Below are 82,866 nucleotides of genomic sequence, written 5' to 3'. Positions count from 1 at the left end.
GGGTTGCGGGAGGTCTCGACAACCCCAGCTTCCCAAATCAGGGACGGATGAACAACCTATCGGAACGTCACAGCTAGTCGCAGCGTCAGCCCGCCTTCGGGGCGCAGCGTGACGCCCATGCGCGGCTTCGGGGGCTCGGTGCCCAGCGGTGTCAGCGTGAAGCGCTGCAGCACCAGCGCCGCGATCAGCGTCATTTCCAGCACGGCGAAGTGCTGGCCCAGGCACACGCGCGGCCCCAGGCCGAAGGGGATGTAGGCGCCGCGCGGGATCTCGTGCGGGGCTCCGGCGAGGAATCGCTCCGGCTTGAACGCCAGCGGCGCGTCGGGCCACCAGCGCGGGTCGCGGTGCAGCAGCCACGGCGTCACGCGCACCAGCGTGCGGGCCGGCAGCGTCACGCCGCCCACGGTGATGGCGCGCGTCAGCCGCCGCGTCATCATCGCGGCCACCGGCGGGTACAGCCGCATCGCCTCCTTCAGCGTGGCCGACAGGAAGGGCAGCGCGCCGGCGTCGTCCGCCGTGGGCGCGCGGCCGGCCAGCAGCGCGTCCACCTCGTCGCGGGCGCGGGCCTGCGCGTCGGGGTGGGCGGCCATCAGCCAGCTCCACCACACCAGCGCCGTCGCGCTGGTCTCGTGGCCGGCCTGGAAGCTCACCATGCACTGGTCGTACACCTCGCGGGGCGACAGCGCCTGGCCGGTCTCGTCGTCCCGCAGCGCCATCAGCCGGCCCAGCAGGTCGGTCTGGCCGCTGTCGCCGGCCTCGCCGCTGGCGCGGCGCGCGGCGATGTGGCCGCCCAGCAGCCCGTGCAGCAGTCGGCTGGCGCGGCGCTTGGCGGCCTTGCCGGGCAGCGGCAGCCAGTCGGGCAGCGTGACGGGCCAGAACATCTCCTGCAGCGCCGTCTCGCTGAGCACCTGCACCGCGTGGGCCGCGGCGGCCGTGTCGCTGCCGATGGGCGTGCTGAACAGCGTGCGCGAGATGACGTCCATCGTCAGGTGGCTGAACAGCGCGTCCATGCCCACGTCGCCCGGGTGCACCGCGTCCAGCCCCGCGGTGGCGGCCTCGGTCATCAGCGCCGCGTAGCCGGCCACGCGCTTCGGGGTGAAGGCCGGCATCAGCATGCGGCGCTGGCGCTGCCAGGTGGCGCCCTCGGTGACGAGCACGGACTGCCCCATCAGGTCGGAGAACACTTCGGGGCCGCGCTCCCAGCGCACCAGCGCGTCGGCGTGGTCGACCATGATGGCGCGCAGCAGCTCGGGGTCGAACACGTCCACGCCGCGCTCGCCGAGGATGTCCTGCGCGGCCAGGTCGCCCAGCGCCTGCTGCCGCGCGATGACGGCCAGGTAGTCGCGCCGCATGGCCATCAGCACGGGAAAGCCCCACCAGCGGCTGGGGTGGCGGGGCAGGTCGTTCCAGGTCAGTGAAGTCATGGTCGCATCGTGCGCCGGCCGCCCCGGCGGGGTCTTGAACGAATGCGACACTGGCCGCATGGACGACGTCGGCACCCGGCTCTGGCTCCCCCCGCTGTCGCTCGCGGGCTGCGTGCGGGCCGTCATGCTGCGCGACACGCGTGGCCGCGCACTGGACGGTGCGCAGCGCGAGAACTACTTCCCCGCGACGCCGCTGGTCAGCCTGTTCTGGTGGGCCCAAGGCCGCAGCGACTGGCTGCCCACGCCGGGCTTCTCGGCGCCGACGCCGGACTACGCGGACGCGCCGGTACTGTTCGGCGGCCCGTTCACGCTGCCCTCGCACACGCGCAACCCCGGCGAGATGTGGGCCTTCAAGCTGCTGATGCTGCCCGACGCGTTCATGGCGCTGACGGGCATCGCGCTGGACCGCCACGTGAACCGCATCGTCGACCCGCGCGGGCTGCTGCCGGCCGACTGGCGCGAGTGGCTGGACGCCATGTCCGCCGCGCCGGACGATGCCGCGCGGCTGCAGCTGCTGGAAGCCTTCCTCGTGCCGCGCTGGCAGGCGCTGGGCGCGCAGCAGCCGGGCCACCGCTACGCCGCCTGGAGCGAGGCGCTGGCCGTGCGCGCGGCCACCAGCGCCGCCGGCCGCAGCCTGCGCCAGCTGGAGCGGCGCATCAAGGCCTGGGCCGGCCTGCCGCTGCGCGAGCTGCGCGCCGTGTCGCGCGCCGAGCGGGCCTTCTATGCGGTGGCCGCGGCCGACGGCCAGCCCGGCTTCAACTGGGCCGACATCGCCGCCGAGACCGACTACGCCGACCAGTCCCACCTGTGCCGCGAGACGCGCCGCCTCACCGGCTTCAGCCCCGAGGACCTGCGCCGCCGCATGCAGACGGAGGAGGCCTTCTGGGCCTACCGGCTGTGGGTGGCGTGAGGACGCCCCTCGCCCAGACCCGCCCCGCTGAACGCGGACGTGTCCGGTCGGTCCCCCGAGGGGACGGCGATGCTCGCGGGGCGTGCCCCGCTCGCACATCGCCCGACGGGCCAGCTTGGGAGCGGCCCGGCGCTCGGCCCGCAAAGTTGTCGCGCCATCTCATGGCGGGTCTGCTGTGCGGCTGGGTCGGCGCGATGGCCGCGCCCGACTGCCCGCAGCCGCTGCGCATCGGCTTCAACGACACCGCGGCGCCGCCCGGCCTGCTGGGCCAGGGCGCGCGCTTCGCCGACCCGCCGGGCTGGGAAGTCACGACCGTGCGCGAGGCGCTCGCGCGGCTGGGCTGCGAGGCGGCGCTGGTGCGGCTGCCCAGCCGCCGGCTCAGCGCGTCGCTGGCCCGCGGCGACGTCGACTTCGCGCTGCTGTACGGCGTGACGCCCGAGCGGCAGCAGGCCCTGCGCTTTCCGCTGGACGCCGGCGGCCGGCCCGACGTGGCCTGGGCGCCGGTGTTCGGCCACCTGGCGCTGTTCGGCCCGGCCGGCACGCGGCCCGAGCCGGGCTGGGACGGCCAGCGCCTGGCGCCGCGTTGGCGCGTGGGCGTCATCGCCGGTTCGGTGCAGGAGATGGTCGCCCGTGAGCGCGGCTGGGCGCTGGAGCCTGTGGCCGGCGCGGACGGTGAGCTGGGCATGCTGCAGGCGCAGCGCTTCGACCTGCTGCTGACGACGCGCGAGTCGCTGACGCCCGGGCAGCGCGCGGGCCTCGTCGAGTGGACGCCGCCGGTGGCGCGGCTGGCCTACTTCATGCCCGCCTCGCCGGACTTCGTGCGGCGCCACCCGGGCTGGGCGCGCAGCTTCTGGAACGAGTTCTGCCGCGCCGTGCGCCGGCAGCAGCCGGATGTCCGCCCGGCGGAGTGCGGCATCGCGCCCGGCGCCGTAATCCGCTGAAGCCGCGCGCCACAATGGCGGTTTCGTTCATCAACGGAGACTAGAAATGTCCGATGCCATCGTCATCGTGTCCGCCGCCCGCACCCCCATCGGCGGCCTGCTGGGTGATTTCGCCGGCCTCGCCGGCTGGGAACTGGGTGCCGTGGCCATCAAGGCCGCGGTGGAGCGCGCCGGCGTGCCGGGCGACGCCGTCGACGAGGTGCTGATGGGCTGCTGCCTGATGGCTGGCCAGGGCCAGGCGCCCGCCCGCCAGGCCGTGCGCAAGGCGGGCCTGCCCGACTCCGCCGGCGCCGTCACGCTGAGCAAGATGTGCGGCTCCGGCATGCGCACGATGATGCTGGCCCACGACATGCTCAAGGCCGGCTCCGCCGAGGTCATGGTGGCCGGCGGCATGGAGAGCATGACCAACGCGCCGCACCTGATGTTCGCGCGCAAGGGCATCAAGTACGGCGCGTCCGCTGTCTACGACCACATGGCGCTGGACGGCCTGGAGGACGCCTACGAGCGCGGCAAGGCCATGGGCGTGTTCGCCGAACAGTGCGTCAGCAAGTACAGCTTCAGCCGCGAGGCGATGGACCAGTACGCGATCGCGTCCACGCAGCGCGCAAAGGCTGCCAACGAGAGCGGCGCGTTCGACTGGGAGATGGCGCCCGTCACGCTCAGCTCGCCCAAGGGCGACACCGTCGTCAAGTTCGACGAGCAGCCCTTCAAGGCCAAGCTCGACAAGATCCCCACGCTGAAGCCCGCGTTCAAGAAGGACGGCGCAATCACGGCCGCCACGTCGTCCAGCATCTCCGACGGCGCCGCCGCGCTGGTGCTGATGCGCGAGAGCACCGCGCAGGCACGCGGCCTCAAGCCCATCGCCCGCATCGTCAGCCACGCGGTGCACGCGCAGGCACCGGACTGGTTCACGACCGCCCCGGTCGGCGCCATCCAGAAGGCGCTGGCCAAGGCCGGCTGGCAGGCCGGCGACGTGGACCTGTGGGAAGTCAACGAAGCCTTCGCCGCCGTCACGATGGCCGCGATGGCCGAGTTCAAGCTGCCGCACGACATCGTCAACGTGAACGGCGGCGCGGTGGCGCTGGGCCACCCCATCGGCGCCAGCGGCGCGCGCATCGTCGTCACGCTGCTGGGCGCGCTGAAGGCCCGCGGCCTCAAGAAGGGCCTGGCGGCGCTGTGCATCGGCGGCGGCGAAGCGACGGCGCTGGCCGTCGAGATGCTCTGACCCGATGACGCGCGGCCGGCGCCGATTCCTCGCGGGACTGGCGCTGGCCGGCGTTGCCGTCGAGGCCCGGTCGCTGGTCTGCTTTGCACGGCCGCCCTGGCCGCAGGAGTTGCTGGCGGACGCCTCGGCCATCTTGCTCGGCTGGGTGGTGGACGTCGAAGACGCGCCGCCGGACCGGCTGGCGTTCACCATCGGCCGCGTGATGGTCGAGCGGTGCTTCCGCGGTGAGCTGGCCGGGCAGGTGCGGCTGGTGCTGCCCACCAGCGCCGAGCCCGGCCAGCGCCTGCTGGTGTTCGCGCATCCGTTGTCGGACGGCGAGCGCATCCGGCTGGTGACGAGGCGGCTGGATCAGCAGCACTACCAACACGTTGCGTGCCACGTGCAGCGCGAAGGCAGCTGCTCCGAGGGGCTGCCGCGGCCGGACTTCGACTTTCCCGCGCTCGGCGCGATCGAATTGCGGAACTGCTACGAATGGCCGGTGTCGAGGCTGGTGCCCGGGTCGCGAGACCCGCGCGAGCAGGAGGAACTGCTGATCCCGCAACTCGAGGCCGCGCTCGGACGTGCGCCCGCACCTCGCTAGATACTCCGCCCCGTGCGACACCTGATCCTCCTCTTCGTCGCCGCGCTGGCGGCCTACGGCCTGTGGCAGCTGGGCGGCCGCCGCAGCCTGCACCGCTGGGCGCGCCACGGCGTGCGCCTGGCGGCCATCCTTGCGGTGCTGCTGGCCGCGCTGGTGGTCGCCTATCACTCCACCGCCCTGAAGCTGCTATGACCCTCAAACCCCTGCTGCTGACCCTCGCCGCACTGCTTGCCGGCTGCACCCAGATCGACACCGGCAACGTCGGCGTGGAGCGCACGCTGGGCAAGGTCAGCACCGAGGCGCTGCCGCCCGGCATCTACCTGACGCTGTTCAAGTCGGTGGACGAGTTCACGGCCAAGGAGATCAGCTTCCAGCTGGCCGACATGACGCCCAAGAGCCGCGACAACCTGACGATGAAGGACGTCGACATCGACGTCTACTTCAAGGTCATGCCGGCGGCCATCCCGACGCTGTTCACCAAGTACCAGGGCGACGTCGTGCGCCATGCCGACGTCGTGCGTGACGGCAGCAAGGACCTCGTCATCGCCTACAGCCGCGTGTCGCGCGAGGCCCGCGAGGCGGTCTACAAGGCCATCGCCGAGATGGACGCGACGACCATGCACACCAAGCGCGCCGAGCTGTCCGAGCGCGTGCGCGCCGGGCTGCAGGCCGAGCTGGACGCGACCGACAAGGGCGCGTTCGTCGTGACGGCCGTCAACGTGCGCAACCTGCTGACCGACCCGGCCATCGAGGCCGCCATCCGCCAGCGCGCCGAGACCGACCAGGCCATCGAGCGCAAGCGCAAGGAGGTCGAGCTGGCCAAGGCGGAGGCGGAGCGCCTCGTCGTCGAGGCCGAGGGCCAGGCGCGTGCCAACCAGATCCTCAGCGCGTCGCTGACGCCGGCGCTCAAGGAGATCAAGCTCGCCGAGCTGCAGCGCGACGCGGCGCTGGCTATCGCCAACAAGGCCGGCAACACCGTGCTGCTGGGCGGTGGCGCGCAGCCGCTCATCAACGTCGGAAAGTAGAGATCGCCATGCTGGGTACCCACGACCTTGCCCTGTTCTCCGCCACCGTGCTCGTGCTGAACGCGACGCCCGGTGTCGACATGGCGCTGGCCATCGCCAGCACGCTGCGCGGCGGCTGGCGCCAGGGCGTCGCCGCGGCGGTGGGCATCATGGCCGGCTGCGTGGTGCACACGCTGGCCGCGGCCTTCGGCCTCGCCGCGCTGCTGGCCACGTCGGCCGAGGCGTTCGCCGTCGTCAAGTACGTCGGCGCGGCCTACCTGCTCTACGTCGCCTGGGGCATGGCGAAGGCCGGGCTGCGGCCCGCGGCCGCGGCGCAAGTGGCCGCGCCGCAGTCGCTGTGGCGCACGGTGCGGCAGGGCTTCTTCACGAACGCGCTGAACCCCAAGGTGGCGCTGTTCTTCCTCGCGCTGCTGCCGCAGTTCATCGACGCCGATGCGCCGGACAAGACGCTGGCCTTCCTGTTCCTCGGCGGCTGGTTCATCGTGCAGGGGCTGCTGTTCATGCTGGTGCTGGTGGCGGCCGTCGCGCCGCTGCGCCGCACTGCGCCGCGGCCCTGGCTGGGGCGCACGCTGAACCTGGGCGGCGCCGGCCTCTTCACGTTGCTGGCCGCCAAGCTGGCGGTGACCAAGCCATGAACGTCCTCATCATCGGCGCCTCCCGCGGCCTGGGCCTGGAGTTCGTGCGCCAGTACCGCGCCGACGGCGCCCGCGTGACGGCCACCGCACGCGACGACGCGGGCCTGGCCCGGCTGCAGCAGCTGGGCGCCCGCGCGCTGAAGCTGGACGTGGCGCAGGCCGCCAGCGTGTCGGGCCTGGCCTGGCTGGTCGACGGCGAGCGCTTCGACCAGGTGGTCATCAACGCCGGCGTGTTCGGCCCGCGCACCGAAGGGCTGCAAGCGCCCACCGAGGCGGACTTCGACCTCGTCATGCGCACCAACGTGCTGGGCCCCATGCGGCTGCTGCCGCAGGTGGCCGAGGCGCTGGCGCCGGGCGCCCGCGTGGCGGTGCTGTCGTCGCTGATGGGCTCCATCGCGCAGCGCAGCAGCAACGTGGCCTGGCTGTACCGGGCGTCCAAGGCGGCGGTCAACTCGGTCATGAAGGACGCTGCCCACGCGCTGGCCGGCCGGGCCACCGTCGTCAGCCTGCACCCGGGCTGGGTGCGCACCGACATGGGCGGTGACGGCGCCGACCTGGAGGCTGCTACCAGCGTGGCCGGCATGCGCGCGCTGCTGGCCGGCCTGACGCCGGCGGACTCCGGCGGCTTCTTCAATCACGACGGCCAACGCCTGCCCTGGTGAAGGGCGGCGGCGCGGCCGTCATGCGGCATGCGCTAACGTCACGGTCTTGGCACTGCGATTGCTTGGCCCCGGTGCGGGCCGGCCGGTCGCGCCGCTGCCCCCGCCCCACTGCAGGGCGCCCCCTTGGAGATTTCAATGGACACCCTTGCCGCCGACGTCGAATCCACCCCGCTGGTCAGCGTGGGTGAAACCTGCGAGCGCATCGTGCGCTTCTCGCGGGAAGACATCGCCACCTTCGCCCGCCTCACCGGCGACACCAACCCGCTGCACCACGACGTGCAGGCCGCGCAGCGCGCCCGCCACGGCGAGATCATCGCCAGCGGCCAGCAGACGACGGCGCAGCTGATCGGCCTCGTCGCCAGCCATTTCTCGCGCAGCGACGACGGCCGGGCTCGCGAGCTGCTGTGCCTGAACTTCAACTTCGCGTTCAAGGCGCCGGTGTTCGCCGAGCAGGAGCTGGTGCTGCACTGGCGCGTGTCCAGCGTGGAATGGAACACCTCGCTGGGCGGCTGGCTGTTCCATGCCGACGGCCGCGCGACGGTGCGCCACGCCCACCCCTGCGTCATCGGGCGCGGCACGCTGCTGGTCAAGACCGGGCAGGCCTGAGCCGCGCCGTCACAGCGGTTCCAGCTCGACGACGAAGCGCGAGCCGCCGTCCTCGGGCGCCTCGTGGTGCACGCTGCCGTTCATCAGGCCCAGCAGCTGGGCGCTGAGGTACAGGCCCAGGCCCGTGCCTTCCTGCGCGCGGGCGATGCCGCCTTCCAGCTGCCGGAACGGCTGGAACAGCAGCGCCCGGTGCGCCTCGGGCACGCCGGGGCCGTGGTCGCGCACGGCCAGCACGAGGCTGGTGCCGTCCAGCCGGCCGCTGATCTCGACCTCGCCGTCCGCGGAGAACTTGATGGCGTTGCCGATCAGGTTCATCAACACCTGCACCAGCTTGCGGCGGTCGCCCAGCCAGGGCAGCGGCGCCGGCATGGACAGCTTCAGCACCAGCCCGCGTGCGTCGGCCAGCGGGCGCAACTGCCCCGCCACCTCGGCGGCAAGTGCCGCCAGGTCCAGCGGCTGCACGCTCAGGTCCATGCGGCCGGACTCGATCTTGGACAGGTCCAGCAGGTCGTTGATGAGCGCCAGCAGGTGGCGGCCCGCGCTGGACACGAAGCCCAGCTGGCGCACCTGCTCGGGGCTGACCGCGCCGCTGTGGCCGCTGCGCAGCAGGTCGGTGAAGCCCAGGATGGCGTTCAGCGGCGTGCGCAGCTCGTGGCTCATGCGCGCCAGGAACTCGGACCGGGCGCGGTCCACCTCCTGCAGCCGGCGGTGCTCGGCGGCCACGCGCTCGGCGGCGCGGCGCTCGGTGAGGTCGTGCACGAAGCCGACGAACAGCGTCTCGCCATCGAGCTCGAAGCGCGAGAAGCGGATCTCCACCGACAGCTCGCGGCCATCGGCATGGCGGGCCAGCGTCTGCACGCCGCGCCAGTCCTGCCGCTTCTTGCCCGTGGCCACGTGGCGGGCCAGGCCGGTCGCGTGCGGGTTCTGCAGCGCCTCGGGCTGCATGACGGCCAGCGGCTGCCCGGTGAGGCTGCCCGGCGCATGCCCCAGCAGCGCGTGCAGCGCCGGGTTCGCGAAGCGGATGGTGCTGCCGGCGTCGATGATGACGGCGCCGTCGATGCTGGTTTCCCAGACGGATCGGAACAGCGCCTCGCTGCGCCGCACCGCCTGGTGGGTGGCCAGGTCCTCGCGGGCGCGGCGCATCACCAGCCGCGCGGCGGCCAGGCCGAACAGCAGCGCGCTGACGACCAGCGCCGCCACCAGCGCGACCGCCGTGATGCGTGACGCCACGCCCAGGCTGTCCGAGAAGCGCTGCTCCAGCGGCGTGAGGCGCGCGTCCAGCGCGAGCACGGGGGCCTGCAGCGCCGCGCGTTCTGCGGCGGGCAGTGCGCGGGCCTGCCGCGCCAGCGCGGCCAGCTCGGCGATGAGCGCATCCGCCTCGCGCCAGATGGCGACCGAATCGGCCATGTGGGGCAGCGCGCGGCAGCAGCGGTACAGCCACACCATGCCGGTCACGTCGTCGGCATGGTTGCGGCCGTCGATGAAGCCTTGCAGCGCCTCGGCGTCGTGCGCGCTGCCACGGTCCATCGCCTCGCGGGCGCGCCGGTCGGCCAGCGGCACGGCGAGCTCGCGCTCGAAGCGCTGGTACTGCGCCTCGTCGCCCGTCTGCAGGTACTGCACCAGCGCCAGCGTGGCGCTCTTCTGCGCGCGCGACCACTGGCTCTCGCCCGCCACATAGGCCCGCGCGGCCGACAGCGCCGCCACCGCCAGCAGCGCCAGGGCCCCCAGCAGCACGGCCATGCCCATCAGCAGCCACGCCACGCGCCGCGCGCCGTGCGGCAGCACGGGGGGCGGGGCGGAGGCGGAGGGGGGGCTCACCACGGCCGAGTATGCCCAGCGGCGGCTCCCCGGGGAACCCGGCGATGTGGCGGCGCTACTTCGCCGTGCCGTCCGCCGGCGGCGCCACGTCGAACGTGCCCACCAGCACCTGCTCGCCGCGGCCCGACAGGCGCAGCACGACGCGCTGGTCCTTCTGCGCGTCGGTGCCGAAGCCGGTGGCCAGCCACAGCATCAGCGTGGTGTAGGGCGACACCAGCTGCTGGCGGTGGCCGAAGAACTGCGCGCGCACCTCGTAGCGGCCCGGCTTGGCCTGGCGCAGCGAGAACTCCTCGGGGCCGTAGCCGCCGGTGAAGTCGCGCGTCATGGCACCGCCCTGGCGCGTCAGCCGGTGGCCGTAGAAGGCCTTCTCGCCGTCGGGGTCGGTCACCCACAGGTCGATGTCGGTGTTGTCGGCGTCCCAGCTCAGCACGGCGCGCAGGTCCAGCGGCAGGTTGTGGCGCAGCCGCGGGTCCACGCGCGACAGGTCCAGCCCCGGCGTGCGGGCCGCCAGCGCGTTCAGCTCGGCCAGCGCGATCAGGTCGATGTCGGCGAAGCGGCCGTCCCAGCGGCCGCTGGCCACGTCCCACAGCAGATCCACGGCACGCTGCGGCTGCGTGGGCGCGAGCGCCAGCGCGAGGTCGCGGTGCGACTGCGGCTCGTCGGGCGCCAGCTCGCGCACCCGCTCCAGCAGCGGCACGGCCAGCGCCGGCAGCTCGGCCTGCAGCAGCCGGTAGGCCAGGATGCGCAGGATGTGGCGGTTCTCCAGCTCCATCTCGGCCAGGTTGGACAGCACGCGCACGGCCAGCTCGCGCTGGCCCTTGGCGAAGAAGATCTCGGCCGCGTCGATGAAGAAGGCGGTGCTGGCGACATAGCCGGGGCGCTCGTCCAGGTAGACGGCGTAGCGGTCGGCGTCACCGGCCTCGCGCAGGCGGCGCACGTAGGGCGCGTCGGGCTCCCAGGCGCGCAGCGCGATGCTGGCGGTGCCCGCACCGGGGGCGGTGTCGTTGCGGCTGGCGCGCGAGCTGGTCACGGCCACCGACTCCAGCATCGGCGGCGGGGCGAACGCGGCGGCGATGGCCGGCGCCGGGGGCGGCGGGGCCGGCCTGGCGTCAACCGCCGGGGGCGCTGCCACGGCTGCCGGGGGCACGATGCTGACCGGCCGCGTGGGTGGCGGTGCGGCGACGCGGGCCTCGGCCACGGCGGCCACCGCAGGCGTGGGCGGCTTGGGTGCAGGAGCTGTCTTGGGGAAGTCGCGCGCCCACCAGGCCTCGCGGTCGGCGAAGCGGCGCACCAGCGACTCCAGCTGCTGGTCGCGGCCGGCCTGGCGGCGCGTGCCGAGCTGGGCCAGCTGCTGCTGGTAGGCCGCGCGCATCGCGGCGGTGGGCGGCACGATCTCGTAGCGCACGTAGTCGGCCAGTTCGTCCAGCACGATCAGCGAGGTCTCGGCGCTGAGCAGCCGGAACTGCTCGCCCAACCGGCGGATCTGTGCGCGGTGGCGCTGGCGGTCGGCCTCCAGCTCGGCCACGCGCAGCTCGGCCCAGCGGCGGGCGGCCAGCGGCAGCGTGGCGTCGTCGGCCGCGGCTGTGGCCGGTGAGGGGGCTTTCAGCAGCAGCTGGCGCTGGCTGCGCCGGCCCTGGGCGTCCACAAGCGTCAGCGTGACGCGGGCCTCGGGTGCCGTCAGCCGCGCGGCGATGACGAGGCGGCCGTTCTCGGGGTGGATGGACTGGGCCACCAGCTCGTCGGCACCCACGGCGCTGAGGTCCGCGAGGCGCAGCCCGGGCCGCGTCAGCGCGGCCAGCGCCGCGGTGGTGTCCAGCGCGTTCAGGTCGACGAGCCGGCCGCCGCCGGCCTCGGCCAGCCGGCGCAGCCGCGCCAGGTCGGCGCGCTGCGCGGCGTTGATGGCGAACACCGGCCCTGCCGGAGGCGTGGCGCCGTCGCCCGGCCAGTTGGCCAGGCCGTCGCTGAACAGCAGGCTCAAGCTCTGGCCGCCGCTGCGCGCGTCCGCCAGGCCGGCGGCCCAGGCGGCCGGGCTGCTGGCGCCGTCGTAGGCCAGCTTTTCCAGCGTGCGGCGCAGCGCGGCCCAGTCGCCACCGCGCACGTCGAAGGCCTGCGCGGGCTCGGCCACGTCGCGGGCGACGACCAGCCGCACGCGCACGTCGCGCGCCGCGGCGAAGAGGGCGTCCAGTAGCGCGAACTCGCGGGCGTGGTCGCGGCTGGCGCCGGAGCCGGAGGCGTCCCACGCGATCTGCAGCTCGCGCGGCAGCCGCGGCGTGGCCCGCGTGTCGGCCGCGGCGATCTCGGCGTAGGCATAGGCACGGTCGTCGTGCGTCTGCACGACGACCGGCTCGCCGTCCGTCGCTGCCCAGCTCAGCGCCAGCGGCTCGCGGGGCCGCCAGTCGCGGCGCTGCACGCGCAGCGAGGCCTCGTCGCCGCGCGTGAAGGTCTCGGCACCGGCCAGCGCGCCGGCGGGCTGCGGGCGGGTGGCGCCGCGCAGGTCCAGCCGGGCGTCGAACTGCGCCACCGGCTGGCCGAAGTCCAGCGGCAGCCGGTACTGCACGCGGCCCTGCGCGCCGGGCTGCAGCGTCTCGGCAATCTGCAGCTGCACGCGGCGCTCGCCGCCGGCCGGCACGGGGTAGATGCGCAGCTTGAAGTTGTTGCCGGCGGTGCGCTCCAGCAGCGCCGGGTCGACGCGGCGGCGCGAGATGTCGTCGAACACCTGGCGGCCCTTGTCCTTGGGCACCGGCACGGCGCCCACCATTTCGCCGCGCACGTCCAATGCGAAGCCGGTGACGCTCTGGCCGTCGGCCAGCGGGAACTCCAGCGTGGCCTCCAGCTGCCGCGGGTTGGGGTTGCGCACGACCAGCTCGATGCGCGTCTGCGCCTGCGAGCCGGCCAGCAGCGCCTGCACGTCCACGCGCTGCAGCGTCAGCGGCTGGCCGGCGTCGGGCACGAGGAGGCGTGGCTGTGGCGGCAGCGCCGGGCTCAGGGCATGCGCCGCCGGGCCGGCGAGCGCGAGCAGCAGTGTCAGCGAGCGAAGCGTCAGGGATTGCGTCATGGACCTTCCGTTCAGACCAGCCAGGGCGGCGCCGGACAATACCGCACCCCCGCAACACGGAAAGCAACACCCATGCTTCTCTCCGAAGACCACCTCGCCGTGCAGGACGCCATCCGCGCCTACGTGCTGGCCGAGATCGCCCCCCATGCCGCGGCCTGGGACAAGCAACACCATTTCCCCGTCGAGCAGCTGAAGGGCCTCGCCGCGCTGGGCTGCTACGGCGTGGCCGTGCCCACCGAGTGGGACGGCGCCGGGCTGGACTACCTGGCGCTGGCCGTCATCCTGGAAGAAATCGCCGCCGGCGACGGTGGCACCAGCACGGTCGTCAGCGTCAACAACTGCCCGGTCTGCTCCATCCTGATGAGCTTCGGCAATGCCGACCAGAAAGAGCGCTTCCTCAAGCCGCTGGCGCGCGGCGACATGCTGGGCGCGTTCTGCCTGACCGAGCCGCACGTCGGCTCCGAGGCCGGCGGCCTGAAGACCACCGCCACGCGAGTCACTGACGAACAGGGCGACGCCTACGTGCTCAACGGCGTCAAGCAGTTCATCACCAGCGGCAAGCACGGCGACGTGGCCATCGTCATGGCCGTCACCGACAAGGCCGCCGGCAAGAAGGGCATCAGCGCCTTCCTCGTGCCCACCGCCACACCCGGCTACACGGTGGCGCGCATCGAGGAGAAGATGGGCCAGCACAGCAGCGACACGGCGCAGATCCTGTTCGAGAACTGCCGCGTGCCCGCCGCCAACCGGCTGGGCGACGAGGGCCAGGGCCTGAAGATCGCGCTGTCGGGCCTGGAGGGCGGGCGCATCGGCATCGCGTCGCAAGCGGTGGGCATGGCCCGCGCGGCCTTCGAGGCGGCGCTGCGCTACAGCCAGGACCGCGTCACCTTCGGCCAGCCCATCTTTCAGCACCAGGCGGTGCAGTTCAAGCTGGCCGACATGGCGACGCAGATCGAGGCCGCGCGCCAGCTGATCTGGCATGCCGCCAGCCTGAAGGACGCCGGCCGGCCCTGCCTGAAGGAAGCGGCCATGGCCAAGCTGTTCGCCAGCGAGATGGCCGAGCGCGTCTGCTCCGACGCCATCCAGATCCACGGCGGCTACGGCTACCTCAGCGACTTCCCCGTCGAGCGCATCTACCGCGACGTGCGCGTGTGCCAGATCTACGAGGGCACGAGCGAGGTGCAGAAGATCCTGATCGGGCGGGCGCTGGCCTGAGCTGGATCAAGGGCGGTTCCGATGTCGTGAAACTTCCACGCGGCGGCCGCCCACGCCGCGCTAAATTGGGTCTTCCCCTCAGCCGAAGGAGACCGTCTCGATGTTCGCCAACCTCTCGATCGCCCAGCGCCTGGCTCTCTACCTGGGGCTGTCCGTCGCGCTGCAGGTCTACGTCATCGCCGGCGTGCTGTATGGCATGCCGGCCGGCTGGCTCATCGGCGGCTGCCTGGTGCTGGGCGGGCTGATCGCCTTCGTCTATCTGGACGGCGCCAAGAGCGTCGGCACCTTCCTGACCGACCTGCTCAGTGGCGCCCACCGCATGAGCGACGGCGACCTGCGCGAGGACATCCCGCTGCGCGGCAACTCCAGCGCGCGGGCCGGCATGTCGGCGCTCGTGAAGCTGCAGGACACGCTGCGCAACATGATGAGCACGCTGCGCGACGGCGCCGAGCAGGTCAACACGGCGGCCACCGAGATCGCGGCCGGCAACCTCGACCTGTCGCAGCGCACCGAGCAGGGCAGCGCCGACCTGCAGCAGGCCGCCAGCTCCATGCGGCAGATGACCGAGGCCGCGCGCCACAGCAGCGAGGCGATGGACGAGGCCAGCGCGCTGGCGCAGAGCACGTCGCTCCAGGCGCGCGAGAGCGGTGGCGTGGTGCTGAATGCGGTGGACGCGATGAATGGCGTCAGCCAGAGCAGCCGCAAGATCGCCGACATCATCGGTGTCATCGACGGCATCGCGTTCCAGACCAACATCCTGGCGCTGAACGCGGCCGTCGAGGCGGCGCGTGCCGGCGAGCAGGGCCGTGGCTTCGCCGTCGTCGCGAGCGAGGTGCGGCACCTGGCGCAGCGCAGCGCCGAGGCGGCCAAGGAGATCAAGACGCTGATCGGCGCCAGCGTGGAGCAGGTGGATGCCGGCTCGCGCCTCGTCAACGACGCCGGCACGCAGATGCAGGACGTCGTCGCCAACGTGGAGCGGGTGGCCCACCTCATCAAGGACGCCACCGAGCTGGCCCGCACGCAGAGCGCCGGGCTGCGCGAGATCGCCGACTCGGTGGACCGGCTGGACCAGTCCATGCAGCAGAACGCCGCGCTGGTGGAGGAGGGCGCCGCCGCGGCCGAGAGCCTGAAGTCCCAGGCCGGCCGGCTCAACGAGCTGGTGGGCCGCTTCAGGACCCGCTGAGCGAGCCGAACGCGCGGTCCAGCACCTCGCTGGACGCCACCAGCGCCTCGCGCTCGGCGCGGTCCATCGCCGGCGCCGTGACGGGCCGGGCGCCGCCCGCGCCCACCAGCGCCGGCAGCGACAGCGCGATGCCGTCGTCCTGCACGCGGCTGACCGGCAGCAGCCGCTGCTCGTCGTTGACGATGCAGCCGATCAGCTCCGCCGTCACGAGACCGATGGCGTGGTTGGTGGCGCCCTTGCGGCGGATGACCTCGTAGGCCGCGCGGCGCACCGCCTGGGCCAGCGCCGGCTCCTCGTCCACGCGCCAGCCGGGCCAGTCGCGCAGCGCCACGCCGCCCACCCGCGCGGCCGACCACAGCGGCACCGACGAGTCGCCATGCTCGCCCACCACCAGCGCATGCACGGACTGCGGCGACACGCCCAGCTTCACCGCCAGCCGCTCGCGCAGCCGCGCCGTGTCCAGCAGCGTGCCGGTGCCGATGACGCGCTCCGGCGGCAGCCCGCTGGCCGCCTGCACGACGCGGGTCAGCACATCCACCGGGTTGGTGACGACGAGCACGATGCCGGGGAAGCCCGCCAGCGCGCGGCCGACGCCGGCGGCGATGCGTGCGTTGTCGCGCAGCAGGTCCAACCGGCTTTCGTCCGGCCGGCCGTTGCGGCCCGCGGCCAGCACGACGATGTCGGCCTCGCGCATCTGCGCCAGCGGCACGGCGCGCACGTCGCAGGCCGGGTAGAAGGCGGCGCCGTCGGCCAGGTCCATGGCCTCACCCTCGGCGACGTCGCCGCGCTGGTCGTTCAGCCAGAGTTCGCCGGCGTGGCCGGCCAGCAGCGTGGAGAAGGCGACGCTGGTGCCGACCCAGCCCGTGCCGATGATGCCGATGCGTGCTTTCATGCGCCCAGTATGGATGCTCGCGGCCCTGGTTATCCTGCCGCCCCATGTACGCGACCTTCTTCGGCCTGCGGCAAGCGCCGTTCTCGATCGCGCCGGACCCGCATTACCTGTTCATGAGCGAGCGCCACCGCGAGGCGCTGGCCCACCTGCTGTACGGCCTGGACGGCGGCGGCGGCTTCGTGCTGCTGACCGGCGAGATCGGCGCCGGCAAGACCACCGTGTGCCGCTGCTTCCTGGAGCAGATCCCGGCGAACTGCAACGTCGCCTACATCTTCAACCCCAAGCTCACCGTCCACGAGCTGCTGCAGGCGATCTGCGACGAATTCCACGTGGCCGTGCCGGCCGGCGCGCTGACGGTGAAGGACTACGTCGACCCGCTGAACGCCTTCCTGCTGGCCCAGCACGCGGCCGGGCGCAACAACGTGCTCATCATCGACGAGGCGCAGAACCTGTCGGCCGACGTGCTGGAGCAGTTGCGCCTGCTGACCAACCTGGAGACGGCCGAACGCAAGCTGCTGCAGGTGGTGCTGATCGGCCAGCCGGAGCTGCGCGACATGCTGGCGCGGCCCGAGCTGGAGCAACTGGCGCAGCGCGTCATCGCGCGCTTCCACCTCGGCGCGCTGTCCGAGGCCGAGACGGCGCAGTACATCCGCCACCGCCTCACCGTGGCCGGCCTCACCGGCGCGCTGCCGTTCGACGGCCGGGCGCTGCGCCTCATCCACCAGCTCACGCGCGGCGTGCCGCGCCGCATCAACCTGCTGTGCGACCGTGCGCTGCTGGGCGGCTACGCGGGCGGGCAGGCACAGGTGGGCGCTGCCATCGTGCGCCAGGCCGCGGCCGAGGTGTTCGACACCCGGCCCGTGCGGCGTCGCCGGCGCGGGTGGCGGCCGGCGGCCATCGGCGTGGCCGTGGCGTCCGCGGCCATTGCCGGCGCGGGGCTGACCTGGGCGCTGCAGAAGCATTGGCAGGCCGGTCGGGCGCAGAAGGCGGCCGCCGTCGCGGCAGCGGCCTCCGCCGCTTCAGCGCCGGCCAGCGCGGCCTCGGCCGCCGCGCCTGCCGCCAGTGCGGCTTCCCAGCCTGCGCCCGCCGCGAGCGCGCCCGAGCCGCTGCAGCTGGCCGACTGGGCGCCGCGCGACGGCGACGCCTGGGCCGCGCTGGCGCAGCGCTGGGGCCTGCCGCTGCCGCCCCAGGCCGACCCCTGTGCCACCGCCGCGCAGCGCGGCCTGCAGTGCTACCGCAGCGGCAACGGCAGCCTGTCGCTGATCCGCCTGATGGACCGCCCCGTGCTGCTGACGCTGCAGCGCCCGGGCCAGCCCGCCGCGCTGGCCGCGCTGGTGGGGCTGGACGGCCCGCACGCCACGCTGCTGGTGGAAGGCCGGCCGCGCCGCGTCGCGCTGGCCGAGCTGGCACCGGCCTGGCGCGGCGAGTTCACGACCTTCTGGCGCGTGCCGCCGGGCTATGCCAGCCGGGGCGAGAGCATGGGCCCGCTGCGCGACTGGATGGCGGCGCAGCTGGCCGGCGTCGCGGGCGCGTCCGCGCCGGCGCAGCGGCCCGGCCTGGCCGAGCTGACCCGCCAGGTGCAGGCCTTCCAGGCCAGCCAGGGCCTGCAGCCGGACGGCCGCGTGGGCCCCGTCACGCTGATGCAGATCAACCGCGCCGCCGGCGTGCCCGAGCCGCATCTCGACGCGGCGCGCTGAACGCGAGAGACCACCATGTCCTACATCCTCGACGCCCTGCGCCGTGCCGAAGCCGACCGCGAACGCGAGCGCGGCCAGGTGCCGGGCCTGCACACCGCGCCGCCCGGCACCGCGGCCGCGCGCGGCACCAGCCCGCGCCGCTGGGGGCCCTGGGCGGGCGCCGGCCTGCTGCTGCTGGCCGGCATCGGCGCCGGCAGCTGGTGGGCCGGCGCTGCGCGCGATGCCGCCGTGCCGCCACCGGCCCCCGCGGCGCCGTTGCCCGCGGCACCGGCGCCCGCGCCGGTCACTCAGCCCGCACCCGCGCCCGCCCCGGTGCCGTCGGCCCCGCCGGCGTCCGCTTCGCCCTATCTGCCGCCCGCACCGCCGCCAGTGCCGGTGCCCGTGGCTACCGCGCCGGCACCCGCGCCGCAGGCCCCGCCGCCGGTGCCGGCCGCCGAGGCGCCCATTCCGCGGGTGGCCGAGCTGCCCGAGAACCTGCGCCGCGAGCTGCCCAGGCTGGTCATCAGCGGCGCGGTCTATTCGGACGACCCGGCCAGCCGCTTCGTCATCATCAACGGCGAGGTCATGCGCGAGGGCGGCAAGCCCGGCGCCGACCTGGTGCTGGAGAAGATCGGCCCGCGCGAGCTGGTGCTGCGCTTCAGGGGGCAGCGCTACCGGCAGCCGGTCTGAGGGGCTGCGCCGGCGGGCGTTCGCGCAGCGTCTGCGTGGCGGCCGGTGCCGGCTGCGGGCAGCGCACCGTCAGCTCGGCCACCGGCCGGCGGTCGATGACCGGGCGGGGATGGTGGAAGCACAGCATGGCCGCCCCGCCTCACTGGATGGCCGACGCCCAGCGGCCGAAGCGCGGCGCCAGGCGCCAGCCGTCCTCGCCCAGCCAGTCGGCCGCCACCAGCACATGGTGGGCTCGGCCGATGAGGCGCTCGCGCGGCACGGTGCCGATGAAGCGCGAGTCCTCGCTGTTGTCGCGGTTGTCGCCCAGCATGAAGTAGCGGCCCGGCGGCACGGTGAACTCGGCCATGTCGCGCCGCGCGGCCAGCGCCGGCAGCCACTGCACGGCGTGTGGGTGGCCGGCGAGGTCTTCGGTCTGGCGCACGGCGTCCACCACCCAGCCGGGGGCCACCGTCTCGCCGTGCGTGCGCGCGCCGGCGTAGCCCAGCGGCTGGCCGTTCAGCACGACGACGTCACCCTGCATCGCGACACGGTCACCCGGCAGGCCCACGATGCGCTTGATGAGCCGCGTGCCGTCCTTGGGCGAGCTGAACGTGACGACGTCGCCGCGGCGCGGCTCAGCCAGCGGCAGTAGCACCACGTCGGTCAGCGGCAGCTTGAGGTCGTAGGCCAGCCGGTTGACGAGCACCACGTCGCCCTCCAGCAGCGTGGGCCGCATGGACGCCGACGGGATGGGGTTCCAGTCCGCCACGGCGGTGCGGAACACCGCCAGGCCCAGCATGAAGAGGAGAAAGCCGCGGTGGGCCTTGAGGGTGTGCAGCAGAGGTTTCATGTCGCCATGGTCCATGCCGGCGCGTGGCTGCGGCCCTGCCGGCGGGCGAATGGCAGCCCGGGCCGTGCGAATGGCGGATGGGGCGTGCGGCCGCGGGCTTATCGTGGCGACCCCATCAGGAGAAATGCCGACGTGAACCCCGCCGCCTCATCCCGCCATTCCCGGCTGTCCCAGGGCCTCGGGCTGGCCGGGTGGCTCGCGGTCACGTTCGTGGCCGCCGCTGCCGGGGCGGTGGCGTCCCTGGACGCGCCGGTCTTCTACGGCCAGTTGGACAAGCCCGGCTGGGCGCCGCCGGCCTGGGTGTTCGGGCCGGTCTGGTCGGTCCTGTACACGCTGATCGGCATGGCGGCCTGGCTGGTGTGGCGGGAGCGGCCGTCGCGGCGTGTGGGTGGCGCGTTGGCGCTGTACGTCGCGCAACTGGTGGCCAACGCGCTGTGGTCGTGGCTGTTCTTCGGCTGGCACCAGGGGGCGCTGGCGTTTGCCGAGGTGCTGCTGCTGTGGCTGATGATCGCCGCCACCGGCGCCGCGTTCTGGCGCCTACACCGCGGCGCGGCGCTGCTGTTGCTGCCTTACCTGGCGTGGGTCAGTTTCGCCTCGGCGTTGACCTGGGCCGTCTGGCAGCGCAACCCCGGCCTGCTGTAGGCGCCGGATGGGGCGCCGCCGGGGACCCCGACGGTAAACTCCCTCGATGCCCTTTTTGCTCGCCCTCGACAGCTCCACCGACACGATGGCCCTGGCCCTCGTGACGCCGGAGCAGACGAAGGTGTTCGAGGCGGCCGGCGGCGCCCAGGCCTCGGCGCGCCTGCTGCCCGAGATCCGGGCCTTGCTGGCCGGTGCCGGCGTGGCCATGGATGACCTGGACGCCATCGCCTTCGGCCAGGGGCCCGGCGCGTTCACCGGCCTGCGCACCGCCTGTGCCGTCGCCCAGGGCCTGGCCTTCGGGCTGGGCAAGCCCGTGCTGGCCGTCGACAGCCTGATGCTGGTGGCCGAGGACGCCCGCGCGCAGGGCGCCGGCGACGACGTCTGGGTGGCGATGGACGCCCGCATCGGCGAGATCTACGCGGCCCGCTACCGTTGGGCCGGCGGCGCCTGGCAGGTGATCGAAGCACCGGCGCTCTATGCGCCCGACGCGCTGGCCGCCCACTGGGGCCAGCCGGCCGCCGTGGCCGGCACCGCGCTGACCGAGTACGCCGCGGTGCTGGGCACGCTGGCCAACGCGTGGCCGCAGGCCCGCTCCCGCGCTGCCGCGCTGGCCGCGCTGGCGCAGGCGGCCTGGCAACGCGGCGAGACGCTGGACGCCGCCGACGCGCTGCCCGTCTACGTGCGCGACAAGGTGGCGCTGACGACGGCCGAGCGCGAGCAGAAGGCCCTGGCGTCATGAGTGCCCAACTGGACTGCGCCCAGCCGCCCTGGGAAGCCGACGGCATGCGCGTGCCCGACCTGACCGAGGTCCTGGCCGTCGAGCGCCAGGCCTATCCGGTGCCGTGGACGCACGGCAACTTCGTCGACTCGCTGGCCGCCGGCTATCCGGCCGAGGTGCTGCGCGGCCCGCGGGCCCGAGCCCACGCCGGGCCGCCCCAAGTGGGCTTGACCCCCTCGGGGGGCGGGCCGGGTGTAGCCCGGCCCTGGGGGCATTCGGAACTGCTGGGCTACTGGGTGGCGATGCCGGGCGTGGACGAGTTGCACCTGCTCAACATCACCGTGGCGCCGGCCTGGCAGGGGCGCGGCCTGGCCGTGGCCATGCTGGACCGCCTCGTCGCCGCCTGCCGCCAGCGTGGCCTCATGCAGCTGTGGCTGGAGGTGCGCGTCGGCAACGAGCGGGCGCGCGAGGTCTACCGCCGCTACGGCTTCGCCGAGGTCGGCAAGCGCCGCGCGTACTACCCGGTGACCGAGGGGCCGCGCGAGGATGCGGTGCTGATGAGCCTGATGGTGGCGGCATGACGGGCGAGGGGCTGGCATGACCTGGGACGAGCGCCAACGGGCCATGCTGGCCGAGATGGGCTTCCGGCTGCCGCCGCGCGCGGTCGAGGCCGCCGCGGCCGATGAGCCCGAGGGCAGCGACGTCGCCGTCGCCGAACGCGCCCCGTCGCCCGCGCCGGTGGTGGCGCGCGCACCGGTGGCCGCGCCGGCGGCCGCACCGATCGCTGCACCTGTTGCGGCGCCAGTTGCCGCACCGGTCGCGTCGCCGCGCGTGGCCGCGCCCGTGCCTGCCAGCTTCGCAGACCTGGACGGTGCCGCGCTGCGCGAGGCCGTCGCCACCTGCCGTGCCTGCGGCCTGTGCGAGCAGCGCCGCCACGCCGTCTACGGCAACGGTGCCGTGCAGCAGGCGCAGTGGCTGGTCGTCATGGATCCGCCCGACGAGGCCGACGACGCCTCCGGCGAGGCGCTGGGCGGTGACGCCGGCCGGCTGCTGGACCGCATGCTGCTGGCCGCCGGTCACACCCGCCAGGGCGAGGCCGCCACCGCGTTCGTGACGCCCATCGTCAAGTGCCGCCCGCCCCGCGGCCGCGCGCCGCAGCCGGCCGAGCTGGACGCCTGCGAGGCCGTGCTGGCCCGTCAGGTGGCGCTGCTGCAGCCCCGGCTCGTGCTGGCCATGGGCCTGCAGGCCGCGCGCCGGCTCACGGGCCTGGCTGAGCCGCTGGGCAGGCTGCGCGGCCGCGTGCACCAGTGGCAGGGGCTGCCGGTGGTGGTGACCTACCCGCCGGCCTACCTGCTGCGCTCGCCCGCCGACAAGGCCGGTGCCTGGGACGACCTGCGCCTGGCGATGCGGACGACGTCGTGAGCGTGCTCGACAACGCCGACCTCGAACGCCAGGCGCTGGACGCCGCGCGTTTCCGCATGCTGGCCGACCACGTGCCGGCCTGGATCGCGCTGTACGGCGCGGCGGACCACCACTGCCTGTTCGCCAACCGCGGCTATGCCGAGGCGTTCGGGCTGACGCAGGACTCCATCATCGGCCTGCACTTCAGCGACATCGTCGGTGCGGCCGCCTACGAGCAGGTGCGGCACTGGGTGGACCAGCTGGTGCGCGAGCTGCGGCCCGTCGTTTACGAGCGCGAGCTGGTGCAGCCGGGCGGCGAATGGGCCTGCCTGGAGATCCACCTGATCCCGCAGTTCGACGAGGCCGGCGTGCTGATGGGCAGCTGGGTGCTGGTCTACGACATCACCCGCCACCGCCTGGCCGAGCGGCGCCTGCGCGAGTCCGAGGCGCGGCTGCACAAGTTCATGCAGGCCACCGTGGAGGGCATCCTGTTCCACCGCGACGGCTACATGACCGACGTGAACCAGCGGCTGTGCGCGATGACGGGCTGGCCGGCCGAGGCGCTGATCGGCCAGCATGTGCTGTCCTACGTCGTCGACGACGAGCTGGCCAAGGTGCGCGAGGTGATGATGCAGGCGCAGGAGCTGCGCTACGAGACGGCCATCAAGCACCGCGACGGCTCGCGCGTCCCGGTGGAGCTCATCATGCGCACCATCGAGCATGACGGCGAGAAGCTGCGCATGGCCGTCGTCCGCGACATCAGCGACCGGCTGGACAGCGAGGCCCGCATCCAGCACCTCGCCCACCACGATTCGCTGACCGGCCTGCTCAACCGCGCCGCCTTCATGGAGCGCATGGGCGGCTTCCTGAAGCGCGCGCAGCGCCACGGCGAGATGCTGGCGCTGCTGTTCATCGACCTGGACAACTTCAAGCGCGTCAACGACTCGCTGGGTCACCTCGAAGGCGACCAGGTGCTGACGACCGTGTCCGAACGCATCATCGGCGCGCTGCGCGGCAGCGACCTGGTGGGGCGCTTCGGCGGCGACGAGTTCGTCGTGCTGCTGACCGACCTGACGACGCGCGCCGACATCATCGTCGTGCTGGAGGCGCTGCTGTCCGTCGTCGAGGTGCCGGTGAAGGCCGACGGCCGCGCGCTGTCCGTCACGCCGTCCATCGGCGTGGCCGTGTTCCCGGACGACGGCCGCCAGGCCGACGAGCTCATCCAGCATGCCGACACGGCCATGTACCGTGCCAAGGCCCGGGGCCGTGCGACCTACCAGTTCTTCGAACCGGCGCTGGCCGAGACGGCCTATGCCGACCTCGTGCTGGAGGCCGAGCTGGCGCAGGGGCTGACGCGCAACGAGTTCGAGCTGTTCTTCCAGCCGCAGGTGGAGGCGACGACGGGCCAGCTCTCCGGCGCCGAGGCGCTGCTGCGCTGGCGCCACCCGCAGCGCGGGCTGCTCAGCCCCGACGCGTTCATCTTCGTCGCTGAGCGACACCGGCTGATGCTGGCGCTGGGCGAGTGGGTCATGCGCGAGGCCGCGGCCACCGCGCGGCGCTGGCGCGAGCAGGGCATCACGCAGGGCCACGGGCCGATGCGCATCGCCGTCAACCTGTCGCGCATGCAGTTCAACCTGGACGGCTTTGCCGACACGGTGAAGCACGTGCTGGAGGAGTCCGGTGCGCAGGGCCAGTGGCTGGAGCTGGAGCTGACGGAGCGCATGCTGATCGAGGACATCGAGCACGCGCCCGCCACGCTGGCGCAGCTGCGCGCGATGGGCCTGACCGTGTCGGTGGACGACTTCGGCACCGGCTACACCTCGCTGGCCCACCTGACCGAGCTGCCGCTGGACAAGCTCAAGATCGACCAGAGCTTCACCGCCCGCCTGCCCGACGACGTCGGCGCGCAGGCCATCACGCGCGCCATCGTGCAGATGGCCGTGGGCCTGGGCCTGACCGTCACCGCCGAGGGCGTGCGCAGCGCCGCGCAGTGGCAGCTGCTGGCTGCCTGGGGCTGCCAGCAGTTCCAGGGCGAGCTGGTGGGTTCCCCCATGTCGGCCGGTGACTTCGAGGCCTGGGTCAAGGCCCGTTGAGGTGGCCGGCGAGAATGGCCCATGTCCGCGCCTGATCCGTCCTCGTCGCTGCCGGCCCTGATCCGGCAGGCCATCGCCAACGCCGACGGCTGGCTGCCCTTCGACTGCTTCATGGCCATGGCTTTGTACGAGCCCGGCCTGGGCTACTACACCGGCGGCCGGCGCAAGTTCGGCCTGTTGCCGTCGCAGGGCTCCGACTTCGTCACCGCGCCCGAGATGTCGCCGCTGTTCGGCCGCGCGCTGGCCCGCCAGGTGGCGCAGGCGCTGCGCGCCAGCGGCTGCACCGACGTGATGGAGTTCGGCGCCGGCTCCGGCGCGCTGGCCGCGCACCTGATTGCCGAGCTGGATGCGCTGGGCGCCGGCCTGGCGCGCTACCGCATCGTCGAGCTGTCGGCCGAGCTGCGCGAGCGCCAGCGCGAGCGGCTGGCCGCGTGGGCCGACCGCGTCGAGTGGCTGGACGCGCTGCCCGAGCACATCGACGCCGTCCTCGTCGGCAACGAGGTGCTGGACGCGATGCCCGTGCAGCTGATCGCGTTCGACGGCCAGACCTGGCGCGAGCGCGGTGTCGTCGCGGCCGGCGAGGGTTTCGCGTTCGCGGACCGCGACAGCATGCTGCGCCCGCCGCTGGAGACGGGCTTCGTACCCGACACCGTCACCGAGATCCATCCGCAGGCCGAGGCCTTCACGCGCACGCTGGCGCGCAAGCTGCGGCGCGGCGCGGCCTTCTTCATCGACTACGGCTTCCCCGAGGCCGAGTACTACCACCCGCAGCGCCGCGGCGGCACGCTGATGTGCCACCAGGGCCACCTGGCCGACGCCGACCCGCTGGTGGCCGTGGGCGACAAGGACATCACGGCGCACGTCAACTTCACCGGCATCGCGCTGGCCGGGCAGGACGCCGGCCTCGTCGTGCTGGGCTACACCAGCCAGGCCAATTTCCTGCTCAACTGTGGCATCGCCGAGCTGCTGCAGGGCGCCAGCCTCGGCGAGCGCGCGATGGCGCACCGCCTGCTGGCCGAGCACGAGATGGGCGAGCTGTTCAAGGTGGTGGGCTTCGCGCCGCTGAATGCGCCGTTCGACGCCATCGGTTTTGAACGCGGAGACCGGTCCCACAAACTCTGAAGGAGTGCGGGCATGAAGGCCTGGTGGTTGCTGCTGCTGTGTGCGCCGGCGCTGGCGCAAGACCTGAACGCCGGCCGGCAACTGGCCGCCACCTGCGCCAACTGCCACGGCACCCACGGCCGCCCGCGCGGCACCGCGCTGCCGCCGCTGGCCGGCATGAAGGCCGACGTGATGCTGGAACTGCTGGACGACTACCGCAGCGGCCGCCAGCCGGGCACCGTGATGCCGCAGATCACCAAGGGCTACACGGAAGCGCAGCTGCGCCTCGTGGCGGCCTATTTCTCGTCACTCCCTGCCGCGCAGGCCAAGCCATGATCGGGCGCCGTCACCTCGTGGCGGCAGGCGGCCTTGCGCTGGCGGGCTGCGCGACGACCCGCAGCACGGCGCGGCTGGGCCGCGTCGTCGTCGTGGGCGGCGGCTTCGGCGGCGCGACGGCGGCGCGCTACCTGAAGCTGTGGGGCGGTGCCGACGTCGACGTGACGCTGGTGGAGCGCCACGAGGGCTTCATCTCCTGCCCGATGTCCAACCTCGTCGTCGCCGGCGTGCGCGAGCCGCTCAGCATCGCGCACGGCTACGCGGGCCTGGAGGCGCAGGGCGTGCAGCGCGTGCGCGGCGACGTCGTCGCCATCGACCCCGCGGGCAGGACCGTGCGCCTGGCCAGCGGCGACACACTGCACTGGGACCGCCTCGTGCTGGCGCCGGGCATCGCCTTCACGCTGGACGGCATCCCCGGCCTCGCCGCGGCCTACGACAGCGGCCGCGCCGTGCACGCGTGGCAGGCCGGCGCGCAGACGCTGGCGCTGCGCCGCCAGCTGGCCGACCTGCCGGACGGCGGCGTCGTGCTGATGAGCATCCCCAAGGCGCCGTACCGCTGCCCGCCCGGGCCGTACGAGCGCGCCTGCCTGATCGCGTCCTTCCTGCGCCGTGCCAAGCCGCGGGCCAAGCTGCTGCTGCTGGACGCCAACCCCGAGGTGCAGAGCAAGAAGGCGCTGTTCGAGCGCGCGTTCGCTCAAGCGCACGCCGGCGTGCTGGAGTACCGGCCCAATGCCGAGCTGAAGGAGGTCGCCGGCAGCGTCGCGCGCTTCGAGTTCGAGGATGTGAAGGCCGACGTGCTGAACCTGATCCCGCCGCAGCGCGCGGGTGATCTGGCGAAAGACTTCGCCAACGTGAACCGCCGCTGGGTGGGCGTGGACTGGCTGACGATGCAGGCGCAGGTGGCGCCGGGCGTGCACGTGGTGGGTGACGCGCTGATGTCCGCGCCCGGCATGCCCAAGTCGGGCCACCTCGCCAACCAGCAGGCCAAGGTGGCCGCGGCGGCCGTGCTGGCGCTGCTGAAGGGCGAGGCGGTGAACCCGGCGCCCGTGGTGATGAACACCTGCTACAGCTTCACGACGCCGACCGAGGCCATGCACGTGGCGTCGGTGCACCAGTACGACGCCGCCGAGAAGACGATGAAGCCGGTGCCCGGCGCGGGCGGCGTGTCGGCCGCGGCCAGCGCTCAGGAGGCCGCGTTCGCGCTGGGCTGGGCCGAGAACATCTGGGCCGACACCCTCGCGTTGTGACTTACCAGGCGCCGGTGTTGGGCATCGACGCCCACGGCTCGGCCGGTGCCAGCGCGGGGCCGCGCTGCAGCAGCTCGATGGAGATGCCGTCGGGCGAGCGCACGAAGGCCATGCGGCCGTCGCGCGGCGGGCGGTTGATGAGCACGCCGTGGTCGACGAACTTCTGGCAGGCGGCGTAGATGTCGTCCACCGCGTAGGCCAGGTGGCCGAAGTTGCGACCACCGGTGTAGACCTCGGCCTTGCCGTCGGCGTCGGGCCAGTTGTAGGTCAGCTCGACCTGGGCGTCCTCGTCGCCCGGGGCTGCCAGGTAGACCAGCGTGAAGCGGCCGGCCTCGTGCTCGGAGCGCTTGACCTCGACGAGGCCGAGCGCGTCGCGGTAGAACTTCATCGAGGCGTCCAGGTCATGGACGCGGACCATGGTGTGCAGGTATTTCATGCGCCGGATTGTCCCGCTACAGCGTGTCCTGCACACGCCAGGGGTTGCTGGCGGCCGTGTCCGGCGGGCGCGGCCTGAGCCGGTGCACCCACGCCGGGCAGCGGCCGTCGCCCTGGCCCGTGAAACCGCCGGACGGCGCGCACAGGTAGCGGCCGTCGGCGTCGTAGGCCTTGTTGAACTGGTCGCAGCACAGGGCCATGTGCAGGTAGACGATCTGGCCGTCCGGCCCCACGTGCGCCGTCATGCGGGCCAGCGCCTGCGCGTCGACCCGGCCGGCCGCGAGCAGGTTCTCGTGCACGACGAACTCGGGCTCGGGCGCGGCGGGCTTGTCGACGCTGCTGCAGCCGCTGACGAGCAGTGCGGCCGCGAGGGCGGCCATCCGCAGCAGGTTGGCGTTAGGCGGGGGGGGGAGGCATGGCCGCGCAGTATGCCGATACCTTCAATAGTCCAGCCACTCCATCGGCGCCACCAGCGCGGCGCCGCGGATGCGCTCCAGCGTGCCGGTCAGCACGTCGATGTTGTTGTCGAAGCTGCCGTGGCTGGCGGCGATCTGGTCGCCGGTCTTGGTCGTGCGCACCTTGGGCGTCGTCACGCGGTTCAGCAGCGCGCCGGCCGGCCACAGCTTGAGCCAGGCCTGCACGTCCTGCTGCGCTTGCGTGGCCCACTGGTCGCCGGACCAGGCCGGGTCGGCCGGCACCAGCGCCCGCTCCATGCCCAGCAGCGGCTGCTTGCGGATGTCGTCCAGCGCGCGCGACACGAGGTACAGCAGCGACTTGCCGTAGATGTCGCGCTCGGCGTCGGGCAGGCCGTCGGCGCGTTCGTTGGCGTCCGTCAGCACATGCAGGCGCAGGGCCTGCAGCGACAGCACGCCGGCCTGGTGCGCGGCGCCGTAGTGCTGCACGGCAAAGCCGCTGGAGCAGGCCGCGGCGTACAGCTCGCAGCTGGCTGCCTGCACCGGCGTCGGGCCGGCCATGCGGCCCAGCAGGTGGCCCAGCAGGATGGAGCCGGCCGAGTGGCCGATGAGGTGCACCTCCAGCGTCTTGCCGCTCTTGGCCAGCGTGTCGCGCAGTTCGCGCAGCATGTCGGCGGCGAGGTCCAGCACGTGGTCGTCGGCGGCGCCGCCGGCCGCGTTCTCGCGCATCTCGCTCCAGATGCCACGCGCGAACTGGCGGCCCACGGCCTCGATGGCGCGGTCCTTGGCCTCGGCGGCGGCCTCGCGCAGGCGGTCCAGCCAGCCCTCGCTGCGGTCGCCGGCGATGACGCGGTGCTTCAGGTCTTCCAGCATGTCCTTCAGCGTCTCCACCGGGCCGGTCTTCCACGTGAAGAACAGCGGGTAGATGCCGTTGGCCAGGAAGTAGGGCGCCATCACGCGGATGCGCTGGATGGAGGCCGGCTCGGAGTTCAGCCCGCCGTGGGCGTAGATCGCGAGCTTGACGGTCTTGTCCTTGCCGGCCTTGAACCAGGCCGCCGGGCGCTCGACGACGATCTCGCGCGCCAGCCCCGTGCGGTCGTTGCGGGCCCGCGTGAAGTCGGTGGACATCAGCTGGCCGTCATTGCCCGACACCAGCGTGTGTGTGTAGGCCTCGTCGGTGCGCAGTGGCTGGTAGGGCTTGTGCGTGAACGTGTGGTTGACGGGCCAGGGGTCGTCGCGCGGGTTGTCGCCCTGGCGCAGCGTGCCGGCCACGTCAGCCAGGCCGCGGCCGGCCATCACGCGGAAGCCGCTGGCCGCGGCACGGGCGGCGGCCTTGGCGCCCTTCGCCCCCTTCGCGGGCGGGGCCGGGCGCGAGGTCAGGTCCGACAGGTCCTGCGGCACGCCCAGGGCCACGGCCCAGGCATCGGTGCCGTTGGTGACCCAGTCTTCATACGGCAGCACGGCGAAGCCGCTGGCACCCCAGTCGGTGCCCCAGCTGTTCTGCACGACGAAGCCGCGTTCGTTGAAGCCCACCAGCGCGAACGCGTGGCCGCCGGTCTTCTGCGTCATGCGTGCGATGCGGGGCAGCTTGTCGTGGCTGCCCGGCAGCGGCGTGGCGTCCAGCGCCCAGCCGTCGTGCACGTCGGCCGACACGTAGACGGCGCCGATCTCGTAGATGGCCGACTGCATGTCGACGACGCTCTTCTTCTCGACGCGGTAGTACACGCCCAGCGGGCGGCGCGTGGCGTCCTCGTCCCAGCCGGCCAGCGGCCGCTGGAAGACCCCGGCGCCGTTGTCGTCCAGCGGGTAGGGCCACAGCGTGGACGAGCACACGCCGTGCTTGTGCCAGCCCTTCAGCGCGCCGCGGCAGGAGGAGCCTTCGTAGTCCTGGCCGGGCCACTCGTCGTACAGCTTGGCCAGCTCGTAGAACATGCGCGGGCTCACCGGGGCGGGCATCTGGCTGCGCGGCGCGCCGAGGTGGCGCAGCCAGTACAGGTAGTTGGTCACGCAGGCCAGGCCGAAGCCGGTGCAGGCGCCTTCGTTGCCCTGGTTGAGGATGCGGCCCGACTTGACGTAGGCCGGCAGCAGCTTCTTCAGGTCGGCGTCCAGCGGCCAGCGCGCCGGCAGCGAGCGCAGCGGCGCGCGGTACATGAGGTCGCGCAGGTCCAGCCGGTCGGGGCGGGCGTCGAGCTTGGGGGTGGGGGCAGCGTTGGCGGCGGCCTTGCGGGCGGTGGTCTTGGCAGCGGGCTTGCGGGTCGCGGTGGCCATGAGAATCTCCTGGTGAGCGGCGGATGATGGACCGCCGACCGGAGCCGGGACAAGGTGTTTGGCCAGAGTGATCCCCATGTTGAAGGACGCGGGCCGGGTGGTACAAGCCGGCCTGATGAATCTCCGCCTGCTGACATCGCTTCTGCCCGTCCTGGCCGCCGTGCAGGCAGCTGCCGATGGCGATCCACCTGGGCTGGCCGAGTACTGTGAAAGGGTCTTGTGCCGCGTGCCCGATGTGCAGCTACGTGTCGACGCACAGCACGGCTTCGAGCAGCGCGGAGGGGCGCCCATGCCGGTGCTGCTGCCCAATGGCTGGTTGACTGTCTACGGCGGCGAGACGATCTACGTCGAGGCCAGAGTCGACGGCGCCAAGCTCACGCTGCGCCCGGTGGCCAGACCCGAGAAGCCCGAGGCCACGCTGGAACTGAAGTTCGAGCAACTGCCGGGCAAGCCCGACATGATGCTGACGGTCAGCAATCCGCTGCCGGTGGCGGTGCGGTTCCGCATGGGCTTCATGCGCCCGGATTCAGACCGGCTGCTGCGCACGTCAAGCTGTCCGGTGCTGGCCGGCAAAAAGCTGTTCGAGCACTGGCCGCACGCCATTTACCAGCTCGTGCTGGCCGACGCGCAGGTGCTGGCGGGCGGCGAAGACGTCAGCTGCAAATAGCCGCGCTCAGCGCCCCAGCGGCGCGATGCCCAGCCAGGCCGCGTGCGCCCAGAACGCGATGACGGCCCACAGCGCGGCACCGACGACGACCGTGGCTGCGGTGCCCGCGGCCGTCGGCGCCGCGACGGCCGGCGCCGGCCGGCGCCGCGCGGCGCGGAACACGAGGATGGACCAGACCAGGAAGCTGCCGAACAGCATCACGTCGGCCAGCGTGTTGTTGGCGATCAGGTGGGCGAACGCCCAGACCTTCACCGACAGCGTCATCGGGTGCTGCAGCTTGGCCTTGAAGTGGTTGCGCGGCACGTAGGCCGCGGCCATCAGCACCATGGCCACCAGCATCAGCGCGGCAGCGCCGTGGTTCATGCCGCGGATGGCCGGCCACAGCACGACGGGCTGCTGGCGCGCCAGCGAGTAGCCCCACAGGATCAGCACGAAGCCGGTCAGCGAGACCACCGTGTAGAAGCCCTTCCAGCCCATTGCGCCCAGCCGGGCGATGCGGGCTTCGCGCCAGCGCGGCGCGACGGCGCGGGTCAGGTGGATGCCGAGGAAGAGGGCGAGGCCGAGGGCCAACCAGGTCATGTTGGGAATCTCCGTGAGGCTAGGTTTGTCGGTCCACGCGCAGCGCCAGCACCACCGAACTGTTGGTGCGCAGCACGCCGTCGATGTCGCCGATCTCGTCGAGCAGCGCGTCGAGCCGGGCCGTAGTGTCGGCGCGCAGCAGCGCCATGTAGTCGAATTCACCGCTGACGGACGCGAGCTGGCGCAGCTCCGGCAGTTCCGACAGGCGCTTGACGACTTCGCGCCCGGCCTTGGGGCTGACGGTGATGCCGACGAAGGCCTGCACGCTGCGCCCCGCCTCGTCGCCGCCCAGCCGCGCCGTGTAGCCGACGATGCGGCCGCTGGCCTCCAGCCGCGCCAGCCGCGCGACGACGGTGGTGCGCGCCACGCCCAGCCGGCGCGCCAGCGTGGCCGTGCTGTCGCGCGCATTGGCCTGCAGCAGCAGGATCAGCCGGCGGTCCAGGTCGTCGGTCGAGGAGGGCGGATTTACCCGTAATTCATCCATAACGGCGAATCATCGCGACGATCCGACGAATCCGCAATTGCTTTCGTCGGAACATCGCTTTCTTTCGTCATCGCCTCTGCCTAGAGTGCGGCCCAACGCAAACACAGCCTGGAGCCCCTCATGAAGATCGCCCTGCTCGGCGCCGGCCACATCGGCCAGACCATCGCCCGCCTGCTGCACGCCACCGGCGACTACCAGGTCACCGTGCTCGACAAGAACGCCGGCTACCTGAAGGTGCTGGCCGCCGAGGGCATCGCCACGGCCGAGGTGGACAGCGACAACCGCGGCGCGCTGGCCGCCCAGCTGCGCGGCAAGGACGCCGTCGTCAACGCGCTGCCCTATCACCTGGCCATCACCGCCGCCGAGCTGGCGCTGGAGTGCGGCTGCCACTATTTCGACCTGACCGAAGACGTGGCCGCCACCCAGGCCATCAAGAAGATGGCCGTGGGTGCCAAGACCGCCTTCATGCCGCAGTGCGGCCTGGCACCGGGCTTCATCGGCATCGTGGCCCACCACCTGGCCAGCGGCTTCGACTCGGTGCGCGACGTGCAGATGCGCGTCGGCGCACTGCCGGCCTTCCCGACCAATGCGCTGAAGTACAACCTGACGTGGTCGGTCGACGGCCTCATCAACGAGTACTGCCACCCCTGCGAGGCCATCCACGAGGGCGAGACCATCGCCGCGCTGCCGCTGGAGGGCCTGGAGCACTTCAGCCTGGACGGCACCGAGTACGAGGCCTTCAACACCTCAGGCGGCCTGGGCACGCTGTGCGAGACCTGGGCGGGCAAGGTGCGCAACCTCGACTACAAGACCGTGCGCTACCCCGGCCACCGCGACCTGATGCAGTTCCTGCTCGGGGACCTGGGCCTGAAGAGCGACCAGGGCAACCTGAAGGACATCATGCGCAAGAGCATGCCGGCGACGATGCAGGACGTGGTGCTCGTCTTCGTCACCGTGTCGGGCATGAAGAACGGCGTGCTGCTGCAGGAGGTGTTCGCGCGAAAGATCTTCGCCACGCGCGACGGTGCGCAACCGCTGTCCGCCATCCAGATCACGACGGCCGCCGGCATCTGCGCCGCGGTGGACCTGTTCCGCTCCGGAGCGCTGCCGCAGAGCGGCTTCGTGCGCCAGGAGCAGGTGGCGCTGCCCGACTTCCTGGCCAACCGCTTTGGCTCGGCGTATCAGCAGTCGCGTCAGGTCGAGTCCATCTCCTGAGCAGAATGCCGACCATGAAGCAACAAACCCTTTCCGTTCTCGACGCCCTCGGCGTCCACCTGCCGGCGTCCGGCGACCTGACCGTGCGCTCGCCCATCGATGGCAGCGTGCTCGCTCAGCTGCCCACCGCCAGCGCCGCCGACATGCAGGCGGCCGTGGGCCGTGCTCATGAAGCGTTCAAGGCCTGGCGCGTCGTGCCCGCCCCGAAGCGCGGCGAGCTCGTGCGCCTGTTCGGCGAGGAGCTGCGCGCGCACAAGGCGCAGCTGGCGCAGCTGGTGTCCATCGAAGCCGGCAAGGTGACGAGCGAAGGCCTGGGCGAAGTCCAGGAAATGATCGACATCTGCGAGTTCGCCGTCGGCCTGAGCCGCCAGCTGCATGGCCTGACCATCGCCAGCGAGCGCCCGGGCCACCGCATGATGGAGCAGTGGCTGCCGCTGGGTGTCGTCGGCATCATCTCGGCGTTCAACTTCCCCGTGGCCGTGTGGGCCTGGAACTCGGCCCTGGCGCTGGTCGCCGGTGATGCCTGCGTGTGGAAGCCCAGCGAGAAGACGCCGCTGACCGCGCTGGCCACGCAAGCCTTGTTCGAGCGCGCCGTGAAGGCCTACCGCGCCGCGGGCCACGCCGCGCCGGACGGCCTGTCCGAGCTGGTCATCGGCCGCGCCGATGCCGGTGAGGCGATGGTGGACGACGCTCGCGTCGCGCTCGTCAGTGCCACCGGCTCCACCCGCATGGGCCGCGCCGTCGGCCCGCGCGTGGCGGCGCGCTTCGGCCGCTGCCTGCTGGAACTGGGTGGCAACAACGCCATCATCGTGACGCCCAGCGCCGACCTCGAGCTGGCCGTGCGCGGCATCCTGTTCGGTGCCTACGGCACGGCCGGCCAGCGCTGCACGACGACGCGCCGCGTCATCGCGCACGAGAGCATCCACGACGCCCTCGTCGAGCGCCTGGACCGCGCCCGTGCGCAGCTGCCCATCGGCTCGCCGGTGGAGCAGGGCACGCTGATCGGCCCGCTGATCGACGCGCAGGCGTTCGACGCGATGCAGGCCGCGCTGAAGGCGGCCCGCGAGCAGGGCGGCCAGGTGTCCGGCGGCGAGCGTGCGCTGGCCGACCGTTTCCCCGACGCGTACTACGCCCAGCCGGCGCTGGTGCGCATGCCGTCGCAGACCGAGGTCGTCTGCCACGAGACCTTCGCGCCCATCCTCTATACGCTGAAGTACTCGACGCTGGATGAAGCCATCGCGCTGCAGAACGGCGTGCCGCAAGGCCTGTCGTCGGCCATCTTCACGACGGACCTCCGCGAGGCCGAGGCCTTCATGAGTGCCGCGGGCAGCGACTGCGGCATCGCCAACGTCAACATCGGCACGTCCGGTGCGGAGATCGGCGGCGCGTTCGGTGGCGAGAAGGAAACCGGCGGCGGCCGCGAGAGCGGTTCGGACGCGTGGAAGGCCTACATGCGCCGCACCACCAACACGGTGAACTACTCCAGCGAGTTGCCGCTGGCCCAGGGCGTCAAGTTCGATATTTGAAGAAATTCCTTGTGAGCCCGAAAAACCGGGCTATACTGCGAGGCTCCTGAAAGCCCAGGTGGCGGAATTGGTAGACGCACTAGTTTCAGGTACTAGCGGGTAACTCCGTGGAGGTTCGAGTCCTCTCCTGGGCACCAAACAAGAAAGGCCAGCACGCAAGTGCTGGCCTTTTGCGTTTTGGGGCCCAGGAGAGGACTCGAAGGGCACGTCACCGGGGACCGAGGACAAGCCCTGCGGCTTGTCCGCCGCCTCGGTGAAGGTTCGCGCCTCCTGGCGCGAACCGTCTGCCGGGGTCGCCGGAGGTGACCGAGTCCCCGCTGAATGGCCCTCGATGGGCCGTTCAGCGTGTGGTGGCGGCAACCGAATCTGCAGGGTTGGCAGAAAACCACCTCTCCTCAAACTCCCCCGCCGGCACGCCCTTCCCAAACCACCACCCCTGCCCCCAGTCGCACCCCATTGCCCGCAGGGCCAGCATCTGCGCCTCCGTCTCCACCCCTTCGGCAACGACCTCCATGCCGAGCTCATGCGCCATCGTCACGATGGCCCGGCACAGCGCCAGCGCCTTGCCGCCATCTGCCAGCCCGGCGACGAAGCTGCGGTCGATCTTCACCGTGTCGATCTCGTGGTGCTGCAGATAGCTCAGCGATGAGTAGCCTGTGCCGAAGTCGTCCAGCGAGATCGACAGCCCGGCCGCTCGCAGCGCGCGCAGCCGGTCGGCGACGGCCTCGTCGCGTTCCAGCAGCAGCCCCTCGGTGATCTCCACGGCCAGCGCATCGCCGGTCAGGCCCATGTCGCGCAGATGGCGGGCCCAGTCCGGCTGCACGCGGTGGCTGCGCTCGCCAAGGAACTGCACCGGCGACTTGTTGATGCTGATCTGGAAGCCCGCCTGCCCGGCCGCCCGCCAGGCCAGCGCCTGTGCCGCGGCCTCGCGGAACACCCAGTCGCCGATGTCGACGATGAGGCCGGTGGCCTCGGCGATGGGGATGAACTGCGCCGGGCTCACGTCGCCCAGCTGCGGGTGCCGCCAGCGCAGCAGCGCCTCGGCCTTGCGCGGCGGCGCGGCCGGGTCGCGCAGCGACAGCATGGGCTGGTAGACCAGGCTGAGCTGGCCCAGCCGCAGCGCCTCGCGCAACTCGGCCGCCAGCCGTGTGCGCCGCTGCGCCGCCTCGTGCAGCGCCGGCGTGAACAGGCTCATGCGGTTGCGGCCCGCGCCCTTGGCCTCGTACAGCGCCAGGTCGGCATGCTTGAACAGCGCCTCGATCTCCAGCCCGTCGCGCGGCGCCAGGCTCACGCCGACGCTGGCCGACACGTACACGCGCTCGCCCGCCACCTCGAAGGCCTCCGACAGCGTGTGCAGCAGCTCGTGGCCCACGCGCTGCGCCTCGGTGCCGGCATCGGCCGCGGCCAGCAGCACGGTGAATTCGTCGCCGCCCATGCGCGCCACGACGCTGCCCGCCGGCATGCAGGCCTGCAACCGCTGCGCCACCTGCACCAGCAGCGCATCCCCCACGTCATGGCCCAGCGAGTCGTTGACCTCCTTGAAGTGGTCCAGGTCCACGAACATGACGGCCAGTTCCTCGCCGCGCATCGCGCGCTGCGCCAGCGCCCGCTCGATGCGCTCTCGCAGCGAGCGGCGGTTGGGCAGGCCGGTCAGCGTGTCGAGGCGGGCCTGCTGCCACACCAGCGCCTCCTGGCGCTTGCGGTCGGTGATGTCCGTGTGCGTGCCCACCATGCGCAGCGGCTGCCCGTCCGCGTCGCGGGTGATGACCATGCCGCGGCTCAGCACCCATTTCCACGTGCCGTCCTTGGCCTGCACGCGGTGCTCGTTGCGGTAGACGGGCGTGCGGCCGGCGAAATGGTCCTCGCGGTCGCGCGCCATCTGCGCCAGGTCGTCGGGATGGGTGCGCGCATCGAAGGCCTCGGGCGTGGCCTCCACGTCGCTGGGCTCGAAACCGTACAGCCGCAGGTAACGATCTGAAAAATACTCGACGCCGGCCTGCACATGCCAGTCCCACACGCCGTCGCCGCTGCTCTCCAGCGCCAGCTTCCAGACGGCGTCGGCCTCGTTCAGCCGCAGCTCGGCCGCGCGCCGCGCCGCGACGTCGGTGTGCGTGCCCAGCCACAGCGGCGAGTCCGGCAGGCGCTGCGCCTGGGCGCGCACCCAGGTGTGGCCCAGCCGGTACTCCATCTCGAAGCGGCCTGTCTGCTGTGCCGTGGCCCAGGCGGCGGTGAAGGCGGCGCGGTCGTCCTCGTGCAGGCAGCCCGTGAGCGGCAGCGGCAGCGCGGGGCGGTTCAGCGCTTCAGCCAGGCGCGCGTTCATCCACAGCAGGCGACCTTGCGCGTCGGCCTTCCAGACCTGTTGCGGCAGGGCGTCCAGCAGCGAGGCAAAGTGCACGGGCGGGGGCATTGGCGATGAACACTGGGCTCTGCCCCGACTGTATGCGCCACAATCCCGCCCGCCCGAGTCGTTCGGGCGCGTTTTTGAACGAGACCCCCCGCATGAACAAGACCGATCTGATCGAACACCTGGCCGCCAAGCACGAGCTGAGCAAGGCTGAAGCCGGCCGCATCCTCGAGACGCTGCTGGACGCCGTCGTCACCACCGTCAAGAAGGGTGGCGCCGTGTCGATCCCCGGCTTCGGCTCCTTCAAGCAGCATGCCCGCGCTGCCCGCAACGGCGTGAACCCCAGCACCGGCGCCAAGATCAAGATCGCCGCCGCCAAGCTGCCCAAGTTCACCCCGGGCGCCGGCTTCAAGGCCGCCGTGGACCCCAAGGCCGCTGCCAAGAAGGCTGCTGCCAAGCCGGCCGCCAAGCCCGCAGCCAAGCCGGCCGCCAAGGCCAAGAAGAAGTAAGGTGACGCGCATGTGGAGCGACCGTTGGGCCGAGCGCCGGGCCGCTCCCAAGCCGGCCCGTCTGGCGATGTGCGAGCGGCTCGATGCCGCGAGCATCGCCGTCCCCTCGGGGGACCGGCTGGACTCGCCGGCGTTCAGCCGGGGCGAGACCGGACGAGGGGCCCCATGACCACGCGCGGCGGCAGCCCCACCATCGTCGACGTCGCCCGCGAGGCGGGCGTGTCGATCAAGACCGTTTCGCGCGTGCTCAACCATGAGCCCGGTGTGCATGAAAGCACCCGGGATCAGGTGCTCAAGGTGGTGGAGGCACTGCGCTACCGGCCCAAGCAGTCGGCGCGCAGCCTCGCGGGAGGGCGGTCGTTCTTGATCGGCCTGCTCTATTACGACCCCAGCGCGCTGTTCGTCGGCAGCGTGCAGCAAGGCGCCACGCTGCGCTGCCGCGAGCTGGGGTATCACCTCGTCGTCGAGTCGCTGCACAACGATGCGCCCGACCTGCGCCAGCAGATCGACCGCATGGTGATGGCGCTGCGGCCCGACGGCATGATCCTGACGCCGCCGCTGTGCGACAACCCCGAGGTGCTCGCCGCGCTGCGCGAGAGCGGCACGCCCTGCGTGCTGATGTCCCCGGAGCGCGACATCCGCGGCGTGCCCTCCGTGCGCATGGACGACGTCCACGCGGCCGAGGAGATCACCAACCTGCTGCTCAGCCTGGGGCACCGGCGCATCGCCTTCATCAAGGGGCCGCCGGACCAGTCCGCCAGCGCCGCGCGCTTCGAGGGCTTCACGCACGCGCTGCGCACGCATGACGTGGCGCTGGACCCGGAGCTGGTGCAGCCCGGCGCGTTCACGTTCGCGAGCGGCCGCGACGCCGCCCACCAGCTGCTGAGCCGCCGCCAGCGGCCCACGGCCGTGTTCGCGTCCAACGACGACATGGCGCTGGGCGTGCTGGCCGCAGCGCAGCGGCTGGGCCTGTCGGTGCCGGGCGAGCTGTCGGTCGTCGGCTTCGACGATTCGCCCACCGCCGCGCTGGTGTGGCCGCCGCTGACCACCGTGCGCCAGCCCGTCGCCGAGATGGCGCGCACGGCCGTCGAGATGCTGGTGTTCGGCCACAAGGCCGACCCGAGCGCACCGGTCGACGAGACCGAGCTGCACAAGGTGCTGCCGCACGAGCTGGTCGTGCGGGACTCGTCGACGCGCGCCCGTTAGAAGCTCAGCCGGGCGCGGGCGTAGTAGTACGCACCGTTGAAGCCCACCGGCGACAGCACGTCGTACGGGAAGTTGCCGAAGTAGCTGATGTCGGCGATGGAGCGCGTCGGGTATTTGTCCGTCGCGTTGACGGCGCCCAGGCTCAGCGCCAGCGTCCTCGTGACCTGCACCTGGCCCTCCAGGTCCAGCTGCCAGACGGCCGCGTAGGTCTGCGTGGGCACGAAGCCATCGCCGAAATCGAACACCCGCGTGGTGCTGCCGTGGCGCGTGGCGCGGGCCTGCACGGCCCAGATGCCGCCCTGCCAGTTGGCGCTGAGGATGTGGCGCTGGCGCGGTGACGCGTCGGTCAGCGTGTTGATCTCCTCCAGCCCGACGCTGCCGCCGCCGCGCACGGTGGTGCGGTTGACGGAGGCCGTCCAGCCCAGGCTCAGCTCGCCGCCCAGCGCGGCGCCGCGCCACTGCGTGACGAGGTCGGCGCCGCGGGTGCGGGTGTCCAGCGCGTTGGTGAAGAAGTTGACGCCGTCGATGCCGCTCGCGCCGAACTTGGCGGCCAGCTCGTCGGCCAGGCCGTCGCGGCTGATGCGCTGCGACAGCGTGATGCGGTTCTTCACGCGGATGGCGTAGGCGTCCAGCGTGGTGGACCAGGCCTTGCCCGGCTGCCAGCTCAGGCCCAGGCTCGCGTTGCGCGAGGTCTCGGCCTTCAGGTCCTGCGCGCCGAGGTAGCGGGCGATCGGATGGTCCACCGGCAGCGTGCGCACCTGGCTCAGCGTGCCGCCGTCGCCGCGGTCGGTCACCGTGAACGCGAAGCCCTGCTGTGCCAGCGACGGCGCGCGGAAGTTGCTCGATACCGCGCCGCGCAGCGCCAGCGTGCGGTCCAGGGCCAGGCGCGTGGACAGCTTGGCGGTCGTCGCACCGCCGAAGTCGCTGTAGTGGTCGTGCCGCAGCGCGAGGTTGGCCTGCCAGTCGCGCGTCAGGTCGGCGCTGAGGTCCAGGTACGCGCCGGCCACGTTGCGGTGGCGCGTCGTCGCGTCGCCGGCCTGCAGGCCCGGGCCGGCCTGCGCGCCGGCCGGCGCGTCGAAGGTGCCGACCGCATACGACGCCGCGTCGCCCGCGCCGGTCACGAAGCCGTCGCGGCGCAGGTCCAGCCCCGCGGCCAGCGTCAGCGGCCGGGCGAGGCCGGCCACGGCCAGTTCGCGGCTCAGGTCCAGCGTGACGCCGGTGAGCCGGCTGCCGAAGTCGGCCAGGTGGAACTCGCGCGGGCTGGCGGCGCCCAGCGACGCGTTGATCGTGCGGCGCACGCCGTAGTCGAAATCGTTGCGACCGTGGTTCAGCGCCACGTCCACGTCCCAGTCGGCCCAGCTCGTCTTCAGGCCGGCCACCAGCTGCAGGTCGCGGTTGTCGCCGGTGGTCTGCGGGCGGTAGCCGTCGGGGTAGACGGCACCCACGTTGGCGCTGCTGTCCGGGTAGCGGAAGTAGGCCGCGCCCAGCGAGCGGCGCTGCTGCCAGGTGCCGAAGGCATAGGCGCGCGTGCCCGGGGCCACGTCCGCTGCGCCGTTGAACCAGGCCTGCCACTGGTGGGTTTGCGGCTCGCCGGGCGCGTAGTTGCGCTGGCCGACGGTGGCGAGGTTGGCGGCGCTCTGGTCTTCCCACGGCGGCAGCTCGTCCAGGCCGGCGCGGTTGGTGGCGTTGCGGTGCAGGCCTTCCAGGCCGGCGCGCAGGAAGCCGTTGCCGCCCAGCGCCCAACCCTGCGCGACGCGGGCGGACTGCGTCTGCCCGTCGGTCAGCGTGCGGCCGATGGGCTCGAACTTGGTGTGGAAGGCGCCCAGCTCGGTGGTCAGCTCGCCGCCCGCCTTGCGCTCGTCCAGGATGATGTTGACGACGCCCGCAATCGCGTCCGAGCCGTACTGCGCGCCCGCGCCGTCGCGCAGCACCTCGATGCGCGCCACGGCCGACAGCGGGATGGTGTTGAAGTCCACCGGGTTGGTGCCCTTGCCGGTCTTGGACTCCAGGTTGACGACGGCCGACGTGTGGCGGCGCTTGCCGTTGACGAGCACCAGCACCTGGTCGGGCGACAGCCCGCGCAGCTGCGCGGCGCGCACATGGTCGCCGCCGCCGGAGTTGGACTGGCGCGGGAAGTTGAACGACGGCAGCAGCGCCTGCAGCGCGGCGGCGAGGTTGCCGTCGGCACCGGCGGCGCGCAGCACGTCGTCGCGGCTCAGCACGTCCACCGGCACGGCGGTGTCGGCCAGCGTGCGGTCCTTGGCGCGGGTGCCGGTCACGACGACGGCGTCCAGCGCGGTGGGCGAGGCCTGGGCGAAGGCGGCGCTGGCAAGCAGGGCCTGCGAGGCGGCGAGGGCGATGTGGCGGAGGGTGGGCATGCGGGCAGCGGTACAGCGGAACGGGGCCGAGAGCCTAGGGCCAGTTAGCCCCGTCGCTTCAGACAAGTTGCGCATATGCACATGCCGGGCGGCGCGCCGCTAGCATCGCCGGCTTTGCCACGCGCCGCCGCCCATGACCGCCACCCCCCACGCCCCGCCCGAACGCCGCCTCGATGTGCGGCATGCCGGCGCGCTGTGCGTGGGCATGGTCATCGGCGCCGGCATCTTCAAGACCTCGCCCATGGCCGCGCAGGCGCTGGGCGACCCGACGCAGCTGCTGCTGGCCTGGGCGCTGGGCGGCGTGCTGTCGCTCATCGGCGGCCTGTGCTTCGCCGAGCTGGCCGCGGCCTTCCCCGACACCGGCGGCGACTACCACTTCCTGCGCCGCGCCTACGGCCACCGGCTGGGCTTCCTGTTCGCGTGGTCGCGCTTCGCCGTCATCCACACGGGGTCGATGGCGCTGCTGGGTTTCGTCTTCGGCGACTACCTCGCGCAGGTGGTGGACCTGACACCGTGGCTGGGCCCGCATGCCAGCGCGCTGATGGCCGGGGGGCTGATCGTGGGCCTCACGGCACTGAACCTGCTGGGCGTGCGGGTGGGCCTGGGCACGCAGCTGGGCCTGAGCGCCGCCGTGCTGCTGGGCCTGGTGTTGCTGGGCCTGGGCGCCGGCGCGCAGGTGCTGGCCGGCCACGCGCCCGCCACGCCGCCGCCGGCCGCACCGGGCACGGACTGGGGGCTGGCGCTGGTGTTCGTGTTCCTGGCCTACGGCGGCTGGAGCGACGCGGCCACGCTGTCCGCCGAGATGCGCGACCCGCAGCGTGGCATCCAGCGTGCGCTGCTGCTGGGCCTGGCGCTGGTGATGGGCCTGTACCTGCTGGCCAACTGGGCCTATCTGCGCGTGCTGGGCGTGGCCGGCCTGGCCGCCAGCGACGCGCCCGCGGCCGACCTGATGCGCATCGCCTTCGGCCGCGGCGCGGAGCTGCTGATGGTGGGCGTCGTCACGCTGACCGCGCTGTCGGTGATGAACGCGCTGCTGATCGCCGGCCCGCGCACCACCTACGCCGCCGCGCGCGACCTGGCCACCGAATGGCACCTCGCCCGCTGGAACCATGCCCGCGGCACGCCCACCGGCGCCGTGCTGGCCACGGCCGGCGTGGCGCTGGCGCTGGTGGCCTTCGGCGCGTTCACGCGCGGCGGTTTCTCGACGATGGTGGACTACCTGTCGCCGGTGTACTGGTTCTTCATGACGCTGAGCGCGCTGGCCGTCATCGTGCTGCGCCGGCGCGAGCCCGACCGGCCGCGCCCCGTGCGCGTGCCGCTGTACCCGTGGCTGCCGCTGCTGTTCGCCGGCACCAGCGCCTACGTGCTGTGGTCCAGCGTCGTCTACGTGAAGGCCGGCGCGGTCGTCGGCGTGGTGGTGCTGGCCGTCGGTGCGCTGCTGCTGTGGGGGCACGGCCGGCGCTCGCGCTGACCCCGCCGCTATGCTGGGCCGCATGCGCCCGCTGCTGAAAGACTTCTCCCCCTCCACCGTCGTCGCCGGCTTCGTTGCCGTGCTGGTGGGCTACACCAGTTCCGTCGCCATCATCTTCCAGGCCACCGTCGCCTTGGGCGCCACGCCGGCGCAGACGGCCTCGTGGCTGTGGGCGCTGGGCCTGGGCATGGGGCTGACCAGCCTGGCCCTGAGCCTGTGGACGCGCCAGCCGGTGCTGACGGCCTGGTCCACCCCCGGTGCGGCGCTGCTGGCGTCCACGTCCGGCGTGGAGATGCCCGAGGCCATCGGCGCCTTCATCGTCTGCGGGCTGCTGATGGTCTGGGCCGGCGCCAGCGGCTGGTTCGAGAAGCTGATGGACCGCATCCCCGTATCAATAGCCTCCGCGCTGCTGGCCGGCGTGCTGGCGCGCTTCGGGCTGGATGCCGTCGGCAGCGTGAAGACCGACCCCGGACTCGTGCTGGCGATGGCCTCCGCCTATCTGCTGGGCCGGCGCTGGTGGCCGCGCTACGCGGTGCCCGGCGTGCTGCTGGTGGGCGTGGCCTATGCGCTGGGCGAGGGGCGGCTCAGCTTTGCGGGGCTGGACACGTCGCAGCTGTGGGCGCTGCCGGTGTGGACCTCGCCGACGTTCACGTGGCATGCCGCCATCGGCGTCGCGCTGCCGCTGTTCATCGTCACCATGGCCTCGCAGAACCTGCCCGGCGTGGCAGCCCAGCGCGCCAGCGGCTACCAGACGCCGGTGTCCGCATCCATCGCCGTCACCGGCGCGGCCACCACGCTGCTGGCGCCGTTCGGCGGCTATGCGCTCAACCTCGCCGCCATCACGGCGGCCATCTGCATGGGTCGCGAAGCGCATGAGGACCCGGCGCGGCGCTACACGGCGGCCATCGCGGCCGGCCTGTTCTACGTGCTGCTGGGCCTGGCCGGCGGCGCCGTGGCGCTGCTGCTGGCGGCCTTCCCGCCCGAACTCGTGAAGGCCATCGCCGGCCTGGCGCTGCTGGGCACCATCGCCGGTGCGCTGGCCGCGGCGCTGAAGGACGAGGCGCACCGCGATGCGGCGCTGCTGACCTTCCTCGTCTGCCTGTCGGGCCTGAGTCTGCTGGGCATCGGCGCCGCGTTCTGGGGCGTCGTGGCCGGCGGCGTGGCGACGGTGGTGGCGAACTGGCGGCGCGCGCCCCGCGGCTAGCTCTTTTTCTGGACGGCATGCCCCTCGGATCGAGGGGCGGCCACGCGTGCGACTGGCTCGTGGATTGCTTGGTTATGCCGAGCTGCCGCAATGACGCGGCCAGCGCAGCCGCACGGGATGGCCTTGAACCACGCCGCCGCCTCCGACGCCGACGACGACCTGCCGCCACCCCGCGGCCTGCAGTGGCTGCAGCGCATGGCGGGCCATGCCTGGCAGCAGGCCCGCGCCGAGGGCCTGGCCGACGGGCTGCGCGTGCTGCTGGGCGCCGGCCGCCTGCTCGGCGAGCGCGACAGGCTGGGCGAGCTGTTCGCCATCCCCGCCTACGCGCAGCTGATGGCCGCCCAGCCCCGGGCGGACGCGCTGTTTTTCATCAGCCACCGGCACTTCCTGTCGCGCGGCTTCGGCACTGCCCAGCGGCTGGGCTGCGCGCTGGACCACTTCCGCTTCGAGCAGGCGCGCTTCATGCCGGCGCTGCTGCCCCTGCTGCATGCCGAGGGCCTGCGGCTGTGGCGCGGCGCCGAAGGCTGGGAGATACGCCTGCGCTCCAACGCCGCCACCCGCCACGAAGGCCCGCTCAGCCTGGTGCTGTGCGAGGGCGGCCAGATGGTGCATGAGCTGTCGTTTGGCTGCGTCGATGCACAGCGGCTGTGCGGCGGGGCCGGGCGCGCGCCGGTGCTGTTCGCGACACGCAGCCAGTCGAGCCGCTCCGATGCGCCCGCGCTGGCGCGCTTTCGCGCCGCGTTCCCGCAGAACTCGCCGGCCTATTTCGCGCTGGCCGCGCTGAACGGCGTGGCGCAGGCGCTGGGGCTGGCGCGCATCGTCGGCGTGCGCGGCGCCTGCCAGATCGCCTTCGAACCCGGGTACCGGGCCGGCTTCCAGCGCTCCTACGACGACTTCTGGGCAGGCTTCGGCGGCCGGACCTTCGGCGCCCACGGCCTGCAGATGCCGGTGCCGGTGGCCCTGACGCCGCTGCACGAGCTGCCCGCCAGGCACCGCGCGCGGGCGCGTCAGCGGCGCGAGCACTGGTGCGGCATCGCCGCGGCCGCGGAGGCCGGGATGAAGCCCTACCTGCGCGGCTGACGGCGCCCCTGTGCAACACTGGCCGGCGCTGAAACCCCCGAGCGCCCGACCATGAAGCTGCTGTTCGTTGCCGACCCGCTGGCCACCTTCAAGACCTACAAGGATTCCACCTTCGCGATGATGCGCGAGGCCGCCAGGCGCGGCCACACGCTGCTGGCCTGCGAGCCGCAGCAACTCGTGTGGCTGCGCGGCGGCCGCGTGACGGCGCGCGGCGCCGTGCAGATCGCGCTGACCGGTGATGCTGACGACTGGTACACGGTCGCGGCCACCGCCGACGTGGCGCTCGCCGACGTCGACGCCGTGCTGATGCGCAAGGACCCGCCGTTCGACAGCGAGTTCTTCTACACGACCCACCTGCTCAGCCAGGCCGAGCGCGAAGGCGCCCGCGTGTTCAACCGTGCCAGCGCACTGCGCGAGCACCCCGAGAAGCTGGCCATCCTCGAGTTCCCCGAGTTCATCTCGCCGACGCTCGTCACGCGCTCCGCGGCCGAGATCCGCGCCTTCCACGCCGAGCACCGCGACATCATCCTGAAGCCGCTGGACGGCATGGGCGGCATGGGCATCTTCCGCGTGAAGGACGACGGCCTGAACCTGGGCGGCATCATCGAGACGCTGAACAAGGACGGCGCGCAGACCGTGATGGTGCAGCGCTTCATCCCCGCCATCGCCGAGGGCGACAAGCGCATCCTCATCATCGGCGGCAAGCCGGTGCCGCACTGCCTGGCGCGCATCCCGCAGGGCGGCGAGGTGCGTGGCAACCTGGCGGCCGGCGGCAAGGGCGTGGCCCGGCCGCTGACGGCGCGGGACCGCGAGATCGCCGAGTACCTGGGCCCCATCCTCGCCGCGCGCGGCCTGCTGCTGGTGGGCCTGGACGTCATCGGCGAGAACGTCACCGAGATCAACGTGACCAGCCCGACCTGCTTCCAGGAGATCACCGACCAGAGCGGCTTCGACGTCGCGAAGATGTTCATCGACGCGCTGGAAGAGGCCCTGGCATGAAGCGCCGCGACTTCGTGGCCCTGGGCCTGGCCGTGCCCGCCCTGCCCGCGTTGGCCGAAGACCGCGCGTTCGACACGCTGGCCGAGTCCTTCCTCGAAGCGCTGTGGCAGCAGGACCCCGATGCCGCCGTGGCCGCGGGCCGCTTCGAGTTCGCCGGCCGCCTGCGCCTGCCCGGCGCCGCGCAGCGGGCCGCAATGCGTGGCTTCCTGGCGGGCTGGCTGAAGCGCTTCCAGGCCGTGCCCGAGGCCAGCCTCGGCACCGCCCAGCGCATGGACCGCGCGATGCTGCTCGCCAAGATCGAGAGCGACCTGTGGCGGCTGGACACGCTGCGCGAATGGGCCTGGAACCCGTCGGAGCACAACCCCGCCTCGCCCATCGACCTGGTGCTGAACACCGACTGGGCGCCGGTGCAGGAGCGCGTCAAGGCGCTGCAGCCGCGCCTGCGGCAGCTGCCGGCCTTCTACGCCGAGGCGCGCAAGAGCCTGTCGGGCGTCACGCGCGAGCACACCGAGCTGGCGCTGCAGCAGGCGCCGGGCGTGCTGTCGGTGCTGGAAGACCTGGAGTCCCACGCGCAGCAGCAGGGCCTGGGTGCGCTGATGCAGCCCGACCTGGACAAGGCCCGCCGCGCCGTGGCCGGCTACCAGGCGCACCTGAAGACGCTGCTGCCGGGTGCCAAGCGCAGCTTCCGCCTCGGCGCGGCGCTGTACGAGCCCAAGTTCCGGCACGACGTGCAGTCCGCCCGCAGCGCCCGCGAGACCTACGAGCTGGCGCTGGCGCGCCGCGAGGCGGTGCTGGACGGCATGCTGACGCAGGCCCGCGCGCTGTGGCCCGCCGTCATCGGCACCGAGGCACCGCCGGCCGACCGCTTCGCGCTGATCGGCCGCGTCATCGCCAAGCTCAGCGAGAAGCATGTGGCGCGCGAGCGCTTCGTCGACGAGATCCGTGCGCAGATCCCGCAGCTGGAAGCCTGGATACGCCAGCACGACCTGCTGACGCTGGACCCGGCCAAGCCGCTGAAGGTGCGCGAGACGCCGGTCTACCAGCGCGGCATCGCCGGCGCCAGCATCGAGGCGCCCGGCCCCTACCGGCCGCAGGACAGCACCTACTACAACGTCACGCCGCTGGACGAGCTGACGCCCGAGCAGGCCGAGAGCACGCTGCGCGAGTACAACCACTGGATCCTGCAGATCCTCAACATCCACGAGGCCGTTCCGGGGCACTACACGCAGCTGGTCTACGCCAACCAGGTGCCCAGCAAGGTCAAGGCGCTGTTCGGCAATGGCGCCATGGTGGAGGGCTGGGCCGTCTACGGCGAGCTGATGATGCTGGAGAGCGGCTACGGCGCATCACCCGAGATGACGCTGATGTGGGGCAAGTGGCACCTGCGCTCGGTCACCAACACCATCCTCGACTACAGCGTGCACGTGCTGGGCATGGAACGCCAGGCCGCGCTGGACCTGCTGACCCGCCAGGCCTTCCAGACCGAGCGCGAGGCCGCCGAGAAGTGGCGCCGCGTGCAGCTGACGTCGGTGCAGCTGACGAGCTACTTCAGCGGCTTCAGCGAGATCCACGCGCTGCGCGAGCAGCTGAAGGCCCGGCCGGGCTTCCAGCTCAAGGCCTTCCATGAGAAGTTCCTGAGCTATGGCAGCGCGCCGGTGCGGTTGATTGCGGCCGAAATGTGAGCCCCTCGCTCAGTCTTGCCTGCTGAACGCGGCAAGCCTGATCGGTCCCCCGAGGGGACGGCGATGCTTGCGGCATTGAGCCGCAAGCACATCGCCCGCAGGCCGGCTTGGGGCCGCCCGGCGCTCGGCCTGCGTGCCGGGCACGGTGACGCTTTAGATGCGGAGCTGAGGTGCCTGGAATCGCATGCTCGTCGTTTTATGCCGCGCTGCTATTCATCCGTGTTGTGAGGCCTTGTCGCTTCTAGCTCCTCATCATTCTTTTCAATCCAATGTTCTAGCGCGGTCCATGCATCTGCCCACTCGTGGTTGTACTCAACCTCGAACACAACCAAGCAAGCACGGAGCGCTTCTTCATGACTTCCCCCATGAACATCAGCCCAACGACTGGCAAAGGTGGTGATGTGGTTCCGCTCGTCTGAGCTTGAATAGCCGCCAAGCACGCCTTCGCAATTGGGATGTGCGCTCTCGCAGAGCCCGTCGTACCAAGAGCGCAGCCCGGGGTAGCGCTTATTTGCGGAGTCCAGAACGACGAGGACTCCAATTGCCTCATGAGAGGTCGAATTGTCCCGAGACCCGATAAGCAAGCGAGAGGTCTTCTGGGAAAAGTCATGGAAGCTCAGGTTGCCTGCAACCACCGAGCGCATAGCTTTGTTGAGGTAGACAAGGACCGCCAATGTCTCGAAAGCGGATCGAAGGAGAATCCGCGCGCCAAGCAGGCCTTGGTTCTTTGAAAGCAGCAAAGACTGCTCAAGAAGCTCTTGGATTCGCCATGCGACAGCTTCACGCAGCAGCAAGGAGCGCCACGGCGCCTTCCACTTGTGCGCAAGCTTGCTGCGCGCGAAAAGGCCGCCAACATCTACTTGTTGGCAAAGTGAGTTCTTCAGGCTGCTGATGGCGGACTCAATGTTCATGATCAAAGGCCAAACCTGTCATGCACCCTCGGTGGCGACGCCTCCTCATCATCCGCCACCCACACCGGCCCCGCCTGGTCATTGCGCCGCCACTGCCGTGGCACCCGGTCCAGCGCGATGAACCACGCCGTCAGCTCGCCCTTCGCATCGATGCGAAAGCGCAGGAAGCCCTTGTGGTCCTGCCCGTCCAGCGCCGAGTAGCCGTTGTTGGTCAGGTAGCCCAGCCACGACATGCCGGCCAGGTAGGCGCCGAAGATGAACGCGCCCGCCAGCCCGCCCAGGCTGAACACCCACAGCCCCACGAGGCAGGAGTGCACGATGAGGCCGGCGGGCGTCGTGCGGTCGGCGATCCAGCCCAGCTCGCCGACGAGCTGGTGGCCCCAGAACTCCAGGCTGTAGACGGCCAGCACGTGCACCGCGGCGTGCAGCGCGCCCACGCCCCACATGATGATCCAGCGGCACACCGCGTTCACCGTGGGCGGCAGCTCGTGCACCGTCTCGCGGCCCATGACCATGCAGCCGAAGGCCATCAGCAGGTTGATCAGGAAGCCCAGCGGGCTGAACACCATCGCCTTGAGCCACAGCAGGAAGACGTGGCCGTACTCGCCCATGCCGAAGCGCCACATCGCGCGGAAGCCGTCAGGCTCGAACGAGTCGACGAAGGGCGTGGAGTTCAGGTAGGCGTTGAACCAGTACAGCGCGCCCAGCAGCACGGCGAACCACGCGTTGCCGCCACCGCCGCTGGCGTCGCGGCGGAACAGCGCCAGCAGGTTGCCCTTGCAGCCGTCGCGCGAGGCGTCGGCGCTCGGGAAGGCCGTGGCCTCCTGGCGCTCGAACTCGCAGCCGGGGTGGTCCTGCTCGGTCAGGCCGATGGCCAGCGCCGGGCGTGACGTGAACGGCTCCGGCGGGATGCAGTCCTGCGTGTCGAATTCCTGCAGCCGCACCGGCCGCGTCGTCGGTTTGGTGTGCGTGGGGTGCGTGAACGCGCCGCCGGTGCCGCAGATCACGAGGCGCCCCCACGACACCGAGTCCCAGCGCAGGTAGTGGTGCAGGTCGCCGGCCAGCCGCAGCTTGATGCGCCCGCGCAGCAGGCCCTCCAGCCGCTGGTAGCGCTTGGGGTGGCTGTCGTCGGCGCCGTCGCCGATGGGGCGGGTCCAGTAGGGCTCGGGGTAGATCAGCAGCACGCGGTCGTCGTCGGCGATGCGGTACTCGTGGCCGTCGTCGGTGACGAGGCCGCGCTCGCTGAGCAGCGCCTCGAACTGCTCGTACTGGTCGCGGTCGATGTCGTGGTCCAGCGCGAAATCCAGCCCCAGCGCCCACCAGCCGCCGGGCAGCTTCACGCAGAAGTAGGTCTGCCGCTGCGGGATCTTGGCGCCCAGCAGCGGCGCCGAGTCGTTGCGGCGCGTGAAGTAGCGGCTGAAGGTGGACACCGAGTCCATCCAGTCGTGGTTCTGCGGAATGGCGGCCAGCGTCAGCCGCCGGCCGCGCACGAGCGTGGGTTCGTGGCTGTTGCGCACCGCCTCGAACATCTCGACGAAGCGGTAGCGGTAGTCCTGCGTGCTGGCGGCCGGGTAGGCCAGGTCGCCGCCGAACAGCAGCAGCGAGGCGCGCGGCAGCCGCTCGCCGCCCAGCGTCAGCTCATCGGCCAGCGCGGCGCTGGCGACGGCGTAGCAGGCGTTGCCGCCGTCGCCCGTGTCGGCGATGAAGTCGAACCAGCACTCACCCGTGAAGTCGCCCGCCGCCTCGGGCTGGCTGCGGTCGATGACCTTCATCGGCGTCGGCTGGCTCTCGCGGCCGTCGCGGTTGCGCAGCTGGTCCAGCGACGACAGCACCTGCTGCGCCGCGGTCCACAGCACGTCGGGCTGGTACCAGGCGACCGGGTGGCGTTCGTGGGGCGGCTGGGTGCGGCCGAGCTTTTGGCGGGACATGGAGCGCGATGATCGTCGCCCGCGCGGCGGCGTCAACTCCCACCGGCGCCAGGCGCGCTACCCTTGCGGTGCCTTGCACCACCCGGAGCCCCCGCATGACCCACCCCGACACGCCGAAAGACGGCGACTTCGCCGCGTTCCTTGAGCGCAAGGTTGCCGACGCGCTGGTGGCCGGCGCAGCCGCCGTGGCGCCCGCGCCGCCGGAGCCGCACGCCGCGGAGCAGACCCTCGACGACGTGCTCATCAACGGTGAGGAGCCGAGACCGGCGTTGCTGGAGGAGATCAATGCGCTCGAATCCGCCGCGCCGCTGTCGGACGAGGAACTGGCCCGGCAGGCGCTGGAGCACCCGGGGGCCGATGGCGACCCCAGCACGCCGGAGTAGCTCCGCCGTGCAGACGCCTAGTGCCGCACCTGGTGCCCGGCGGCCGCCTTGTAGGCGTTGATCTCGGCGGCCACCTCGGCGGGCGCGATGACGTCTTCCAGCCGCGCGAAGCCGTCAGGTGCCAGCGCCTCGACGCGGTCCAGGATGGCGTCCAGGCCTTCCCGGCGGTTCATCTCGACGATGCGGGCGCAGAACGGCCGGCGCTCGTCCTCATAGGCGGCCAGCGCCGTGTCCAGGTCGGCGTGGCGGGTCAGCGCGTCGGCCAGCGCCTGTGCGTCCATGATGGCCTGCGTCGCGCCGTTGGAGCCGATGGGGTACATCGGGTGCGCCGCGTCGCCCAGCAGCGTCGTCGGCCCCAGCCGCCAGCGCGGCAGCGGGTCGCGGTCCACCATGGGCCACTCCAGCATCTGCTCGGCGCGCGTGATGAGGCCCGGCACGTCCAGCCAGTCGAAGTGCCAGCGGCCGAAGGTGGGCAGCAGGTCGTCCAGCCGGCCCGCGCGGCTCCAGTCGGCGCGGTCGGGCGCCGTGAGGCCCGGCGTGGGGGGCTGCACGCGGCGGTCGGCAATCCAGTTGATGAGCTGCAGGCCGTCGGCCTCGCGCGGCACGCCGATGGGGTAGACGACGAACTTGGCCTGGCTGTGGCCGGCCTGCACCATCGTGCGGCCGTCCAGGAAGGGCGGCGCCCACGTCGTGCCGCGCCACATCATGACGCCGCGCCAGCACGGCGCGCCCTCGTCGGGCGCGAGGCGCTTGCGCAGCGCGGAATGGATGCCGTCGGCGCCGACGATGAGGTCGGCCGCCTGCTCGCGCGGGCCGTCAGGCGTGTCGATGAGCGCCACGTTGCCGTCGCGCACGCCGGTGACGCGCTGGCCGCTGAGCACCGTCAGCCTGGCCGACGCCTCGCGCCACAGCGTCATCTGCAGCTCGCCGCGGTGGATGCTGAACTGCGGGTGGCTGTAGCCGCCGGCCAGGCCGCGCGGGTCGCGGTAGATGGCCTGGCCATGCTTGTTGGCGAAGACGAGCGCCGCCGTCTCGACGGCCATGCCGCGCAGCGCTGGCAGCAGCCCCAGGTCGGCCAGCACGGCCACCGCGTGCGGCAGCAGGTTGATGCCCACGCCCAGCGGCCGGGGCTCGCGCACGGCCTCCAGCACGGTGACGTCATGCCCCCGCGCCTGCAGCGCCAGCGCCGCCGTCAAACCGCCAATGCCGCCGCCTGCAATGATGATCTTCATCAAGTCAGGGTAAGCGAGATTGTTGCAGTAAGCAACTAAAACTAGCCTGACTCCGTGAGCAAAGCCGACGCCCCTGCCGACATCACGCCCGAGGGGCTGATGCTGCCCGTGCCCGGCGTGGACTACGGGCTGCTGGACGGCCTGCTGGGCTACGCGCTGCGCCGCGCGCAGAACGCGCTGTACCTGGACTTCGACCGCGCCGCGGCCGAGTGGGACGTCAGCCCGCAGCGCTTCGCGGCGCTGGTGCTCATCGCCCGCAACCCCGGCATGCGCCAAGGCCTGCTGGGCCAGGCCATGGGCCTGCACCGTAGCGGCGCGCTGCGCCTGACCGACTGGCTCACCGCGCAGGGCTGGGCCGAGCGCCGCGACGCACCCGACGACGCGCGCGCCTGGGGCCTGCACCTCACGGCGGCCGGCAAGCGCCGCGTGGCGAAGCTGGAGGCCGCCGTGGCCGCGCATGACCGCGCGCTGCTGGCCGGGCTCGGCGAGCAGGGCCCTGCATTGAAGGCGGCACTCGACCGCCTCGCCTGGGTGGCCACCGCGCAAAGCACCACCCCCGAGAAACCAACGACAAGGAGACAGAAATCATGATCGACCGCCGCCACCTGCTGGCCTCTCTCGCGGCGCTGCCGCTGGCCGCCCGCGCGCAGGGCCAGCCGCCGCGCATCCTCGTGGGCTTCCCGGCCGGCGGCTCGGTGGACGCCACCGCGCGCCGCTTCGCCGACTTCGCACGCGGCAAGATCGCCGACACCGTGCTCGTCGAGCAGAAGGTGGGCGCCGGCGGCCGCATCGCCATCGCCGGGCTGAAGGACGCCGCGCCCGACGGGCAGACGCTGCTGATCAGCCCGTCGTCGATGTTCACGATCTACCCGCACGCCTACCGCAAGCTGGCCTACAACCCGGCGGTGGACGTCGTCGCCGTCGCGCCGCTGGCGCTGTCGACCTGCGGCTTCGGCGTCGGCCCCATGGTGCCGGCCGGCGTGAAGACGCTGGCGCAGTTCGCCGACTGGGCCAAGACCAATGCCGACAAGGCCGCCTACGCGTCGCCGGCCGCCGGCGCCATGCCGCACTTCCTGGGCAACCAGTTCGAGCGCGCGGCCGGCCTCAAGCTCACGCACGTGCCCTACCGCGGCGCTGCACCGGGCATGCAGGACCTGATGGGCGGCCAGATCCCGTCAGGCTGCTTCTCCATCGGCGACTTCCTGCCCCACCTGGCCAGCGGCCGCGTGCGGCTGCTGGGCGTGACGGACAAGGCCCGTTCGCGCTTCGCGCCCGACGTGGCGACATTCGAGGAGCAGGGCTTCAAGGGCATCGTCGGCGTGGAGAGCTACGGCCTGTTCGTGCCGGCGAAGACGCCACAGGCTGTCATCGACAAGCTGGCCGACGCGGCCCGCGCCGCGGTGCGCGAGCCCGTCGTCATCGAGGCACTGGCCAAGCTGGGCTTCGAGCCGCTGAGCCTGCCGCCGGCCGACTACGCGAAGCGCCTGGCCGCCGAGCGCGAGTACTGGGGGCCGGTGGTCAAGGCGTCGGGCTTCTCGTCGGACGACTGAGCGCCGTCACGGCGACGCCGACGCGCTGCTGAGCCCGTTCTGCCAGGCTGGCTCCGCCAGCACGGCGTTGGCGCGCCGCACGATCGCCGCGCCCAGCTCGCCGCGCGCACACGCCACGTGGCCCTGGCGCGCGGTGGCCTGCTCCACCAGCGGCAGCAGCCGCAGCTCGTCCAGCTTCAGCCCGTGCGCGGCGGCCAGCGCGGCGGGCTCGAACGGCAGCATCAGCACACCGTCCACGCGGCCCAGCTCCAGCATGCGCAGCAGGTTGAGGGCCGGGTTCTGGCTGCTGACGCGCTCTACGCGGCGGGCCGGCAGCGCGGCGACGACGTCGTCCACCGCCGCCCCGTAGGCGCGGCCCTCGGCCAGGCCCAGCTTGAGCTCGGGGTTGTTCAGCCAGCCCTGCAGCGACAGCCGGCCCTTGGCGTCGCGCAGCGGGGCCAGCGGCGCCAGGTCGGCCCGGCGCACCAGCAGCCCCGGCGCCACCTGGATGGGGAAGGGCGCCGAGAAGGTCAGGAAGGACTCGCGCTCCGCGTTCTTCAGCATGCCGAAGGCGCAGGCATTGGGCAGGCTGCGCAGGCTGGCCTCCATCCGCTTGGGCGGCACGGTGACGATGCGGTGCTGGTAGCCCGCCAGCCGCGGCAGCAGCCGGGCCAGCGCCTGGTCCAGCACGCCGCGGTCCTGCAGGGGGCCCTGGGTGATGTAGAGCGGTGGCAGCTCGTAGCGCAGCCACTGCACCTCCGGCTCGGCCGCGGCCGCCACCTGCGCCAGCAGCGCGAGGGCAGCGGCGACGCAGGCGCGGGGGCGGAGCAGGGTGGGCAAGGCCATGCGTGATCGTCGCATGCGGGCAGGGGGAGAGTGGCACGTTTAGCATGCCGACTCCGCACTTCATGGAGCCGCCATGCCCTGGCGCCGATGGGCCGTTGGCCTCGCTGTCTGTCTCACCCTGACCACCGCGCATGCGGCCGACATCGCGCGGCTGCAGACGCTGCTGACCGAGCAGCAGTACGCCGCCGCGCGTGCCGACCTCGACGCGCTGCTGCACCTGCCCCGGCCCGGTGCGGCCGAGCGCGCCGTCATCTACCCATGGCTGTTCGCCCGCGACGACGGCGCGGCCATCGCCCGCCGCACGCGCCACGTGCTGACCGATGCCAAGGCCGAGGCCGTGGACCTGCTGGCCGCCGGCCGGCTGGCGCTGGACCTGCGCGACTTCGAGCGCGCCCGGCAATGCTTCGAGCGCGCGCTGCGCCAGGCCACGCGCCCGCGCGAGCAGGCCGACGCGCTGCGCGGCCTGGGCCAGCGGCACTACCAGCTGCGCGAGTTCGACGCGTCGCTGGCGCAGCTGGAGCGCAGCCTGGCCGCCGAGCGCACCGCCGACGGCCTGAGCGCGCTGGCCGACACGCTGATCCGCCTGTCCCGCACCGAGGACGCCATCGCCGCGGCCGAGGCCGCCGTCGCGCTGAACCCGCACCACGAGGCCGCGCATTACCTGCTGGGCAATGGCTACTCGCGCGAGAACTACACGCAGCTGGCCGCGCGGCTGGGCGATGCCTTCGCGCCGCTGCTGGCCGACGTGCGGCGCGTGTCCGACGCGTTCGAGCAGGGCCGCTTCGACGAGGCGCTGGCCATCAGCCTGGCCGTGCTGCAGCGCTGCCCGCAGCTGGGCCGCGCGCATGCCATTGCGGCCAAGGCGCTGGAGTCGCAGCGGCTGGCCATCGACGTGCACCGCGCCGACTACGAGCGCCGCTTTGCCGCCACGCCCATGCCGGTCGTGCCGGGCATCGAGCGGTATGTGCTGAACTGGAAAGACCTGTCGCCGCGCCACCAGAAGCGCGTCGCGTTGTCCGTCGCGCCGTGGAAGGCCTTCATCCCGGTGCTGGTGGAGGGCGGCGCCACGCACTTCATCAAGCCGATGTGGATGCGGCTGTCCGAGACGCCCGAGGCGCACGCGCTGAAGGACGCGCGCATCGACTACGACTCGCGGCTGTGGGACGACGTGCGCGGCATGGGCGGGCACTTCACCGTGACCGGCATCGAGGACGTGGAGCGCAGCATCTTCGACAAGTACAACACCGTGCTGCACGAGCTGACGCACCAGGTGCACGGCGTGCTGACGGCCGACCAGTCGCGCCAGATCCAGGCGCTGTATCAGCAGGCCAAGGCACGCGATGCCAAGACGAAGAACGGCTTCCTGTCGCGCTATGCGGGCGGCTCGGTGTGGGAGTACTTCGCCGAGGGTGCCAACGCCGAGGCGTCGCCGCGGCGCGACGCGTTCGACGGCCGCGAGATCGTCCGCGAGCGCCTGATCGCAACCGACCCGGCGCTGCGCGCGCTGGTGCGGCGCTTCTTCGCGCAGCGCGACACGCGCGCCAGCCTGCCGGTGGCCCTCGTCAAGGCCGGCCAGCAGAAGCTGGAGGACGGCAAGCTGGCCGACGCGGCGCCGCTGTTCGAGCGCGCGCTGGCGCTGGCCCCCGCGGACGAGGACGCGCTGGCGGCGCGGCTCTACGTGCTGGCGCTGCAAGGGCAGGGCGACGCGGCCCGCGAGCTGGCCGGCCGCGCGCTGGCCCGCCACCCGATGAGCGGTGCGCTGCACGTGGCCGCGGCCGATGCGCTGTGGCATGGCGGCGCACCGCTGGCCACCGACGTGGTGCCCGCGCTGGCGAAGGCCGCGGGCGGGTTGACGGGGGAGGACGCCTTCCGCGTGAACCTCGCGCTGGCCGACCACCACCGCCGCCTGGGCGATGTGCCGCAGGCGCTGGCCGCCTACGGCGCCGTGCTGGCCTACCAGGGCGACCAGCCCGAAGCGCTGTGGGGCCGCGCCGCTACGCTGGCGCTGGGCGGCCGCTGGGACGAGGCCTTTGCGCAGTTCGACGCGGTGCTGCGCCTGCGCACCGGCCTGCTGCCGCTGCGCCGCGACTACGCGCTGGACCTGCTGCGCGCCGGCCGCCTGGACGCCGCACGCGCCCAGCTCAAGGAGGCGCTGCTGCTGGACCCGCGCGACCCCGACACGCTGGCGCTGCAGGCCTGGAGCCGTCTGCTGGACGGCGACGCCGCCGCCGCGCAGCGCGGGGCCGAGCAGGCGCTGGCACTGGGCGGCTGGAGCGACCTGGCCGTCATCGTGCAGGCCGGTGCGCTGCAGGCGCAGGGCCAGGGCGACGCCGCCCGCACGGCCCTCGCGCCGCTGCGCGAGCGCATCGCCACGAACGCGCCGCCGAGCTACATCTACCGCGCCGACAAGTCCGCCTGGGTCTCGGTGCATGAGCTGCCGGCCAGCGAGCGCCGCGTGATGGAGCTGCTGGTCAAGTGAGAGCGTTCTTCCAGCGGCTCGAAGCCGCGCATCTGAACGGCCTGGGCGTCGCGCTGGGCGTGGCGGCGGTGCACCTCGGTGTCGACGGCCTGTTCGGCGACACGGCGGGCCTGGCGGCCGTGGGTGGTGCCGTCTGCGCCAGCCTGACCGACGTGCCCAACCCGCCGCAGCGCGTGCTGCCGCGCGTGCTGCCGGCCGCGTTCGCCGCGGGCCTCGTCACGCTGCTGGTGGGGCTGGCGCATGGCTCGCTGCCGCTGACGCTGGCCGTCGTCGCGGCGGTCAGCTTCCTGTCGCTGATGACGCTGGCCTGGGGGCTGCGCGCCGGGCCGCTGTCGTTCTCGCCGGTGCTGGCGCTGGTGTTCGCGATGGCCTGGGACCGCACGGCCGGCGCCACGTCGCCGTGGGAGCACGCGCTGTGGGTGGCCGTGGGCGGCTTCCTGTACGCCGGCTGGGCGCGCGCGGCCGCCGTGGTGCTGCGCCACCGGCTGCGCGAGCTGGCGCTGGTGCAGGCGCTGCGCGCCACCGAGCGGCGCATGCGCTCGCGCGCGCAGCGCATCGTGCTGGCCGTGGGCGGCGAGGAGGCGCGCATCCGCGCGTCCATCGCCGACGACGTCGCGCTGGCCGACGCGCTGCAGGCCGCGCGCGACCAGGTGTTCGCCGCGCGCCGATCCAAGCGCAGCCGCCAGCAGACCGACCTGCTGCTGGGCCTCATCGAGGTGCGCGACCTGCTGCTGGCCAGCCGGCTGGACACCGAGCTGCTGGGCCAGGACTTCCCGGGCCGCCAGTGGCGCGCCGCGCTGGCCGACACGCTGCGCCAGCTGGCCGACGCGCTCGCGGCGCTGGCCGACACGCTGGCGGTCGGCGCGCCGCTGCCGGAGGTGTCTGCCGAGGCCTGGCGGGCGCGGCTGGCGGCGCAACTGGCCGACGTGCACGCGCCGACCGGTGACTCGCGCGGCCACCTGGTGTCGGCGCTGCAGTCGCGGCTGGGGCACATGATCGACGACGTCTGCGCGATGGTCGCGCGGCAGCGCCGCACCGATGACGTCGACAGCCCCTGGACGCCGGAGCGGCTGGCGCCGTTCGTGTCGCCCGAGGGCTGGCCGCTGGCGGCGTTGCGGCCGCACCTGACGCTGCAGTCCAGCGTCATGCGGCATGCGCTGCGCTCGGCGCTGGCGCTGACGCTGGCCTACGCGCTGGGCGCCGCGCTGCCGTGGGCGGCACACCCGTTCTGGCTGGTCATCAGCGTGGCCGTGGTGCTGCGCGGCAACCTGGAGCAGACGCTGTCGCGCCGCAACGACCGCATCGCCGGCACGGTGCTGGGCTGCCTGCTGGTGATGGGCCTGGCGCATGTGCATTCGGTGGCGGCGCTGAGCCTGTGCTTCATCGCCGCCGTGGGCACGGCGCATGCGTACGTGAACCGGCGCTACCGCACGGCGGCCACGGCTGCCACGCTGATGGCGCTGCTGCAGCCGCTGATGCTGGACCCGACCAGCAATCCCGCCGTCGTCGAGCGCATTGCCGACACCTTCATCGGCGCCGGCCTGGCGTGGCTGTTCAGCTTCGTGCTGCCCAGCTGGGAGCGCGCCGCCGTGCCGCGGCTGGGCCAGCAGCTGCGCGGCGCGCTGGCACGGCATGCCGGCAACATGCTGCAGTGGCGGCCCAGCGCGGAGGCGCAGCTGGCGCAGCGCGTGTCGCGCCAGCAGGCCTACACCGCGCTGGCCGCACTGGCCGCCGCGGCGCAGCGCACCCGCGTGGAGCCCGAGAGCGTGCGCCTGCCCGACGCCGAGATCGAGGCCGCGCTGAGCCACGGCTACCGGCTGATGGCGCTGCTGGGCGCCGTGCAGCAGCTGACGCAGCGCCGCACCGACCGGCTCGACGACGCCCGCGCGCAGACCGCGTTGCCGCTGGCCCGCACCGCCTGTGTGGACGTGCTGAACGGCGCCCCCATGAGCGGCACCGACCCCGCCGAGATCCCCGACGCCGATGCCGGCGCATGGCCCGAACATCTGGGCCAGCAGGACCTGACACCGTGGCTGCTGCGACGATTGCGGCTGTGCCGCCACGAGTCGCGCGAGTTCGTCGACGCGCTGAACCAACTTCAACCGACAGGAGTACCCAAGACATGAGCATCCAAACCCGAGCCGCCGTGGCCTGGAAGGCCGGCGCCCCGCTGACCATCGAAACGCTGGACCTGGAAGGCCCGACGGACGGCGAGGTGCTGGTGGAAGTGAAAGCCTCCGGCATCTGCCACACCGACGACTTCACGCTGTCCGGCGCCGATCCCGAGGGCCTGTTCCCGGCCGTGCTGGGCCACGAGGGCGCGGGCGTCGTGCTGGAAAGCAAGGTGCCGTGGCTCAAGCCCGGCGACCACGTGATCCCGCTCTACACGCCCGAGTGCCGCGAGTGCAAGTTCTGCCTGAGCCGCAAGACCAACCTGTGCCAGTCCATCCGCGCCACGCAGGGCAAGGGCCTGATGCCCAACGGCACGTCGCGCTTCAGCCTGAATGGCGAGCCCATCTTTCACTACATGGGCACCAGCACGTTCTCCAACCACATCGTCGTGCCCGGCATCGCGCTGGCCAAGATCCGTCCGGACGCGCCGTTCGACAAGGTCTGCTACATCGGCTGCGGCGTGACGACCGGCGTGGGCGCCGTGCTGTTCACGGCCAAGGTGGAGGCGGGCGCCAACGTCGTCGTCTTCGGTCTCGGCGGCATCGGCCTGAACGTCATCCAGGGCGCCAAGATGGTGGGCGCCAACAAGATCATCGGCGTGGACATCAACCCGGGCCGCGAGGCGATGGCGCGCCGCTTCGGCATGACGGACTTCGTGAACCCGAAGGATGTGCCCAACCTCGTGGACCACATCGTGCAGCTGACCGATGGCGGCGCGGACTACTCGTTCGAGTGCGTGGGCAACGTGCAGCTGATGCGCCAGGCGCTGGAGTGCACGCACAAGGGCTGGGGCCGCAGCATCATCATCGGCGTGGCGCCGGCCGGGGCCGAGATCTCGACGCGGCCGTTCCAGCTCGTCACCGGCCGTCACTGGGAAGGCTCGGCCTTCGGCGGCGCCCGCGGCCGCACCGACGTGCCCAAGATCGTCGACTGGTACATGGACGGCAAGCTCAACATCGACGAGCTGATCACGCACAAGCTGAAGCTGGAGCAGATCAACGAGGGCTTCGAGCTGATGCGACGCGGCGAGAGCATCCGCTCGGTCGTGGAGTTCTGATCGAGCAACACCGAGAACACCGAGAACACCGAACAGCCGCGCCGCCCGAGCGGCGCTGCATTCGGCTGTTCTGGTGAGCACGGCGTGCAGCCGCGCGTCGGACGGCCCGCTGGGGCGGTGGATGGCGCACGTGACAAGGCAGCCGCGAGAGCGCAGCGGTTCGCATCTGGGAGATTGCGGTTGGCTGTTTTCGCGCGCCGCTCCAGGCGGCGTCGCGTTCGAGTGCGGTTCAGGGCCTCTTCTTTGGTGACTTTCTTCTGGCCCCGCAGAAGAAAGTTACCCCGCCGCCGGGCGGGACTCCCGGCAATGCAACGGTGTCGCGCCCGCTCCGAAGCGCATCCATCGCCAGCGGCACCGCGAGCGCCAGCCCCCACCCCGCAGCTTTGCAATTCATGTGGGAACCCACAGCGCACGCCGAGGTCGCAAGTCCTAAGCTGACGCCGAAGCCAGTTCCATCCGCAGAACTGTTCGGAGACGCGCATGCAGACCATCCCCACCGCCGCCCGGCAGCCCCTCTACAAGTCGCTGTACGCCCAGGTTCTCACCGCCATCGTCATCGGCGTGCTGGTGGGCCACTTCTTCCCGCAGACGGGCGAAGCGCTCAAGCCGCTGGGTGACGGCTTCATCAAGCTGATCAAGATGATCATCGCGCCCATCATCTTCTGCACGGTGGTGGTGGGCATCGCGGGCATGGAGGACATGAAGCGCGTCGGCAAGACCGGCGGCTACGCGCTGCTGTACTTCGAGATCGTCTCCACCATCGCCCTCATCGTCGGCCTCGTCGTCGTCAACGTGCTGGAGCCCGGCGTCGGCATGCACGTGGACCCCAAGACGCTGGACACCAAGAGCATTGCCGCCTACACGGCGCCCGGCAAGATGCAGGGCACGGTGGACTTCCTGCTGGCCATCATTCCGACCACCGTCGTGGACGCCTTCGCCAAGGGCGAGATGCTGCAGGTGCTGCTGTTCTCGCTGCTGTTCGGCTTTGCGCTGCACCGCTTCGGCGGCCGCGGCACGCTGGTGTTCGACGGCATCGAGAAGACCTCGCACGTGCTGTTCGCCATCGTCGGCATGATCATGAAGGTGGCCCCCATCGGCGCGTTCGGCGCCATGGCCTTCACCATCGGCAAGTACGGCGTCGGCTCGCTGCTGCAGCTCGCCAAGCTGATGGGCTCGTTCTACGCGACCTGCCTGATCTTCATCTTCGTCGTGCTGGGCACCATTGCGCGGCTGCACGGCTTCTCGGTCTGGAAGTTCATCAAGTACATCAAGGAAGAGCTGTTCATCGTGCTGGGCACGTCGTCCAGCGAGTCGGTGCTGCCGCGCATGATGGCCAAGCTGGAGAACCTGGGCGTGCGCAAGTCCACCGTGGGCCTGGTCATCCCCACCGGCTACTCGTTCAACCTCGACGGCACGTCCATCTACCTGACGATGGCCGCCGTGTTCATCGCGCAGGCCACCGACACGCCGATGACGCTGATGCAGCAGCTCACACTGCTGGCCGTGCTGCTGCTGACGAGCAAGGGTGCCGCCGGCGTGACGGGCAGCGGCTTCATCGTGCTGGCGGCCACGCTGTCGGCCGTGGGCGGCGTGCCGGTGGCGGGCCTCGCGCTGATCCTGGGCATCGACCGCTTCATGTCCGAGGCGCGCGCGCTGACCAACCTCGTCGGCAACGGCGTGGCCACGGTCGTCGTCGGCAAGTGGACGGGCGACCTGGACGTGGACCGCATGCAGGCCGTGCTGAACAACGAGACCGAGGCGCAGGCCGAGGAGCCCGAGGCCGTGCTCGACACGGTGGATCAGCGCATGGCCCCCAGCCCGCGCTGAGGCGCTCGCCGCCCGAGGGCCGCGGTTAAATTCCGTCGGCCGGACGCGACCCAGGGTTCGGCTTCCGACCCCACCGTCCGATGCGCCGACTCGCCCTTGCCTTGACCGCCACGCTGCTTCCCTTTGCCCTTGCCGCCGAGACGCTGGTCTACGTCGGCACCGACACCGGCGGTGACAGCCACGGCATCTACGTCGCCTCGCTTGACGAGACGACCGGCGCGCTGTCCGTGCTACGGCTGGCCGCGGCCATCGGCAACCCGGGCTTTCTCGCCATCCATGCATCCAGGCCGTTGATCTACTCGGTCGCCGGCAGCCGCGCGGCAGACGGATCGTGGCGGGAGGAGGTGGCCGCTTTCTCGGTGCAGCCGGATGGCCGCCTGGCGCTGCTCAACACCCGGCCGTCCGAGGGCAGCGGCCCCTGCCATATCGCCATCGATGCCAGCGGGCGCGTGCTGCTGCTGGCCAACTACAGCGGCGGCAACGTCGTGTCCTACCCCATCCGCGACGACGGCAGCCTGGGGCCGGCGGCCTCCACCGTCCGGCACCAGGGCGCCAGCGTGCACCCGCAGCGCCAGCAGCAGCCGCATCCGCACGCGATCTACCCCGACCCGACGCGCACCCGCGCCTATGTGCCCGACCTGGGCATCGACAAGGTGATGATCTACCGGCTCGACGCGGCCAGCGGCCGGCTCTCGCCGAACGAACCCGCCTACACCGCCACCGAGCCTGGCGGCGGCCCGCGCCACCTGGCCTTCCATCCCGACGGGCGCCATGCCTATGTCGCGCTGGAGCTCACGTCCCGCGTGGCGTCCTACCGCGTTGACGCCGCGACCGGCGCGCTGCAGCACGTCGACACCCGGTCCAGCCTGCCGGCCGGGGCCAGCGCCGACGGCAACACGGCCGCCGAGATCCTCGTCCATCCCGACGGCCGCTTCCTCTACGTCTCCAACCGCGGGCACGACAGCATTGCCGTGTTCGCCATCGACCCGCAGACCGGCGCGCTGCGCTTTGTCGACGCGACGCCCAGCGGCGGCCGCACGCCGCGCAGCTTCGGCCTCGTGCCCGGCGGGCGTTTCCTGGTGGCGGCCAATCAGAATGGTGGCAACCTCACTGTCTTCCGCATCGACGCCGAGCGCGGCACGCTGTCGTCCACCGGCCAGGAATTGCGCATCGACCGCCCCAAACACGTCCGCTTCCTGCGGCGTTGAACCAGACCTCACCATGAACCTTCTCAGCGAACACCGCGCCTTCGGCGGCACGCAGCGCTTTCTGCAGCACGACTCCGCCGAGATCGGCCTGCCCATGCGCTTTGCGCTCTACGTGCCGCCGGCACCGAAGGCGCTGCTGGTCTTTCTCGCCGGCCTGACCTGCACCGAGGAGACCTTCACGATCAAGGCCGGTGCCCAGCGCCTGGCCGCCGAGCTGGGCCTGGCGCTGCTGATGCCCGACACCAGCCCGCGTGGCGCCAACGTGCCCGGGGAGGCCGACAGCTGGGACTTCGGCGTCGGCGCCGGTTTCTACCTCGACGCGACGCAGCCGCCCTGGGCGACGCACTGGCGCATGGAGAGCTACCTGCTCGACGAGCTGCTGCCGCTGGTGCAGCGCGAGACCGGCCTCACCCGGACCGGCCTGTTCGGCCACTCCATGGGCGGCCACGGCGCGCTGACGCTGGCGCTGCGGCACCCGGGGCGGTTCCAGTCGCTGTCGGCCTTCGCGCCCATCGCGGCGCCCATGCAGTGCCCCTGGGGCCGCAAGGCCTTCACCGGCTACCTGGGCGAGGACCGCGCCGCCTGGGTCGCGCACGACGCCAGCGAGCTGATGCGGCTGCAGCGCAGCGCGCCGTATCCAGGCGGCATCCTCATCGACCAGGGGCTGGCCGACAAATTCCTCGCCGAACAGCTGCACCCCGAGGCCTTCGAGGCCGCCTGCGCCGCCGCGGGCCAGCCGCTGACCGTCCGCCGCCACGCCGGCTACGACCACGGCTACTACTTCATCGCCAGCTTCATCGACGACCACCTGCGCCACCACGCGGAACGGCTGATCTGACTTGCCGGGGGACAATCGCCGGATGGCTGTTCTCTCCCTCACCAATGCTCATCTCGCCTTCGGGCACGTCGCGCTCCTCGACGGCGCCGGCTTTTCCCTCGAAGTCGGCGAGCGCGTTGGCCTCATCGGCCGCAACGGCACCGGCAAGTCGTCGCTGCTGAAGATCCTCGCCGGCATCGAGAAGCTCGACGACGGCCTGCTGCAGCAACAGCAGGGCCTGACCAACGTCTACGTGCCGCAGGAGCCCGAGCTGCGCGGCGACGCGACCATCTTCGACGTCGTCAGCGAGGGCGTGGCCGAGGCCAAGGCGCTGCGCGAGCGCTACGAGCGCCATGACGAGAACGACGACCTGGCCTGGGTGCAGGAGCGCATCGAGCACATCGGCGCGTGGAACTGGGAGCAGCGCGTCGACGAGACGCTGCACCGCCTGGGCCTGGACGGCTCGCGGCTGGTGGGCAGCCTGTCCGGCGGCCTGAAGAAGCGCGTGGCGCTGGGCCGCGCGCTGGTGGCCCAGCCCGACGTGCTGCTGCTGGACGAGCCCACCAACCACCTGGACCTGGACGCCATCGCCTGGCTGGAAGGCCTGCTGAACGATTTCAAGGGCTCGTTGCTGCTGATCACCCACGATCGCGCGTTCCTGGACAACGTGGCCAACCGGATCGTCGAGCTGGACCGCGGCCAGCTGCGCGGCTACCCCGGCAACTACGCCGCCTTCCAGGCCGCCAAGGCCTACGAGCTGGAGAACGAGGCGCTGTTCAACGCGCGCTTCGACAAGCTGCTGGCGCAGGAGGAGGTGTGGATTCGCAAGGGCGTGGAGGCACGCCGCACGCGCTCGGTCGCGCGCATCCAGCGCCTGGAGGCCATGCGCCTGGAGCACGCCGCGCGGCGTGACGTGCAGGGCAAGGTCAAGCTGGACATCGACACCGGCGGTGCCAGCGGCAAGATCGTCGCGGAGCTGGAGGACGTGTCCAAGAGCTACGGTGACCGCCCCATCGTGCGCGGCTTCACGTCGACCATCCTGCGCGGCGACAAGGTGGGACTCATCGGCCCCAACGGCGCCGGCAAGACGACGCTGCTGAAGATGATCCTCGGCGAACTGCCGCCCGACAGCGGCACGGTGCGTCTGGGCTCGCGGCTGACGGTCGCCTACTTCGACCAGATGCGCGACACGCTGAACCTCGACGCGACGCTGGCCGACACCATCAGCCCGGGCTCGGAGTGGATCGAGATCGGCACGCAGAAGAAGCACGTCAAGAGCTACCTCGGCGACTTCCTGTTCTCGCCGGCGCGCGCCAACTCGCCGGTGCGCACGCTGTCGGGCGGCGAGCGCAACCGCCTGCTGCTGGCGCGCCTGTTCGCGCGGCCGGCCAATGTGCTGGTGCTGGACGAGCCGACCAACGACCTCGACATCGAGACGCTGGAGCTGCTGGAGGAGCTGCTGGCCGAGTACGACGGCACGGTCTTCCTCGTCAGCCACGATAGGCGCTTCCTGGACAACGTCGTCACGTCGACGCTGGTCTACGAGGGCGATGCGCGCTGGCGCGAGTACGAGGGCAGCGTGCAGGACTGGCTGACCCAGTCCAAGCGTGCGGCGGCGCTGCAGGCCAAGGCCGCGCCCGCCGCGGCCGTCGCATCGCCGCCGTCTGCGCCTGTGCCCGATTCGGCGGCCCCGGTCGTCGCGACGAAGCGCAAGCTCAGCTACAAGGAGCAGCGCGAGCTGGACGAGATCCCCAAGCAGATCGCCGCGCTGGAGGCCGAGCAGACGCAGCTGAACGCGCTGCTCAACGGCACCGAGCTGTACACGCAGGGTGCCAAGCGCATTGCCGAAGTGACCGAGCGTGCTGCTGACATCGACGGTGAGCTGCTGACGTTGATGGAGCGCTGGGAAGTGCTGGAAGCCAAGTGAACGCGCTGCACCACGAATGGCTGGCGCTGCAAGGCCAGCATGAACGCTACGAGGCGCTGGCGCTGGGCGTGAAGCTGGTGGCCTTCGTCGCCACCGTCGTGGTCTCCGACAACACGCTGGCCCTCGCGTTGCTGGCACTGCTGTGGCTGCAGGAGGCGGTGCTCAAGACCTTCCAGGCCCGGCTGGGCGAGCGCCTGCTGGCGGTGGAGCAGGGGCTGAAGTCAGGTGCCGAGCTTGCCCCCATGCAGTTGCACAGCGCCTGGCTGGCCACGCGCCCGCGCGGCGCCGGCCTGGCCGTCGAGTACCTGAAGAGCGCGCTGCGCCCCACCGTGGCGCTGCCCTATCCGCTGCTGATGGCGCTGGTCATCGGGCTCTGACCGCAGAACCCGCGGTGGTCGTCGTGCCTTCTCGGGCCGAGCGCCGGGCCGTTCCCAAGCCGGCCCGTCAGGCGATGTTGACCGGGCTCGATGCCCGGTCAATCGCTGTCCCCTCGGGGGCTGAGGCCGGACACAGGGCGTCCAGCGGACGGCCTTTGCCTGCCGAAGCTCTGCGGCCCATGGCCGCAGAGCGGTCCCGTCCGGGGCGCCCGCGTCCAGCGTGGCGCACCGGACGAGGGGCCTCAAGCCGCTACACCGGCTGCAGCTTGTCCACCGACACGAACCCCGGCTGCCCCTTGAGCTGCACCACCGTCTCGCTGTGGCGATGCACGATGTGCTGGGCCACATGCACGGCCCCTTGGTAGCGCACCTTGTCGCCCGGCTTGATGACGGGCTGCGGCGGCATGGGTGGCAGCGGCGGGCGTGCCGCCGGGCGAGCGGTGCGCATCGTGTCGCGCAGCTGGCCGTGCAGGCTCGGTGACGTCTTGGCCAGCGCCTCCAGCGAGCGCGTCACCTCGGCCTTGAGCTGCTCGGCCGTGAACGGCTTCTTCAGCAGGAAATAGGCGCCATGCGCCTCGGCCTCGAACTGGTGCTCGGGCGTCACGTCGAAGCTCATCAGCGACAGGTGCAGCGCCGGCTGCGCGTCGCGCAGGCGCTGGAACAGCTGGATGCCGGTCAGCGGCGACTTGGCGAACCAGTCGGTGATGAGGAAGTGGGGCTTGAAGACCAGCCCCTGCGCCAGCGCCGTGTCGGTGTCGGCGCAGCAGAGGATCTGGTCGGCCGTGAAGCCGCGGCTCTGCAGCAGCTGGCGTGCAAAGGTCTGGACGCCGGCCAACGGATCTACAACGAGGAATTTCAAGGGGCTGCTCATGTCACTTCGGGCGCCGCGGCCGACGGCGGCGCCAGATGTGACCAATTGTGCCGGCCGGCGTGAACCGGTCCAGCGACAAACCCCTTGCCGGGCGAGAACTTTTTGTCAGCCTTGCAGTCGACAGAAATCGGCGCGCAGGCCGCCCGGCGTGCGGGCGAGGTAGAGCACTACGGGTTCACCCGAGGGGCCGCTCAGCAGACACAAGCCGTCGCCGAGGCTGTCGGGCAGCCGGCCCTGGAAGCCCACGCTGAACTGCTCGCCCGGCCGGCTGCCGGGCCGCGTGTCGACCGAGGCCAGCGTGACCGCGTGGCCGTCCACGTGGAAGATCTCGCCCAGGCGCGCCTGCCAGCTGGCCTGGCCCGCCACGGCACCGAGGCCAGAGCGCGTGGCGGCCAGCGCCGCGGGGGCTGCGGCGGCAGCGGCCAGTGCGCTCGCGCCGCCCTTCAGGAATTGGCGTTTGTTCATCATGGCAGGCACTCCTCGGGCTGCTGGGTCGGGGGCGGTCTGAGCATGGGCTGGTACAGCCCCTGCGGCTCGCTTTCGGGGAGGAAGCCGAGCCGCTCGTACAGCCGCCGGGCGGGGTTGTGGATCTCGACCTGGATGCCCAGGTGCCGGCCCGCAGCCGCCGCGTCATCCATCAACGTGCGCAGGCAGCGGGTTCCCAGCCCCTGGCTGCGCCAGGCGGGCAGCAATGTGATGTCCAGTACGTGCAGCCGGTCGGGGCGGGCGTCGACCCAGAGCCGGCCGGCCACCGCATCGTCCACCAGGATGAGCTGGCAGAGCGACTGAGGGAAATGCTGCAGGTAATGCCGTTGCTGCGCCTGGTGCTGCTGGGCGATGAAGGCCTCGCACTGCGCGCGGGGCCAGCCGGTCAGCGCCAGCTCGTCGGTGCGTGTGCTCGCATAGATGGCGAGTTGCCAGGCGTCATCGGCAGGCGTGGTGGGGCGCAGTCGGTAGTCCATGGCGGGCGCCCCTCATTGGGTCAGCTACGCGGCGGGAAGATGCCCTGCAGCGCGATGCAGAAGCTCAGCGCCTGGTAGGGCTGCCGGTTCTCGTGTGCCTGGCCGCCGCCGGACGCGCTGATGGCCGACGCAGCCATCGGCGCAGCGGCGCCGGGGGCGTGGTAGGCATTGCCGCCGGCGGTCGGAGTCATCAGCGCCCCGGCGGGGCTGGTGGCCGACGGCGTGAGGCCGGCCATCAGCGCGTGGTCGTGGCTCGGCATGTTCTGGGGCAGCAAGGTCACCGAGGGCGCGCCGGCCGTCTCGCCGAGCACGCGGTCGGAAAGGCCCGGGCCCTGGCCCTGGCCCATCGCGAAGCTGCCGCCCAGGTTGGGCAGCGCGAAGTTGGACTGGCCGTTGCCCCCGTAGTAGGTGCCGATCAGCGAGAAGAGAGCCGTGTTCTGGCTGATGGGCAGCAACTGGCCATCGCAACGCGCCCAGCCCCTGGGTGCGAAGTTGTAGGGCATGACGCGGATTTCGGCGACGAAGGGGTTGGACATGTCACGCTCCTCAGGTGGGCGACGGGTAGATGCCGTACAGCGAGATGATGTAGCTGACGGTCAGCGTCGGCGCCATGTTTTCGTGGGGCTGCGGGTTGCCCCAGACGCTGGTGATGGCGCCGCTGGCCATCGCCGTCGTGACCGGGGCGCTGCCGTAGGTGGCGACTGCCGTGGTCGCGAGCAGGTTGCCGGCGGGCGTCGCGAGGCTGGCCGCCGCGGTGCTGGCAAGCGCCGGATGGCTGTGCAAGGCGGTCTGGCCGGATTGCAGCGTCACGGTCTCGGTGCCGCCGGTCTGGCCCATCGTGCGGGGTGACAGGCCGGGGCCCTGGCCCTGGTGCACGGGGACGCGGCCGCGCAGGTCCGGCAACGCGAACGTGCTCTGGCCATCGCCGCCGTAGGTGGTGCCGATCAGGTTGTACAGCGTGTCGTTCTCGGCAATCGCGACCAGCTGCCCCTGGCACAGGGCCCAGCCGACGGGCGCGAAGTTGCCGGCAAAGAGGCGGATCTCGCCGACGTATGGGTCCGACATGTCAGTCTCCTGGAGTTAGTCGCGGCTGGGGAAGATGCCGACCAGCGCGATCGCCCAGCTGAGCACCTGAAAGGGCTGCATGTTGGGGTGAGGCTGGCCGCCCGCGTTGTTGGCGATGGTGCCGGGGTCCATCGCAGCGGCGTTGCCGTCCGGCGCATAGAGGCTGATGCCGCCGCGCCCTTTGGCTGCCGGCACGGCATTGCCCGGGACGCTGGCGTTGGCCAGGTCGCCGCTGGCGACCAGCGTGTGGGTGTGGGGCGGGATCTGGCTGGTGCTCAGCGTGACGGCCTCCTGTCCGCCCGAGGCGCCGAGCGGCAGCTGTGCGCTGCTGTGGAGCGGCGAACGGCTGCGCAGGTCGGGTAACTGGAACGTGGTCACGCCGTTGCCGCCGTAGGTGGTGCCTAGCAGCGAGAAGAGGGCCTGGTTCTGCTGGATGGCCAGAACTTGCCCATTGCACAGCGCCCACCCCTTGGGTGCGTAGTTGAAGCTCATCAGACGGAGCTCGCCGAGGAACTGGTCGGACATGAGGGTCTCCTAGCCGAACACGGCTTCGTAATTCAGGCCCGCCGCGGTGCGGGCGACGGGCACCAGGAAGATGTCCATGCCGCCCATCTGCGCGTGCTCAAGCCGGTAGATGCGCTGCGGCAGTGCCGGCTCGGGGGCTTCGAACGTGAGGCAGAAAGGTGCGCGCCCTTCTGGCGGCGCCCATGGCCCCGGGCAGGCTTCGATGAGCCGCGCGGTCAGGCAGCCCGCCTCGCCGAGTTGCAGCGTGAAGTCGCTGCCAACGAGGGGTTCGAACTGCGCCAGCGTGACCACGCCGTCAGGCACGGCGGCGCACCGCAGCAGCTCCCAGGGCCGCCACCATGAACAGCGCGAGCGAGGCGGGTTCGGGCAACTGGTTGCCGGGGTCGGTGGGACCGGGGCCGGGGCCAGTGCCGTTGTCCTGCGTGAGGAGCTGGATGCGGAAGTCGGCGTAGTTGTTGCTGCTGCCGGCGATCCGCTTGGCGATCGCCAGCGTGTCGAGGTCAAAGGTGACCGTGTCGGAGTCGATGAAATGGGCCAGGCTGCTCAGCACCGCCGGGTTGGCCAGGCCGCTGCCCGTGCCGCCGTCTGTGGTGCCGAAGCCGTCCCAGGCGTACAGGGCCACGCCGATGATGGTCTTGCCGGTGATGCCCAGGCCATCGAACTGGTAGCGGGCGCGGTTGCCGCCGGAGCCGAGGTAGCCGGTGGTGTAGAGGCCGCCCGTGGTGTCGTCGCCGACGCCGATGCGCAGCTTGATGCTGTCGTCTTCGAAGAAGATCTTTTCGTGGGCCACCATCCAGACCCCGCTGATGACGCCGGGGTCACCGACCTGGATGCCGTTGACGAGACCGGCCAGCGGGACGGTCTGCTGCGCGGTGATCGGTGTCGTGTCGAGGATGGTGCCGTCTGTGAAGCCGCCAGGGGCGATCAGCGTGATGCTGACGTCGCTGACGAAACCGGCCTGGGCCGACAGCGAACACAGCGTCAGCGCGGCGGCGCCGAGCAGGCTGCGGATGGGGGACGAAACGAGTCGCATGGAGCCTCCCTGTGAATGGGCCGTCAGGAAGTTGACTCGCCTTACAGGGCCTTCGCCAGTGGCTTTCCCCTCGACTGAGGGGGGCGGCGATGGGCAGAACTTAGGGAGTCGCTGAGCGCCCCCGGATGTCGTCCACACAGGCGCGCAGCTGACGCCAGAACGCCGGGTCTTGCGACGTGGCCATGTTGACGCGCATCAGCGGGCCGGGGCAGCGCGTGGCGCTGAACAGGGCGCCCGGCGCGGTGAGCCAGCCGGCGTCCAGCAGTGGCTGCGCCAGGCGCTCCGTGTCCACGCCGACGTCCAGCCAGCCGAACAGGCCGTCGGGCGGGGCCGCCCACTGGAAGCCCTGCCGGGCTGCCAGCGCCGCTACGCGCTGGCGGGCGTCGGTCAGCCGTTCGCGCAGCCGCTGTGCGTGGCGGCGCAGCCGGCCCTGCTCCAGGCACAGCGCGACGGCACGCTCCAGTACCGGCGAGCTGGTCAGGCCGTCCAGCAGCTTGGTGTCGGTCAGCGCGGCCAGCTTCTCCGGGGCGGCGGCGAGGTAGCCCACGCGCCAGGCCGGCGTCAGCACCTTGGAGAAGCCGCCGACGTAGACGACGCAGCGCAGTCCGTCCAGCGCGGCCAGCCGCGGCAGGTGCTCGGGGGCGAGGAAGCCGTAGCTGTCGTCTTCGACGATGAGCAGGTCGTGCTCGTCCGCCAGCCGCAGCAGCCGGTGCGCGGTGGCCAGGTCCAGGCTGTGGCCGGTGGGGTTGTGAAGCACCGAGACGGTCAGGTAGGCGCGCGGCGCGTGCTGCGCGGCCAGCGCGGCCAGCACGCCGAGGTCCGGCCCCTGCGCGCCGCGCGGCACGGGCAGCAGCCGGATGCCCGCCTGCGTCAGCCGCGCGAACAGCACGGACCAGCCCGGGTCGTCCACCAGCACGGCGTCGCCGGGCTGCAAGTGGGTGCGGATCAGCAGGTCCAGCGCATGCGTGGCGCCGTTGGTCGCCAGGATCTGCGCGGGGCCGGCGTGGATGCCCAGGTCGGCCAGCCGCTGCGCCAGCGCGACGCGCAGCCGCTCGTCGCCGCTGGGGTCGCCGTAGCTGACCTGCACCGTCTCGTCGCTGCCGAGCCGGCGCAGCGCCGACTGCAGCAGCGCCGCGTCCAGCCAGTCCGCCGGCAGCGTGCCCAGCCCCGGCGCGCGTGCGGCATCGGCCTCGAACATGCCGCGGATCAGCGCCGTCGCGTCCACCGGCGCCTGGCGAGGGGCGGCAGCCGCCTTGGCGTGGCGGGCGGTGGCGGGCGCGGGGCGGGTCTCGCGCACAAAGAAGCCGCGCTGGCGGCGCGCCTCCAGCAGGCCGGCCGCCTGCAGCTGGTCGTAGGCGGCCACGACGGTGTGCGGGCTCACGCCGTGCTGGCGCGCACAGTCGCGCACCGAAGGCAGGCGCGCGCCCGGCAGCAGCAGCCGCTCGCGGATGCGCTGGGCGTAGCGCTCGGCCAGTTGGCCGGCCAGCGGCTGGCTGGCATCGCGCTGCAGCGGCGGGTGTGTACCGGTGGGCATGGCAGTACAGATTCAATGATTGATTGAATGACTGTACTGGCTCTGTACCGGTTGCTGTGCCTAGACTGAGCCCATGCCAGGGTTTTCCACGTCCACCACCACATCGTCCGACGCGACGCGCGGCCTGCTGCTGGGGTTGGCGGGTGTCGTCATGTTCGCGCTGAGCCTGCCGATGACGCGGCTGGCCGGCGGCAGCGTTGCCGCGCCGCAGCTGGACCCAGCCTTCGTCGCCTTCGGCCGCGCCGCGGTGGCGGGCGTGTTGTCGCTGGCCTACCTCGCGCTCACCGGCGCGCGCCGGCCGCGCGGCGGCGAGTGGCGGCTGCTGGCGTTCACGGCGGGCGGCGTGGTGTTCGGCTGGCCGCTGCTGTCCGGCCTGGCCGTGCGATACGTGGACGCCGTGCATGCGGCGGTCATCTCCGGCGTGCTGCCGCTGGCCACGGCAGTCATCGCGGCGCTGGTGCTGCGCCAGCGGCCCAGCCCGGCGTTCTGGGGCTGCGCGCTGGCGGGCCTGGCGCTGGTCGTCGGCTTCGCGGCCTGGCGCGGCGCGGGCGGGCTGGAGATGGCCGACGGGCTGTTGCTCGGGGCGGTGGTCTGCGCGTCGGCGGGTTATGTCAGCGGCGCCCGGCTGTCCTCGGTCATGACGGCCGAACAGGTGATCTGCTGGGTGCTGGTGCTCAGCCTGCCCGTCACGGTGCCGCTGGCGGTCATGACACGGCCCGCCGCGCCGGTGGCGCCGTCGGCCTGGGTGGGCTTTGCCTATGTGTCGCTGTTCTCGATGTGGATCGGCTTCTTTGCCTGGTACCGCGGCCTGGCGCTGGGCGGCACGCTGCGCGTGAGCCAGGTGCAGGTGCTGCAACCTTTTCTGTCCATGCTGCTCGCGGTGCCCTTGCTGGGCGAGCGGCTGGACGCGATGACGCTGGTCTTCGCCGTGGCCGTGCTGGCCGTGGTGTGGGTGGGCAAGCGCCAGCGGGTTCACTGAAGGAGATGCCGATGAACGACCGATTCACGACCCGACTCGCCCCCGGCCAGGCGCTGACGCTGGCCGCCGCGCGCGCGCCGCGCTGCCTCGTCGTCACGGCCGGCCGGCTGTGGCTGACGGTGTCCGGCGGCAGCGACGACCACTGGCTGCGCACCGGCGACGGCATCACGCTGGCGGCCGGGCAGGAGGTCGTCGTCGAGGCCTGGCCTGAGGCGAGCTTCCAGCTGCTGCAGCCCGCTGCGCAGCAGCAGGCCGTGGCGAAGCCGGCGCGGGGCCGGCGCATGAACCTGCTGGCCCCGGCATGAAGACGCTGGGCATCCTCGGCGGCATGAGCTGGGAGTCCACCCAGCATCTGTACGCCCTCATCAACCGCGGCGTGGCCGCGCGGCTGGGCGGGCTGCACAGCGCCGACCTGCTGCTGCGCAGCGTCGACTTCGCGCCCATCGCCGCGCTGCAGACGGCCGGCGACTGGGCCGGGGCGGCGGCCGTGCTGGGCGCCGCCGGCACCGGCCTGCGCCGTGCGGGCGCCGAGGCCCTGCTGATTGCCAGCAACACGATGCACCTCGTCGCCAACGACGTCGAGCGCGCCGCCGGCCTGCCGGTGCTGCACATCGTCGATGCGACGGCGGAGGCGCTGCGCGCCGCCGGCGTGCGCCGCGCCGGCCTGCTGGCCACGCGCTTCACGATGGAGCAGGGCTTCTACCGCGAGCGCATGTGGCAGCGCTTCGGCATCGAGGTCGTCACGCCCGACGAGCCCGGCCGGGCCGAGGTGCACCGCATCATCTACGAGGAGCTGTGCCGCGGCCGCTTCGAGCCCGACTCGCGCGAGGCCTTGCGCGGCCAGGTCGCGGCGCTGGCCGACCGCGGCGCGCAGGCCGCCATCCTGGGCTGCACGGAGCTGGGCCTGCTGTTGCCGGCCGGTGCGCCCGCCGCGTTGCCGCTGTTCGACTCCACCGACCTGCAGGCCCGCGCCGCGGTCGGCTGGATGCTAGGCTGATCGTCTTGAAATTCAACGTAACTCCATCATGAGCCACGTCTGGACCCAGGCGCGCCGCGCTGCGCGCATGAACCCGTCCATCATTCGCGAGATCCTCAAGGTCACCGAGAAGCCGGGCATCCTGTCCATGGCCGGCGGCCTGCCGAGCGCGGACACCTTCCCCGTCGACGCGCTGAAGGCCGCCTGCGACCGCGTGCTGACGCAGGCGCCGCGCGAGGCGCTGCAGTACGCGGCCAGCGAGGGCTTCGCGCCGCTGCGCGAGTGGGTGGCGGCGCGGGTCGCCGCGCTCGGCATGCAGGTGAAGCCCGATCAGGTGCTGATCACCAGCGGCTCCCAGCAGGGGCTGGACCTGGTCGGCAAGATCCTCTGCGACGCCGGCGCGCCGGTGGCGGTCGAGACGCCCACCTACCTTGGCGCGCTGCAGGCCTTCACGCCGTTCGAGCCGCTGTTCGCCAGCCTCGCCAGCGACGAGGAAGGCCCGCGCCCGGAGGCCATTGGCGCTTTGCCGCATGACGCCCCCGGCACGCGCTTCAGCTACCTGCTGCCCAACTACCAGAACCCGACCGGCCGCGTCATGGGTGCTCAGCGCCGGCAGGACGTCGTCGAGGCCTCGCGGCGCGCCGGCGTGCCCATCGTCGAGGACAACCCCTACGGCGACCTGTGGTTCGACGCGCCGCCGCCGGCCGCGCTGTCCAGCCTGTGGCCCGAGGGCTCGCTGTACATGGGCTCGTTCTCCAAGGTGCTGACGCCGGGCTTCCGCCTCGGCTACGTGATCGCGCCGACCGAGCTCTACCCCAAGCTGCTGCAGGCCAAGCAGGCGGCCGACCTGCACACGCCGGGCTTCAACCAGCGCGTCGTCTACGAGGTCGTCAAGGACGGTTTCCTGGACCAGCACATCCCGGTGATCCGCGCCCGCTACAAGGCCAACCGCGACGCGATGGCCGCCGCGCTGCGCGCGCACCTGCCGGCCGGCTGCGAGTGGCAGAGCCCGCAGGGCGGCATGTTCTTCTGGATCCGCCTGCCCGCGGGCCTGGACGCGATGGCGCTGCTGCCGCAGGCGGTGGACGCCGGCGTCGCCTTCGTGCCCGGCGCGGCGTTCTACGCCCACCAGCCCGACCCGCGCACGCTGCGGCTGTCCTTCGTCACGCTGACGCCCGAGCTCATCCACGAGGGCGTGGAAAAGCTGGGCCGCGTGCTGCACGAGGCGCTGGAGCCCGTGGCGGAGCACGCGCCCTGATGACCGCCCGCGACGGCTACCGGCTCAGCTTCGCGCCGCAGGACATCGACGCGCGGGCGGCCCATGCCTTCCTGCGCGGTGCCTACTGGTGCGAGGGCATCCCGCTGGCCGTCGTCGAGCGTGCCATCGCGAACTCGCTGTGCATCGCGCTGCACGCTGACGGCGAGGGCCAGGTCGGCTTCGCCCGCGTCGTGACCGACCGCGCCACCTTCGCCTACCTGTGCGACGTCTACGTGCTGGACGCCCACCGCGGCCGCGGCCTCGCCACGTGGATGCTGGAGGCGCTGTTCGCCCACGCCGACCTGCAGGGCCTGCGCCGCTTCATGCTGTTCACCCGCGATGCCCACGCGGTCTACACCGGCCACGGCTTCGTGCCGCTGGCCACGCCGCAGCGCGGCATGGAGATCGTGCGGCCCGGCCTCTACCTTCAACCCACGCCCTCGCCATGACTGAATTGCGCCGCTTTGCCCAGGTCGACGTCTTCACCGCCACGCCGCTGAAGGGCAATGCGCTGGCCGTCGTCATCGACGGCGCCGGCCTGTCCGACGACGAGATGGCCGCGTTCGCGCGCTGGACCAACCTGTCCGAGACCACCTTCCTGCTGCCGCCGACCGACCCGGCCGCCGACTACCGCGTGCGCATCTTCACGCCCGGCGGCGAACTGCCGTTCGCGGGCCACCCGACGCTGGGCAGCGCGCACGCGTTCCTCGCCAGCGGTGGCGATGCGAAGAAGCCCGGCGAGGTGGTGCAGCAATGCGCCATCGGCCTGGTGCGCGTGAAGCGCGACGGCGCGCGGCTGGCGTTTGCGGCGCCGCCACTGAAGCGCAGCGGCCCGGTGGACGACGCGACGCGCGCCCAGGTGCTGGCATCGCTGCGCATCGCGCCCGAGGCGCTGCTGGATCTCGTCTGGTGCGACAACGGCCCCGGCTGGCTGGCCGCCCGCCTGCCCGATGCCGCCAGCGTGCTCGCGCTGCAGCCCGACTTCACGGCGATGCTGCCGCTGAAGGTCGGCGTCGTCGGTGCCTATCCCGAAGGCAGCGAGTGCCAGTTCGAGGTGCGCGCCTTCGTGCCCGACCTGGGCATACCGGAAGACCCCGTCACCGGCAGCCTCAACGCCGGCCTGGCCCTGTGGCTGCAGCAGGCCGGCCTGGCTGGCGACCGCTACGTCGCCGCGCAAGGCGCCGCGCTGGGCCGTGCTGGCCGCGTGCATGTGACGCGCGATGCCGAAGCGACCTGGATCGGTGGCGACGTGACTCCGCTGATCCACGGGCAGGTGCGGCTGTGAGAACCGACGACCTGTTCCGCGAGGACGCCACGTTGCTGGCCTGCGACGCCGAGGTCATCGCCCAGGTCGATGGCGGCGTGCTGCTGGACCGCACCGTCTGCTACCCGCTGGGCGGCGGCCAGGCGGGCGACACCGGCTGGCTGGTCGCCGGCGAGCAGCGCTGGCGCATCACCGACACGCGCAAGAGCAAGGACCACCCCGAGGCCATCGTGCACCTGATCGACGGCGACGCGCCGCCGCCCGTCGGTGCCGCCGTGCGCGTGGAGGTGGACGCCGCACGCCGCCAGGCGCACCGGCGCTTCCACACGGCCACGCACCTGCTGTGCGCGCTGCTGCCGTACCCGGTCGACGGCTGCTCCATCACCGAGACCTACGCGCGGCTTGACTTCCACACCGACGAGCCCTTCGACAAGGACGCCATCCAGGCCGGCCTGACCCGGCTGGTTGCCGAGGCGCACCCTGTGGGCCACCGCTGGATCAGCGAGGCGGAGCTGGATGCCAACCCGGGCCTGGTCCGCTCCATGAGCGTGCAGCCGCCGCGCGGGCTGGGGCGGGTGCGGGTGCTGGAGATCGAGGGGGTGGATCTGCAGCCCTGTGGTGGCACGCACGTCAGCAACACCGCAGAGATCGGCGCAGTGGTCGTCACGAAGATCGAGAAGAAATCAGCCAAGACCCGCAGGGTCGTGCTCGGCTTTGCCGAGCCGGCCGCAGGCCGTGGCTGATTTCTGGGGAGCACTCATGTTCGCTTGCGAACGTGAGTGATCACCAAGAAGTCCGCCAAGACCCGGCGCGTGGTCTTGGGATTTGCAGGCTGACTTCGCTGGCTAAACTGCGGCGCCTATGTCCGGCCCCGACATCCAGCTCATCACCCCCGAGTCCGCTGAGGACTGGCACGAGACCCGCCTCATCCTGCGCGATTACGCCGCCAGCCTTCAGGTCGATCTCTGCTTCCAGGGTTTCGACGAGGAACTGGCCGGCCTGCCCGGCGCCTACGCGCCGCCCGGCGGGTTGATGCTGCTGGCGCTGGTGGACGGCGCCGTCGCCGGCAGCGGCGCCTTCCGCCCGCTGCCCGATGCCGACTACCCCAACGCCTGCGAGATGAAGCGGCTGTTCGTGCGCCCGGCCTTCCGCCGCTTCGGCCTGGGCCGCATCCTGGCGCAGGCGCTGATGGACCGTGCCACCGAGGCCGGCTACTCGTCGATGCTGCTGGACACGCTGGACGACATGGAAGCCGCACGCGGCCTCTACGAGAGCCTGGGCTTCGCCGAGGTGCCGCCGTTCTACTTCAACCCCATCCCCGGCGCGCACTACCTGAAGGCCGAGCTGGGCGCCTTCCGGCCGAGTTACTTCGGATAACCGCCTAGAGTGGCGGGATGGCCTCACAAGACATCCAAGCCCTCGGCGCCCACCGCTGCCTGCTCGGCGAATCGCCGCTGTGGCACCCCACCGAACAAGCCCTCTACGCCGTCGACATCCCCGGCCGCCAGGTGCTGCGCTGGCGCGCCGGCGCTGACGCGCCGGACGTGTGGCCGCAGGACGCCGAGCCCGGCTGCATCGCCGCCCGCGCGAGCGGCGGCCTGCTGGTGGCGCGGCGCGACGGCCTGTGGACGCTGGACACGACGACCGGCGCGCAGACGCTGCTGGCCGGCCCGCCCTACGACGCCGCGCGGCTGCGCTTCAACGATGGCAAGGTCGACCCGGCCGGCCGGCTGTGGGTGGGCAGCATCTCCGATGCGCGCGAGCCCGAGGCGGCGCTGTACCGCTTCGACGGCGGCGCATTCGCCGCGCAGGTGCCCGGTCTGACGACGTCCAACGGCCTGGCCTGGAGCCCTGACGGCCGGCGGGTGCATTGGTCGGATACCAAGGCGCACCGCCTCTACGTGGCCGACTTCGACGTGGCGGCCGGCACGCTCGCCAACCCGCGCGTGTTCGCCGAGTTCCCGCCGCGCACGGCGGGCGAGGCCTACGGTGGCCGCCCCGACGGCGCCGCGATGGACGCCGAGGGCTGCTACTGGGCCGCGATGTTCGAGGGCGGTGCCCTCGTGCGCATCGCGCCGACCGGCGAGATCCTGCAGCGGCTGGCACTGCCGGCCACCTGCCCGACCATGCCCACCTTCGGCGGCGCCGACCTGCGCACGCTCTTCATCACGACGGCCCGCGAGAAGCGCCCCGCCGACGAGCTGGCGCGCGAGCCGCTGGCCGGTGCCGTGCTGCAGTTGCGCGTGGACGTGCCGGGCCTGCCTGCAACGCTGACGCAGGCCTGAATCCCGCGCGAACCCGGGGGCACGTTTACCCCGGTGTAACTCGTCACATATAATGAGGAGCTTTGTTGGTGACGCCCCGTGCGTCATCCCGGTGCAATCGGCCTCTGGCAGTCTTCATTTGAAGCAGAGGTCGAGCCGCCCACCCCAGGATCTGGCGTCATGACCGAGAACGGCCCCCGAAAGACCTGGCCCCCCGTCGCATCTGCGGCCGGTGGCTGGGACGACGACAACGAGGAGCCGCCCGTCAAGGCGTTGAACCCGGAGCAGGCGGCCGCGCTGAAGTCCGCGTTGCCGATGTTGTCGCCCTGGCGTGTGCTGGGGATGCAGCTGGTGGCAGGCTTGCTGTGCGTGGCCGTGATCCGGCTGTGGACGGCATCCGGCGTGGCCATGGCCTCGGCGCTCTACGGCGTTGCGGCGGTGGTGCTGCCGAACATGCTGCTGGCGCGGGGCATGACGAAGCGATTGGATTCGGCAGTCGGTGCGGCTGCTGTTTTCATGGGTTGGGAATTTTTGAAAATCGGTGCATCGATCGCGATGCTGGTGCTGGCGCCAAAGGTGGTGCCGGGCCTGAGTTGGCCAGCCCTGCTGGTCACCCTCGCGGTGTGCATCAAGGTGAACTGGCTGGCGCTCGCGTGGCGTGGCCGCAAACTGAACTGACGAGGCAGAACGAAACATGGCAGCAGAAGGCCACGCTGAATCGGCAAACGGAGCCGCCCCGAGCGCCGGTGAATACATCATTCACCACTTGCAGCACGCGCAGAACGGTGTCCAGAAGGGCATCGTCGATTTCTCCGTCGTCAACATGGACTCCATCTTCTTCAGCGTGCTGCTGGGGGTGCTGGGCAGCTTCTTCCTGTGGCGCGCCGCGAAGTCCGCTACGTCGGGTGTCCCGGGCCGTTTTCAAGCCGCCGTCGAGATCCTCGTCGAGATCGTTGCCGATCAGGCCAAGGGCATCGTCCACAACGCCAACAGCCGCAAGCTGGTCGCGCCGCTGGCGCTGACCGTGTTCGTCTGGATCTTCCTGATGAACGCGATGGACTTGCTGCCCGTCGACCTGCTGCCGGTGATCTGGCAGACCATCACCGGTGACCACCACGCCAAGCTGCGCAGCGTGCCCACCGCCGACCTGTCCATGACCATGGGCCTGTCCGTCGGCGTGCTGATCACCTGCCTGATCTACAACGTCAAGATGAAGGGTGCCGGCGGCTGGGCTCATGAGCTCGTCGCGGCCCCGTTCGGCGACAAGGTCTATCTGTACCCGGTCAATCTCGCGATGCAGCTCATCGAGTTCGTCGCCAAGACCGTCTCCCACGGCATGCGGCTGTTCGGCAACATGTACGCGGGCGAACTGATCTTCATGCTGATTGCCCTGATGGGCGGTGCCTGGAGCCTCTCGGCGACCGGCATCGGCCTGGCAATCGGCCACATCATCGCGGGTTCGGTGTGGGCCATCTTCCACATCCTGATCATCACGTTGCAGGCCTTCGTCTTCATGATGCTGACGCTGGTCTACATCGGTCAGGCCCACGACGCGCACTGAGCGGCGCAAACAACCCAAGCAGTTCCTTTTCTCAACCGTTTCTCTCTCTATCCCTCTAAGGAGTCATCGTGGAAGTCATTAGCTTTGTTGCTCTCGCCGCTGGTCTGATCATTGGTCTGGGCGCCTTCGGTGCTTGTATCGGTATCGGCATCATGGGCAGCAAGTACCTCGAGTCCGCCGCTCGTCAGCCCGAGCTGATGAACGAACTGCAAACCAAGATGTTCCTGCTGGCCGGCCTGATCGACGCCGCGTTCATCATCGGCACCGGTATCGCCCTGTGGTTCGCCACCGCCAACCCGTTCCTGGGCCAGATCGCCCAAGCCGTCGCGGCCACCGCCAAGTAATTCGACGTTGCCGCCCCGCCCTCGGACTCCTGGGGGCGGCTTCAAGCACTCGAAACTTTGTGAGGCACCCCCGTGTTTATTAACGCGTCGCTCATCGTTCAGATGATCGTGTTCCTGATCCTGGTCGGGTTCACGATGAAGTATGTGTGGCCGCCGATCATCAAGGCGCTCGACGAGCGTGCCGCGAAGATCGCTGCTGGCCTGTCCGCTGCCGACAAGGCCAAGGCCGAGCTGGCCGGCGCCGAAGCGCAGATCGCCAAGGAACTGGCCGCCACCAAGGCTGAGTCCGGCAAGCTGATCTCGGATGCCGAGAAGCGCGCCGCCGCCATCGTCGACGCCGCCAAGGGCCGCGCCGAAGAAGAAGGCGCCAAGATCCTGGCCGCCGCCAAGGCCGATGCCGAGCAGCAGGTGTCCCGCGCTCGCGAAGCCCTGCGTGAGCAGGTCGCTGCGCTGGCCGTCAAGGGCGCCGAGCAGATCCTGCAGAAGGAAGTCAACGCCGGCGTTCACGCCGAGTTGCTGGCTCGCCTGAAGACGGAGCTGTAAATGGCTGAACTCGCCACCATCGCCCGGCCTTACGCCGAAGCCCTGTTCCAGGTCGCCAAGTCGCACGACCTCGCGGCCTGGGGCCAGCAGCTCGACGCGCTGGCCCAGGTGGCGCAGGACGCCGATCTGCGCCAGTTCGCCGATCACCCCAAGGCCCAGTCCGAGCAGGTCGTCGCGGTCATCACCGCGGCTGCCAAGCTGACGCTGGCCGCGGGTGTGCAGAACTTCCTGCAGACCGTCGTCGAGAACGGCCGCCTGGCCGCGCTGCCCGAGATCGTCGCCCAGTACCACGTGCTGGCCAACGCCGCTTCGGGCGTGTCCGACGCGCAGATCTTCAGCGCCTACGAGATCAGCGACGCTCAGCTCGCAGACCTCAAGGCCGCGCTGGAAAAGCGCTTCGGTCGCCAGCTCGCTGCCCATGTGCAGCTGGAGCCCAGCCTGATTGGCGGCGTTCGCGTCGTCGTCGGCGACGAGGTGCTGGACACCTCCGTCAAGGCCCGCCTCGAGCGCATGAAGGTCGCGCTGACTGCCTGATCCGCAGCCAAGCCACGCAAGACATTCCGATTTACCCCGCGTCTGAACCCCGCCCCTGATCCGGCGACGGAACGGCCAACTGGGAGACCAAGCATGCAACTGAATCCCGCTGAAATTTCCGAACTGATCAAGAGCCGCATCGAGGGTCTTGGTGGCAGCACGGACATCCGCAACCAGGGCACCGTCGTGTCCGTTTCCGACGGCATCGTCCGCGTCCACGGCCTGTCCGACGTGATGCAGGGCGAAATGCTCGAGTTCCCGCCGGCCGCCGACGGCTCGCAGACCTTCGGTCTGGCCCTGAACCTCGAGCGCGACTCTGTCGGCGCCGTGATTCTGGGTGCCTACGAGCACGTCTCGGAAGGCGACACCGTCAAGTGCACGGGCCGCATCCTGGAAGTGCCGGTCGGCCCCGAGCTGATCGGCCGCGTCGTGAACGCGCTGGGCCAGCCCATCGACGGCAAGGGCCCGATCAACGCCAAGATGACGGACGTCATCGAGAAGGTCGCCCCGGGCGTGATCGCGCGTAAGAGCGTTGACCAGCCCGTGCAGACCGGCCTGAAGTCCATCGACTCCATGGTGCCCGTCGGCCGTGGCCAGCGCGAGCTGATCATTGGCGACCGCCAGACTGGTAAGACCGCCGTCGCCATCGACGCGATCATCAACCAGAAGGGTCAGAACATGACCTGCGTCTACGTCGCCATCGGCCAGAAGGCGTCGTCGATCAAGAACGTCGTGCGCTCGCTGGAGCAGGCCGGCGCGATGGAATACACCATCGTCGTCGCCGCCTCGGCCTCCGAGTCCGCCGCCATGCAGTACGTGTCGGCCTACTCCGGCTGCACGATGGGCGAGTACTTCCGCGACCGCGGTCAAGACGCGCTGATCGTCTACGACGACCTGTCCAAGCAAGCCGTGGCCTACCGTCAGGTCTCGCTGCTGCTGCGCCGCCCGCCGGGCCGCGAAGCCTTCCCCGGCGACGTGTTCTATCTCCACAGCCGCCTGCTGGAGCGTGCCGCCCGCGTGAACGCCGACTACGTCGAAGCGTTCACCAAGGGTGAAGTCAAGGGCAAGACCGGTTCGCTGACGGCCCTGCCGATCA

Annotated in this window: 82 protein-coding genes and 1 tRNA gene (1 of these 83 only partly in view); 58 read left to right on the top strand and 25 right to left on the bottom strand. The window is 71.8% G+C overall.

Annotated features, from left to right (window positions below; all coding sequences use genetic code 11):
• Positions 1–56: 56 nt before the first annotated feature.
• A complete protein-coding gene (locus AC1Q7O_RS16125) occupies positions 57–1,424 on the bottom strand; it encodes a cytochrome P450 (protein WP_492662548.1) in 1,368 nt (455 codons plus the stop codon).
• Positions 1,425–1,482: 58 nt separating this feature from the next.
• On the opposite strand from AC1Q7O_RS16125, the gene AC1Q7O_RS16120 reads away from it, so the two are divergent.
• The 9 genes from AC1Q7O_RS16120 (at position 1,483) to AC1Q7O_RS16080 (ending at position 8,008) form a co-directional block, all read left to right on the top strand.
• A complete protein-coding gene (locus AC1Q7O_RS16120) occupies positions 1,483–2,334 on the top strand; it encodes an AraC family transcriptional regulator (protein WP_492662549.1) in 852 nt (283 codons plus the stop codon).
• 161 nt (positions 2,335–2,495) lie between these two features.
• Entirely contained in the window at positions 2,496–3,275 is a 780-nt protein-coding gene (locus AC1Q7O_RS16115) for a substrate-binding periplasmic protein (protein ID WP_492662550.1), read from the top strand.
• A gap of 46 nt (positions 3,276–3,321) precedes the next feature.
• Positions 3,322–4,500 carry an acetyl-CoA C-acyltransferase gene (locus AC1Q7O_RS16110; RefSeq protein ID WP_492662551.1) on the top strand — a complete coding sequence of 393 codons (1,179 nt, stop codon included), beginning with the start codon at positions 3,322–3,324 and terminating at the stop codon, positions 4,498–4,500.
• A gap of 4 nt (positions 4,501–4,504) precedes the next feature.
• Positions 4,505–5,080: a hypothetical protein gene (locus tag AC1Q7O_RS16105; protein WP_492662552.1), complete on the top strand. Its 576-nt coding sequence runs from the start codon at positions 4,505–4,507 to the stop codon at positions 5,078–5,080.
• Between the two features lie 12 nt (positions 5,081–5,092).
• Positions 5,093–5,272 carry a hypothetical protein gene (locus AC1Q7O_RS16100; protein WP_492662553.1) on the top strand — a complete coding sequence of 60 codons (180 nt, stop codon included), beginning with the start codon at positions 5,093–5,095 and terminating at the stop codon, positions 5,270–5,272.
• Positions 5,269–6,105, top strand: a complete 837-nt coding sequence (locus tag AC1Q7O_RS16095; protein ID WP_492662554.1) for an SPFH domain-containing protein — start codon at positions 5,269–5,271, stop codon at positions 6,103–6,105. Before AC1Q7O_RS16100 ends, AC1Q7O_RS16095 begins: the two co-directional genes overlap by 4 nt.
• A gap of 8 nt (positions 6,106–6,113) precedes the next feature.
• Complete coding sequence (locus AC1Q7O_RS16090) at positions 6,114–6,740, top strand: LysE family translocator (RefSeq protein ID WP_492662555.1); 627 nt, start codon at positions 6,114–6,116, stop codon at positions 6,738–6,740.
• Entirely contained in the window at positions 6,737–7,402 is a 666-nt protein-coding gene (locus tag AC1Q7O_RS16085) for an SDR family oxidoreductase (protein WP_492662556.1), read from the top strand. The genes AC1Q7O_RS16090 and AC1Q7O_RS16085 overlap by 4 nt, the downstream gene beginning before the upstream one ends.
• Before the next feature lie 135 nt (positions 7,403–7,537).
• Positions 7,538–8,008: a MaoC family dehydratase gene (locus tag AC1Q7O_RS16080; RefSeq protein ID WP_492662557.1), complete on the top strand. Its 471-nt coding sequence runs from the start codon at positions 7,538–7,540 to the stop codon at positions 8,006–8,008.
• Between the two features lie 9 nt (positions 8,009–8,017).
• On the opposite strand, the gene AC1Q7O_RS16075 is transcribed toward AC1Q7O_RS16080, so the two are convergent.
• Complete coding sequence (locus AC1Q7O_RS16075) at positions 8,018–9,826, bottom strand: PAS domain-containing sensor histidine kinase (RefSeq protein WP_492662558.1); 1,809 nt, start codon at positions 9,824–9,826, stop codon at positions 8,018–8,020.
• Positions 9,827–9,881: 55 nt separating this feature from the next.
• On the bottom strand, positions 9,882–12,881 hold the full coding sequence (locus AC1Q7O_RS16070; protein ID WP_492662559.1) for a DUF2135 domain-containing protein: 3,000 nt from the start codon (positions 12,879–12,881) through the stop codon (positions 9,882–9,884).
• Positions 12,882–12,953: 72 nt separating this feature from the next.
• Here AC1Q7O_RS16070 and AC1Q7O_RS16065 point away from each other — a divergent pair, with 72 nt between their 5' ends.
• Entirely contained in the window at positions 12,954–14,096 is a 1,143-nt protein-coding gene (locus tag AC1Q7O_RS16065) for an acyl-CoA dehydrogenase family protein (RefSeq protein ID WP_492662560.1), read from the top strand.
• Between the two features lie 100 nt (positions 14,097–14,196).
• Entirely contained in the window at positions 14,197–15,279 is a 1,083-nt protein-coding gene (locus AC1Q7O_RS16060) for a methyl-accepting chemotaxis protein (protein ID WP_492662561.1), read from the top strand.
• Here AC1Q7O_RS16060 and AC1Q7O_RS16055 read toward each other — a convergent pair.
• Complete coding sequence (locus AC1Q7O_RS16055) at positions 15,266–16,171, bottom strand: lactate/malate family dehydrogenase (protein ID WP_492662562.1); 906 nt, start codon at positions 16,169–16,171, stop codon at positions 15,266–15,268. The genes AC1Q7O_RS16060 and AC1Q7O_RS16055 overlap by 14 nt on opposite strands.
• Positions 16,172–16,215: 44 nt before the next feature.
• Between AC1Q7O_RS16055 and AC1Q7O_RS16050 the strand changes: the two genes are divergently transcribed.
• A complete protein-coding gene (locus AC1Q7O_RS16050) occupies positions 16,216–17,868 on the top strand; it encodes an ExeA family protein (protein ID WP_492662563.1) in 1,653 nt (550 codons plus the stop codon).
• Positions 17,869–17,883: 15 nt separating this feature from the next.
• Positions 17,884–18,537 (top strand): general secretion pathway protein GspB, encoded by a 654-nt coding sequence (locus tag AC1Q7O_RS16045; RefSeq protein WP_492662725.1) that lies wholly within the window; start codon positions 17,884–17,886, stop codon positions 18,535–18,537.
• A 139-nt stretch (positions 18,538–18,676) separates the two neighbouring features.
• On the opposite strand, the gene lepB is transcribed toward AC1Q7O_RS16045, so the two are convergent.
• Positions 18,677–19,366 carry a signal peptidase I gene (lepB, locus tag AC1Q7O_RS16040; RefSeq protein WP_492658099.1) on the bottom strand — a complete coding sequence of 230 codons (690 nt, stop codon included), beginning with the start codon at positions 19,364–19,366 and terminating at the stop codon, positions 18,677–18,679.
• Positions 19,367–19,498: 132 nt separating this feature from the next.
• On the opposite strand from lepB, the gene AC1Q7O_RS16035 reads away from it, so the two are divergent.
• From AC1Q7O_RS16035 to AC1Q7O_RS16000, 8 genes are read left to right on the top strand one after another with little or no spacing between them, the layout of a single operon-like run.
• A complete protein-coding gene (locus AC1Q7O_RS16035; RefSeq protein ID WP_492658098.1) occupies positions 19,499–20,008 on the top strand; it encodes a TspO/MBR family protein in 510 nt (169 codons plus the stop codon).
• A gap of 46 nt (positions 20,009–20,054) precedes the next feature.
• A complete protein-coding gene (gene tsaB, locus AC1Q7O_RS16030; RefSeq protein ID WP_492658097.1) occupies positions 20,055–20,747 on the top strand; it encodes a tRNA (adenosine(37)-N6)-threonylcarbamoyltransferase complex dimerization subunit type 1 TsaB in 693 nt (230 codons plus the stop codon).
• Positions 20,744–21,307: a GNAT family N-acetyltransferase gene (locus AC1Q7O_RS16025; protein ID WP_492658096.1), complete on the top strand. Its 564-nt coding sequence runs from the start codon at positions 20,744–20,746 to the stop codon at positions 21,305–21,307. Before tsaB ends, AC1Q7O_RS16025 begins: the two co-directional genes overlap by 4 nt.
• 16 nt (positions 21,308–21,323) lie before the next feature.
• Entirely contained in the window at positions 21,324–22,148 is an 825-nt protein-coding gene (locus tag AC1Q7O_RS16020; protein ID WP_492658095.1) for a uracil-DNA glycosylase, read from the top strand.
• The gene (locus AC1Q7O_RS16015; RefSeq protein ID WP_492658094.1) at positions 22,145–24,220 is read left to right on the top strand and encodes a putative bifunctional diguanylate cyclase/phosphodiesterase; all 2,076 of its coding nucleotides are present in this window, start codon (positions 22,145–22,147) and stop codon (positions 24,218–24,220) included. Before AC1Q7O_RS16020 ends, AC1Q7O_RS16015 begins: the two co-directional genes overlap by 4 nt.
• A 21-nt stretch (positions 24,221–24,241) precedes the next feature.
• Complete coding sequence (locus tag AC1Q7O_RS16010) at positions 24,242–25,342, top strand: class I SAM-dependent methyltransferase (protein WP_492658093.1); 1,101 nt, start codon at positions 24,242–24,244, stop codon at positions 25,340–25,342.
• A gap of 12 nt (positions 25,343–25,354) precedes the next feature.
• Complete coding sequence (locus tag AC1Q7O_RS16005) at positions 25,355–25,657, top strand: c-type cytochrome (RefSeq protein WP_492658092.1); 303 nt, start codon at positions 25,355–25,357, stop codon at positions 25,655–25,657.
• Positions 25,654–26,904: an FCSD flavin-binding domain-containing protein gene (locus AC1Q7O_RS16000; protein WP_492658091.1), complete on the top strand. Its 1,251-nt coding sequence runs from the start codon at positions 25,654–25,656 to the stop codon at positions 26,902–26,904. Before AC1Q7O_RS16005 ends, AC1Q7O_RS16000 begins: the two co-directional genes overlap by 4 nt.
• A 1-nt stretch (position 26,905) precedes the next feature.
• Here AC1Q7O_RS16000 and AC1Q7O_RS15995 read toward each other — a convergent pair whose 3' ends face one another.
• From AC1Q7O_RS15995 to AC1Q7O_RS15985, 3 genes are read right to left on the bottom strand one after another with little or no spacing between them, the layout of a single operon-like run.
• Positions 26,906–27,340: a VOC family protein gene (locus AC1Q7O_RS15995; protein ID WP_492658090.1), complete on the bottom strand. Its 435-nt coding sequence runs from the start codon at positions 27,338–27,340 to the stop codon at positions 26,906–26,908.
• Between the two features lie 16 nt (positions 27,341–27,356).
• On the bottom strand, positions 27,357–27,719 hold the full coding sequence (locus tag AC1Q7O_RS15990) for a DUF6970 domain-containing protein (protein ID WP_492658089.1): 363 nt from the start codon (positions 27,717–27,719) through the stop codon (positions 27,357–27,359).
• Between the two features lie 60 nt (positions 27,720–27,779).
• On the bottom strand, positions 27,780–30,020 hold the full coding sequence (locus AC1Q7O_RS15985; protein ID WP_492658088.1) for a C1 family peptidase: 2,241 nt from the start codon (positions 30,018–30,020) through the stop codon (positions 27,780–27,782).
• A 76-nt stretch (positions 30,021–30,096) separates the two neighbouring features.
• Here AC1Q7O_RS15985 and AC1Q7O_RS15980 point away from each other — a divergent pair, with 76 nt between their 5' ends.
• Positions 30,097–30,687, top strand: a complete 591-nt coding sequence (locus AC1Q7O_RS15980; RefSeq protein WP_492658087.1) for a hypothetical protein — start codon at positions 30,097–30,099, stop codon at positions 30,685–30,687.
• A gap of 6 nt (positions 30,688–30,693) precedes the next feature.
• Here the strand turns inward: AC1Q7O_RS15980 and AC1Q7O_RS15975 are convergent, their stop codons facing one another.
• Both AC1Q7O_RS15975 and AC1Q7O_RS15970 read right to left on the bottom strand, forming a co-directional pair.
• Positions 30,694–31,266, bottom strand: coding sequence for an NnrU family protein (locus AC1Q7O_RS15975; RefSeq protein WP_492658086.1), 573 nt, complete (start codon positions 31,264–31,266; stop codon positions 30,694–30,696).
• A gap of 19 nt (positions 31,267–31,285) precedes the next feature.
• Positions 31,286–31,750 (bottom strand): Lrp/AsnC family transcriptional regulator, encoded by a 465-nt coding sequence (locus AC1Q7O_RS15970; RefSeq protein ID WP_492658085.1) that lies wholly within the window; start codon positions 31,748–31,750, stop codon positions 31,286–31,288.
• 120 nt (positions 31,751–31,870) lie between these two features.
• Between AC1Q7O_RS15970 and AC1Q7O_RS15965 the strand changes: the two genes are divergently transcribed.
• The 3 genes from AC1Q7O_RS15965 to AC1Q7O_RS15955 all read left to right on the top strand — a co-directional run bounded on the left by AC1Q7O_RS15965 (position 31,871) and on the right by AC1Q7O_RS15955 (position 34,628).
• Positions 31,871–32,965, top strand: coding sequence for a saccharopine dehydrogenase family protein (locus tag AC1Q7O_RS15965; protein WP_492658084.1), 1,095 nt, complete (start codon positions 31,871–31,873; stop codon positions 32,963–32,965).
• A gap of 5 nt (positions 32,966–32,970) precedes the next feature.
• A complete protein-coding gene (amaB, locus tag AC1Q7O_RS15960; RefSeq protein WP_492658083.1) occupies positions 32,971–34,491 on the top strand; it encodes an L-piperidine-6-carboxylate dehydrogenase in 1,521 nt (506 codons plus the stop codon).
• A gap of 52 nt (positions 34,492–34,543) precedes the next feature.
• A tRNA-Leu gene (locus AC1Q7O_RS15955) sits at positions 34,544–34,628 on the top strand.
• A gap of 203 nt (positions 34,629–34,831) precedes the next feature.
• Here AC1Q7O_RS15955 and AC1Q7O_RS15950 read toward each other — a convergent pair.
• Positions 34,832–36,886: a putative bifunctional diguanylate cyclase/phosphodiesterase gene (locus tag AC1Q7O_RS15950; protein ID WP_492658082.1), complete on the bottom strand. Its 2,055-nt coding sequence runs from the start codon at positions 36,884–36,886 to the stop codon at positions 34,832–34,834.
• A gap of 104 nt (positions 36,887–36,990) precedes the next feature.
• Here AC1Q7O_RS15950 and AC1Q7O_RS15945 point away from each other — a divergent pair, with 104 nt between their 5' ends.
• A complete protein-coding gene (locus AC1Q7O_RS15945; RefSeq protein ID WP_268168017.1) occupies positions 36,991–37,344 on the top strand; it encodes an HU family DNA-binding protein in 354 nt (117 codons plus the stop codon).
• Between the two features lie 165 nt (positions 37,345–37,509).
• Positions 37,510–38,550, top strand: a complete 1,041-nt coding sequence (locus AC1Q7O_RS15940; protein WP_492658081.1) for a LacI family DNA-binding transcriptional regulator — start codon at positions 37,510–37,512, stop codon at positions 38,548–38,550.
• On the opposite strand, the gene AC1Q7O_RS15935 is transcribed toward AC1Q7O_RS15940, so the two are convergent.
• Positions 38,547–40,928 carry a TonB-dependent receptor plug domain-containing protein gene (locus AC1Q7O_RS15935; protein WP_492658080.1) on the bottom strand — a complete coding sequence of 794 codons (2,382 nt, stop codon included), beginning with the start codon at positions 40,926–40,928 and terminating at the stop codon, positions 38,547–38,549. The two genes, AC1Q7O_RS15940 and AC1Q7O_RS15935, sit on opposite strands and share 4 nt — an antisense overlap.
• Positions 40,929–41,061: 133 nt before the next feature.
• Here AC1Q7O_RS15935 and AC1Q7O_RS15930 point away from each other — a divergent pair, with 133 nt between their 5' ends.
• The 5 genes from AC1Q7O_RS15930 to AC1Q7O_RS15910 all read left to right on the top strand — a co-directional run bounded on the left by AC1Q7O_RS15930 (position 41,062) and on the right by AC1Q7O_RS15910 (position 47,364).
• On the top strand, positions 41,062–42,399 hold the full coding sequence (locus tag AC1Q7O_RS15930; RefSeq protein ID WP_492658079.1) for an APC family permease: 1,338 nt from the start codon (positions 41,062–41,064) through the stop codon (positions 42,397–42,399).
• Positions 42,400–42,421: 22 nt separating this feature from the next.
• On the top strand, positions 42,422–43,603 hold the full coding sequence (locus AC1Q7O_RS15925) for a benzoate/H(+) symporter BenE family transporter (RefSeq protein WP_492662724.1): 1,182 nt from the start codon (positions 42,422–42,424) through the stop codon (positions 43,601–43,603).
• A 117-nt stretch (positions 43,604–43,720) separates the two neighbouring features.
• Complete coding sequence (locus AC1Q7O_RS15920) at positions 43,721–44,683, top strand: DUF535 family protein (protein ID WP_492662723.1); 963 nt, start codon at positions 43,721–43,723, stop codon at positions 44,681–44,683.
• Between the two features lie 51 nt (positions 44,684–44,734).
• Positions 44,735–45,682 (top strand): glutathione synthase, encoded by a 948-nt coding sequence (gene gshB / locus AC1Q7O_RS15915; protein WP_492658076.1) that lies wholly within the window; start codon positions 44,735–44,737, stop codon positions 45,680–45,682.
• A complete protein-coding gene (locus AC1Q7O_RS15910) occupies positions 45,679–47,364 on the top strand; it encodes a DUF885 domain-containing protein (RefSeq protein ID WP_492658075.1) in 1,686 nt (561 codons plus the stop codon). Before gshB ends, AC1Q7O_RS15910 begins: the two co-directional genes overlap by 4 nt.
• A gap of 209 nt (positions 47,365–47,573) precedes the next feature.
• Here AC1Q7O_RS15910 and AC1Q7O_RS15905 read toward each other — a convergent pair whose 3' ends face one another.
• The gene (locus AC1Q7O_RS15905) at positions 47,574–48,275 is read right to left on the bottom strand and encodes a hypothetical protein (protein WP_394509062.1); all 702 of its coding nucleotides are present in this window, start codon (positions 48,273–48,275) and stop codon (positions 47,574–47,576) included.
• Between the two features lie 2 nt (positions 48,276–48,277).
• Positions 48,278–50,203: a hypothetical protein gene (locus tag AC1Q7O_RS15900; RefSeq protein ID WP_492658074.1), complete on the bottom strand. Its 1,926-nt coding sequence runs from the start codon at positions 50,201–50,203 to the stop codon at positions 48,278–48,280.
• Between the two features lie 95 nt (positions 50,204–50,298).
• Here AC1Q7O_RS15900 and AC1Q7O_RS15895 point away from each other — a divergent pair, with 95 nt between their 5' ends.
• Positions 50,299–50,586, top strand: coding sequence for a hypothetical protein (locus AC1Q7O_RS15895; protein ID WP_492658073.1), 288 nt, complete (start codon positions 50,299–50,301; stop codon positions 50,584–50,586).
• Between the two features lie 17 nt (positions 50,587–50,603).
• On the opposite strand, the gene AC1Q7O_RS15890 is transcribed toward AC1Q7O_RS15895, so the two are convergent.
• Positions 50,604–51,818, bottom strand: a complete 1,215-nt coding sequence (locus AC1Q7O_RS15890) for a flavin-dependent oxidoreductase (RefSeq protein WP_492658072.1) — start codon at positions 51,816–51,818, stop codon at positions 50,604–50,606.
• 54 nt (positions 51,819–51,872) lie between these two features.
• Between AC1Q7O_RS15890 and AC1Q7O_RS15885 the strand changes: the two genes are divergently transcribed.
• Both AC1Q7O_RS15885 and AC1Q7O_RS15880 read left to right on the top strand, forming a co-directional pair.
• Positions 51,873–52,409, top strand: coding sequence for a MarR family winged helix-turn-helix transcriptional regulator (locus tag AC1Q7O_RS15885; protein WP_492658071.1), 537 nt, complete (start codon positions 51,873–51,875; stop codon positions 52,407–52,409).
• Positions 52,406–53,368 (top strand): Bug family tripartite tricarboxylate transporter substrate binding protein, encoded by a 963-nt coding sequence (locus tag AC1Q7O_RS15880; RefSeq protein ID WP_492658070.1) that lies wholly within the window; start codon positions 52,406–52,408, stop codon positions 53,366–53,368. The genes AC1Q7O_RS15885 and AC1Q7O_RS15880 overlap by 4 nt, the downstream gene beginning before the upstream one ends.
• 6 nt (positions 53,369–53,374) lie before the next feature.
• On the opposite strand, the gene AC1Q7O_RS15875 is transcribed toward AC1Q7O_RS15880, so the two are convergent.
• Positions 53,375–54,193 (bottom strand): TIGR02285 family protein, encoded by an 819-nt coding sequence (locus tag AC1Q7O_RS15875; protein WP_492658069.1) that lies wholly within the window; start codon positions 54,191–54,193, stop codon positions 53,375–53,377.
• 73 nt (positions 54,194–54,266) lie between these two features.
• On the opposite strand from AC1Q7O_RS15875, the gene AC1Q7O_RS15870 reads away from it, so the two are divergent.
• The 8 genes from AC1Q7O_RS15870 (at position 54,267) to AC1Q7O_RS15835 (ending at position 66,057) form a co-directional block, all read left to right on the top strand.
• Entirely contained in the window at positions 54,267–56,672 is a 2,406-nt protein-coding gene (locus tag AC1Q7O_RS15870) for a tetratricopeptide repeat protein (protein ID WP_492658068.1), read from the top strand.
• Positions 56,669–58,798: an FUSC family protein gene (locus AC1Q7O_RS15865; RefSeq protein ID WP_492658067.1), complete on the top strand. Its 2,130-nt coding sequence runs from the start codon at positions 56,669–56,671 to the stop codon at positions 58,796–58,798. Before AC1Q7O_RS15870 ends, AC1Q7O_RS15865 begins: the two co-directional genes overlap by 4 nt.
• A 2-nt stretch (positions 58,799–58,800) precedes the next feature.
• On the top strand, positions 58,801–59,901 hold the full coding sequence (locus tag AC1Q7O_RS15860) for an S-(hydroxymethyl)glutathione dehydrogenase/class III alcohol dehydrogenase (RefSeq protein ID WP_492658104.1): 1,101 nt from the start codon (positions 58,801–58,803) through the stop codon (positions 59,899–59,901).
• Between the two features lie 480 nt (positions 59,902–60,381).
• Complete coding sequence (locus AC1Q7O_RS15855; protein ID WP_492658066.1) at positions 60,382–61,728, top strand: dicarboxylate/amino acid:cation symporter; 1,347 nt, start codon at positions 60,382–60,384, stop codon at positions 61,726–61,728.
• An 80-nt stretch (positions 61,729–61,808) separates the two neighbouring features.
• Entirely contained in the window at positions 61,809–62,936 is a 1,128-nt protein-coding gene (locus AC1Q7O_RS15850) for a lactonase family protein (protein WP_492658065.1), read from the top strand.
• A 13-nt stretch (positions 62,937–62,949) separates the two neighbouring features.
• Positions 62,950–63,774: an S-formylglutathione hydrolase gene (fghA, locus tag AC1Q7O_RS15845; protein ID WP_492658064.1), complete on the top strand. Its 825-nt coding sequence runs from the start codon at positions 62,950–62,952 to the stop codon at positions 63,772–63,774.
• A gap of 22 nt (positions 63,775–63,796) precedes the next feature.
• A complete protein-coding gene (locus AC1Q7O_RS15840; protein ID WP_492658063.1) occupies positions 63,797–65,680 on the top strand; it encodes an ATP-binding cassette domain-containing protein in 1,884 nt (627 codons plus the stop codon).
• Positions 65,677–66,057, top strand: coding sequence for a hypothetical protein (locus AC1Q7O_RS15835; protein ID WP_492658062.1), 381 nt, complete (start codon positions 65,677–65,679; stop codon positions 66,055–66,057). Before AC1Q7O_RS15840 ends, AC1Q7O_RS15835 begins: the two co-directional genes overlap by 4 nt.
• Before the next feature lie 250 nt (positions 66,058–66,307).
• Here the strand turns inward: AC1Q7O_RS15835 and AC1Q7O_RS15830 are convergent, their stop codons facing one another.
• The 9 genes from AC1Q7O_RS15830 to AC1Q7O_RS15790 form a co-directional block, all read right to left on the bottom strand.
• Entirely contained in the window at positions 66,308–66,916 is a 609-nt protein-coding gene (locus AC1Q7O_RS15830) for a response regulator (protein WP_492658061.1), read from the bottom strand.
• A gap of 117 nt (positions 66,917–67,033) precedes the next feature.
• Positions 67,034–67,393, bottom strand: a complete 360-nt coding sequence (locus AC1Q7O_RS15825) for a hypothetical protein (RefSeq protein WP_492662722.1) — start codon at positions 67,391–67,393, stop codon at positions 67,034–67,036.
• The gene (locus AC1Q7O_RS15820; RefSeq protein ID WP_492658059.1) at positions 67,393–67,890 is read right to left on the bottom strand and encodes a GNAT family N-acetyltransferase; all 498 of its coding nucleotides are present in this window, start codon (positions 67,888–67,890) and stop codon (positions 67,393–67,395) included. The genes AC1Q7O_RS15825 and AC1Q7O_RS15820 overlap by 1 nt, the downstream gene beginning before the upstream one ends.
• A 20-nt stretch (positions 67,891–67,910) precedes the next feature.
• Entirely contained in the window at positions 67,911–68,426 is a 516-nt protein-coding gene (locus tag AC1Q7O_RS15815) for a phage tail protein (protein WP_492658058.1), read from the bottom strand.
• A gap of 10 nt (positions 68,427–68,436) precedes the next feature.
• A complete protein-coding gene (locus AC1Q7O_RS15810) occupies positions 68,437–68,955 on the bottom strand; it encodes a phage tail protein (RefSeq protein WP_492658057.1) in 519 nt (172 codons plus the stop codon).
• Positions 68,956–68,970: 15 nt separating this feature from the next.
• The gene (locus AC1Q7O_RS15805) at positions 68,971–69,480 is read right to left on the bottom strand and encodes a phage tail protein (protein ID WP_492658056.1); all 510 of its coding nucleotides are present in this window, start codon (positions 69,478–69,480) and stop codon (positions 68,971–68,973) included.
• Positions 69,481–69,489: 9 nt separating this feature from the next.
• Complete coding sequence (locus tag AC1Q7O_RS15800) at positions 69,490–69,783, bottom strand: DUF6916 family protein (RefSeq protein ID WP_492658055.1); 294 nt, start codon at positions 69,781–69,783, stop codon at positions 69,490–69,492.
• Positions 69,776–70,513 (bottom strand): PEP-CTERM sorting domain-containing protein, encoded by a 738-nt coding sequence (locus AC1Q7O_RS15795; protein WP_492658054.1) that lies wholly within the window; start codon positions 70,511–70,513, stop codon positions 69,776–69,778. Before AC1Q7O_RS15795 ends, AC1Q7O_RS15800 begins: the two co-directional genes overlap by 8 nt.
• Positions 70,514–70,613: 100 nt before the next feature.
• Complete coding sequence (locus AC1Q7O_RS15790) at positions 70,614–72,047, bottom strand: aminotransferase-like domain-containing protein (RefSeq protein WP_492658053.1); 1,434 nt, start codon at positions 72,045–72,047, stop codon at positions 70,614–70,616.
• A gap of 73 nt (positions 72,048–72,120) precedes the next feature.
• Here AC1Q7O_RS15790 and AC1Q7O_RS15785 point away from each other — a divergent pair, with 73 nt between their 5' ends.
• The 15 genes from AC1Q7O_RS15785 to atpA all read left to right on the top strand — a co-directional run.
• On the top strand, positions 72,121–73,026 hold the full coding sequence (locus AC1Q7O_RS15785; RefSeq protein WP_492658052.1) for a DMT family transporter: 906 nt from the start codon (positions 72,121–72,123) through the stop codon (positions 73,024–73,026).
• Positions 73,027–73,037: 11 nt separating this feature from the next.
• On the top strand, positions 73,038–73,331 hold the full coding sequence (locus AC1Q7O_RS15780) for a DUF2917 domain-containing protein (protein ID WP_492658051.1): 294 nt from the start codon (positions 73,038–73,040) through the stop codon (positions 73,329–73,331).
• Positions 73,328–74,023, top strand: a complete 696-nt coding sequence (locus AC1Q7O_RS15775) for an aspartate/glutamate racemase family protein (RefSeq protein WP_492658050.1) — start codon at positions 73,328–73,330, stop codon at positions 74,021–74,023. The genes AC1Q7O_RS15780 and AC1Q7O_RS15775 overlap by 4 nt, the downstream gene beginning before the upstream one ends.
• Positions 74,024–74,051: 28 nt before the next feature.
• A complete protein-coding gene (locus tag AC1Q7O_RS15770; protein WP_492658049.1) occupies positions 74,052–75,260 on the top strand; it encodes an aminotransferase-like domain-containing protein in 1,209 nt (402 codons plus the stop codon).
• Positions 75,260–75,709 (top strand): GNAT family N-acetyltransferase, encoded by a 450-nt coding sequence (locus AC1Q7O_RS15765; RefSeq protein WP_492658048.1) that lies wholly within the window; start codon positions 75,260–75,262, stop codon positions 75,707–75,709. The genes AC1Q7O_RS15770 and AC1Q7O_RS15765 overlap by 1 nt, the downstream gene beginning before the upstream one ends.
• Positions 75,706–76,545, top strand: coding sequence for a PhzF family phenazine biosynthesis protein (locus AC1Q7O_RS15760; RefSeq protein ID WP_492658047.1), 840 nt, complete (start codon positions 75,706–75,708; stop codon positions 76,543–76,545). Before AC1Q7O_RS15765 ends, AC1Q7O_RS15760 begins: the two co-directional genes overlap by 4 nt.
• On the top strand, positions 76,542–77,267 hold the full coding sequence (locus tag AC1Q7O_RS15755) for an alanyl-tRNA editing protein (RefSeq protein WP_492658046.1): 726 nt from the start codon (positions 76,542–76,544) through the stop codon (positions 77,265–77,267). The genes AC1Q7O_RS15760 and AC1Q7O_RS15755 overlap by 4 nt, the downstream gene beginning before the upstream one ends.
• A gap of 118 nt (positions 77,268–77,385) precedes the next feature.
• Complete coding sequence (locus AC1Q7O_RS15750) at positions 77,386–77,901, top strand: GNAT family N-acetyltransferase (protein WP_492658045.1); 516 nt, start codon at positions 77,386–77,388, stop codon at positions 77,899–77,901.
• 17 nt (positions 77,902–77,918) lie between these two features.
• A complete protein-coding gene (locus AC1Q7O_RS15745) occupies positions 77,919–78,809 on the top strand; it encodes an SMP-30/gluconolactonase/LRE family protein (RefSeq protein WP_492658044.1) in 891 nt (296 codons plus the stop codon).
• 159 nt (positions 78,810–78,968) lie between these two features.
• Positions 78,969–79,466: an ATP synthase subunit I gene (locus AC1Q7O_RS15740; RefSeq protein WP_492658043.1), complete on the top strand. Its 498-nt coding sequence runs from the start codon at positions 78,969–78,971 to the stop codon at positions 79,464–79,466.
• Positions 79,467–79,482: 16 nt separating this feature from the next.
• Entirely contained in the window at positions 79,483–80,349 is an 867-nt protein-coding gene (atpB, locus tag AC1Q7O_RS15735; RefSeq protein WP_492658042.1) for a F0F1 ATP synthase subunit A, read from the top strand.
• Positions 80,350–80,417: 68 nt separating this feature from the next.
• Entirely contained in the window at positions 80,418–80,693 is a 276-nt protein-coding gene (atpE, locus tag AC1Q7O_RS15730; protein ID WP_492658041.1) for a F0F1 ATP synthase subunit C, read from the top strand.
• A gap of 72 nt (positions 80,694–80,765) precedes the next feature.
• Positions 80,766–81,236 carry a F0F1 ATP synthase subunit B gene (locus AC1Q7O_RS15725; protein ID WP_394509026.1) on the top strand — a complete coding sequence of 157 codons (471 nt, stop codon included), beginning with the start codon at positions 80,766–80,768 and terminating at the stop codon, positions 81,234–81,236.
• Positions 81,237–81,770 carry a F0F1 ATP synthase subunit delta gene (locus tag AC1Q7O_RS15720; RefSeq protein WP_492658040.1) on the top strand — a complete coding sequence of 178 codons (534 nt, stop codon included), beginning with the start codon at positions 81,237–81,239 and terminating at the stop codon, positions 81,768–81,770.
• A gap of 93 nt (positions 81,771–81,863) precedes the next feature.
• Positions 81,864–82,866, top strand: the 5' portion of a protein-coding gene (gene atpA / locus AC1Q7O_RS15715; protein ID WP_492658039.1) for a F0F1 ATP synthase subunit alpha. 551 nt of this gene lie beyond the right edge of the window; the window shows 1,003 of its 1,554 coding nt (coding positions 1–1,003); the start codon lies at positions 81,864–81,866; its stop codon lies off the right edge, out of view.

The sequence above is a fragment of the Roseateles sp. GW823-FHT07B05 genome, from assembly GCF_058794515.1.
The sequence above is the reverse complement of the archived record's forward strand: the minus strand, read 5'-3'. Positions and strand labels throughout refer to the sequence as shown.

What these genes read in the sequence shown, in the direction of transcription:
- AC1Q7O_RS15825 (WP_492662722.1), bottom strand. Translation starts at nt 67,393, where the DNA reads ATGAACAAACGCCAATTCCTGAAGGGCGGCGCGAGCGCACTGGCCGCT.
- AC1Q7O_RS16045 (WP_492662725.1), top strand. Translation starts at nt 17,884, where the DNA reads ATGTCCTACATCCTCGACGCCCTGCGCCGTGCCGAAGCCGACCGCGAA.
- AC1Q7O_RS16055 (WP_492662562.1), bottom strand. Translation starts at nt 16,171, where the DNA reads ATGAAAGCACGCATCGGCATCATCGGCACGGGCTGGGTCGGCACCAGC.
- AC1Q7O_RS15980 (WP_492658087.1), top strand. Translation starts at nt 30,097, where the DNA reads ATGTTGAAGGACGCGGGCCGGGTGGTACAAGCCGGCCTGATGAATCTC.
- AC1Q7O_RS16005 (WP_492658092.1), top strand. Translation starts at nt 25,355, where the DNA reads ATGAAGGCCTGGTGGTTGCTGCTGCTGTGTGCGCCGGCGCTGGCGCAA.
- AC1Q7O_RS15720 (WP_492658040.1), top strand. Translation starts at nt 81,237, where the DNA reads ATGGCTGAACTCGCCACCATCGCCCGGCCTTACGCCGAAGCCCTGTTC.
- AC1Q7O_RS15870 (WP_492658068.1), top strand. Translation starts at nt 54,267, where the DNA reads ATGCCCTGGCGCCGATGGGCCGTTGGCCTCGCTGTCTGTCTCACCCTG.
- AC1Q7O_RS15985 (WP_492658088.1), bottom strand. Translation starts at nt 30,020, where the DNA reads ATGGCCACCGCGACCCGCAAGCCCGCTGCCAAGACCACCGCCCGCAAG.
- AC1Q7O_RS15855 (WP_492658066.1), top strand. Translation starts at nt 60,382, where the DNA reads ATGCAGACCATCCCCACCGCCGCCCGGCAGCCCCTCTACAAGTCGCTG.
- AC1Q7O_RS15760 (WP_492658047.1), top strand. Translation starts at nt 75,706, where the DNA reads ATGACTGAATTGCGCCGCTTTGCCCAGGTCGACGTCTTCACCGCCACG.
- AC1Q7O_RS15840 (WP_492658063.1), top strand. Translation starts at nt 63,797, where the DNA reads ATGGCTGTTCTCTCCCTCACCAATGCTCATCTCGCCTTCGGGCACGTC.
- AC1Q7O_RS15900 (WP_492658074.1), bottom strand. Translation starts at nt 50,203, where the DNA reads ATGTCCCGCCAAAAGCTCGGCCGCACCCAGCCGCCCCACGAACGCCAC.
- AC1Q7O_RS16120 (WP_492662549.1), top strand. Translation starts at nt 1,483, where the DNA reads ATGGACGACGTCGGCACCCGGCTCTGGCTCCCCCCGCTGTCGCTCGCG.
- AC1Q7O_RS15820 (WP_492658059.1), bottom strand. Translation starts at nt 67,890, where the DNA reads ATGGACTACCGACTGCGCCCCACCACGCCTGCCGATGACGCCTGGCAA.
- fghA (WP_492658064.1), top strand. Translation starts at nt 62,950, where the DNA reads ATGAACCTTCTCAGCGAACACCGCGCCTTCGGCGGCACGCAGCGCTTT.
- AC1Q7O_RS15930 (WP_492658079.1), top strand. Translation starts at nt 41,062, where the DNA reads ATGACCGCCACCCCCCACGCCCCGCCCGAACGCCGCCTCGATGTGCGG.
- AC1Q7O_RS16125 (WP_492662548.1), bottom strand. Translation starts at nt 1,424, where the DNA reads ATGACTTCACTGACCTGGAACGACCTGCCCCGCCACCCCAGCCGCTGG.
- AC1Q7O_RS16090 (WP_492662555.1), top strand. Translation starts at nt 6,114, where the DNA reads ATGCTGGGTACCCACGACCTTGCCCTGTTCTCCGCCACCGTGCTCGTG.
- AC1Q7O_RS16110 (WP_492662551.1), top strand. Translation starts at nt 3,322, where the DNA reads ATGTCCGATGCCATCGTCATCGTGTCCGCCGCCCGCACCCCCATCGGC.
- AC1Q7O_RS16095 (WP_492662554.1), top strand. Translation starts at nt 5,269, where the DNA reads ATGACCCTCAAACCCCTGCTGCTGACCCTCGCCGCACTGCTTGCCGGC.
- AC1Q7O_RS16065 (WP_492662560.1), top strand. Translation starts at nt 12,954, where the DNA reads ATGCTTCTCTCCGAAGACCACCTCGCCGTGCAGGACGCCATCCGCGCC.
- AC1Q7O_RS15990 (WP_492658089.1), bottom strand. Translation starts at nt 27,719, where the DNA reads ATGGCCGCCCTCGCGGCCGCACTGCTCGTCAGCGGCTGCAGCAGCGTC.
- AC1Q7O_RS15965 (WP_492658084.1), top strand. Translation starts at nt 31,871, where the DNA reads ATGAAGATCGCCCTGCTCGGCGCCGGCCACATCGGCCAGACCATCGCC.
- AC1Q7O_RS16025 (WP_492658096.1), top strand. Translation starts at nt 20,744, where the DNA reads ATGAGTGCCCAACTGGACTGCGCCCAGCCGCCCTGGGAAGCCGACGGC.
- AC1Q7O_RS15925 (WP_492662724.1), top strand. Translation starts at nt 42,422, where the DNA reads ATGCGCCCGCTGCTGAAAGACTTCTCCCCCTCCACCGTCGTCGCCGGC.
- AC1Q7O_RS15875 (WP_492658069.1), bottom strand. Translation starts at nt 54,193, where the DNA reads ATGGCCTTGCCCACCCTGCTCCGCCCCCGCGCCTGCGTCGCCGCTGCC.
- AC1Q7O_RS16105 (WP_492662552.1), top strand. Translation starts at nt 4,505, where the DNA reads ATGACGCGCGGCCGGCGCCGATTCCTCGCGGGACTGGCGCTGGCCGGC.
- AC1Q7O_RS16020 (WP_492658095.1), top strand. Translation starts at nt 21,324, where the DNA reads ATGACCTGGGACGAGCGCCAACGGGCCATGCTGGCCGAGATGGGCTTC.
- AC1Q7O_RS15810 (WP_492658057.1), bottom strand. Translation starts at nt 68,955, where the DNA reads ATGTCGGACCCATACGTCGGCGAGATCCGCCTCTTTGCCGGCAACTTC.
- AC1Q7O_RS15805 (WP_492658056.1), bottom strand. Translation starts at nt 69,480, where the DNA reads ATGTCCGACCAGTTCCTCGGCGAGCTCCGTCTGATGAGCTTCAACTAC.
- AC1Q7O_RS15785 (WP_492658052.1), top strand. Translation starts at nt 72,121, where the DNA reads ATGCCAGGGTTTTCCACGTCCACCACCACATCGTCCGACGCGACGCGC.
- AC1Q7O_RS16050 (WP_492662563.1), top strand. Translation starts at nt 16,216, where the DNA reads ATGTACGCGACCTTCTTCGGCCTGCGGCAAGCGCCGTTCTCGATCGCG.
- AC1Q7O_RS15970 (WP_492658085.1), bottom strand. Translation starts at nt 31,750, where the DNA reads ATGGATGAATTACGGGTAAATCCGCCCTCCTCGACCGACGACCTGGAC.
- AC1Q7O_RS15770 (WP_492658049.1), top strand. Translation starts at nt 74,052, where the DNA reads ATGAGCCACGTCTGGACCCAGGCGCGCCGCGCTGCGCGCATGAACCCG.
- AC1Q7O_RS15940 (WP_492658081.1), top strand. Translation starts at nt 37,510, where the DNA reads ATGACCACGCGCGGCGGCAGCCCCACCATCGTCGACGTCGCCCGCGAG.
- AC1Q7O_RS16085 (WP_492662556.1), top strand. Translation starts at nt 6,737, where the DNA reads ATGAACGTCCTCATCATCGGCGCCTCCCGCGGCCTGGGCCTGGAGTTC.
- AC1Q7O_RS15920 (WP_492662723.1), top strand. Translation starts at nt 43,721, where the DNA reads ATGGCCTTGAACCACGCCGCCGCCTCCGACGCCGACGACGACCTGCCG.
- AC1Q7O_RS15765 (WP_492658048.1), top strand. Translation starts at nt 75,260, where the DNA reads ATGACCGCCCGCGACGGCTACCGGCTCAGCTTCGCGCCGCAGGACATC.
- tsaB (WP_492658097.1), top strand. Translation starts at nt 20,055, where the DNA reads ATGCCCTTTTTGCTCGCCCTCGACAGCTCCACCGACACGATGGCCCTG.
- amaB (WP_492658083.1), top strand. Translation starts at nt 32,971, where the DNA reads ATGCCGACCATGAAGCAACAAACCCTTTCCGTTCTCGACGCCCTCGGC.
- AC1Q7O_RS15910 (WP_492658075.1), top strand. Translation starts at nt 45,679, where the DNA reads ATGAAGCGCCGCGACTTCGTGGCCCTGGGCCTGGCCGTGCCCGCCCTG.
- lepB (WP_492658099.1), bottom strand. Translation starts at nt 19,366, where the DNA reads ATGAAACCTCTGCTGCACACCCTCAAGGCCCACCGCGGCTTTCTCCTC.
- AC1Q7O_RS15740 (WP_492658043.1), top strand. Translation starts at nt 78,969, where the DNA reads ATGACCGAGAACGGCCCCCGAAAGACCTGGCCCCCCGTCGCATCTGCG.
- AC1Q7O_RS15790 (WP_492658053.1), bottom strand. Translation starts at nt 72,047, where the DNA reads ATGCCCACCGGTACACACCCGCCGCTGCAGCGCGATGCCAGCCAGCCG.
- AC1Q7O_RS16080 (WP_492662557.1), top strand. Translation starts at nt 7,538, where the DNA reads ATGGACACCCTTGCCGCCGACGTCGAATCCACCCCGCTGGTCAGCGTG.
- atpB (WP_492658042.1), top strand. Translation starts at nt 79,483, where the DNA reads ATGGCAGCAGAAGGCCACGCTGAATCGGCAAACGGAGCCGCCCCGAGC.
- AC1Q7O_RS15880 (WP_492658070.1), top strand. Translation starts at nt 52,406, where the DNA reads ATGATCGACCGCCGCCACCTGCTGGCCTCTCTCGCGGCGCTGCCGCTG.
- AC1Q7O_RS16000 (WP_492658091.1), top strand. Translation starts at nt 25,654, where the DNA reads ATGATCGGGCGCCGTCACCTCGTGGCGGCAGGCGGCCTTGCGCTGGCG.
- AC1Q7O_RS15750 (WP_492658045.1), top strand. Translation starts at nt 77,386, where the DNA reads ATGTCCGGCCCCGACATCCAGCTCATCACCCCCGAGTCCGCTGAGGAC.
- AC1Q7O_RS15895 (WP_492658073.1), top strand. Translation starts at nt 50,299, where the DNA reads ATGACCCACCCCGACACGCCGAAAGACGGCGACTTCGCCGCGTTCCTT.
- AC1Q7O_RS16070 (WP_492662559.1), bottom strand. Translation starts at nt 12,881, where the DNA reads ATGACGCAATCCCTGACGCTTCGCTCGCTGACACTGCTGCTCGCGCTC.
- gshB (WP_492658076.1), top strand. Translation starts at nt 44,735, where the DNA reads ATGAAGCTGCTGTTCGTTGCCGACCCGCTGGCCACCTTCAAGACCTAC.
- AC1Q7O_RS15945 (WP_268168017.1), top strand. Translation starts at nt 36,991, where the DNA reads ATGAACAAGACCGATCTGATCGAACACCTGGCCGCCAAGCACGAGCTG.
- AC1Q7O_RS15890 (WP_492658072.1), bottom strand. Translation starts at nt 51,818, where the DNA reads ATGAAGATCATCATTGCAGGCGGCGGCATTGGCGGTTTGACGGCGGCG.
- AC1Q7O_RS15775 (WP_492658050.1), top strand. Translation starts at nt 73,328, where the DNA reads ATGAAGACGCTGGGCATCCTCGGCGGCATGAGCTGGGAGTCCACCCAG.
- AC1Q7O_RS15795 (WP_492658054.1), bottom strand. Translation starts at nt 70,513, where the DNA reads ATGCGACTCGTTTCGTCCCCCATCCGCAGCCTGCTCGGCGCCGCCGCG.
- AC1Q7O_RS16010 (WP_492658093.1), top strand. Translation starts at nt 24,242, where the DNA reads ATGTCCGCGCCTGATCCGTCCTCGTCGCTGCCGGCCCTGATCCGGCAG.
- AC1Q7O_RS15995 (WP_492658090.1), bottom strand. Translation starts at nt 27,340, where the DNA reads ATGAAATACCTGCACACCATGGTCCGCGTCCATGACCTGGACGCCTCG.
- AC1Q7O_RS15745 (WP_492658044.1), top strand. Translation starts at nt 77,919, where the DNA reads ATGGCCTCACAAGACATCCAAGCCCTCGGCGCCCACCGCTGCCTGCTC.
- AC1Q7O_RS15780 (WP_492658051.1), top strand. Translation starts at nt 73,038, where the DNA reads ATGAACGACCGATTCACGACCCGACTCGCCCCCGGCCAGGCGCTGACG.
- AC1Q7O_RS15975 (WP_492658086.1), bottom strand. Translation starts at nt 31,266, where the DNA reads ATGACCTGGTTGGCCCTCGGCCTCGCCCTCTTCCTCGGCATCCACCTG.
- AC1Q7O_RS15815 (WP_492658058.1), bottom strand. Translation starts at nt 68,426, where the DNA reads ATGTCCAACCCCTTCGTCGCCGAAATCCGCGTCATGCCCTACAACTTC.
- AC1Q7O_RS15905 (WP_394509062.1), bottom strand. Translation starts at nt 48,275, where the DNA reads ATGAACATTGAGTCCGCCATCAGCAGCCTGAAGAACTCACTTTGCCAA.
- AC1Q7O_RS16060 (WP_492662561.1), top strand. Translation starts at nt 14,197, where the DNA reads ATGTTCGCCAACCTCTCGATCGCCCAGCGCCTGGCTCTCTACCTGGGG.
- AC1Q7O_RS15850 (WP_492658065.1), top strand. Translation starts at nt 61,809, where the DNA reads ATGCGCCGACTCGCCCTTGCCTTGACCGCCACGCTGCTTCCCTTTGCC.
- AC1Q7O_RS16115 (WP_492662550.1), top strand. Translation starts at nt 2,496, where the DNA reads ATGGCGGGTCTGCTGTGCGGCTGGGTCGGCGCGATGGCCGCGCCCGAC.
- AC1Q7O_RS15935 (WP_492658080.1), bottom strand. Translation starts at nt 40,928, where the DNA reads ATGCCCACCCTCCGCCACATCGCCCTCGCCGCCTCGCAGGCCCTGCTT.